This is a genomic window from Streptomyces sp. NPDC058674 (assembly GCF_042716505.1).
In the GTDB taxonomy this organism is placed as follows: Bacteria; Actinomycetota; Actinomycetes; order Streptomycetales; family Streptomycetaceae; genus Streptomyces.
In genome coordinates this window covers 1-113,115 of record NZ_JBHXSC010000005.1, presented here as the reverse complement: position 1 = coordinate 113,115, position 113,115 = coordinate 1, and the positions used below count along the sequence as shown (strand labels likewise).

The following is a 113,115-nucleotide window of genomic DNA, read 5'->3' as shown; positions in this document are numbered from 1 at the left end:
GTGGACCGGCGGCTTCTGGGCCGGACTGCTGTGGCTGCGGGCCCGGCGCACCGGGGAGGATGCACACCGGCGGGCTGCCGCCGCGTGCACGGCCCGGCTCGCGCCCTGGGTCGATGCGGACAGCGCCACCCGTGGGCTGATCTTCTGGTACGGGACCGCTCCGGCCGTCGACACGGCCGAAGCCGCCGCGCTGCGGGACACGGCGGCCCGGGCCTGCCTGGACTCCTACGACTCCGAGGCCGGGGTCGTTCCCTGGGGTGCGGCGCTCGGCGGTCCCCGGCTCCTGGCCCGCGCGGACGCCGTACCGGGGCTGGTGCCCCTCCTGGCCGGTGCCGGGGGCGAGGGGCCGGCCGTGGCGGCGGCCCATCTGCACCGGCACCTCGACCTCTGTCTCGGCGCGGAGGGAGCGGGGAACGGCGGCAGGCCGCGGCCCGCCTGGCAGTTCGACGCGGCAACGGGGTGGCGCCCCCGCGAGGACCCGGCACCGGGCTGGAGCCGCGGCGAGGCGTGGCTGCTCCTGGCCGTGGCCGACGCACTGCTGCGTCCGGAGGTGGCCGGCCACCGGCCGGAGCGGCTCGCCTTCGCCGCCGAGCAACTGCTGGTGCAGGCGGGAGCGCTGACCGGGCGGATCATCCCGCCCAACGAGGCGTCCCGGCCGAACGGGCCCGTGGACACCTCGGCCGCGGCGATCACCGCCGTTGCGCTGCTCAAGCTGTCGCGTGCCTGGGCCCCCCGGGCCGCGGTCTGTTCGTACCGGGCCGTGGCGATCCTGAGCCGTCTGGCCGACGTCCACCTCACCGGACCGGGCTCGGGCCGTCCGGCGGGCATGCTGCTGGACGGCTGCTACGACGCGGCCGGGGGCCTGGCGGTGCGCCACGAACTGATCTGGGGCGACTTCTTCCTGGCTCTCGGACTGGCCGCGCTCGACGACCTCGTCGACATCACCCGCGTGTAGCGGAACCGCTGGCGGAACCGCTGGCGGAACCGCGTCCCCGGCCGTGGTCGCGCAGCACCCGGCGGGCCACCGAGGTGATGTGCAGTTCGTCCGGGCCGTCCAGGATGCGCGCCGCGCGTCCGCCGCGGAACAGCGACGGCAGCGGGGTGTCCGGGCCGAGTCCGGCGGCGCCGTGGACCTGGATGGCGGAGTCGGTGACCTGCTGGAGCATGCGGGCGGCGGCGACCTTGGCCAGCCCCACTTCGGTCCGTGCGTCCTGTCCGGCCGCGATCAGCGCGACCGCCTCGTGGACCAGGGGGCGGGTGGTGCGCAGCGCGAGGAGGGCGTCGAAGACGTGCTGCTGGACCAGTTGGTGGTCGGCCAGCGGGCCGCGCGATCCGCCGCGGGTGGCGGCGCGTTCACACATGAGGTGGAAGGCGCGCTGGGCCTGGCCGAGCCAGCGCAGGCAGCGCAGGGTACGGCCGAGCGCGAGCCGTTCGCCCGCGATGGCCAGGGCGTCGCCGCCCGTCCCGAGGAGGTGGTCGGCGGGCACCCGGACCCGGTCGAGTTCGATCTCGTACTGGCCCGCGGCCCCGAGTACGGGTAGTTCGCGCACGACGCGGAATCCGGGGGAGCGGGTCGGTACGAGCAGCAGGGAGAGCCCGTCCCGGTCGCCGATGGTCCCCTCGGTGCGTGCCATGACGGTGACGAGGTCGGCGCCCGCGGCGCCGGAGGTGAACCACTTGCGGCCGCTGACGCACCAGCTGCCGTCGGGCCGAACCTCGGCGCGGGTTCCGGTGAGGAGCGGATCGGTGCCCGGCACGTCCGGTTCGGTCATGGCGTAGCACGTACGCATCTCTCCTGCGACCAGCCGCTTCAGGTACTCCTCGCGCACCCGGGCGCTGCCGTGACGGTCCAGCATGGTGACGTCGAGCAGCGGGGCGGAGCCCAGTGCGGCGGGCCCGTGGTCGCTGGCGCCCTCGGCCTCGGCGAGCGCCGCGTACGAACGGAAGGCCAGGCCGCCGCCGCCCAGGTCCGCCGGGAGCGGCAGGGCCCACAGCCCGGCGGCACGCGCTTCGGCCCGCAACTCCGCCAGGGCGGCGGTCGCCTCCTTCCCGCCCGCGTCCAGCACCGTCTCCGACGGCATCACCCGCGTACGGACGAACCGGTCGACCCGCTCCCTCAACTCCACGATCCGCGGTCCGGTTCGAGCCGATCCGTCGTACGCGGTGCCTGCATCCGTCACTGCGTTCCTCCTCGTTCCCGGGAACCCTCGGGAACTGCTGTCCGACTCCCTGTCCGAGGAACTGGTCGGGTGCGTACCCGTCCGAGTTCCCGCGTTCCGTTCGACCTGGGCGGCGGCCACCGCCGCGCCGGGAGAGGAGAGGCATGGCGTCCCCCGCAACCACGCAGACGGTCCGGCCGCTCGACACACCGCGCTTCGAGGCGGGTTTCCGGCACCCGCTGCCGACGGCCGACGGCTGGACCGCCCCTGCCGACGACGGCGCCGCGGCCGCGGCCGCGTACGACCTGCGCGAGCTCTCCACGAGCGACGCCCCGGCGCGGCCGAGTGCTCACGGCCACACCGCCACGGCCGTCCCCACCGACCTCTGCGACCTGCACCACGACGTGCGCTCCGCCGGCTCGATCAGCCGTGACGCGCACGGTGCCCCCGCCGTTCCCGACCCCTGGAGCCTCGCGTGACCGTCGCACTGCACGACCTGCTGCCCGCCGAACTCCGCCGCTCCTGGGTGGTCGACGGCACCTGCCCCGACCTCGACCTCTACAGCCTGTTCCGGGCCCGCCAGATCTCCGACCTGCACCGCACGGCCGTCCTGGATGCCAAGGGCGGACTCTGCTACACCGCCCTGGACCGCAAGGTGCGATGTCTGGCGGCCGGCCTGCGAAACCTCGGCATACGCGAGGGCGACGTGGTCGGCGTGCAACTGCCCGACAACCGCAACGCCGTCATCGCCGACCTGGCCCTGGCCGCCCTCGGCGCCGTCGCCCTGCCCTTCCCCGTCGGCCGCGGCACCCTGGAGGCCGAGTGCCTGCTCCGCCGGGCCGAAGCCACCGCCGTCATCGCCGCCGTCGAGCACCGCGACTTCCACCACGCGGCCGACCTGCACACGCTCTCCCGCGCACTGCCCGCTCTCCGCCACGTCGTCGCGGTGGGCCCCGGCACCGCACCCGGGGGAACGGCGTCCTGGTCGGACCTCATGCGCTCCGACCCCGGCGGTTTCGTCCCGGCCCGTCCGGATCCCGACAGCGCGGCGCGGATTCTGGTCTCGTCGGGTTCCGAGGCCGAGCCGAAGATGGTCGCCTACTCGCACAACGCGCTGGCCGGCGGGCGCGGGAACTTCCTTGCCTCACTCATCCCCGACGGCGCCCCGCCGCGCTGCCTCTTCCTCGTACCCCTTGCCTCCGCCTTCGGGTCCAACGGCACCGCCGTCACCCTCGCCCGCCACGGCGGCACCCTGGTCCTGCTCGACCACTTCTCACCCGACGCCGCCCTCGCGGCCGTCCGCGAGCACGAGCCCACCCACATCCTCGGCGTGCCCACCATGGTCCGCATGATGCTCGAACGCCTCGACGCGACGGGCGAGCACCTGCCGGCCCCCACCGCGCTGGTCCTGGGCGGCGCGCCGCTCGACGAGGCCACCGCCGGCGCCGCCGCGAAGGCGTTCGGCTGCCCGGTCGTCAACCTCTACGGCTCCGCCGACGGGGTCAACTGCCACACGGGACTGGCCCACACCGTGCCTCCCACCGACGCGTCCGGCGTGGTGGCGGGCCACCCCGACCCCCGGGTCGCCGAGATCCGGATCGCCGACCCCGAGACCCACGAACCGCTGCCCGACGGCGACATCGGGGAGATCATCTCCCGGGGCCCCATGACACCGCTGTGCTACGTGGGCGCCCCCGACCTCGATGTCCTCTACCGCACCCCGGACGGCTGGGTTCGCACCGGCGACCTCGGCTACCTCGACGCCGACAGGGTCCTGCACGTCGTCGGACGCCTGAAGGACATCGTGATCCGCGGCGGCGCCAACATCAGCCCGGCCGAGGTCGAGCGCGAGCTGCGCTCGCACCCGCAGGTACGGGACGTGGTCTGCGTCGGCGTCCCCGACCCGCTGATGGGGGAGCGACTGGCTGCCTGCGTGGTGACGCGGGGCCCGCAGGCTCCGACGCCGGACGTCCTCGGCGCTCACCTGACGGCGCGGGGGCTGGAGCGGCGCAAGCACCCCGAACGTCTCCTCGTGGTGGCGGAGATACCCCTGACTGCGGCGGGCAAGCCGGACCGGGCGGCCCTGCGGGAACGCCTGACGCAGAGCTCGTCACCGACACGGCACGGCTTGTCCGGGACGGCGCCCCTCGCCCAGGCCGGATGACCGATGAGCCCGGCAGCCGAGGGCTGCCGGGCTCATGAGGGGGGAGGGCGCACAAGGCGCCCTCCCCGGGGCTGCCCGGGTCAGGAGCCGCCCATGGCCTTCTTCAGCTCGGCCGCCGCGTTGCGGTAGACCGGCAGCAGGTCGAGGTCCTCACCCGGATAGTTGACGATCTTGACCTGCTTGGCACCGGAGTCGGGCAGGACCGTGCCGGTGGACATGTGGGCGTTGTCCAGGACGAGTGCCGGCTTCTTCGCGGAGAGTTCGGCGAGCTGCGCCGGGGTGACGGCCTCGGGCCCGAAGGTGCCCACGGGGGTGGCGCCCGCGAGCTTCGCGGCCCAGGCGGTGAAGACCTGGGTGACGACGGAGGGGCTCTTGCCGCCGGGCCGGCCCGCCTGGACGTCCTTGTTCAGCGCCGCGTACTCGGTGTCGAAGCCGCTCTTCCAGCGCGCTGCGGCGTCCGCGGTGCCGAAGAGGGCACCCAGCTTGTCGACCTCGGCCTTGACCTTGTCGGGGTCGTTGTCGAGGTTGACCTCCACCAATTTCGCCTTGGAGCCGGCGGCCTCCTTGATCTTCGCGGCGTACGGCTCGAACGGCGCGTAGAGCACGAAGTCGGCCTTGGCGACGGCGGCGAGGTCCGAGGGCTTCGGGTCGTAGTCGGGGGCGTGGTGCACGGACTGCGGGACGATGACCTTGACGTCTTCGGCACCGGCCGCCTTGGCGAACGCGCCCTCCCAGGTGGTGGTCACGACCACCACGGGCTTGTCCTTCCCGGCAGCCGGGGCGCCGGCCTTCGCGGGGGTGTCGTCGGCGGCCTTGGGATCGGTGCTGCCTGCGCAGCCGGTGACGAGGGCGAGTGCCGCGCTCAGTGCGAGGAGGGAAGCAGTGCGGACGCGGGTGCGCGCCATGAGCTGATTCTCCGTTCGGGGATGAAGTGGACGGCGAGGACGAGGGCCCCCGCGGTCAGGACGAGTACGGGGCCGGGCGGCCAGTCCAGCCACAGGGCCAGCACGAACCCGGTCGCGTTCACGGCCACGCCGATGCCGACCGCCCAGAGAGTGATCGACTTCAGCGAGCTGCCCAGGCGGCGCGCGGCGAGCGCGGGCAGCAGGGTCAGGGCGTCGACGAGCAGGGCGCCGGTGAGCTTGATCGCCCCGGCGACGGCGACCGCGACGAGCACCAGGAGGGCGGCGGTCAGAGCCCGGACCGGGACGCCGGAGCACTGGGCGAGCTCACGGTCGAAGAGGAGCAGGCCGATGTCGCGCCGCCGCCACCAGAACAGGCCCGGTACGACGACGGCCAGCACCCCGAGCACGATGAGATCGGGCGTGCCGACCGAGAGGATCGACCCCCACAGGAGAGCGAAGGCCCCGGACGCGTTGACCCCCGACACGGCGAGCAGCAGCAGCGCGGCGGCGATGGCGAGGCTCATCAGCAGGCCCATGGCGCCGGACAGCCCGTCGGGTGTCCGGGCGAGCGGGGCGACTCCCGCTCCGGCCAGGGCGCAGGCGACGAGCGCGCACAGCATGGGGTCGAGGCCGGTCAGCAGTCCGACCGCGATGCCGAGCAGGGCCACGTGCATCATCGCGAACCGGACCGGCATGATGTCCAGCCCGACGATGACCACGCCTATGACGGGCAGGCCGATCGCCGCGAGCAGGAGCGCGAGCCCGGCCCGCTGGACGGGAAGCAGCTGGAGCAGCGCACCGAGGTCGGCGGTCGCCAGGTGCACCGGGGTCACCGGACCTCCCGCAGCCGGCCCGCGGCCATCTCCAGTACGCGGTCGCAGCGGTCCGCCAGAGCCCGGTCGTGCGTCACCACGATCAGGGTCACCGGAAGGGAGGTGAGGACGTCCGCCGCCTCCGCCTGCCCGTCGAAGTCGAGGGCGGCGGTGGGCTCATCGGCCAGCAGCACCTGGGAGCCGGCTGCGACGCAGCCGATCGCCCGGGCCAGGTACATCCGCTGCAACTGGCCGCCGGAGAGGGTGTGCAGCGGGCGTTCGACCAGGGCCCCCACCCCCAGCCGGGCGGCGGCGTCGCCGGCGTCCCGGGGGGCTGCGCTGCTGGCGAGCAACTCGGCGCCGAGCAGGGGGAAACGGCCCGCGGCCGGCTTTTGGGGAATCCAGGCACAGGCCCGGCGCCGCCAGGCCCACTCGGCGGGGGTGCCGGTGTCCCGGCCGCCGACCGAGATCGAGCCCGTCACCTGACGGTGCAGGCCGAGCACCGCACGCAGCAGGGTGGTCTTGCCGGAACCGTTGGTGCCGGTCAGCGCCACGCGCTCACCGGCGGCGATCTCCAGGTCCACCTCGGAGACCGCCTCCACCCGGCCGTGCCGACAGGCGACCGCCCTCATGCGCACATCCAGCCCGCCCATCCCACACCCTTCCGCCGTTCCGAGCCGCGCGGAGCGACGGGTGTCGCCCCCCACGTCCCAGTAGTCGGACGGCGAGGGGCCGCGGTTCCCGTGGGCCGAGGATTTCCACGGGCTCGACGCCGTCGCCGGCCGGGCACGGTGGGAGCCGGCGGGGGCGTTGCCGGCCCCGGCCGGGGCCCCGGGCCGGGGGAACGGTGCGCCCCGCCGGCTCCCGGTCCCTGCGGTGGGGAGCGTCAGCTCCCGGAGAGCGCCTTCAGGGCGACGTTGAGTTCGAGGACGTTGACGCGGGGCTCGCCCATGAAGCCGAGGGTGCGGCCGGTGGTGTGGTCGGCCACGAGCTTCTCGACCTGCCGGACGTCGAGCTTGTTCTGCTCGGCGACCCGGTGGACCTGGAGCGCGGCGTACTCGGGGGAGATGTCCGGGTCGAGGCCGGAGCCGGAGGAGGTGACGGCGTCGGCGGGGACGTCCTGCGGCATGACCTGGTACCCGGCCGTGGAGTTGTCCGCGATGACGGCTTCCTTGGCGGCGACGACCTGGGCGCAGAGGGTGCCTTCCTCCGCGTCCTCGGTGCAGACCCCGTTGACCGCGCCGTTGTCGGCGGAGCGGTTGGTGGCGCCGGAGAGGATCAGCGAGTACCGGGTGTTGACGCTGTTGCTGCCCAGGCCGTGGGAGGGGCGCGGCTGGAACCACCTGAGGTCCGCCCTGGCCGCTTCCCCGGCGTCGTCGGGGTTCCGCGCGGGCAGGTTGTAGGTCTGCCCGATGAGGGAGGAGCCGACGACCCGGCCGCTCTTGTCCTTGGTCTCGGAGCCGTTCGCCTCGTCGTTGAACAGGGCCTGGGCGAGCCCGGTGACGGCGAGCGGGTAGAGGACCCCGCAGATCACGGTCAGGACGAGCAGGGCGCGCAGGCCCGCCCCGATCAGCCGCGCTGCGTTCGCGACGGAGTTGTTCATGGGATCAGCACGTTCCTAATTCAGGCGAGACCGGGGATGAGGGAGAGGAGCAGGTCGATGAGCTTGATGCCGATGAACGGGGCGACGAGGCCGCCGAGTCCGTAGATGCCGAGGTTGCGGCGGAGCATCCTGTCGGCGCTGGTCGGCCGGTACTGCACGCCCTTGAGGGCGAGCGGGACCAGCGCGATGATGATCAGCGCGTTGAAGATGACGGCCGACAGGATCGCCGACTCCGGAGAGGCCAGGCCCATGATGTTGAGCTTGTCCAGGCCCGGGTAGACCACGGCGAACATGGCCGGGATGATCGCGAAGTACTTCGCGACGTCGTTGGCGATGGAGAAGGTGGTCAGCGCCCCGCGGGTGATCAGCAACTGCTTGCCGATCTCCACGATCTCGATGAGCTTGGTGGGGTCGGAGTCCAGGTCCACCATGTTCCCGGCCTCCTTGGCGGCCGAAGTGCCGGTGTTCATCGCCACGCCGACGTCGGCCTGCGCGAGCGCGGGGGCGTCGTTGGTGCCGTCGCCGGTCATCGCGACGAGCTTGCCGCCCGCCTGCTCCCGCTTGATGAGGGCCATCTTGTCCTCGGGAGCGGCTTCCGCGAGGAAGTCGTCCACGCCGGCCTCCTCGGCGATGGCCTTGGCGGTCAGCGGGTTGTCGCCCGTGATCATGATCGTCTTGATGCCCATGCGGCGCAGTTCGTCGAAGCGTTCGCGCATGCCTTCCTTGACGACGTCCTTGAGGTGGATGACGCCCAGGACGCGGGCACCCTCGTTGTCCTTGACCGCGACGAGCAGGGGCGTGCCGCCGGCTTCCGAGATCCTGTCGGCGAGGAGGCCGGCGTCGTCGCAGACCCGGCCGCCTTGGTCCCGGACCCAGGCGAGGACCGATCCGGCCGCGCCCTTGCGGGTCTGCCTGCCGTCCGCGTCCACGCCCGACATGCGGGTCTGGGCGGTGAAGGCGATCCACTCGGCGTGCGCCAGTTCGCCCTGGTGGCGCTCGCGCAGCCCGTACTTCTCCTTCGCCAGGACCACGATGGAGCGGCCCTCGGGGGTTTCGTCCGCGAGGGACGACAGCTGGGCGGCGTCGGCCAGTTCGGCCTCCGTGGCGCCCTTGACCGGGACGAACTCGCAGGCCTGGCGGTTGCCGAGGGTGATGGTGCCGGTCTTGTCGAGCAGCAGCGTGGAGACGTCGCCGGCGGCCTCCACCGCGCGGCCGGACACGGCCAGGACGTTGCGCTGGACCAGGCGGTCCATGCCGGCGATGCCGATGGCCGACAGGAGCGCGCCGATGGTGGTGGGGATCAGGCAGACCAGCAGCGCCGTGAGCACGATCATGGACTGTTCGGCGCCCGCGTGGACCGCGAAGGGCTGCAGCGTCACCACGGCCAGCAGGAAGACGATCGTCAGCGAGGCGAGCAGGATGTTCAGCGCGATCTCGTTGGGGGTCTTCTGCCGGGCGGCGCCCTCGACGAGGGCGATCATGCGGTCGATGAAGGTCTCGCCGGGCTTCGTCGTGATCTTGATGACGATCCGGTCGGACAGCACCTTCGTCCCGCCGGTGACGGCCGAGCGGTCGCCCCCGGATTCACGGATGACGGGGGCGGACTCGCCGGTGATGGCGGACTCGTCGACGGACGCGACGCCTTCCACGACGTCGCCGTCGCCGGGAACGACGTCCCCGGCCTCGCAGACCACCAGGTCGCCGATGCGCAGCTCCGCCCCCGGGACCTGCTCCTCGCTCAGGCCGTCCTTGCCCAGGCGACGCGCGACGGAGTCGGTCTTCGCCTTGCGCAGGGTGTCCGCCTGCGCCTTGCCGCGGCCTTCGGCCACCGCCTCGGCGAGGTTCGCGAAGATCGTGGTGAGCCACAGCCAGCCGGCGATGGCCCAGCCGAACCAGTCCGTGGGGTCCTTCACCGCGAGAACGGTGGTGACCACCGAGCCGATCAGGACGACGAACATGACCGGGGACTTGATCATGACGCGGGGGTCGAGCTTGCGCACCGCGTCGGGGAAGGACGTGAGCAGCTGCTTCGGGTCGAAGAGACCCCCGCCCACGCGCCCGCCGCCCGGCGTGTGGCCGGTGGGCACGTCCTGGTGCGGAGCCCTCGTGGGTGTGGCGGTGCTCATGATGCGAGCCCTTCGGCGAGCGGTCCCAGCGCGAGGGCGGGGAAGTAGGTCAGACCGGTGATGATGAGGATCGTGCCGACGAGCAGGCCCGCGTAGAGCGGCTTGTCGGTGCGCAGGGTGCCCGACGTCTCCGGGACGGGCTTCTGCTCGGCGAGCGAACCGGCGAGGGCCAGCACGAACACCATGGGCAGGAAGCGGCCGAGCAGCATGGCAAGGCCGATGGTGCTGTTGAACCACTGGGTGTCGGCGTTGAGTCCGGCGAAGGCGGAGCCGTTGTTGTTGGCGCCCGAGGTGTAGGCGTAGAGGATCTCGGAGAATCCGTGCGCCCCCGAGTTCGTCATCGAGTTCGCCGGGGTGTCCAGGGCCATCGCCGCGGCGGTGAAGCCGAGGACCAGGGCCGGCGTGACGAGGATGTAGCAGGCGGCGAACTTGATCTCGCGGGTGCCGATCTTCTTGCCGAGGTATTCGGGGGTGCGGCCGACCATCAGGCCGGCGGTGAACACGGCGATGATCGCCATGATCAGCATCCCGTAGAGGCCGGAGCCGACACCGCCGGGCGCGATCTCGCCGAGCTGCATGCCCAGCATCGTGATGCCGCCGCCGAGGCCGGTGTAGGAGGAGTGGAAGGAGTTGACCGCACCGGTCGACGTGAGGGTGGTCGCGACGGCGAAGATCGACGAACCGCCGACCCCGAAGCGCGTCTCCTTGCCCTCCATCGCCCCGCCGGCGACGTCGAAGGCCGGGCCGTGGTGGGCGAACTCCGTCCACATCATCAGCGCGGTGAAGGCGACCCAGATGATGCCCATGGTCGCGAGGATCGCGTAGCCCTGGCGCAGGTTGCCGACGATGCGGCCGAAGGTGCGGGTCAGGGAGAAGGGGATGAGCAGGATCAGGAAGACCTCGAAGAGGTTCGAGAAGGGAATGGGGTTCTCGAAGGGGTGGGCGGAGTTGGCGTTGAAGTAGCCGCCGCCGTTCGTCCCGAGCTCCTTGATGACCTCCTGCGAGGCCACGGCCCCGCCGTTCCACTGCTGGGTACCGCCCGTGAACTGGCCGACCTCGTGGATGCCGGCGAAGTTCTGGATCACGCCGCAGGCGACCAGCACCATCGCGCCGATCACGGAGATCGGGAGCAGGATGCGGACGGTGCCGCGGACCAGGTCGGCCCAGAAGTTGCCGAGCTCACCGGTGCGGGAGCGCGCGAAGCCCCGTACGAGGGCCACGGCAACGGCCATGCCGACGGCCGCCGAGACGAAGTTCTGCACCGCCAGGCCGCCCGTCTGCACGACGTGGCCCATGGCCTGCTCGCCGTAGTACGACTGCCAGTTGGTGTTCGCCACGAACGACGCGGCGGTGTTGAAGGCCTGGTCCGGGTCGATCGCCACGAAGCCGAGCGAGCCGGGCAGGACGCCCTGGAGACGCTGCATCAGGTAGAGGAACAGGACGCTCACGGCCGAGAAGGCGAGGACGGCGCGCAGGTAGGCGGGCCAGCGCATCCCGGCGGCCGGGTCGGCGCCGATGGCCTTGTAGATCCACTTCTCCGGCTTGTAGTGCTTCTCGGAGGAGTAGACCCGCGCCATGTGGTCGCCCAGCGGGCGGTGGGCCAGCGCGAGTGCGGCGATCAGCACGAGGAGCTGGAGCACACCAGCGATTTCGGGGCTCATGTAGTGCTCAGAACCTCTCCGGATACACAAGGGCGAGGACGAGGTAACCGAGCAGGGAGACGGCGACCAGCAGGCCGACGATGTTCTCGACCGTCACAGCTTGGTCACCCCCCGTGCGATGAAGGCCACCAGCGCGAAGACCGCGACCGTGGTGACGACGAAGGCCAGGTCGGCCATCGTGAGCTCCTGGATGAAGAGGGAAGCAAGGAATCGGCCAGATGGCCGATGACGAGATAACCGTGTCTTCATCCCGGCGTTGAGACGCCTTGACGGGCTCCATACGGACACCGGGGAACTCTTGACGGCGCCCTGACGCGCGAGGCCGTGAACCGCCGCTCAGCCCGGGTGGGGCAGTCCGGCCACGCACCCTCGCGGGCCCCTGACACACCTCATACGGGATTGCGGCCCCGGCGTCAGGAGCGCGTGAAGAGTGGGGCGGAAGGCGTATGCATCGCGCCAAGGACCCTGGTCATCCGACCACCGCATCCGGACGCTGTCCTCACCTTGTCCCACGGAGGAACCAGCGAAGATGGCTGTACACACGGGAAAGCCGGCCACGGCAGGACAGGCCCCGACCGCGGAGGACCCTCCTGATACCGGCGTCACCGCGCCCGCCGCGGGGGAGCGGCACCGGCTGACCGCGACGCGTCTCGTGCGCCGCCGTCAAGAGGGTGCCATACCTCCCGCCCACAGGCGGAATCCCGCGCGAACAGACGAGGCGGTCACCCCGGCCGAGCTCCCGCCCCGCCCGGTGGGACGTCCCGCAGTCCCGCGACGGCGGTGGCCGACATGCGGCGCGCACCCCCGGATGGTGCAATGGCCCTGGCGGCCGGAGGCCCTTCGGGCGTGCGCGGACAGCGGCGGGGACCGCTCCCGGAAGCTGTGCCGAGACAGGGCGCGCCGGCCGTGCCGCGCACCGTCGCGCAGCCCGTGCCCCCGACCGGCAGGAGGCTCCATGCACAGGGACTCCGGGGCGCGCGGTCGCCTCGTACCGCGCTGGTCCGCACGGCTCGCCCTCGTGTCCGCGCTCGCCGCGGTGGTGGTCCTGCTCGTGTTCGCCGGAGTCAAGAGCATCGTGCTGCTCGGCGCCGGGCTGGCGGGGTTGGCCGTATCGGCGGCGAGCCTGTGGTGGGCACTGACCCTGCGCGGGACCGTCAGGCTGCTCGCCTTCGCGCTGGCCGCCGTCGTCCCGCCCGCGGTGCTGGCGCTCTACGCATGGGCGGATCTGCTGTGGGTCGTCCTCGTCTCCCTCGCCCTGTGGGCCCTCGGGGTCTCCGTCGGCGGAGCGGCACTGAGCAGGGACGTCGAGCACGCCGGCCCCCCGGAGGTGCGTACCGCTCCTCCCAGGCGTCCCTTCCTCCTCATGAATCCACGGTCGGGCGGTGGAAAGGTGGGGACGTTCCACCTCAGGGAAAGGGCCGAAGCACTCGGCGCCGACGTCCTCCTGTTGGACCCGGCGCATCAGCAGGACGTGGCCGCGCTCGCCGACAAGGCGGTCCAAGACGGCGCCGACCTCCTCGGAGTCGCGGGCGGCGACGGCACACAGGCCCTGGTCGCCGCGGTCGCCGCCCGGCACGGCATTCCCTTCCTGGTGATCCCGGCGGGGACGCGCAACCACTTCGCGCTCGACCTCGGCCTGGACCGGGGCGACCCGTCGACCTCTCTGGACGCGCTCACGGACGGCGTCGAACTGCGCATCGACATCGGTTACATCGGTGAGCGGGCCTTCGTCAACAACGCGTCCTTCGGCACCTACGCGGCCGTGGTGCAGAGTCCCGCCTACCGCGACGACAAGGTCCGCACCATCCTGCGCACGCTCCCCGACCTGCTGACGCACCGACGCGGTCCCCGGCTGTCCGTCCGCGCCGCCGACACGGTCATCGACGGACCCCAGGCCGTGCTCGTCAGCAACAACCCCTACCGGATGGACGACCTCGCCGGTCTCGGGCGCCGCGAGGTCCTGGACTCGGGTGCCCTCGGCGTCCTGGGCCTCAACGTCGACAGCGCCCGCCAAGCCGCCGAGTTGCTGTCGGGCCGGCGCGCGCCCGGTCTCACCACCCTGACCGCCCAGGAGGTCGTCATCGACGCGGACGGCCCCGAGATCGAAGCCGGCGTCGACGGCGAGGCACTGACCCTGCCGACGCCGGTGCGCTGCACGATCCGCCCCCGGGCCCTGCGCGTACGGGTACCGCGCCACCGCCCCGGTGTGCCGCGGACCAGGGGTCCCGTGGACTGGCGGCGGCTGTGGAAGCTCGCGTCGAGCTGAGCCGCCGTCGCCCTCCCGGACGTGCCAGACGGGCTCCGCCGGGCAGGCGGAAGCCCCGGTGGTCCAAGAACATCCCGGTGGTCCAGGACCATCCGGGTGGTCCGGGACAGTCCCGGTCCTCCAGGACGGTCCCGGTGCTCAGGACGCGCTTCCCGGCACGGCTCAGGTCCTCTTCGCGGCGGGACGCTTCGCACCCTTGCCCATGCCGGTGCCCGTGCTGCTGCGCCCCGGCTTTGCCGGAACGCCCTTTCGCGCTGCGGTCTCCTCCGTGCCCGCGACCGTCCGCGACGACGGCGCTGTCCGCCGCGGGGAGGCGGTCGGCCACGTGAACTCGATCTCCAGCTCGACCTCGCCGTTGCCGATCTCGATCTCGATTTCGCTGTGGATGTCGTCGGGAATCCGCAGGCTCGCCGTTCCGGGGCCGAGTTCCAGTTCGGCATCCCCGCCGCCCCTCAGCGCCTCCGCGAGTGCTGTGAGCTGGTCAGCCGCCTCAAGACGTGACAGCGAGCGCTTCTGCTCGAACTTGAAGTCCTTCATGGGTGTCTCCGCATGGCCATGGCCGGCTCCGTCGTGCCGCAACACGCCGCACGACCGCACGTCGCGTGCGGTTGGTCCGACTACTCCCAATCTCGTCTTCTCCGGTTCACCGCGCACCTCCGGGCGCCCGGCGGACGGTTCGCGACGAGCGGTTTCCACGCCATCCGTGCAGGCCACGGGGGGTGCGACGCGCTCGCGGAAAATCAACCGCCCCCATCGGCCGCCACGGCCCGGCACGCCAGGCGCGCCGCCCGGATGGGTCCTACGGTTGAAGGGAAGCCCGGCACGGTCGAGAAGGGGTCAGCGATGTCCCAGCACACGACCGCGGCGATGCGCGCCGTGGCGCACAGTACGCCCGAGGAGCGCGCGGCTCGCGGCAAGGAGGCGCGGCGCCGCTCGCCGCGATCGGACCACGCCGTGTACAAGCCGTCTCCCGACCGGCCGGACCCGCTGGCGATGCTGGAGGCGCAGTCCGCGGCGCGGGTGCCCGAACTCGTCCCGATCCGCTACGGCCGGATGATGGAATCCCCCTTCCGCTTCTACCGGGGCGCCGCCGCGATCATGGCGGCCGACCTGGCCGACAGTCCGACCTCGGGCCTCACCGCGCAACTGTGCGGCGACGCGCACATGTTGAACTTCCGTCTGCTGGCCTCGCCGGAGCGGCAGTTGATGTTCGACATCAACGACTTCGACGAGACGCTGCCGGGCCCCTGGGAATGGGACGTCAAACGGCTGTCGGTGAGCTTCGCGATCGCGGGCCGGGCGAACGGCTTCGACGACGCCGAGCGCGCCCGCATCGTGAGCTCCACGGTCCGCTCCTACCGCAAGGCGATGCTCCGCTTCGCGGAGACCGGCAACCTCGACATCTGGTACACGAAGATCGACGCGGATCTCCTCCAGTCCCTGACGGCGGGCCGGCTCCACGGAACGAAGCACGGTCGGAAGAACCTGGCCCGCGCCATGGCGAAGGCCCGTACCCGCGACAGCCTGCAGGCCTTCGACAGGCTCACCGAGACGGTCGACGGGCGGCCCAGGATCGCGGCGGACCCCCCGCTGCTCATCCCGGCCGGCGACCTGCTGCCGGACGTCGAGCGCAGCGCGCTGGAGCGCCGGTTCCGCGGCCTGATCGAGCGGTACGGCCGCACTCTCGCCTCCGACCGGCGGACGCTGCTGGCGGACTACCGACTGGCGGACGTCGCACGCAAGGTGGTCGGCGTCGGCAGCGTCGGCACCCGGTGCTGGATCTTCCTCCTGCTCGGCCGGGACGACCAGGACCCGCTCTTCCTCCAGGCCAAGGAGGCCGACACCTCGGTGCTCGCCGCACACGTCGGCGCGAGCCGGTACCGCAACCAGGGCGAGCGGGTGGTCGCGGGCCAGCGGCTGATGCAGGCCACGAGCGACATCTTCCTGGGCTGGGAGCGGGTGGACGGCATCGACGGCAGACAGCGCGACTTCTACGTCCGCCAACTGCGCGACTGGAAGGGCATCGCCATGCCCGAGAGGATGCAGCCCAAGGACATGCGGGTGTTCGGCGAACTGTGCGGGCTCACCCTGGCGCGCGCCCACGCGCGGTCCGGCGACCGCATCGCGATCGCCGGGTACCTGGGCAGCGGCGACTCGTTCGACCGGGCGCTCGCCGCGTTCGCGGAGGCGTACGCCGATCAGAACGAGCGTGACCACCAGGCCCTGGTCGACGCCGTACGCGCAGGCCGGCTCCCCGCGGAGGAGCTGGGGGCGGCCTGACCCCCCTGCCCCCTGAGGCGGGGTCCGCCAACCGGTTGACCCCCGGGGCGGGTCGCGTACCGCCCTCCTCGGCGGCTGGGACGATTCGCGCATGGCATCCAGAGCAGGCACTGCCCGGAGTTCGGCAACGGCGCGACTCGTCCTGCTGGCGCTGGCGTCCGGTCAGTTCCTGATGGCGCTCGACAGCTCCGTCATGAACGTGTCGATCGCGACGGTGGCCGAGGACGTCGGCACGACGGTCGCCGGGATCCAGGGGGCCATCACGGCCTACACGCTGGTGATGGCGATGTTCATGATCCCGGGGGGCAAAGTCGGGGCGCTGATCGGCCGCAAGCGCGCATTCATGATCGGGTGCGTGGTCTACGGATGCGGCTCCCTGACGACCGCTCTCGCACCGAACCTCACCGTGCTGCTGTTGGGCTGGGCGTTCCTGGAGGGGATCGGGGCCGCGCTGATCCTGCCGGCGATCGTGGCCCTGGTGGCGGGCAACTTCCCCGCGGAGCGCCGTCCCGCCGCCTACGGGCTGGTCGCCGCGGCCGGCGCGGTGGCGATCGCGGTCGGCCCGCTCGTCGGCGGTGTCGCGACCACCTACTTCTCGTGGCGGTGGGTGTTCGCCGGCGAGGTCCTCGTGGTAGCGGGCATCCTCCTCCTCGCCCGTCGGATCACCGACGCGGTGAGCGAGGAGCGGCCGCGCATCGACCTCGTCGGCACCGTGCTCTCCGCTGTGGGGCTCGGCAGCTTCGTCTACGGCGTGCTCCGCTCGGACGAGTGGGGCTGGTTCCAGCCCAAGCCCGACGCACCCGCCCTGCTCGGGATCTCCCTGACCGTGTGGCTGATGCTGCTGGGCATCGGGCTCACCTGGCTGTTCCTGCGCTGGGAGGCCCGCCTCGTCCGGCAGCACAGGGAACCCCTCCTCGACCCCGCCATGCTGCAGAACAAGCAGCTGACCGGCGGGCTGACGATGTTCTTCTTCCAGTACCTCGTCCAGATGGGCGTCTTCTTCGTCGTCCCCCTCTACCTCTCCGTCGCCCTGGGCCTGTCCGCGCTCGCCACCGGCGCCCGGCTCCTGCCGCTCTCGGTGACCCTGCTCGCCGCCGCCGTCCTCATCCCGCGCTTCCTCCCGGACGTCTCACCCCGACGAGTGGTACGGATCGGGATCACCGCGCTGCTCGCCGGCGCGGTGATCCTGATGGCCGCGCTCGACGCGGACGCCGGCGCGGAAGTGGTCACGATTCCCATGCTCCTGATCGGGTTCGGTATGGGGGCACTCGCCTCCCAGCTGGGATCCGTCACCGTCTCCGCGGTGCCGCAGGAAAGGAGCGCGGAAGTCGGCGGTGTCCAGAACGCCGTCACCAACCTCGGCGCCTCGATCGGCACCGCACTCGCCGGATCGCTCCTGATCGCCTCGCTCACGTCCTCCTTCCTGGCGAGCGTGGAGCAGAATCCGGCGGTCCCGGCCAGTGTGAAGAGCCAGGCGGCCGTCGAACTCCGAAGCGGAGTGCCGTTCCTCTCCGACGTCCAGCTTCGGAGCGCCCTCGACGAAGCGGGCACCAGTGAGGAACTGGCACAGGAGGCGCTCGACGCGAACGCCGCGGCCCGACTCGACGGCCTGCGCGCCGCGCTGGCCATCCTCGCCTTCGCCGCACTCATCGCCCTCTTCTTCACCCAGCGCATCCCCACGACGCAGCCCCGCTCGACCACGGCGTAGTCGGCGCGAGCGAGCCGCCCACGTCCACCCGCGCCACCGCGCCGGACGGACCGTCAGCCCGTCCGGCCGCGGCGCCGGTGTCGCCGCCACTGCCACACCCCACCCGCCGCGACCGACCCCGCGAACAGCGCGATGCCGAGCACCGGCCACGTTCGTCCGGCGATGCGCAGATCGGTGACGTGCACGAGGAGCAGCAGGCACAACGGCAGCAGCAGGGAGAGCAGCGCCCGCAGGGCCGCCGCCAGCGTGCCGGGGTCGAGGCGGGGTGCGGCCCGCCCGCGAAGCGACTGCGGGACCTCCGTGCGGTAGAACGCCGCGGCCCGGGAGAGCGCTCGGCCGGTGGACCTGCGGTACGACACCGCCATGTAGGGCAGCCAGACCAGCGGTACCACCATCCCCACCAGCAGCACCACCCCGAGGAGCACCCACTGCCCGGTCCGGGCGAGCCGTGCCCACCGGGCGTGCGTCGTCTCCTGGCGGGGGGCCGTCAGCCCTAGGAGCCTGGCCATCCGGACCGTCACCGCCGTCAGGGCGGACCACCACCGCACCGGTCGCGCGGCGACCTGCGGCTCCGCCCCGCGCCGATCGCCCTTCCGGGCGGCGAGCGCCTTCGCCGCCGCGTCCGTATCGGCGTACACGCCTTGGAGGACCAGTAGTTCCGCGGCCCGCTGCGGGGCGGTCGGATCGTGTCCGGCGACCGCGGCCAGCTCCAGAACCGTCCGCGCCTGGCTCAGCAGCGCGGCGCAGAACGCCACGGGCATGAGGACCAGGAACGGGCCGCCGACGAAGGCGCCCTCGGACACCGTCCGGCGCATGCCCCGCGCTGCGACCACCTCGCTCAGCGCGGAGGCCGCGGCGCGGGGCCGCTCGGCCCGCAGCCGGGCCACCTCGCGTGCGGCACGCGGTCCGGCGTGCCGCAGCGCGAAGCCGGCGAGCAGTTCCGGCAGCCGGCCGGGCTCCGCCAGCGCCGCGCGCAGCAGGGTCTCGGGCGCCCCGTCGGGTGTGGCTGCCACGCCGGTCATCCAGGCCCTCCGTCCGGCATCCGGTGTACTGGCCCCGGTCGGCGACCCTCCGTAACCGGGCGCGGGCCCTTCCATGGTCACTGTCCACGGCCGTGACCGCCACGCGGGCGGGTCGCCCCCCGCCCGGGGGCGGAAGGGCCCGGGCAGCGTCGGGCGGCGTCGGGCGGCGTTCACGCCCTGTGTGGCGCGCCCCGGAGAGGGAGCCGAGAATGAGGTGGCCGGACGCGAACGGGTGTGGGCCCGCCGGGCCGCCACGACCAACAGGAGAACGGGCCATGCGGAATTCGCTGCTCAACCTGGCAGAGGGCTACGACTTCCCCCTGCTGAACGTGTTCTGGACCATGATGCTCTGCTTCCTCTGGGTGCTCTGGTTCATGCTGCTCTTCCGCGTCATCGGCGACATCTTCCGGGACGACGATCTGAACGGCTGGGGCAAGGCGGGATGGACCGTCTTCGTCATCCTGCTGCCCTACCTGGGCGTCCTCGTCTATCTGATCGCCCGCGGCCGCGGCATGGGCGAACGCGAGCTCAGCCGGGCGCACCGTCAGGAGCAGGCCTTCCGCTCCTACGTACGGGAGAGCGCCGGCACCACCGACGCAGCCGAGGCACTGTCCCGGCTGGCCGAACTCAAGAACCGCGGCGACCTCACGGCAGCCGAGTACGAGCAGGCCAAGGCGAAGCTCCTCGCTTCCTGAAGTCCCTGCTTCCCGAAGTCCCGCTGCCCCACGGGCTCCAGTGGCCGGGAACGGCCTCCTGCGAGGCCCCTGCGCACCTAGGGTGGTGGTCGGCGGAGGCGCGGGCGGAGAGGGGTTATCCGGTGACGGAGACGGTGTCCATCGATCTGGGGGACGGTACGAGCGTCACCGCGGAGGTGATCGGCGAGCTCACGTTCGAACCCCCGGCACAGCACGGGGCGTCCGGCTACGGCGACGTCGGCTTCGGCTCCGGGCAGCGGGCCGCCCAGCTCGGTTCGGCGGTGGCGCTCACCCTGGACCAGGTGCGGGGCACCGTGCAGGGCATCGGCAGGTGGGCGGCGGAGAGCATCACCCAGGGCGGGGCGGGATCTCCCGACGCGTTCGAGGTCGAGTTCGGCCTCAAGCTGGCGGTCAAATCCGGCCAGCTCCTCGGGATCATCGCGGAGGCGGGCAGCGAGGCCGGACTGACCGTCCGGCTGTCCTGGAACCTGGCCGACCGCCGGGACCGGACGGCTGCGCAGGCGCTCGCGGCGGTCCCGCACCCCGCACCGGCCGGGGAGTGACCGCGGTACGGCTGGGCCGCCGGGACAGCGACGCCCTCCAGCGCTGCGCGGTCGGGATATCCGTGGGCGGGGCGTTCCGCGGCAGCGGGTTCCTCGTCGCACCCGGCGTGGTCCTGACGGCGGCACACGTCGTGAGCACCCCCGGCCCGGCACCTCGGGTGAGCGTCGAACACCCCACCGGGTCCAGGCTGGTGGCCGCCGAAGACATCCGGGCCGAGCCCGACACCGGGGACGGGAGCCGGTTCCACCCCTTCCCCGACCTCGCGGCGCTGACCGTTCCGGGCTGGCGCGACCACCCCGTGGCCCGGCTGGCGCCCGACGAGGCGGAGCCGGGGACCGAGGTGACGGCCCTCGGCTATTCGACCCACACACCGTCGCCCGGAGTACAGCCCGACACGCTCGCCCTGCGCGTCGCCGGCCGGTCGGGGCCCTTCATCCGGGTGCTCGGGGACGGCGTACGGGAGGGGATGAGCGGGAGCATGCTGCTCGACGCCGACGGCCTGGTCCGGGGATTGCTCAAGGGGAGCAGGTCCTACCGGGACGCGCAGGGCGGTTGGTACGTCCCCGTCGCCGCCCTGGCCGGTTTCCTCGGCGGACCGTCCGCCCTCCCCGGGGCGCCGGCGCGCCCGGGGGCGGTCGCGGCGGCGGCCGGCCCCGGCGACGCGGAGTTCGTCGAAGCGCTGATGGCGTTCCCGGCCATGATGCGCCCCGACGGCCGCTACGACCTGTTCGAAAAGATCGGCGACCACCTGGGGCTGCCGCACTCCTTCGAGGTGGAGGACCGTCCGGACCGCCGGGACCACCTCTACCGGCTGGTGCGCCGCTGCCGGGTGCACCGGGACGAGCGGGCCGCTCTGCGGGCGCTGTACACCGCGATGGAGGAACTCGTCCCGTACGACAACGCCTTGGACCGCCTTCGGGTGCTCGTCGGGCAGGCCGTCGGGGAAGGGGAAGGCGGGTAGGTGCACGAGCGGGGCGGGGCCGGGGGCGCGCCCGGGCGATGCCGCGGCGTGTCGTGGTCCCCGGCCGCGGACGCCGTGCTGTGCGACGTGCTCCTGCGCTTCCATGGCATGTCACGCCTGGCGTTCCGGCAGAGCGTGCTGGAGGAGATGGCCCAGGACCACAGGTCGCCCGGCATCCAGCTGGACGTCCCGGAGGACCCGGTACCCCGTGCCCACCTGCGGGCGATCCTGGGCGCGATTGGATCGCACCGCGATCCCGGCGGAGTCCTGGAGTCCCTGTGCGACGCCCTGCGCTCGCAGGCCCGCTGGGACGGCTCGCTCCCGTGGCTGGAGCTGACCGTCGTCGCGCTGACGCGGCCGGAGCCGCACTCCACCGAAACCCTGCTGCAGGTCGTCGAGGCCCTGCGGCACCTGACCGCACCACCCCCGTCGGCGCGACTGCCGCGGTACCTCGTCCCGGGCAGGCGGCCCGCCCTGCTCACCGGGGAGGAGACCCTGCCGGAGGTCCTGCTGCGGCTCGCCGACCGCCGGGGAGCCCCGGAAGACGACCAGCTGCTCGGCTTCCTCAGGGCGTTGGCTTCCGATGTCGACTCCCCGCTGTACGGCGAACTAGCCGCACTGCGCGCCGTGTTGGACCGGCTCCCGGTCGACGGGACTTCGCCGGCGACGACCGGGGGGCCGGCGGCCCGGCCGGCGTGCGCCCCGCCCCCGCTTCCGCCCGCGCCCCCACCCCCGCCCGAGAGCCTGCTGATCGTCCAGGTCCGGCTCGAGGCCGAGGATGCCGAGCACGTCGACGACGGACGCTACAGGCTGCAAGCCGCCTACTACCGGCACGTGTTGCCCGACGGGCCGCTGCGGCTCATCGGCACCCTCGGGCGCACCGAGTCCTTCCACCGGAGCGAGCTGACCGGAGCCGGAAGCGCCCGGTTGGCCGCCTGGTCGGAGCTGGCGCACGAAGTGCGCGGAGCAGCCCGCAACACGGTCAGAGTGGAATTCCTGCTCCCGCGGGCCCTGCTGGGACACGCGGCGGAACTGTGGTCCGCCGGCGCTTCCGGGAGCCCCCTGGGCCACCACCACCCGGTGGTCGTGCGCTCGCTGGAGCGGTACACCGACGCCTGGCTGGACGTGGAACCCTGGCGCGAGCGGTGGAAGCACCTCCAGACCGGGGGCGCGGAGGCGGACGCCGTCGGCCGAATCGGCTGGCCCCGGCTGGACGACGGGGCGGCGCACCTGGCTCCCTGGCTGGCCGAACAGCCGGACCTGGCGTGTATGGGACTCGACACCCCCTACGACGCCCTCCACCCCGACGCGCGGGCCGCGGTCGACGAGGCCGTGTTCACCGACGGCGTTCCCGTCTTGCTGTGGCGGCGCGGACCGGGCGGGACCGGTGAGCTCATCGAGGCCCTGCGCGAGCACAACCCGCCCCGCCTGGCGGAGCTGCCCGCCACCGTCCTCAAGTGCCGCAGGAACGGCCGGGCCGGAGGCGCGGGAGACGTACGGAATCACATCACCCTCCTGTGGGACGACCCGGACTGCGTGGATCCCGACCAGGACAGCCCCTACCGGGGGATGGCATGACGGACGGCCCGATGACGACGAGCGGCGAGGCGGCGCACATGAGCGAGGACTGGTGGGTCTACCGGGGCACAGGAGTGCCCCATCCCGGCATCTCGGAGCTTCCGCCGGCCCCGGCCTGGCGCACGTTCGGCGCCCCGTCCGGCCCGGCCGGCCACCCGGCCCCGCCCCCGGCGGAAGGCTCGGCGGCCGGGACGGCCCGGCGTCTGGGGCGCCTGCAACAGGCCGCGTCCTACCGGGCGGACGAGAAGGAGGTACAACTGGTCAACCTGGCCCTCCACCTCCGGCGCCCCCTGCTGATCACCGGCAAGCCCGGGGTCGGGAAGTCCACCCTCGCCTACGCGGTGGCCCACGAGCTGGGGCTCGGCCCCGTACTGCGCTGGCCGATCAGCAGCAGGTCCGTCCTGCGGGACGGCCTGTACGCCTACGACGCCATCGGCCGGCTCCACGACGCGGGAATCCGCGGGAGCGGAGCCCCCTGCGAGGACGCCGCGGCCGGCTCCGGCGACGCCGGGGCGCCCGCCATCGGGCGGTACCTGCGGCTGGGGCCGCTGGGCACCGCACTGCTCCCCTGGAGCCGTCCCCGGGTGCTGCTCATCGACGAGATCGACAAGAGTGACATCGACCTGCCCAACGACCTGCTGAACGTCTTCGAGGAGGGAGAGTTCGACATTCCCGAACTCTCCCGCCTCGGCCCCGGCGGGCACGAGGTGATGACGGCGGACACCGGCCGCACCGCGGTGGTGCCCGACGGGGTGGTGGCATGCGCGGAGTTCCCCCTCGTCGTCCTGACGAGCAACGCGGAACGGGAATTCCCCACCGCGTTCCTGCGCCGCTGCGTACGCCTCGACATCGAGCCGCCCGACGAACAGCGCCTCGCCGCCATGGTCGCCGCCCACCTCGGGGACGGCATCGGCACCGAGGTCCAACGGGCCGCACTGATCGCTGAGTTCCTCCGGCGGCAGCGCGAGAACGGCGCCGAGCTGGCCAACGACCAGCTGCTCAACGCCCTGCTCATGGCCGAGCGGGGCCTGGCGGACAGCGAGCTCGGACGCAGCGCCATCCACGACGTACTGCTCCGTCCGCTGAACGAGGGGTGAGGGCCCGTGGCCGAACGGCGCCCCCCACCGGACCCACTGCGCGACGCCCTGGCTCGCCTGCTGGCGCGGGACCACGGTGACCTGCGCCCTGAGGACGTGGCGGACGTGCTGTGGATCTCCCGGCTGGCCGGCCTCGCCCCGCTGCCGCGGGAGCGCGACCCAGACGGCTCGCGGCCGCGACTCCCCGACGGCGCGGACGGCTGCGACCCCACCGCCGACCGCGACCCCGGAGTGCCGGGCGGCGGCCCCGCCGATCCGCCGACGGCCGGCGGACCCCCTGAGCCGAGGGTGCGCCTGTACGGACTTCCGGCGCCCGGTCCCGGAGACCCGGGTCGTGCCCACGTCGTGCAGGTGCCGCGGCCCCCCGCCCTGACCGGGGTGCTGGACCTGTCGCGGGCACTCCGCCCGCTGCGCCGGTGGGCGGTGTCCACCGGCCCGCCGGAGCTCGATGAGGAGGCTACCGCCCAGGCGACCGGCGGGGCCGGACGCCTGATCCCCGTCTGGACACCCGCGCGCGAACCCCACTTCTCCGTTGACCTCCTGGTGGACACCGGAGCCACCATGGCCGTCTGGCACGACCTGGCGAGCGAGCTGTACACCGCGCTGCAGGTCCACGGCGCCTTCGCGGACGTACGGTGCTGGGCGCTCGACACCGACCGGGCGGTGCCCCGGCTCGCCCCCTTCCGGAGGCGGTACCGCACCGGCGTGAGCGGCCACGGCCCGTCGGCGGCCTGGCAACGCCCCCTGGCGGACCGTTTCGGCCGCCGGATCCTGCTGGTCCTCACCGACGGGGTGGGACCCGCCTGGTACGGCGACCCTCTGCCGGACCTGCTCGCCCGCACGTCCCGCACCCGGCCGACCGCGGCCCTCCAGGTCCTGCCCCGGCGGCTGTGGCACCGCACCGCGCTGCACACCGCGCCCGTCGAGGCGCGGGCGTCCCACCCGGACCGGCCGGGCACGGCCTTCCGCACGGAAGCGGCCCTGCCCGGCATCCCCCGGGGGCCGCGGGGCTCCGCCGAGCGGGCCGCCGTGAGCTGGCTGCCCGTCATGGAAGTGGACGGCACCTGGCTCGCGCCCTGGGCCGGATCGGTCGCCGGCCGCACCTCCGGCTGGGCGCCCATGCTCGCCGCGCCCCTCCGGGGCGTGCGGCGGCCCCTCCTTCCGCCGCGTGACCCGGGTGCGCCGCCTTCGGCAGCAGACCGGGTCGCGCGCTTCCTCAGCGGCGCCTCGCCGCGCGCCTTCCGGCTGGCCTGCCACCTCGCGGCCGCGCCCCTGAGCCTGCCCGTGATGCGCTGGGTCCAGCAGGCCACGGTGCCGGGCTCCGGACAGCAGGACCTCGCGGAGATCTTCCTGTCGGGACTGATCGAGCGACGTGACGACCCGGCACGGCCCGCGGACCCCGACGAGGTGGTGTACGACTTCGCGCGCGGCGTCCGGGAAGAGCTCCTGGCCGAGCTGACACGGGGTGAATCCCTGCGCGTGCTGGACCGGGTGGTCGCTCGGGTGTCCGGCCGCATCGCTGCCACGTTCGGGGGAACGCTGGACTTCCGGGCACTGGGGGCGATGTTGGACGAGGGCGGGAGCACGGCCACGGGCCGCCCCCTCCCCGAACGGAGCCTGCCCTTCGCCGAGGTCGCCGTGGCCGTCCTGCGGGGCGCGGGCGGCGAGCACCGCACGGTGCTGCGCCGGCTGGAGGCGGCGGTCGGCGCGGGGCGACGGGCGGCTGCGGGTCCGCCGGCGACGCCGGTGCGTCCGAGCCCCGTACGCAGGGAACGGCTCACCCCGGTACGCCCGGTGGAGAGCCCGCCCGACCTGCCCGTCATGATCGGACGCAAGGAGGAACTGGCCGCCCTCACCCGGGCGGTGGCGGCCTCGCTCGGGACATCCGCGGCGAGCGGCGTATCCTCCGCCGACGGCCCCGGGCCCGGCCCTGCCTTCGTCGTCGTCGAGGGCATGGCGGGGATGGGCCGCAACCGGCTGGTCCAGGAGTACCTGCGCCGCGACGGTGAACGGCACTCCTTCGTCCACTGGATCAATGCCCGCAGGACGGACTCGCTCCAGGACGGCCTGCTGCGGCTGTGGCAGGCGCTCGCCCCGGTCGGTGCGCCCGTCGGGGAACTGCCCCCGCTGGAACGCTTGTGGGAGACGCTCGCCGAGCACCGGGACTGGCTGATCGTCCTGGACGGCGTGTCCCACTGGCCGCCCGGATACCGGCCGGATCTCCCGGCCCCGCCGAGCGGCCCGCCCTACGGCTTTCCGACGGGCGGCAGGGGGTGCGTGCTGGCCACCACCGACGTACTGCGGTGGACTCATCCGCGGCTGACCGGCATCAGGCTCGGCCGACTCACGGTGCAGGAGAACCTGGACTTCCTCCACACCGTCCTGGGAGCGGGGCTCGACCCGCTGGACGCCCGCCAGCGGGACGGTTTGGAACGCCTGGCGGAGCGCATGCCGCTCGTCCCGGACCGGTTGACGTGGTCCGAGGTCGAGGCCGGGCTGGCGCATGTCGCCCGGTGGTCCGGCCGGACGGAGGAGGCCGCCGAGCGGCGCCCCGCGCCGGAGGCGCCGGCTCCGCGCACCGGTGGACCCCCGCTGATCAAGGTCGCGCGGCCGTACTTCTTTCTCAGCTACGCGCACTCCCCGCGCTTCGGGCACGGGGGCCCCGACCCGGACCTGTGGGTCAGCCGCTTCTTCCGTGACCTGTCCGACCACGTGACGGCCCTGACCGACCTGCCGAACGGCTCGCCGCCGGGATTCATGGACCAGGAGGTCCGGACGGGGGAGGTGTGGTCGGACCGGGTGGCGGAGGCACTCGCGACCTGCCGGGTGTTCGTTCCGCTCTACTCGCCCCGCTACTTCACCAGTGAGTTCTGCGGCAGGGAGTGGTTCGCCTTCGCCCAGCGGGCCGCCTACCACCGGGCGCGGACCTCCATGGAGGGGGAGGGGATCGTACCTGCCCAGTGGGTACCCGTACCGCCCGCTCAACTGCCCGACGTGGCCGTGCGCTTGCAGAGTGACTTCGGCAGCCTGGGGGAGAGGTACGCCACCGACGGGCTCTACGGGCTGATCAAACTGCGGAGCTACGCCGAGCAGTACGAGCAGGCGGTGTACGAACTGGCGAAGCGTGTCGTCCGAGTTGGGAACACCTCCGACATCGCGGCAGGCCGTCCTGCCGACTACCGTTCGTCCCCCAGCGCGTTCGGTACGGCCGGCCGGCCCCGAGGGGTCCTGCGCATCGCCGTCGCGGCGCCCGCCGCCTCCACTCTCCCCGCCGGCCGGGACGCACGCCACCACGGGGACGGCCCCGACGACTGGAATCCGTTCCATCCGGAGTCGGCCACACCGCTGGCACTCGTGGCAGCGGAACTGGCGAACCGGTTGAACAACTGGGTGGTGCACTCCACGCTCGACGCGGAGGTCGCCAGAGTGCGCGACGGGAGCGCCTCGGCGGGCCCGCTGCTGCTCCTCGTCGACCGCTGGGCCTTCGAGGTGCCCGCGCTGCGCGAAGGCCTCCTGGCCCTGGACGCAGCCGCCCGGCCGGGGACCGGCGCGGTCGTCGTGTGGAACCAGGGTGACCGCGAGGAGCGGGGCGGGGGTGGGACGCTGTCGCTCAGCATCCCGCGGATGATCCCCCACCTGATGCGGGGCAACCCGCCCGCCGACCGGGGAGGGACGCGCGGATTGGAGAACTTCGGCCGGGCGATGTCGTCCGTCACGGAAGCGATCTTCCAGGAGTACCTCAGGACCGTCCCCGTCCACGCGCCGGCGGAGGGCACCTCGGCCAGTCGCCCCCGCCTCGGCCCGCCGCTTCCGGACAGGCCGCCACCCAGCTCCGGGCCCGCCGCTCCGGACGGGTAGGCGGGGGCCGGCCGCCGCGTGCCGGGGCGGTCGGCGCCGGCCGCCACACCGGCGTGGGCCGTGCGGGCCGGTGCCGGCCGGGCTACCCGGCTGCCATGTCCGGGCCGGGGCGGAGCGTCTCGTTGAGGGGGTAGCCCAGTTCCTGCAGGCCGCGTGCGATGGCGACCGCCCGGCGGTGGCGCTCGGTGTGTTCCGGGGACGGCCGTCCCGCGTCGGCCGGGCCCGTGTCCGTCGCCGGATCGGGCGCCGGCGGGGTGGCGTCCTGCACCGCGTCCCAGGCCTCGCGGGCGACCTGCTCCGCCGTCCGGTCGTCGATCTGCCCGGTGGGCGTGCGCCGACGCTCCGGCCCGCCCTCGGACCGTGGCGGCGTGCGCGCGAGAAAGGGGTCGACGGCCAGCCGGGCCTCGCGGACATCACTCGAATCGGCCGGGCCGGGAGCTGGTTCCGTCGTCAGGGTCGTAACGTGGCGCGACCGCTGCATCCCGGAGCGTACGGTGCGGGGGCGGGGTGGCCGCACGCCTCTTCCCGAGCGCTGCCGGGGGCCCGCAGCACGGCTCCGCCCGGCGGCTCGGTCCCTCAGGGCGCGGGGTGTGCTCCGACTGCCTGCCGATAGGCCACGTGGCCGCCCAGTGCGCCGGTCAGGGCGACCGCCGCCAGCCCGCCCCACGACCACAGCCTCGCCTTCGCCGGACGGCCGCCGAGCCTCGCGGCCAGGGACGCGCCGTAACAGGCCACCGCGGCCACGTTGGCGATGGCGTGGGCCGCTCCGACCCGGGCCTGCTCCGGCGGCAGGTCCGCCCAGTCCGCCCAGCCCGCGACCGCCGCCGGTGCGACTCCGGCCAGGCCCACGGCGGTGAGGACCGCGGCCGATCGCTGCGATCCCGGTACGGCGTCCAGGACGGCGGCGGACAGCCAGCAGCCGATCGGCAGTTGCACCAGCACGGGATGCACGGGGTGGCCCAGGGGCCTGCCGCGCAACAGGTCGCGCACCCGGCCCAGGGGGATCGAGCGGATTCCGCGCTGCAGGACCCCGATCGCCGGATCGGCGACCGTCGTTCGTTCGAGCCGGTCCAGAGTCGTCAACCACCAGGTGGATGCGGTGTCGAGCGCCGCGGTCGGTCCGGCCGTCGTCGGGCTGTCGAGCCCTCGTGAGTTCATACTCGACGCCTACCCGGTGCGGTGCCGACGTCCCGCTCTGGCCCCGACTGCACCCGAACGGCCTGCCGGCCGGAGGGAGAAGCCAGGCCGGGGGGCCCGACCGGAGGGGCCCGGCCCGCCCCGGGGCCCCCCCCCCCGGCCGCACGGCGGGCCGCCCGCCGGTCCGTCCGCCCGCCCGCCCGGACGGCGCCGGTGCAGGAACCTTCCGGCCCGCGGAGGACCGGCGCGGTCCCGGAACCGCCCCCGGCAGCGGGCCCGGAGCGGGGCCGTGAGGGGCGCCGCCGCACGGGGCGTCCGCGCGACCGCCTGGCTGCTCACCGCCGTCGCCCTCGGCCACACCCTGTGGAACGGGGTCCGGGACCCGGGGACCGCCCTGGCCTTCGGTGCCCTGATCGCGGTCGGCGAGCTCGCCCGCCGCGACCGCCGCACGGGCCCGGGAGCCGAGGGCGCCGGGCCCGCTCCGGCCGAGGACCGCCGGCCCGCACCGCTGGGCTCCGCCGCGGCGCTGGCCTACGCCCTGCTCGGCCAGAACGCCGGCCAGCCCAGCCACCACGGGGTGTTCCAGATCGTCGCCGTCGTGGTCGCCGCCGCCCTCGCCGGAGCCGTGCCGCACGTCGCCCGGGGCCGGGGCCCCCGCCTCGACCACGTGGCCCGCCGGGTCCTCACCGTCGCCTTCGCCGCCGTCTGTTTCCAGCCGCTCTACAACTCCGGCCGGCTGGAGCACTGGCTCGGCCAGGGCCCGTACCTGGTCCTCTTCCTGGTGCTCCTGCTCGGCCTCACGGCCCTGTGCGACGCCGTGCTCGCCGCCGCGCCGGCCGGAGCCCGCACCGGCCGGCCGTACGGACCCCTCCTGCGCGACGAGCTGCGCGCCCAGCTCGGCATCGGCTCGGCGATCTGCGCCACCGGGGCGGTGATGGCCCTGGGCGCGGCCGTCGCCGGGCTGTGGGCGCTGCCCGTCCTCAGCGTCCCCCTGCTGCTGACCCAGCTGTCCTTCCACCGGATCGCGGCGATCCGCACCACCTACCGCCAGACCATCACCTCCCTGGCCCGGGCCACCGAGATCGCCGGATACACCCGGCCGGGCCACTCCCGCCGGGTGGCCGCCCTGAGCTGCGCCGTCGGCCGGGACCTCGGCCTCTCGGAGCGGGAGCTCAGGGTGCTGGAGTACGCCGCCCTGATGCACGACATCGGCCAGCTCTCGCTCGTCGACCCGGTCCCGGCGGGGGCCACCGCCGAGCTGCCCGCCGCCGAGGCCCGCCGGATCGCCGGGCTGGGCGGGGAGGTGGCCCGGCAGACCGGGGTCCCCGCCGAGGTGGCGCTGGTGGTCGAGCGGCAGGCCGAGCCGTACCGGGACCAGCCGGTGGCGGCCCGGATCGTGCGCGCGGTCAACGCCTACGACGACCTGGTCGCCGGGAGCCGTCACCCGGGCGGCTCACTGGCCGTCCTGGAGCAGCTGCGCCTGGGGACCGGGCGGGACTACCAGCCGGAGGTGGTGGAGTCCCTGGCGAGGGTTCTGGCCAGGGACTGACGTGGCAGAGTTGTTCCCGTCCCATCTGGGTAACCGATGGGTAATGAGCGGCCGTCCGAGTGGGCATGGTTGGATGCCAGTAAGAGTGACGTGGGAGTGTCCGCAAGGCTGCACCGTTGTCCCCGGCTACCCCGGGGAGGTGCCCCCAGGCAGGCGGGAATCGTGAGGATCTTCGGGAAGGTACGGCATCGGCCCTCCGCCTCGTGGCGGCAGGCCACCGACCGCGCGTTCACGCTGATCGGCGACGGTCGGTACGAGGACGCGGGAGCGCTGCTGACCAGAGCGGCGGACCTGGAACCGTGGCTGTCCGAGTCCTGGTTCAACCTGGCGCTGCTGCACAAGTTCCGGCACGACTGGGAGCAGGCGCGGGCCGCGGGGCTGCGCGCCGTGGCCCTGTTGGACCGGGAGACGGGCGCCCCGGACTGGTGGAACGTCGGGATCGCCGCCACGGCGCTCCAGGACTGGCCGCTGGCCCGTAGGGCCTGGCAGGCGTACGGGCTGAAGGTGCCCGGCGATCCGCACGGATCGGGCGCGGGCGGGAAGTCCGCCGGCGAGCCGGTCGGCATGGAGCTCGGCAGCGCCGCCGTGCGGCTGTCGCCGGAGGGCGAGGCCGAGGTGGTCTGGGGCCGCCGGCTGGACCCGGCCCGGCTGGAGGTCCTGTCGATCCCGCTGCCGTCCTCGGGGCGCCGCTGGGGCGAGGTCGTGCTGCACGACGGGGTTCCGCACGGGGAGCGGGTGACCGCGGCCGGCCCCTCCTACCCGGTCTTCGACGAGATCGAGCTGTGGGCGCCGTCGCCGGTGCCGACCTGGGTGGTGCTCCTGGAGGCGGCCACCGAGGCGGACCGCGACGCGCTGGAGCAGCTGGCCTCCGACGCGGGCTTCGCGGCCGAGGACTGGTCCTCGTCGGTGCGGCTGCTGTGCCGCACCTGCTCGGAGAGCGAGATGCCGAGCGACGAGGGCGACGGGGAGCACCTGGACCCGCACGACCACAGCGAGCCGGGGCACCCCGGGCCGCTGGGGCACCGCACGAACGGGTCCGGTTCGCTCTGGGTGCCCGAGCGGGAGTGCGGCATCGCCGCCCCGGCCGGCCTGGTGCGCGGGCTGCTCGACGGCTGGGTCGCGGACAGCCCGGACAGCCGAGAGTGGCGCGATCTCGAAGAAGTCTGCTGAGCCGGGGCCTTAGGCTGTACGGGCACATCGGTGGCCATCGGCGACCCGGTGACGTGGTGACTTGGTGACTTGAGGGAAGGCGTACGGCGGACATGGCGCAGCAGGAGAACGAGGTTGTCGAGGTCGGGGCCGAGAGCGGGACCGAGGTGGCCGACGGCGGGTACGTCGTGGACACCGAGGACTGTGCGGCGCGCGAGCTCGCCCACCGCGAGCGCGGCACCGCCCGCCCGATCACCGTGGTCGGCAACCCGGTCCTGCACCGCGAGTGCAAGGACGTCACCGAGTTCGGGGACGAGCTGGCGCAGCTGATCGACGACATGTTCGCCAGCCAGAAGGCCGCCGAGGGCGTGGGCCTGGCCGCGAACCAGATCGGTGTCGACGCGAAGGTCTTCGTCTACGACTGCCCGGACGACGACGGCAACCGGCACACCGGCGTCGTGGTCAACCCGAAGCTCGTGGAGCTGCCGGCCTCCGCGCGCATCCTCGACGACTCGAACGAGGGGTGCCTGTCGGTCCCGACGGCGTACGCCTCGCTGGCCCGCCCGGACTATGCCGAGGTGACCGGCCAGGACGCGCAGGGCAACCCGATCAAGGTCCGCGGCACCGGCTACTTCGCGCGCTGCCTGCAGCACGAGACCGACCACCTGTACGGGTACCTGTACATCGACCGGCTCTCCAAGCGGGACCGCAAGGACGCCCTGCGGCAGATGGAAGAGGGCACCCCGCGCTACGAGACCGTGCCCAACGCGTAGCCGCGGCGCACGAGCGCGGCAGCGGCGGGGCCCCGCACCGAGATCCCGGTGCGGGGCCCCGCCGCACGTCGTGTCCGGACTACTTCCGGACGGAGCCCCATCCGCTGTCGGCCGGAGCGGAGCCCCAGCCGCTGTCTGCCGGGGCCGAGCCCCAGCCGCTGTCGGCGGCGGGAGCGAAGCCCCATCCGCTGTCCGCGGAGGCGGTGGCGGCCGCACCACCGACGAGCAGCGCGGCGAACGCGGCGGCGGTGAGGATGCGAACGGTACGGGACATGCAGGCCCCCCTGGGCTTGGTGAGAGGTGCGAGGGTCCGGCGCTGTGCGGGCGCGACGGGCCAGGCGTGCTCACCGTACGTCATCGCACGGATACCCGTGGGGTAGGTTTGGGTCAAGTGTGCCAGGGGTTTCGGCCATCGCATATCGGTCACCCCGGAGCGGCGGACGGCGGCGCCGACGGCTCAGGCCGCCGCCCGGGGCCCCCTGAACGTGCGCCGGAAGGCGTTCGGGGTGGTTCCCAGGGCCCGCAGGAAGTGGTGGCGCAGCGCGGCCGCGTTGCCGAAGCCGCAGCGCCCGGCGATCGCGTCGACGGTCTCGTCGGTGGACTCCAGCAGCTCCTGTGCCAGCAGCACCCGCTGGCGCAGCACCCACTGGTACGGGGTGGTGCCGGTCTCCTGGAGGAAGCGGCGGGCGAAGGTGCGCGGGGACATGTGCGCGCGCTCCGCGAGCTGCTCGACGGTGATCTCCTCCGCCAGGTGCCGGGCCATCCACCCGATCACCTCGCCCACCGTGTCGCACGCGGTGCGGGGCAGCGGCCGCCGGATGTACTGGGCCTGTCCGCCGTCCCGGTGCGGGGGCACGACCATCCGGCGCGCGATGGTGTTGGCGACCTCCGCGCCCTGCTCCTGCCGTACGACGTGCAGGCACGCGTCGATCCCGGAGGCGGTGCCGGCCGAGGTGATCACCGGGCCGTCCTCCACGTAGAGCACGTCCGGGTCGACCGTCGCCCGCGGGAACCGGCGGGCCAGGGCCGGGGCGTGCATCCAGTGGGTGGTGCAGCGCCGGCCGTCGAGCAGTCCGGCCGACCCCAGCATGAAGGCGCCGCTGCACACGCTCAGCAGCCGCGCCCCGCGGTCCACGGCCCGGTGCAGGGCGGCCAGCAGCGGTTCGGGATAGTCGCGGCTGGGGGCGTCGCGGTCGGCGGGCAGGCAGATCAGGTCCGCCTCCTCCAGCCGGTCGGGCCCGTGGGGGAGGGTCAGGCCGTAGTGGCCGTCGCCGGCGGTGAGGGGGTTGTCCTCCATCGCGCAGACGGCGAAGTCGTAGACGGGCAGCCCCGAGGCGCTCCGGTCGATGCCGAAGACCTCGCAGAAGATGCCCATCTCGAAAGGGGCGACGCCGTTGACCACGGCCACGGCCACGTTGTTCAGCATGGACCCAGTGTGGCAGTAATTCGCACTTCCATGACAGTCCTGCCACTGTCCGGTCCGGCTGCCACTCGCGAGAGTGGAGCCATGAACACGTTCCTCGACTACCTGACCGTCCTGGCGGTCGCCGCCCTGCTCGCCGGCCCCGCCCTCCACGGAGCCCTGCGCGACCGGCGCACCGACCGGGAGCTCGCGGCGGCGGCCGCCCGGCGGGAGCCCGCGGCGCACCCGCAGGCACCCGCGGGCGCCCGTGCGGTCCGCCGCCGAAAGCCCGTACCGCACCCGGCCGGACCGGCCTGACGACCGGACTAGAAGTCCTCGTCCAGGTCGACCGTGCCCTCGACCGCGACCTGGTAGGCCGACGGGCGCCGCTCGAAGAAGTTCGTCAGCTCCTGGACGCCCTGGAGCTCCATGAAGGAGAACGGGTTCTGCGAGCCGTACACCGGCGGGAAGCCCAGCCGGACCAGGCGCTGGTCCGCGACGCACTCCAGGTACTCGCGCATCGACTCGGTGTTCATGCCCGGCAGGCCGTCGCCGCACAGGTCCCGGCCGAACTGCAGCTCCGCCTCCACGGCCTCCTTCAGCATGTCGGTGACCTGCTGCCGGAGGGCGTCGTCGAAGAGCTCCGGCTCCTCCTTGCGGACCGTGTCCACGACCTCGAAGGCGAAGTTCATGTGCATGGTCTCGTCACGGAACACCCAGTTGGTGCCGGTGGCCAGGCCGTGCAGCAGGCCGCGCGAGCGGAACCAGTAGACGTAGGCGAAGGCGCCGTAGAAGAACAGGCCCTCGATGCACGCGGCGAAGCAGATCAGGTTCAGCAGGAAGCGGCGCCGGTCCGCGGCCGTCTCCAGCCGGTCGATCTTCTCGACCGAGTCCATCCACTTGAAGCAGAACTGCGCCTTCTCGCGGATCGAGGGGATCTCCTCGACTGCGTCGAACGCGGCGGCCCGGTCGTCCGGGTTCGGCAGGTAGGTGTCGAGCAGCGTCAGGTAGAACTGGACGTGCACGGCCTCCTCGAACAGCTGGCGCGACAGGTACAGGCGCGCCTCCGGGGAGTTGATGTGCTTGTAGAGCGTCAGCACCAGGTTGTTCGAGACGATCGAGTCGCCCGTCGCGAAGAACGCGACCAGCCGGCCGATCATGTGCTGCTCGGAGGGCGTCAGCTTGGCGAGGTCGGCGACGTCCGAGTGGAGGTCGACCTCCTCCACCGTCCACGTGTTCTTGATCGCGTCCCGGTAGCGCTCGTAGAAGTCCGGGTAGCGCATGGGGCGGAGCGTCAGCTCGAAGCCCGGGTCCAGGAGGTTCTTGGTGTCGTCGGTGCTCATCACTGGCAGGCCTCGCAGGACTCGGGGTTCTCAAGGGAGCAGGCCAGCGCGTCGGCGTCGACGGCCTGCGGGAGCGGGGTGGCGGCCGCCGGGACGGCGGAGCCGGACGCCGCACGGGCGATCTTCGTCGCCGGGCGCGAGCGCAGGTAGTACGTGGTCTTCAGGCCCCGCTTCCAGGCGTACGCGTACATCGAGCTGAGCTTGCCGATGGTGGGCGTCTCCAGGAACAGGTTCAGCGACTGCGACTGGTCGAGGTACGGCGTCCGGGCCGCCGCCATGTCGATCAGGCCGCGCTGCGGGATCTCCCACGCCGTGCGGTACAGCTCGCGCACCTCGGCCGGGATCCACCCGAAGCCCTGGACGGAGCCGCTGGCCTCGCGCAGCGCCTCACGGGTCTGAGCGTCCCACACGCCGAGCCGCTTCAGCTCGGCCACCAGGTAGGCGTTGACCTGGAGGAACTCACCGCTCAGCGTCTCGCGCTTGAAGAGGTTGGAGACCTGGGGCTCGATGCACTCGTACACGCCGGCGATGGAGGCGATCGTCGCCGTCGGCGCGATGGCCAGGAGCAACGAGTTGCGCATGCCGGTCTTCGCGATCCGGGCGCGCAGCGCGTCCCAGCGCTCCGGCCAGTTCCGCTCCACCTCGTAGTGGTCCGGGTGCAGCACACCGCGGGCGGTGCGGGTCTGCTCCCAGGCGGGGAGCGGGCCGTTCTTCTCGGCGAGGTCGCAGGAGGCCTCGTACGCGGCGAGCATGATCCGCTCGGACAGCCTCGTGGAGAGCGCCTGCGCCTCGGGGGAGTCGAAGGGCAGCTTCAGCTGGAAGAAGACGTCCTGGAGGCCCATGGCTCCCAGACCCACCGGGCGCCAGCGGGCGTTGGAGCGGCCGGCCTGCTCGGTCGGGTAGAAGTTGATGTCCACCACGCGGTCGAGGAAGGTCACGGCGGTGCGGACGGTCTCGTCCAGGCGCTCCCAGTCGATCCCCCCGTCCACCACGAAGGCGCCCAGGTTGACCGAACCGAGGTTGCAGACGGCCGTCTCGCCGTCGTCGGTGACCTCGATGATCTCGGTGCAGAGGTTGGAGGAGTGGACGACCGTGCCCGGCTCGGCGGTCTGGTTCGCCGTGCGGTTGGAGGCGTCCTTGAAGGTCATCCAGCCCTGGCCGGTCTGCGCGAGGGTGCGCATCATCCGGCCGTACAGCTCGCGGGCGGGCATGGACTTGCGGGCCAGGCCCGCCGCCTCCGCCCTGCGGTACGCGGCGTCGAAGTCGTCGCCCCACAGGTCCACCAGCTCGGGCACGTCGGCCGGGGAGAACAGCGACCAGTCGGCGTCGGCGTTGACGCGGCGCATGAACTCGTCCGGCACCCAGTGGGCCAGGTTCAGGTTGTGCGTGCGGCGCTGGTCCTCGCCGGTGTTGTCGCGGAGCTCCAGGAACTCCTCGATGTCCGCGTGCCAGGTCTCCAGGTAGACGGCGGCGGCGCCCTTGCGGCGGCCGCCCTGGTTCACCGCGGCGACGGAGGCGTCGAGGGTCTTCAGGAACGGCACGATGCCGTTGGAGTGGCCGTTGGTGCCGCGGATCAGCGAACCGCGGGCGCGGATGCGCGAGTACGACAGGCCGATGCCGCCGGCGTGCTTGGACAGGCGCGCGACCTGGTGGTAGCGGTCGTAGATCGAGTCGAGCTCGTCCAGCGGGGAGTCCAGCAGGTAGCAGGAGGACATCTGCGGGTGCCGGGTGCCGGAGTTGAAGAGCGTGGGGGAGGACGGCAGGTAGTCGAGGCGGCTCATCAGCCGGTACAGCGAGGCCACTTCCTCGACGGCCTGGACGCTGTCGTTCTCGGCGAGGCCGCAGGCCACGCGCAGCATGAAGAACTGCGGGGTCTCGACGACCCGGCGGGTGATCGGGTGCCGCAGCAGGTAGCGGCTGTGCAGGGTGCGCAGGCCGAAGAAGCCGAAGCGGTCGTCGGCGCCCTCCGCCAGGGTGTGCTCGACCAGCGCGTCCAGTCGGACCGCGTGGGCGGCCACGAACGCGGCGGTGCGGTCGGCGATCAGCCCCTCGCGGTGGCCGACCGCGACGGAGGCGGAGAACGAGGTGGCCCCCTGGCCGGCGGCCTCCTCGGCCACGGCCAGCGTCAGCAGCCGGGCGGCGAGCCGGGAGTACGCCGGGTCCTCGGAGATCAGCCCGGCCGCGGCCTCGGTGGCCAGCCCGCGCAGCTCGGCCTCGTCGGCGGCGGAGCTGCGGCCCCGCAGCGCGGAGGCGGCGACCCGGCCGGGGTCGGTGTCGGGCAGATCGGCCGTCAGTTCGGTGAGGGTGCGCAGCAGTGCGGCCCCGGGACCTTCGCCGGATCCATTCGGAGCCGTGGACGGAACGGACTCGGCGCGCGGTGCGGAAGGCGCGATGGTCACGGGGGGAGCTCTCCCTCTCTCGGCCCGGTCATCGGCAGGGCGGGAGGAGGGGAGCGCATGCGGGACTGGGCACGCGCAGGCCCGGACAGGGGGCAGCACGTGCACCGCATGGCGTCCACCGACCCAACCGCGAGGCCCGGACGTTCGGCACCCGGTTCGGTCGAGCCGGGCGCGCTGTCGGCAGGTCCTCGGACTTGCGGATGCACCGATCGGTGCACTTCATACCGTTGCGGGACAGTTCCGGATTCGCACCGGATTCCCCTGCGGCGACAGCAGGCATGAGCATACATGTGGGGGCGGTGCGTTGCCGCAACCCCCACATGTTGTGTCGCTCCCCGAGGGCGCAGGCCCGTACCAGGGCCTCGCCGGCGCCGTCTCCGCGCGCCGCCGCGGAGACCGCCGGCATCCGGAACTCCGCCTCGCCCGGGCCGGCGATGTCGCACAGCGGGCTGCCGGGAGGGGCGAAGGTCACGCCGCCGAGCACGGCGCCGTCGTACTCCGAGTGTGCGACGGGGCGGTGAGAAGGGCCGCCACGTCTCACGCCGGAAGGCGGGGGAGTGACGGCCCTCGTGGGCCGACCGGCCCAGGCCCACCGGCCCAGGCCCACCGGCCCAGGCCCACCGGCCCAGGTGCACCGGTTCAGCAGCAGCGGAACCCGTTGCGCGGGTCGGCCTCGCGGGCGTCCGTCCGGGCGCGCTCGAAGGCCCGGCGCGTCGGGACCGGGGCGTCCGGGTCGTGCGTACGGGCGTGGGCGACGTAGCGGTCGTACGCCGCCTCGCCCGAGAACTCCCGTACGAAGTACCGGGCCCGGCCCAGCGCGTGCCTCAGGCCGGTCACGCGGGCTCTCGCACGGGGTCCTTCGCGCGGCCCCCGCCCGAGTCGAGACCGGCGGCGGCGAGCTCCGCGCGCTCCTCGGCGGTGGCGATCAGCCCGGCCGGCGCGACGATCTTCGACTCGGTCCACGGGACCTCGGAGAGCTTCACCGAGGCCGGGTCGGAGACCGCCTTGAGGCAGGTCCGGGCCGCGTCCACCAGCACGATCACGATCAGCACGGCGAACAGCACCGACAGGACGCCGTCCACCGTGGCGTTGGTGACCACGGTGTGCATCTCGCCCATGGTCTTCGCGGGCGGCAGGACCTTGTCGGCGTCGATGCCGGCCTGGTACTTCTCGCGCTGGGCGAAGAAGCCGACCTTCACGTCGTCGGAGAAGATCTTCTGGTAGCTCGCGGTGAGGGTGACCGCCACGTCCCACGCCAGCGGTACGCCCGTCACCCAGGCCCACTTGAGCCGTCCCGACTTGATCAGCAGGGTGGTGCAGACGGCCAGGGCGACCGCGGCGAGCAGCTGGTTCGCGATGCCGAACAGCGGGAAGAGCTGGTTAATGCCGCCCAGCGGGTCCTTGACGCCGACCCACAGGAAGTAGCCCCAGCCGGCCACGACGACGGCGCTGGCCAGCCAGACGCCCGGCTTCCAGCTGACGTCCTTGAAGGACTTGTGCACGTTGCCGAGCGTGTCCTGGAGCATGAAGCGTCCGACCCGGGTGCCGGCGTCGACCGTGGTCAGGATGAACAGTGCCTCGAACATGATGGCGAAGTGGTACCAGAAGGCCTTCATGCCGGCGCCGCCGACGACGGCCGAGAAGATCTCCGACATCCCGAGCGCGAAGGTCGGCGCGCCGCCCGTACGGGACAGCAGGCTCGTCTCCTCGACGTCCTTCGCGGCCTGCGCGAGGGCCTCGGGGCTGATGGCGAAGCCGAAGTTCGTCACCGCCTGCGAGGCCGTCTCCACGGTGGTGCCGACGACGCCGGCGGGGGAGTTCACGGCGAAGAACAGGCCGGGCTCGATGATGCAGGCCGCGATCATCGCCATGATGGCGACGAAGGACTCGGTGAGCATGGCGCCGTAGCCGATGACCCGGACCTGGGTCTCCTTCTGGATCATCTTCGGGGTGGTCCCCGAGGCGACCAGCGAGTGGAACCCGGACAGTGCCCCGCACGCGATGGTGATGAAGACGAACGGGAACATCGAGCCGGCGAAGACCGGGCCGTCGCCACGGGCGGCGAAGTCGGTGACCGCGGGCATCTTCAGGGTGGGCATCGCCACGACCACGCCCAGGGCCAGCAGCGCGATCGTGCCGACCTTCATGAAGGTGGACAGGTAGTCGCGGGGCGCGAGCAGCATCCAGACGGGCAGTACCGAGGCGACGAAGCCGTACGCCACCATCCAGACGACGAGCGTCTCCTTCTCCAGGGTGAAGGTCCCGGCCAGCGAGGACTCGGCGACCCAGCCGCCCGCGACGATGGCGAGCAGCAGCAGCGCGACGCCTATGACGGAGACCTCGGTGACCCGTCCCGGCCGCAGCACGCGGAGGTAGAAGCCCATGAAGAGGGCGATGGGGATGGTCATGCCGATGGAGAAGACGCCCCAGGGGGAGTGCGCCAGGGCGTTGACGATGACGAGGGCCAACACGGCCAGCAGGATGATCATGATGACGAACACGGCGACCAGGGCGGCGGCTCCGCCCACGGGGCCGATCTCGTCCCGGGCCATCTGGCCGAGCGAGCGGCCGTCGCGCCGGGTGGAGAAGAAGAGGGTGACCATGTCCTGGACGGCGCCCGCGAAGATGACGCCCGCGACGATCCAGATGGTGCCCGGCAGATAGCCCATCTGCGCGGCGAGCACGGGTCCCACCAGCGGGCCGGCGCCGGCCACGGCGGCGAAGTGGTGTCCGAAGAGCACGCGCCGGTCGGTCGGGTGGAAGTCGACACCGTTGTCGAGGCGTTCGGCGGGGGTGGCCCGGGTCTTGTCCACCTTCAGGACGCGGCGGGCGATGAACCGCGCGTAGAAGCGGTACCCGATGGCGTACGAGCCCAGCGCGGCGGCCAGCAGCCAGGCGGCCGAGATCTCCTCGCCGCGCGAGAGGGCCAGCACGCCCCAGCCGAGGGCGCCGACGAGTCCGACGAGCACCCATACCGCGATGGACGCGGGGGAGGGCGAGCCCGGCCGGGTGCCCGGACCCGCCACGTCCCGTTCTGTACCTGTTGCTTCCGGTTCCGGCATGATTCTCGTCCCGTCGTCGATCATCTGCGTAAGCGCAGGGAATCTACGGGGGATTGCCCGGTGAACGTAAGACCCCGTCCGTATACCGGTACGTTCGGCGCCCCTCGGGCGGCGCCCTCAGACGGCGGGTCGCTTGAGGCGGGCGACGAACTTGTAGCGGTCGCCGCGGTACACCGACCGCACCCACTCCACCGGCTCGCCGTCGGCGTCCAGGGAGTGCCGGGAGAGCATCAGCATCGGAAGTCCGACGTCGGTGCCGAGCAGGCCGGCCTCGCGCGGGGTGGCGAGGGAGGTCTCGATGGTCTCCTCGGCCTCCGCGAGCCGCACGTCGTACACCTCGGCGAGGGCCGTGTAGAGGGAGGTGTACTTGACCAGCGAGCGGCGCAGTGCGGGGAAGCGCTTGGCCGAGAGGTGCGTGGTCTCGATGGCCATCGGCTCGCCGCTGGCCAGGCGCAGCCGCTCGATGCGCAGCACCCGCCCGCCCGTCGTGATCTTGAGGAGTCCGGCGAGGGTGTCGTCGGCCGTCACGTACCCGATGTCCAGCAGCTGGGAGGTAGGTTCCAGCCCCTGCGCCCGCATGTCCTCGGTGTACGAGGAGAGTTGGAGCGGCTGGGAGACCTTGGGCTTGGCGACGAAGGTCCCCTTGCCCTGGATCCGCTCCAGGCGGCCCTCGACGACGAGCTCCTGGAGGGCCTGCCGGACGGTGGTCCGGGAGGTGTCGAATTCGGCCGCGAGCGTGCGCTCGGGCGGTACCGGCGTGCCGGGCGGCAGGGTCTCGGTCATGTCGAGCAAGTGCCGCTTGAGTCGGTAGTACTTGGGTACACGTGCCGTGCGGGTGGCCGCCCCGCCTTCCGGCTCCGTGATCGCCCCTTCGGTGGCCATCGCCGCCCGCCTTCCCGACTCCAGTTTCGCTGCCGTCACCGGCTCCTCCGATATGTGCGGTCACATCGTGACACGTGCGGGGGGACAGGCCTTCTCTCCGCCCAGGTGTCGGTCCGATAACGGACCGAGCACCCGCTCATTAGACCCTTGACACCCCTAAAGGTCTAGGCCAAGCTCCAGCTGCTGGTCTAAACCAATATGGATCAGATCCCGGCCCCACGGGAGTACTTGGTGGTACGTCACCGCGGCGGGCGAGGGAAGTTGCAGGCAGCATCCCTGAGGAGGGTGGCGTGAAGCGCAAGCTCATCGCGGCGGTCAGTGTCGCGGGCATGATGGTCGGAGTCGCGGCGTGCGGCAACGGCGGCGGCGACGACAAGGGCAAGACCGACGCGGGCGGCGCGAAGGAGATCACCGTCTGGGTGATGGACGGTTCCGCCCCGAAGGCCTGGATCGACGAGGTCAACAAGGAGTTCTCGGCCAAGCACCCCGGTGTCACCGTCAAGGTCGAAGAGCAGAAGTGGAAGGGCATCCAGGAGAAGGTCACCACGGCCCTCTCCGAGGACACCCCGCCGGACGTCCTCGAGCTCGGCAACACCCAGACCGCCGGCTACGCGGTGACGGGCGGCCTCGCCGACCTGACCAAGGACAAGGCCAAGCTCGGCGCCGACGCCTGGCAGAAGAGCATGCTCGCCTCGGCCGAGGTCGACGGCAAGCTCTACTCCGCCCCCTGGTACGCCGCCAACCGCGTCGTGGTCTACGACAAGAAGGCCTACGCGAAGGCCGGCATCACCGCGCCGACCACCCGCGACGAGTGGGTCGCCGGCCTGGAGAAGCTGAAGGCCTCCGACCCCGCCTCGCAGCCGATCTACCTCCCCGGCCAGAGCTGGTACGTCCTCGCCGGCTTCATCTGGGACGAGGGCGGCGACCTCGCCGCCAAGGACGGCGACAAGTGGAAGGGCCAGCTGGGCACCCCGCAGGCCGCCTCCGCGATGGAGTTCTACAAGAAGCTCCAGTCGTTCTCCACCGCGCCCAAGGACAAGGACGAGGCCACCCCGCAGCAGTCCACCGACATCGTCCCCAAGGGCGGCGTCGCCTCCTGGATCGGTCTCGGCTGGGAGGCCGGCGGCGCCGAGAAGGCCCTGAAGGACGCGGGCAAGGAGGCCGACTTCGGCTACTTCCCGATCCCGGGCAAGACCGCCGACAAGTCCGGCACCGTCTTCCTCGGCGGCTCGAACCTCGCGGTCGCCGAGCGCTCCAAGAACAAGGACCTCGCCAAGGAGTGGCTCGCCCTCGCCGCCGGCAAGGACCAGATGACCAAGTACGCCGCCGAGACCAAGGGCGCGCTGCTCCCGAACCAGGCCGGCGCGAACTTCGCCGCCCCGGCGGGCTCCTTCGCCGAGGCCATGGCCAAGGCCGGCCTCAACGGCAAGATCACCCCGGTCACGGCCGGCTGGGCGAACGTCGAGACCGAGCCGAACCCCGTCAAGGAGTTCATGACCAAGGTCCTGAAGGGTGAGGACGCCGCCAAGGCGGGCGCGGACGCGGACAAGGAAATCGCGAGCCGCATCAACAAGTAGTCCCGCCCGGCAGTACCCGCAGGACCCAGCAGTGTGAACGCACCGGGGGGTGCGGCAGGCGCCCAGACGCCTGCCGCGCCCCCGGTCGCGCATTTGACTCCACAGTCAACCGCGAGGAAGCCAAGCCATGACCGTGCACTCCCAGGGAGCGACGACCAGCGCTCCACAGGACGCACCACCGAAGTCCGCCGGACGGCCGAAGGTGCCCACCGCCCCGACCGGCCCCAGCCATACGGCTCCTCGCGGCAGCAGGAGGCTTCCCTCGGGGTGGCTGCCCTACCTGCTGGTCGGGCCCGCGGTGCTCAGCCTCGCGTCCCTGCTGCTGTACCCGCTGATCAAGAACGTGATCCTGTCCTTCCAGGACATCAACAAGATCGAGTTCATCCAGCGGAAGTACCCGTTCGCGGGCCTGAGCAACTACACCGAGCTGCTCGGCGACTCGACCTTCTGGACCGTCGTCGTCCGCAGCTTCGCCTTCACCCTGGCGAACGTCGCGCTGATCATGCTGCTGGGCAGCCTGATCGGCATCCTGCTGAACAGGCTCGGCACCTGGATGCGCCTGGTCCTGTCGATGGCGCTGGTGATGGCCTGGGCCATGCCGATCGTCGCCTCCGTGCAGGTCTTCCAGTGGCTGTTCGACGAGCAGTTCGGCGTCATGAACTGGGTCATGCGCAGCGCCGGCTTCGCCGGCTACGACCAGCACAACTGGTTCGAGTCCGGGCTCTCCACCCTGACGATCATCACGATCCTGGTGGTCTGGGGCTCCATCCCCTTCGTGGCCCTCAACATGTACGCCGGACTGACCACGGTCAGCGGCGAGCTGTACGAGGCCGCCCGGATGGACGGGGCCAACGGCTGGCAGACCTTCTGGAAGATCGTCTTCCCGAACCTCAAGCCGTTCTTCCTCGTCACCACCTTCCTCGAGGTGATCTGGGTCTTCAAGGCCTTCACCCAGGTCTACGCGATGAACAAGGGAGGCCCCGACCGCGCCTCCGAGATCCTCCCGGTGTTCGCCTACGTCGAGGGCCAGAGCCAGGCCCACTACGGCCTCGCCGCCGCGATCTCCGTCCTGACGATCCTGATCCTCGTGATCGTCATGTCCTTCTACTTCCGCCTGATCCTGAAGCAGGAGGAGGAGCAGTGAGCACGAGCACCGCCCCGAAGCCCGCGCCGGCGACGCCCTCGGCGAAACCCGCGCAGCAGCTCCGCACCCGCCGCCCGGTCCGCCCCGCAGCCGTCGCCAAGAACGCCGGCGCACTGCTCCTGGCCCTGGTCTTCGTCTTCCCGGTCTACTGGATGTTCTCCTCGGCCCTCAAGCCGTCCAGCGAGATCCTCACCAAGGACCCCGTCTTCGTCTTCACCCCGACGCTGGACAACTTCACCAAGGCCACCGGCGTCGACCTCTTCTGGACGTACGTCACGAACAGCGTCCTGGTCACCGTCGGCGCCGTCCTGCTGGCCCTGCTCGTCGCGCTCGCCGCGAGCTTCGCCATCGCCCGGATGAGGTTCAAGGGCCGCAAGGGCCTCGTGCTGGCCGTGATGATGGCCCAGATGGCCCCCTGGGAGGTCATGGTCATCGCGATGTACATGATCGCCCGCGACAGCGAGATGCTGAACAGCCTCGCGCTGCTCACCGCGATCTACTTCGTGATGGTCCTCCCCTTCACCATCTGGACCCTGCGCGGCTTCATCGCGGCCGTCCCGGTGACCCTGGAGGAGGCCGCCCAGATCGACGGCTGCACCCGCGGCCAGGCCTTCCGCAAGGTGATCTTCCCGCTGCTGGCCCCCGGCCTGATGTCCACCTCGCTCTTCGGCTTCATCACCGCCTGGAACGAGTTCGCGATGGTCCTGATCCTGAACAAGGACAAGTCCGCGCAGACCCTGCCGCTGTGGCTGACCCAGTTCCAGACCGCCTTCGGCAACGACTGGGGCGCCACCATGGCCGCGTCCTCGGTCTTCGCGGTCCCGGTCCTGCTGATCTTCATCTTCCTCCAGCGCAAGGCCGTCGGCGGCATGACCGCCGGGGCCGTGAAGGGATAACGGCTGCCATGACTGTCCTTGCGCACCACACCGATACGGTGACCCGCGACGCGCTCGCCGTCCTCCAGCCCGGCTTCGAGGGCACCACCGCCCCGGCCTGGCTGCTCCGCCGGGTCTCCGAAGGCCTCACCGCCGTCGGCCTCTTCGGCCGCAACATCGCCTCGCCCGAGCAGCTCGCCGCGCTCACCGCGCGGCTGCGCGCCGAGCGCGACGAGGTCCTGGTCGCCATCGACGAGGAGGGCGGCGACGTCACCCGGCTGGAGGTCCGCGGCGGCTCTTCCTTCCCGGGGAACCTGGCCCTGGGCGCCGTCGACGACACCGACCTGACCCGCGCCGTCGCCCACGAGCTGGGACGCCGCCTCGCCGAGTGCGGGGTCAACCTCAACTGGGCTCCCTCCGCGGACGTCAACTCCAACCCGGACAACCCGGTGATCGGCGTACGGTCCTTCGGCGCCGACACCCACCTCGCCGCCCGGCACACCGCCGCCTACGTCGAGGGCCTCCAGGCCGCCGGCGTCGCCGCGTGCACCAAGCACTTCCCGGGCCACGGCGACACCAACGTGGACTCGCACCACGCCCTGCCGCGCATCGACGTGGACCTGGACACCCTCCAGGCCCGCGAGCTCGTGCCCTTCAAGGCGGCCATCGAGGCCGGCACCAGGGCCGTGATGAGCGCGCACATCCTGGTGCCCGCCCTGGACCCGACCCGCCCGGCCACGCTCAGCCCGCAGATCCTGACCGGGCTGCTGCGCAAGGAGCTCGGCTACGACGGGCTCATCGTCACCGACGGCATGGAGATGCACGCCATCGCCGGGACGTACGGCATCGAGCGGGGCTCGGTCCTGGCCATCGCGGCCGGCGCCGACGCCATCTGCGTGGGCGGGGGGCTGGCCGACGAGGCGACCGTGCTCCGGCTGCGCGACGCGCTGGTGGCCGCCGTACGCGAGGGAACCCTCCCGGAGGAGCGGCTCGCCGACGCCGCCGCCCGGGTCCGCGCGCTCGCGGAGTGGACCCGCGGCGCCCGTCCGGACGCGCGGCCGGAGGGGAGCCGCGCGTCCGGCATCGGCTTGACGGCGGCCCGCCGCGCGCTGCTTCTCACCGGCTCCGCGGCGCCGCTGACGGCCCCGTACGTGGCCACGCTGGCGCCCGTCGCGAACATCGCGGTGGGCGACGAGACCCCGTGGGGCGTGGCCGCCGAACTGGCCGCGCTGCTTCCGGGCACCGCCTCGGGCGTCTACCCGCAGGGCGCCGGCGCCGGGGACGTCCTGGCGGCCGCGGGGGACCGTACGGTCGTCGCGGTGGTCCGCGACGCCCACCGGCACCCGTGGATGACCGAGGCGCTCGACGCGCTGGTCGCGGCCCGCCCCGACACGGTGGTCGTCGAGATGGGCCTGCCGCGGGCCGAGCCGCGGGGGGCCCTGCACATCGCCACGCACGGCGCCTCGCGCGTCTGCGGCCGCGCCGCCGCGGAGGTCATCGCCGGCGTCTAGTCGCCGCGACCCGGTGGCCCTTGCCGGCCACAGCACCTGCCGCCGCAGACCCGGAGCCGGGCACCCGTACGGGGGTTGCCCGGCTCCGTCGTGCCCGGGGGCCGCGGAGCCCGCACGGGCTCCCGGGGCGTAGCGGGGCGGCTCCCGGGGTACGGGCGTACGCGAAAGGCCGGGCCCTCCTGACGGGAGCCCGGCCTTTCGCGTGCGTGCGGGGGATGCGCCCTACAGGCCCTGCCACTCGGGCTTGTTGGCGTAGGTGTGGCGGAAGTAGTCCGCCAGCTTCAGCTTCGAGGCGGCGGCCTCGTCCACGACGACGGTCGCGTGCCGGTGCAGCTGCAGCGCGGAGGCCGGGACCAGCGCGGACAGCGGGCCCTCGACGGTCTGCGCGACGGCCTCGGCCTTGCCCTCGCCGGTGGCCAGCAGGACCAGGTGGCGGGCGTCGAGGATGGTGCCGATGCCCTGGGTGATGACGTGGTGCGGCACCTGCTCCAGGTCGTTGTCGAAGAAGCGCGCGTTGTCCACGCGGGTCTGCTCCGTCAGCGTCTTGATACGGGTGCGGGAGGCCAGCGAGGAGCAGGGCTCGTTGAAGCCGATGTGGCCGTCGGTGCCGATGCCCAGCAGCTGGAGGTCGACGCCGCCGGCGGCGGCCAGGGCCAGGTCGTAGGCCTCGCAGGCGCCGACGACGTCCTCGGCGGAGCCGTCGGGGCCGATGAAGGAGGCCTCGGACAGGCCGAGCGGTTCGACGACCTCGCGGAGCACGACCGCCCGGTAGGACTCGGGGTGGCCGGCCGGCAGGCCGACGTACTCGTCGAGCTGGCAGATCCGCGCCCGGGAGGCGTCGACCAGGCCCGCCCTCACCTTGGCGGCGAGGGCCTCGTAGACGGGCAGCGGGGTAGAGCCGGTCGCCACGCCGAGCAGGGCGTCGGGCTTGCGGCGGACCAGGGCGGCCATGGCCTCCGCGATGAGCTCGCCGCCTGCCTTGGCGTCCGGGACGATGACAACTTCCACGCGGGGCCTGCCGATCTGAGAGGGGTCTGAGCGTCTTGTGGTATAGACCAATCTAGCAGAAACGGGCCCCCTGCGCCCGGGTCCGCGCCCCTTTCCATGGTGGTCCGTTTCCCCCGTCCCGGCCTGCTGGGGGCCGGGCGCACCACCGCCGCGCAAGGGGGCCCGTACGCCCCGGGAGGAGCCCGTGCGGGCGCGGCGGGGCGGGCCCGGAGCGGGCGGCGGGGCGTGGACGCGCGGCGGTGCGGGGGAGTCCGTGCGGGGGAGGCCGGCAGCCGCGCGGCGGGCGACAGGGCGCCCCGACGGGCTACAGGACGACTCGGGATGAAGGCGGGGCGCGGGCCCGCGGGGTCCGGCCCCGAGGGCCGCGACGCTGTTCCTCTGGGCCACGGTGCAGGACGGGACCCTCAGCCCATCCGGCACCGTAGCCCGGAGTACTTACGGCCGACGGGTGTGCGGTTCCCGACGGCCGGTGGGAGGTGCCTGCGCGGTCAGGGCAGAGCGCGCGGCTTACCTCGTCCGTCCTCCTGTGCGGGGAGGGCGGAGGCTCGGCCAATTGTGGACTAGACCATTCTCTTCTGTCCATCCAATGACGGCACCTCGAATACCGTCACTTCCTCCAACAGTACGCCGCCGTGGTGCCCCGTGGGTACTCCCGCGCATTCCCGTGGGGAAAGTCATGGGCCGTACCCGGGGTACGCTCGCCACGTGCCCTCCATGAACGACCTCGTACGCCAGCACACCGCTCTCGGTGAAACCGACCTGGAGTGGCTCCACCTGCTGGTCTCGGAGTGGCAGCTGCTCTCCGACCTGTCCTTCGCCGACCTCGTGCTGTGGGTGCCCACCCTCGACGGCAGCCGGTACGTCTCCGTGGCCCAGATGCGCCCGAACACCGGCCCCACCTCCTACCAGGACGACATGGTCGGGCACCTGATCCCGCGCGGCCGCCGCCCGCTGCTCGACGCCGCCCTCGACGAGGGCCGGATCGTGCGCGAGGGCGACCCGGAGTGGCGCGAGGAGGTGCCGGTCCGCGTCGAGTCCATCCCCGTCCGGCGCGAGGGCCGGGTGCTCGGAGTGATCGCACGCAACACCAACCTGCTCACTGTGCGTACACCGAGCCGGCTGGAGCTGACCTACCTCCAGTCCGCCTCCGACCTGGCCCAGATGATCGCGGCGGGCTCCTTCCCGTTCCCCGGTCAGCAGGTCGACATGGATGCCTCCCCGCGCGTCGGGGACGGCCTGATCCGGCTCGACGCCGACGGCGTGGTGACCTACGCCTCCCCGAACGCGCTCTCCGCCTACCACCGGCTCGGCCTCGCCTCCGACCTCGTGGGCCAGCACCTGGGCGACACCACCACCGAACTCGCCCCCTCGCGCGGCCCGGTGGACGAGGCCCTGGTCAAACTCGCCAGCGGCTGGGCCCCCCGGGAGACCGAGGTCGAGGGCAACGGCGGGGTCATCCAGCTGCGCGCGATCCCGCTCAAGCCGAAGGGGACCCGCATCGGCTCCCTGGTGCTGTGCCGCGACGTGACGGAACTGCGCCGTCGCGAACGTGAATTGATCACCAAGGACGCGACCATCCGGGAGATCCACCACCGGGTGAAGAACAACCTCCAGACGGTGGCGGCCCTCTTGCGGCTCCAGTCCCGCCGGATGGATTCGCCGCAGGGCCGCGAGGCGCTCAACGAAGCCGTGCGCCGCGTCGGTTCGATCGCGATCGTGCACGAGACGCTGTCTCAGAACCTGGACGAGCGGGTCGAGTTCGACGAGATCGCCGACCGGGTGATCGCGATGGTCGCGGAGATCTCCCCCGGCCGGGTCGAGTGCCGGCGGACCGGGCGCTTCGGAATCCTGGACGCGGAGGTCGCCACCCCGCTGGCGATGGTGCTCACCGAGATCCTGCAGAACGCCCTGGAGCACGCCTTCACTCACGGGGAGGGCGGCACCGTGGAGGTGTACGCGACCCGCACCGGGGTCGGCCGGACGGACGGGCGGCTGCTGATCACGGTGCTCGACGACGGCTGCGGCCTGCCCGAGGGTTTCGACCCCCAGCGGGCCGGCAATCTCGGACTCCAGATCGTACGGACCCTCGTGGAGGGCGAACTCGGAGGCGTGTTCGACATGCTCCGGGCCGAGCCGCGCGGCACCAAGGTCGTGCTCGACATACCGTCCAGCCCGCAGAAGTAGCCGTGCGGGCGTCACTCAGCGTGACGCCCCGGGTCGCGTACGTACCTCCGCGCGGAGCCGACCCCGGACAGCACTGAGCCCCGAACCGTGGGGCACCCCCTGTGAAAACTGGGGGCGGATCCCGGTCCGGGGCCCAAGAGCACGTTGCCAAGCGCTTATACGGGTACTACGCGCTGCGCGTCGAGGCTCGAAAGTCGTTGTCAGGCGCTGGCGTTGCGCGCCCGGTTGCGAGCGGCGCGGCGCTTCATCGCGCGGCGCTCGTCCTCGCTGAGACCGCCCCAGACGCCGGAGTCCTGACCGGACTCGAGCGCCCACTGCAGGCACTGCTCCATGACGGGGCAACGGCGGCAGACGGCCTTGGCTTCCTCGATCTGCAGCAGCGCAGGACCGGTGTTGCCGATGGGGAAGAAGAGTTCCGGGTCTTCCTCACGACAAACGGCGTTGTGACGCCAGTCCATGGCTGCTCCATCTCCTTGTATTACCGGCAGGTTGCTTGTGAATGTGAACGCTTTCACGAATCCCCCCGTGAGGGAAGGGCGACCGCCCGGTTGCCCGGGTGGGCTCTGGAGATTCGTGGAGGGGTTCTGGCGGTCTGTGCGGGTGCCGGTTCTGCGGGCTGTCCCGACCGCCATGTAGAGATTCGCAAACCTCGGACGGGGATACAACCCCTTCCGGAAAGTTTTTTTTGATTCGTCGGTGTCTACTAGGTCACAGCCCTAGTTCCTAGGGGTGGACCAGCGTGTAAACGTTCGAGTGAAAGGACTTTTGGCCCTTCCACTCACACAATCACACGCAGTGCACGGCGTACGCCTGTGAACCGAACGCTGGTGCGCAGACCGAGGTGGTCTCCGTCCATCTGGAACGGGAGGGGAACCTTGGAATGCAAGGTGAAGTCGGTCAGATCGTGCAGAGACACCGCGTGCTTGCCGTGCGGACCCCGCTCAGGTGTCGAGGTCAGGAGCTGTGTCGCGTACCGGGCGACCGCCGGAGTTGACAAACGGTTGAGCGCCAATACGTCAAGCGCGGTATCGAACGACGCCTCCGGCGAGGCGTACAGCGGACGATTGCCCAGATACGTCCAGGGCGAGGTGTTGCACACTATCGACAGCACCAAGTCCGTCACCGGATCCGCGCCGGGGCGCTCAAGGGTGACCGTGCCCTGCCGCCGGTGCGGTTCCTCCAGGAACTGGCGCAGCAGCTGTCGTACGTACAGGGCGTGGGTCGAACGTTTGCCGCGCTCGCGCTGCTGTTCGACCCGCCCCACCACGCCCGCGTCGAAGCCGAAGCCCGCGCAGAAGGTGAACCAGCGGGCCGGAACGGACTCGTCCTCGGTGCCGGGGGTGCCGGCCGCCAGACCGAGGCCCACCGTCCGCTCCCGCTGCTCGCGCAGGGCGTCCAGCAGGGCGCCGGTCGCCTCCACCGCGTCGTTGGGCAGCCCCAGGGCCCGCGCGAACACGTTGGTCGAACCGCCGGGGACCACCGCCAGCCGGGGCAGCCGGTCCGGATCGGGTCCGTTGTGCAGCAGTCCGTTGACCACCTCGTTGACCGTGCCGTCGCCGCCCAGGGCGACGACGAGGTCCATGCCGCTCTCGGCGGCCCTGCGGCCCAGGTCCCGCGCGTGCCCCCGGTACTCGGTGGTCACCGCCTCCAGCTTCATCTCGCTGGCCAGGGCGTGGGTCAGGACGTCACGCGTGCGCGCACTGGTCGTCGTCGCTGCTGGGTTGGCCACGAGAAGTGCACGCATGAGCGCCAGACTACCCACCCCGTCACATGCCGACCCTACTGGCCGTCCCCTCCGGGCCCCCGGTGCGCGCGGCTACCCTGCTGGGGTGAGCAAGAAGCAGCCCTCGAAGGCCCCCGCACCCGCCCCCGCACGCTCCGCGGCCGAGCCGCAGGCGGCCCGGTCCGCCGCCGGGGCCCGCGTACTGCCCCGCCGGCTGACCGCCGCCGCCGTGCTCACCGCCCTGGAGGGCCTGGCACTGGCCGGGCTCGGTGTCTACATGCTGTGCGTGGGGATCGCCGGGGACCCCGACTCGCCGCAACAGGCCGAAACGGGCGGGATCACCCTGCTCGCGCTCGCCGCGCTCCCGCTGCTGGCGGCCCGCGGGCTGCGGCTGGGCCGCCGCTGGAGCCGCGGGCCGGCGCTGATCACCCAGCTGATGGCCCTGCCGGTGGCCTGGACCCTCTACACCGCGGGCGGCGCGATGACCGCCGCGGCCGTGGCCCTCGCGGCGGCCGCCGTGGCCGTCGCCGTACTGCTGGTGAACCCGACGGCCACCGAGGCCCTCGGGATCGGGCCCCGCGAAGAGGCCCGATGACCCGTTCGGACCCCTGAGCCGGGGTCACTCCTCGACGAGGAGCTTCTCGCGGAGCTGGGCCAGGGTGCGGGCCAGCAGGCGGGAGACGTGCATCTGGGAGATGCCGACCTCCTGGGCGATCTGCGACTGCGTCATGTTGCCGAAGAAGCGGAGCAGCAGGATGCGCTTCTCCCTCGGCGGCAGCCCCTCCAGCAGCGGCTTGAGGGACTCGCGGTACTCGACGCCCTCCAGGGCCTCGTCCTCCGCGCCCAGGGTGTCCGCGACCGCCGGCGACTCGTCGTCGGTGTCCGGGACGTCCAGCGAGAGCGTGCTGTAGGCATTGGCCGATTCCAGCCCCTCCAGCACCTCCTCCTCGGAGATCCCCAGCCGCTCGGCCAGTTCGTGCACCGTCGGGGAGCGGCCGTGCTGCTGCGACAGCTCGGCGGTGGCCGTGGTCAGGGAGAGCCGCAGCTCCTGCAGGCGCCGGGGCACCCGCACCGCCCAGCCCTTGTCGCGGAAGTGCCGCTTGATCTCGCCGACCACCGTGGGCGTGGCGTACGTGGAGAACTCGACCCCGCGGTCCGGGTCGAACCGGTCCACGGACTTGATGAGCCCGATCGTCGCGACCTGCGTCAGGTCGTCGAGCGGTTCGCCGCGGTTGCGGAACCGCCGTGCCAGGTGCTCCACGAGCGGCAGGTGCATCCGCACGAGGCGGTTGCGCAGCTCCGCCTTCTGCGGCGAACCCTCCGGCAGCGCCCGCAGCTCGATGAACAGGGCCCGCGCGCCGCTGCGGTCGCGCGGGTCCGGCAGGGCCGGCGCCACCGCGAACACCGGTGCCGGCACGGCCGGGGCCTCCGGGGCCGCGGCAGCGCCCTCCGGTGGCCGGGATGGCTGTGGTTCTTCGTGCTGGTTGTCGCTCACAGGGCCCGCCCGTCGCTCCGCCGAGTCCAAAAAGCCGTCTTCCGCATCGGTGTCGGCCGGGTGCGGCCGGGCGTGCTGCTGCTCCGGGATGCCGCCGTCGACCTCGTGCCGTACCCGGGGCCGATCCCCGCCCCGCACCGGGACCTCCCCGCCGCTCACGCCGGGCCTGGTCCTGCGCCGCGCTGTTTGTAGAGGCTGATGCTCACTGTCCGGTCCTCCTCGACCGTGGCCTCGACCTTGCCGGCGAGTGCCGACAGGACCGTCCACGCGAACGTATCGCGCTCGGGGGCGCGTCCGTCCGTCGTGGGCGCCGACACGGTCACTTCCAGCGAATCGTCGATCAGCCGGAAGACGCAGCTGAGGACGGAGCCGGGCACGGCCTGCTGGAGCAGGATCGCGCAGGCTTCGTCCACCGCGATGCGGAGGTCCTCGATCTCGTCGAGGGTGAAGTCCAAACGTGCCGCGAGGCCGGCCGTGGCCGTTCGCAGCACCGACAGGTAGGCACCCGCAGCGGGCAGCCGGACTTCCACGAAGTCCTGGGTCCCGGGCTCGCCTGCGATCTGGGACACCCTCACCTCCAAGGTGGTACGAGCTCTGTTCGCCGGTGACGCTATCGCGATCCGGGCGATCGTGTCGCGGCACCCCTCGTGGCACCCGCTGGGAGCACCCCCGTCCACGGCCGGTGACTGATGGTAAGTCCACGGGTACGCACAGTGGCTAGGGGTCTGCGGGGTCAAATCGGGGGAACCGGCGGAGGGTTGACCTACCCCGGCTCAGACGATCGAACCGTCGACAAAACACCATCGCCAGGTCTCGCCGGGCTCGAAGCTGCGCATCACCGGATGGCCGGTCTCCTTGTGGTGCGCCGTGGCGTGCCGGTGGGGGGAGGAATCGCAGCAGCCCACGTGGCCGCAGCCCAGGCAGATCCGCAGATGCACGGGATGGCTGCCGAGCTCCAGACATTCGGGGCAGGTCGGGGCGGACGGGGCGGGCTCGGGGCGCGGCAGTTCGGCAACGTGGGTGCACTCGCTCATGATGGCCAGCGTACGACGAGGGCGTGCCCGCGCGACGGATGAGGATGGATCTTCGATGGAGGTATTGCCGCTGGTGGCGCTGGTCGCCGGCAGTGCGGTCGTCGCGGGGCTCGCCCGCCGGACCACGGTGCCCGCCCCGCTGCTGCTGGTCGCCGCGGGCCTGGTGGCCGCGTACGTCCCGGGCGTGCCGCCGTACGCCCTCGACCCGCACATCGTCCTGCCGCTGCTGCTCCCGCCGCTGCTGCACACGGCCGCGGTGGACAGCTCGTACCTCGACCTGAGGGCCAACGTCCGGCCCATCGCCCTGCTGTCCGTGGGGTACGTCCTCTTCGCGACGCTCGCCGTGGGGTACGTGACGTACCTGCTGGTGCCGGGGCTGTCGCTGCCGGTGGCCCTGGTGCTGGGGGCGGTGATCGCCCCGCCGGACGCCGTCGCCGCCACCGCGATCGCCCGCAAGCTCGGGCTGCCCAACCGGATCACGACCATCCTCCAGGGCGAGTCCCTGGTGAACGACGCCACCGCCATCACCGCCTACAAGGTGGCCCTCGCGGCCGCGGTCGGGGTGAGCGCCGGCTGGGCGGGCGGGATCGCGGAGTTCCTGCTGGCCTCGGTGGGCGGGGTCGGCGTCGGCCTGCTGCTGATGGTGCCGATCCACCAGCTGCGCACGCGGCTGAAAGAGCCGCTGCTCCAGAACACGCTGTCCCTGCTGATCCCCTTCGTGGCGTACGCGGCGGCCGAGCGGGTGCACGCCTCGGGCGTGCTCGCCGTGGTCGTGGTGGCCCTGTACCTCGGACACCGCAACTGGCAGGTCGACTTCGCCACCCGGCTCCAGGAGGAGGCGGTGTGGAAGGTGGTCGCCTTCGTCCTGGAGTCGGTGGTCTTCGCACTGATCGGACTCCAGCTGCCGGTGGTCCTCAGGGGCCTGTCGGAGTACGAGGGCCTGCAGGCGGCCTGGTACGCGGTCGCGGTCTTCCTGGCGGTGGTGGCGGCCCGCTTCCTGTGGGTCTTCCCGGCGACCTTCGTGCCGAGGTGGGTCTCGGAGCGGGTCCGGACCCGGGAGCCGGACACCACCTGGAAGGCGCCGCTGGTGGTGGGCTGGGCCGGGATGCGCGGGGTGGTCTCGCTGGCGATCGCCTTCTCCGTGCCGATGGGCGTACCGCACCGGAACCTGATCCTCTTCCTGACCTTCACGACCGTCATCGGCACGCTGGTGGTGCAGGGGCTGACGCTGCCGCCGCTGATCCGGCTGCTGCGGCTGCCGCCGAAGGACCTGCACGCCGAGACGCTGGCCGAGGCCCAGGCGCAGAGCGAGGCATCGCGGGCGGCGGAGGAGCGGTTGGCGGAGCTGCTGGAGGACGACGCGAACAGCAGCCTGCCGCCGCCGCTCGCCGACCGGCTGCGCACGGTCCTGGAGCGGCGCCGCAACGCGGTGTGGGAGCGGCTCGGCGAGGTCAACGCGGTCACCGGCGAATCAGCGGACGACGTCTACCGGCGGCTCGCCCGCGAGATGATCGAGGCCGAGCGGGAGGTGTTCGTGGACCTGCGCGACCAGCGGCGGATCGACGACGAGATGCTGCGGGCCCTGCTGCGCCGCCTGGACCTGGAAGAGGCCGCGGCCTACCGCGAGGAGTCGGGCTGATCCCCCGGACGGGGGCGGGCGGAGCCGCGCGGCGGGCCCGGCCCTACGGCCTGCCCGTGACGACTGCGGCGAGGGCGGTGCCCGGGGGGAAGGCGCCGGCGGCGGTGAGCTCGGTCAGGGCCCACAGCAGCTTGGCCACGTAGATCCGCTCCACCGGGAGGCCGTGGCGGTCCTCGAAATCGGCCGCGAAGGCGTCCAGGGCGGCCGGTACGCGGGCGTAGCCGCCGTGGTGGAAGTCCTCGGCCAGCGTCCAGTCGCCGACCGGGGCGCCGAAGGCCCGCGCCTGGAGGGAACGTATCTCCGCGTCCAGGAAGCCACCCGCCAGGACCGGCACGCCCAGCGCCCGCTGTCCCGTGGCGAGTCCGGCGGCCAGTCCCGCCAGGGTGCCGCCGGTGCCGCAGGCGACCGCGACCACGTCCGCTGCGCCGCGGAGCTCGCGGCCCAGCTCGGCGCAGCCGTGCAGCGCGAGGGCGTTGCTGCCGCCCTCCGGGACCACGTAGGCGTCCTCGGCCCCGGCCGCCTCCAGCAGCCGGGCGAGCGTACGGGGCTCGGCCTTGCGCCGGTAGTCGGCGCGGGAGGCGAAGTGGAACCGCATGCCGTCGGCCGCGCAGCGTTCGAGGGAGTCGTTGAGCGGCCGGCCGGCGAGCTCGTCGCCGCGCACGACGCCGACGGTCTCCAGCCCCAGCAGCCGTCCGGCGGCCGCGGTGGCGCGCAGGTGGTTCGAGTAGGCCCCGCCGAAGGTGGCGAGGGCCCCCCGCCCGTCCTCCAGGGCCGCCCGGAGGTTCGGCGCGAGCTTGCGCCACTTGTTCCCGGGCAGCTCCGGATGCACGAGGTCGTCCCGCTTGAGCATCAGCCGGACGCCGTGCGCGGCGAACCGCTCGTCCGCCGCCTCCACCAGCGGGGAGGGCGGGCGGGGGCGCAGCTCGGGATGGTCGACACGGCTCACCCGCCCATTGTGCGGGCCGCGGCCCGCGGGGGCCGCGGGAGCGGGGTCGCCGTGTGCCCCTCCCCTCCGGTGGGCCCGGGGCGGTCATTTCAGGCGGGTCGTGACGCGGTCGCGGAGGGACGCCATCGTGAAGCCTCTGGGGTCGACCTTGCCCGGTTGCCATTCGAGGTGGCCGATCACCGAGCGGGCCGTCCAGCCGTGGGCGCGGCAGACGGCCGCCGCGGTGCGGGCGATGGCGTCGAGCTGCGCCGCCGGCCAGGGATCCTCGCCGTCGCCGAGGTTCTCGCACTCGAAGCCGTAGAAGTGGCGGTTGCCGTCTGTGTTCGCCTCGTGGTCCGGGGGGAGGCGCTTCTCCGCGATGACCGCTGCCAGGACGTCGGAGTCGCCGGAGCCCGCGTGGTTGGCGCGGCCGTAGCCGACCAGGTGGACCCGGCCGTCCTTGGCGATCACGCCGTGGCAGAGCGGGCCGGGGAGGTCGGGGCGGCCGTCGCGGCAGAGCGCCACGGTCCGTGCGGTGCCGCGGGTGACGGTGTGGTGGATCATCACCCCGTGCACCGGGCCCCAGGGGCCCTTGTGGTTGCGGTTGTGGGTGCGCCAGGCGCCGACTTGGACGACGGTCAGGCCCTCGGCGCGCAGGGAGGTGAGGAATCGGTCCGCGGACATGGGTGCGGCCATGGCCGCCTCCTTCGTGCGGTGCGCGGTCGGGCACCCTGTGTGGCCGATCCGTCACCCTCCGGTTTAGTGGAGGCGCATCCTCCGCGGCTAGTGCGTTCGTACGGCGTGCGATCCGATCCGGACACGGCCGGATCGGACCAGGCGCACCGGGCGTCACGCGGGGGCGAGGCGGAGGGCCCGGTGGCCGGCCCGCAGGGCGCGGCCGGCCGGGCTCCGGTCGCTGTGCAGGGCGGCAGTGCGCGCAGGCGGCCCCGCGATCAGGTGATGGCCGGAACCGGGGGGTTGCCGGGTCGCAGGATGCGGGAGTCGGCCCAAGAGGATGCCCGGCACTCGTACGGAGTAGTCCCACCCTTTTGTGTAATGGTCCCACCACGGTCCGTACTGAAAGGCTGCGTCCCGCAGATCCATGGAGTGATCGAAAGGGATATACATGTCGGTCCAGGCAGGTTCCGAATCCGAGACCCAGGCACCCCAGCGCAGTCTTGGGACATCGGCCGCGCGGAACTTGGCAACCACGACCAAATCCGCGCCGCAGATGCAGGAGATCACCTCGCGGTGGCTCCTGAAGATGCTCCCGTGGGTCTCGGTGCAGGGCGGCACGTACCGCGTCAACCGCCGGCTGAGCTACTCGGTCGGTGACGGGCGCGTCGAGTTCATCAAGACCGGGACCCAGGTCCAGGTCATCCCCGCGGAGCTCGGCGAGCTCCCGCTGCTGCGCGAGTACGAGGACCTCGACGCCCTCGGCGAGCTCGCCCAGCGGTGCCAGCAGATCGACTTCGAGGCCGGCCAGGAGCTCACCTCCTTCGGCAGCCCCTCCGACAAGGTGTTCCTGCTCGCCCACGGCCGCATCGACCAGGTCGGCCCGGGCCCCTACGGCGAGGACGCCGTCCTGCGGACCGTCGCCGACGGCGCCTACTTCGGCGAGGACTCCCTGGTCGACCAGGAGGCCATCTGGGAGTACACGGCCCGCGCCGCGACCTCCGGCACCGCGCTCGTCCTGTCCCGGCAGGACTTCCAGCTGCTCGCCGACCGCGTCGACTCGCTGCGCGCGCACATCGAGGAGGTGCGGACGCAGCCCGCCCAGCGGACCAACAAGTACGGTGAGGCCGCGATCGACCTCTCGGCCGGCCATCAGGGCGAGGCCGTCCTCCCCGGCACCTTCGTGGACTACGACGCCCACCCGCGCGAGTACGAACTCTCCATCGCGCAAACGGTTCTGCGCGTCCACACCCGCGTCGCCGACCTGTACAACCAGCCGATGAACCAGACCGAGCAGCAGTTGCGGCTCACGGTCGAGGCGCTGCGCGAGCGCCAGGAGCACGAGATGCTCAACAACCGCGACTTCGGCCTGCTCCACAACGCCGACTACGACCAGCGCATCCAGCCCCACGACGGCGCGCCCAGCCCCGACGACATGGACCAGCTGCTCAGCATGCGGCGCGGCTCCAAGTTCTTCCTCGCGCACCCCAAGGCCATCGCCGCCTTCGGCCGCGAGTGCAACCGGCGCGGCCTGTACCCGGAGTCGGTGGACATCGGCGGCAACCGCGTCCCGGCCTGGCGCGGGGTGCCGATCTTCCCCAGCAACAAGATCCCGATCAGCGACGCCCGCACCACGTCCATCCTGTGCATGCGCACGGGCGAGGACGAGCAGGGCGTGATCGGCCTGCACCAGCCGGGCATCCCCGACGAGATCGAGCCGAGCACGTCGGTCCGCTTCATGGGGATCAGCGAGCAGGCGATCATCTCCTACCTGGTCACCGCGTACTTCTCCGCCGCGGTGCTGGTGCCGGACGCACTCGGCGTACTGGAGAACGTCGAGATCGGCCGCTGGCGCTGAGCGCGGTGAAGGCCGTCGCGACCGGCGAGGGCCAAGAGGCGGCGGCCCTCCTGGAACGGACGAGAGAGGCGGTCGACCCGGAGCTGCGCCGGACGATCGAGACCCTCCCCGGTCCGATGCGGCGCGTGGCCATGTACCACTTCGGCTGGGAGCACGCGGACGGAAGCCCTGCCGCGGGCACCGCGGGCAAGGCCATCCGTCCGGCCCTGGTGCTGGCGTCCGCCCGGGCCCTGCAGGGCCCGGACGGACGGGTGGACCATGCCGTGCGGGCGGCGGCGGCCGTGGAGCTGGCGCACAACTTCACGCTGCTGCACGACGACGTCATCGACAAGGACGCCCGCAGGCGCGGCCGGGCCACCGCCTGGACCGTCTTCGGGACCCCGGACGCGATCATCGCGGGCGACGCCATGATGGCGCTCGCCCTGCGACTGCTCGCCGAGGACCCGCACCCGGCCTCGGCGGCGGCCTCGGCCCGGCTCGCGGCCTGTGTCATCGAGCTGTGCGCGGGCCAGCAGGCGGACTGCGCCTTCGAGCAGCGGCCGCACGTCCCGCTCGACGAATGCCTGACCATGGCCACAGCCAAGACCGGAGCCCTGCTGGGCTGCGCGTGCGCACTGGGCGCGCTGTACGCCGGAGCCGGGCCGGACGAGGTCGACGCCATGGACGCCTTCGGCCGGGAGGCCGGGCTGGCCTTCCAGCTGATCGACGACCTGATCGGCATCTGGGGGGATCCGGGGCACACCGGCAAGCCGGCCGGGGCGGACCTGCTCGCCCGCAAGAAGTCCCTCCCGGTGGTGGCCGCCCTGACCTCGGGCACCACCGCGGGGGAGGAGCTGGCCGCGCTGTACGCGGGCCCCATGACCGGGGACGACGTGCTCAGGGCGGCCGAAGCGGTGGACCGCGCCGGCGGGCGGGACTGGGCGCAGGCCCATGCCGCCGACCGGATGGGCCGGGCGGTGCAGCAGCTGTCCCGGGCCGTTCCGGACCTGGGGGCGGCCGGCGGACTGCTGGCGCTGGCGGAGTTCGTGACGCGCCGTACGAAGTGACCTGGACGAAGTGACCTGCGCGCAGCGACCTCGTACGGGGCCGGGGCCGCTCCGCACGGCGCGACGACGGGGGGAGGCCTGTTCCGGCACCGGATGGTGCCGGAACAGGCCTTTCCGCATGTGGGGGCCAACTCTAGGATCGCTCACGGCCGTTGACGCGTGAGTGAAGGGTGGGACCAGTGGCGCTGGAGATACGTCAGGCTGATCAGTCGGACCGTGACGCGGTGGCGCAGCTGCTCGACGAGGCGTTCCGGAACGACCCCGTGAGCAGCTGGGTCTTCCCGGATCCGGAGCACCGGGCCGCGGTGCACGGGAAGTTCCTGGGCGTGTTCGTGGACGTGGCGCTCGCCGAGGGGCGGATCGACTACGCGGTGGACGGCTCGGCGGCCGCCCTGTGGCTGCGGGTGCCGGCGGGCGAGCCGGAGGGCGGGGACGAGATCCCGGCGAAGATGCGGGCCGTCGCGGACCCCGACAACGAGCGCTGCGAACTGGTGGGCCGCCTCACGGGCGAGGTGCACCCCACGTCGGAGGAGCACGAGTACCTCCTGATGATCGCGGTCGCCCCGGGCCGGCAGGGGGAGGGGCTGGGGGCCGAGTTGATGCGGCCGGTGCTGGAACGGTGCGACCGGGAGGGCGTGCCGGCGTACCTGGAGGCGAGCAGCGAGCGCAGCAAGGGCCTGTACGAGCGGCTCGGCTGGGAGTTCACGGGCGAGGCGGTGCGGCTGCCGGACGGACCGCTGATGTGGCCGATGTGGCGCAAGCCGCGGGGGTGACCGCGGGGTGACCGAAGGGGTGCGGAGCGGCTTCCGCAGAGGGGTGCCGGAGGAGGGCGCCGGAGAAGGGTGTCGGAGAAGGGTGTCGGGAACAGGGCTTCCGCATAAGGGCTTGGCTGACTACTTCACTTGAAGTACTTTGGTCGACGTGCCCCGGTGCGGTGGCGCTGTCCGACGGAAGAGAATCGCTTGCGCAAGCTCACGTACTTCATCGCCACCACGGTCGACGGCTTCATCGGAGCCCCCGACGGCGACGCCGACTTCCTCCACGGCCTCCTCGACGCGGAGTTCATCGGCCACCTGACGGCCGAGTACCCGGAGACGGTCTCCTCCCAGGGCCGTGTCCAGCTGGGGATCGAGGACCTCCCGCCCCGGCGCTTCGACGCGGTCGTCATGGGCCGCAACACCTATGAGCCGGGGCTGAAGGCGGGCATGACCAGCCCCTACGGCCACCTGCGCGAGCAGTACGTCGTCTCGCGCTCCCTCACGGCCGCGCCCGACCCGGCGGTCAGGCTGATCAGCGGGGACGTCGTCGCGGCGGTCCGCGGGCTGAAGGCCCGGGACGGGCTCGGCATCTGGCTGTGCGGCGGCGCCGACCTCGCGGGACAGCTCGCCGAGGAGATCGACGAGTACATCGTCAAGACCTACCCGGTCGTCGTGGGCAGCGGCATGCCGATGTCCCGGGCGGGCTTCGGGGTGCGCCCCCTGGAGTTGACCGGCTGCACCGTCCTGGGCGGCGGTCAGGTCATCACCTCGTACGACGTCACACGCTGACCGGCCGCACGCACGGAACCGGCCTACCGTGCAGGCACGGCCGGCGGACAGCACGAGCGGCAGCGCTGCGAAACGGTCGCCCCGCGGGGTCTTCGTGCCGCACCGGGGTCCGGGGTCCTGCAGGAACCCGGACTGCACGGCGCACGCGGGGCCGTAGGACCGGCCCGGCGGGCCCGCCGCAGTGGCGGACCGGCCGGACCGGGCCGGGACGGGCTAGCCCTTCGCGCCCTGCGCACCCTTCGTGTCGAGGCCCGACGCCACGAGGCCGTTCGCCCACAGCTGGTTCACGCGGGAGCGCTCGGCCGCGTTGGGGGTGGCGTTCTGGCACGAGGTGCCGGGCCCGCCGCCCGACATCAGCTCGCTGCACGGACCCGAGTAGTGGTCCGGCAGACCCAGCACGTGGCCGGTCTCGTGGGCCGTCACCCGGGTGGAGTTGTACTGCTGGTTCTGCCGGTAGTCCAGGAAGATGTAGCCCCGGCCGTGCCCGTCCGTGCTCGCGTACGAGCCGCGGGAGTCATTGCCCTCGCGGTACGAGAAGTTCCCGCCGGACGCCACCTCCTGCAGCTTCACGTTCGTCACCGAGCTGTTCCAGATCCGGGTGGACGTGGCTATCTGGCTGCGGAAGCTGGGCGCGCTGCGGGTGTTGTAGGTGACGGTCACGGCGAGGGCGCCCGGGTTGGCGGCGCGCTGCTCGGTGACCGAGCGCTGCACCGCCTCGAAGAACGCCTTGGTGGCGGCCTGGTTCTCCTGGGAGCGCTCGTACGCGGCGAAACTGGCGGAATCGCCGACGGGGGCGGGCGCGGCGGCGGCGGGGACAACGCCGCCGAAGGCGGCGGCGAGGCCGAGGCCGATGCCGGCGGTCAGCATGGCCTTGCGAGAGTGGCGCATGTGGGGGAGCTCCTACTCGTCCGGTGCGGTGGGGGGTGGGTCGTTCGGTACCGGAGTCTGGGGGAGCGGACGGTGCGGGCGGATGATGTCACTCCCCGATAGCGCCGGGTTATCGGGAAGTTTTCGGTTGCCCAACAGGCGTGAGAATGGCGGGATTCGGGGGGCTATCGGATGCTGGTGCGCTCGGCCCGGCCCGGCCTACTCTCGGGGCATGGAGCTTGAGGTCAGGCACCTGCGCGCGCTCTGCGCCATCGCCGACGCCGGCAGCCTGCACAAGGCCGCCCGGCAGCTCGGCGTGAGCCAGCCCTCCCTGACGACCCAGTTGCGGCGCATCGAACGCGCCCTGGACGGCGAGCTGTTCCTGCGCGAGCGGACCGGCTGCCGGCCCACGCCGTTCGGGCGCACCGTGCTCGGACGGGCACGGCCGCTGCTGGCCGAGATGGCCGCACTGGTGGCCGAGGCACGCGGGTTGGCCCGCGGGCCGCGGCTGCGCATCGGCTCCACGGCCAGCCGGGCGCTGCCGGGGTGGCTGCGCAGGCTGCACCGGCGGCTGCCGGACACTGAGACCTCGCTGGTGGTGGACGTCTCCGCCAACGCGCTGCTGCGGATGGTGGCCGCCGGGCAGTTGGACGTGGCCTTCGTGCACGAGGTGGAGGGCAGTCCGCTGCGGGTGCCGCCGGGGCTGCAGCTGCACGTGCTGATGGAGCGGGAGCCGCAGTTCGTGTCGATGTCCCGGGACCACCCCGCCGCCTCGCAGTCGGTGGTGTCCTTACGGGACCTGGCCGCCGACCGCTGGACGGTGGACCCCTCGGTCGACGGGGAGTGGGACGGGCTGCGCCGGGTCTTCGCCGGGGCGGGGCTCGATCCGCCGGTGCTGCACGCCGACTACCACACGGCGACCTCGCTGATCGTGTCCGGGGAGGCGGTGGCCCCGTGCCAGCCGACCTCCGGGCCGCGGGAGGACATGGCGATCCGGCCGCTGTCGGGGGACCCCCTCGCGGTACGGCTGCTGCTGGCGACCCCGCCCGGGGCGCACGCGGAGGTCTACGAGGACCTCCGGGCGGCCTACCGGGAGGCGGCGATGCGGACGCCGCCGTACCGGGCGTGGCTGCGGCACCACGCGAGCCCGCTGCTGGAGGCGGCGTAGGCCCCTCCCGCACGGGCCCGGCGGTACCGCTCGGCGCGGGTTCGGGGGCCGCTCGGGCCGGGTGTGGCGGGTCCGGGCGCGGGCGTAGGCCGAGGAGCGGTCGCCGGGCGGGCCCCGGGCCGCCTCCCGTAGCCGCGCCGGTCCGGGGGCCCGGGGTCCGCGGTCCGCTGGGGGAGGGTCCCGGGCAGGGCCGGTCGGCGGGGGGAGCGGGGCGTCAGGCCGAAGGGACGGGCGGGGGCATCGAGGGCCGGGTCGGCCGCTCCCCCTCCGCCGGCCCAGGACGATGCCCGGGCCGAGCCGCCCCCCGGCGCCGGCACCCCCCGGCGCCCGCACGGCCCCCGGGGCTGCCGGCTGACGGGGCAAGGCCGAGGTACGCCCCCCGGCGCCCGATCCTCCGGCGCCCGCACGGCCTCGGCGTCCCGCACGGCCCCCGGGGCTGCCCACCGACGGGGCGAGGCCGAGGCGCGCCCCCCGCGCCGGCCCGTACGGCGCCTGCGCCCGCCCGGCCCCCGGCGCCCGCACGGCGTCCGCGCCCGCACGGCGCCCCGCGCCAGCCCGGCGCCCGGGCCGTCGGGTCGGCCGGCGGCCGGGTGCCGGTCGTACGCCGTGGGCCGGCCGAAGCGGCGGGCTCGACGGGGCGAGTCCGGTGCGGGCTCAGCGCCGGCCGGTCGGCGCCGGGCGCGGCCACCGCCCCCGGCCCCGGAGCACCTCGCGCCCCCTGGGCCTCTCCCCGTCGTCCCGCGCCTGAGCAGGGGCCGGCCGGCGCTGGTCGGGGGGCTCGGCGTGTCCACGCGCCGCCACACCTGACCGCACCTCGGGGATTCCGGCCGCACGCTTGACTTCCCCCAACCGCGATATATCGTGTTGTCCAGAAGACGCGATATGTTGCGTGCGTCGAGACCCGTGTCCGTGAACGCACGAGGAGGATCAGCACATGGCAGAGCAGGCGTCGCAGTCGGCGTGGCGCATCGCCGAACCGCAGAAGCTCACCTTCGAGCAGCCGGTCACCGAGCTCCGGGTCCGCCTCGTGAGCGGCACGGTCAACGTCGTCGCCGCCGAGGAGGGCCCGGCCCGCCTGGAGGCGTCGGCGGTCGACGGCCCGCCCCTGTACGTGGTCCAGGAGGGCGGCGTCCTCACCGTCTCCTACGAGGACCTGCCCTGGAACGGTGCGCAGGGGTTGAAGGAGTGGTTCGAGACCAAGCCGTGGAAGGCGTGGTCCGGCTCCTCCGACGGCCGCAAGGCCTGGGAGCGCAGCGCCGCCGTCACCCTCACCGTCCCCGCGGGCACGCGCGTCCGGCTCGCCGCGGTCGACGCCACCGCCTTCGTCTCCGGCATCTCCGGCGGCACCGACGTCAACGGGGTGTCGGGCGACGCCACGCTGGTCGGGCTGTCCGGCCGGGTCAAGGCGCACACGGTCTCCGGCAGCGTCGAGGCCCAGTCCGTCACCGGCGACCTCGGCTTCCACTCGGTGTCCGGCGGCCTGACGGTGGTCGACGGGGCGGGTGTGAGCGTACGGGCCGACTCGGTCAGCGGGGACATGCTCATCGACCTGGACCTCGACCCGGCCGCGCCGCGCCCCGTGGACATAGCCCTGAGCTCCGTGTCGGGCCAGGTCGCCATCCGCCTCCCGCACCCCGCCGACGCCCGCGTGGAGGCCAACACCGCCACCGGGGGCGTCTCCAACGCCTTCGAGGACCTGCGGGTCTCCGGCAACCTGGGCGCCAAGCGGATCACCGGCACGCTCGGCGCGGGCACCGGCACCCTGCGGGCCACCACCGTCTCCGGTGCGATCGCGCTGCTGCGCCGACCGCAGTCGGAGGCCGACGCTCCCCTCACGCTCGACAAGAAGGTGCTCTGACATGCCGCCCGTCTTCGCCCACGGCCGCCTCCGCCTGTACCTGCTCAAGCTGCTGGACGAGGCCCCGCGCCACGGGTACGAGGTGATCCGGCTGCTGGAGGAGCGCTTCCAGGGGCTGTACGCGCCCTCCGCGGGCACCGTGTACCCGCGGCTGGCCAAGCTGGAGGCCGAGGGCCTGGTCACGCACGCCACCGAGGGCGGGCGCAAGGTGTACTCCATCACCGAGGCGGGCCGCGCCGAACTGGCCGACCGGGGCGGCGAGCTGGCCGACCTGGAGCTGGAGATCCGCGACTCGGTCACCGAGCTGGCCGCCGAGATCCGCGACGACGTCCGGGGCGCCGCGGGCGACCTGCGGCGCGAGATGCGGGCGGCGGCCTCCGCGGCGGCGACGCCGGTCCAGGACGAGTCCTGGCAGGCGGCCAAGGAGGAGCTGCGCAAGGCGCGTCAGGAGTGGAAGGAGCAGGCGCGGCGGGCCAAGGACGAGAGCCGCCGGGCCCGCGAGGAGGCCCAGCAGGCCCGCCGGCAGGCGAAGGAGGCCCAGGAGCGGGCCCGCGAGGAGGTCCAGCGGATCGCGGGCCAGTTGCAGGAGCAGTTCGCCAAGTCGGGCGGGGTGCTGGGCAGTCTGGCCGGAGCCTGGCTCGGCGGCTCGCCGGCCGGTCCGGGCGGCCGGGCCCCGGAGGGGTCGGCCGGTGCCACGGCGCCCGCGGCGGCGGACGCCGACTGGGCGGAGGACCTGGCGAACACCGGTGACCCGGCACGGGACCTCGACCGGCTGCTGGACCGCTTCCGCGACGACGTCCGCGACGCGGCCCGCGACCACGGGGTCAGCCCGGCCCAGCTGGCCGAGGCGCGCACCCACCTGGCCGCGGCGGCCTCCCGCCTCACGGGAGCCCTGCGCACGCCCTGACGGGGCACGACCGCCCGCCGGGGCCTCGTGGGAGCCCCGCCGGGGCCTTGTGCGAGCCTGCGGGACTTTGCGCGGCCCCTGGCGGAACATCCGAGCACGCCACAGCGAGGCCCCGCGCGCGCCGTGGCGTGACCCGCGCGGCCTCCCTCCCCCCCCCCCCCCCCACGGGGGCCCTGCCCACGCCCGGACAGGGCAGTCGGGCCCCGCCGGGGCCCTGCGCAGGCCCCGCCGGGGCCCGACTGCCGGGGGCGGGTTGGCGGGGGGTGGTCAGGCCGCCAGGGTCGCTTCCGCCGAGCCGTAGCTGACTCCGTGGTCCGCCAGGACCTCCGAGACGGTGCCCGGCCGGGAGAGCAGCGCCAGCAGGAGGTGCAGCGTGCCGATGTGCCGGTCGTGGCGGCCCACGGCGACCCTCAGGGACTGCTCCAGGACCTTCTTGGCGCCCTCGGTGAAGGGGACGTGGCCGCTGTGGGCCGGGTCTCCGGGCACCGTGCGGCCCAAGGCCGAGCGCAGCGTGCCGCCGAAGGTGCGCCGCCGCGCGGCCGGAGCCGCGAGGGCGCCTTCGCCGTGGGCCTCCTCGACGCGGGAGACGATCTCGGTGAGGTCGATGCCGAGCCCGGCCAGTGCCTCCTCGTCCGCCCTGGACATGCCGCCCCGGCGGCGGGCCGCCGCCAGGTCCGCCGCGACGGCGGCGCGGTCCACGCCCAGCGGGTCCAGGGCCCCCAGTTCCAGCAGGGCCAGGAGCAGGTGCTCCTCGGCGACGGCGGCCGCCCCGGCCCGACGGGCCTCGGTCACCGCGCCCGTCACGGTGGAGCGGGCGTCCCGGGTGAAGCGTTCGAACATCAGACCCTCCCGTGTTTCTTGTGCACGGCCTGCCGGCTGACGCCGAGCTCGGCCGCGATCTCCTGCCAGGACCACCCCTGCGCGCGGGCGCTGCGCACCTGTACGGCCTCCAGCTGCTCCAGCAGCCTGCGGAGGGCGGCCACGGCACGCAGGCCCACGCGCGGGTCCCGGTCACCGGCCCGTTCGGCGAGATCGGTAGCTTCCGTCATGCATGTCAATGTAGGTTGACAAGGGAGGGGGTGTCAACCCTGATTGACGTCGGGGCCGGTCTCAGGGGGTGAGTACGACCTTGCCGAACAGGTCGCCCGACTGGAGCTTCTCGAAGCCCTCCCGGGCCCGGTCCAGCGGCAGGACCTCGTCGATGACCGGTCGCAGGCCCGTCGTGGCGCAGAACGCCAGCAGGTCCTCCAGCTCGTCCTTGGAGCCCATGGTCGAGCCCACCACCTTGAGCTCCAGGAAGAAGATCCGGGTCAGTTCGGCGTGGGCGGGCCGGTCGCCGCTCGTGGCGCCCGAGATCACCAGGGTGCCGCCCGGGCGCAGGGACTTCACCGAGTGGGACCAGGTGGCCGCGCCCACCGTCTCGATCACCGCGTCCACCCGCTGCGGCAGCCGCGCGCCCGGCTCGTACGCCTCCAGGGCGCCCAGCTCCACCGCCCGCTTGCGCTTGCCCTCGTCCCGGCTGGTCGCGAAGACCCGCAGGCCGGCCGCCTTGCCGAGGGCGATCGCGGCGGTGGCCACCCCGCCGCCGGCGCCCTGCACCAGCACGGAGTCGCCGGGGCGGACCCCGGCGTTGGTGAACAGCATCCGGTACGCCGTCAGCCACGCGGTCGGCAGGCACGCGGCCTCCTCGAACGACAGCTCGGGGGGCTTGCGCAGCACGTTCCAGGCGGGGACGGTCACCTGCTCGGCGAAGGTCCCCTGGTAGCGCTCGGTCAGGATCGAGCGCGGCTCGTCGGGGCCGACCCCGTGGCCGCTCTGGCCGATGACGGAGTGCAGGACGACCTCGTTGCCGTCCTGGTCGGTTCCCGCGGCGTCACAGCCCAGGATCATCGGCAGCCGGTCCTCGGCGAGGCCGACCCCGCGCAGCGACCACAGGTCGTGGTGGTTGAGGGAGGCGGCCCTGACATTCACGGTGACCCATCCGGGACGGGTCTCGGGGGCCGGGCGGTCGCCCAGCACGAGGCCGTTCAGCGGCTGGTCTCGGTCGATTCTGGCGGCGTAGGCAGCGAACATGCCGCGACGCTACCGCTCGGTAGCCCCGTGTTCCAGCCCCTGCGGCACCTGGTGCGTGAGGTCTTCGCCGCACGGCGGGACGCGAAGAGGCCCGGCCGGATCGCTCCGGCCGGGCCTCTTCGCGTACTGCTCCGCGCGGCGGTCAGGCCAGGCGGGCCACACCGTCCGCCTTCGCCGCGGCGGCGACCGCGGCCGAGACGGCCTCGGCGACGCGCGCGTCGAACGGGGAGGGGATGACGTAGTCGGCCGCGAGCTCGTCGCCCACGACGCCGGCGATGGCGTCGGCGGCGGCGATCTTCATGCCCTCGGTGATCCGTGTGGCACGGACCTTGAGGGCGCCCGCGAAGATGCCCGGGAACGCCAGCACGTTGTTGATCTGGTTCGGGAAGTCCGAACGTCCGGTCGCCACGACGGCCGCGTACTTGTGCGCGACGTCGGGGTGCACCTCCGGGTTCGGGTTGGCCATGGCGAAGACGAAGCAGTCCTTCGCCATCGCCGCCACCGCGGACTCGGCGACCGTGCCGCCGGAGACGCCGATGAAGACGTCCGCGCCCGCGAGGGCGTCCTCCAGGGAGCCGGTCTGCCCCGTCTTGTTGGTCAGGCCCGCGATCTCCGCCTTGACGTCCGTCAGGTCGGAGCGGTCCGCGGACACGACGCCCTTGCGGTCGGTGACGCAGACGTCGCCGATCCCCGCGTCCACGAGGATCTTGGCGATGGCGATGCCGGCCGCGCCCGCGCCCGAGATCACCGCACGCAGGTCGCCGAGGGTGCGACCGGTGAGCTTCGCGGCGTTGCGCAGCGCGGCCAGCGAGACGATGGCCGTGCCGTGCTGGTCGTCGTGGAAGATCGGGATGTCCAGGGCTTCCTGGAGCCGCCGCTCGATCTCGAAGCAGCGGGGGGCGGAGATGTCCTCCAGGTTCACCCCGCCGAAGGACGGGGCGAGACGGATGACCGTCTCGATGATCTCGTCCGTGTCCTTGGTGGCGAGCGCGATCGGAACCGCGTCCACTCCACCGAACTGCTTGAACAGAATGGCCTTGCCCTCCATCACGGGGAGGGAGGCCTCGGGGCCGATGTCGCCGAGCCCGAGCACGGCCGTGCCGTCGGTGACGACGGCGACGACGTTGGACTTCCAGGTGTACTCGTTGACCAGGTCCGGCTGCTCGGCGATGGCGCTGCACACCTTCGCCACGCCGGGGGTGTACGCCAGGGACAGGTCGTCCTTGTCGTTGACCGGCACCGTGGCCTGGATGGCCATCTTGCCGCCCCGGTGCAGTGCGAACACCGCGTCGGGGTTGTTGTCCGTGACGCTGTCACTGCGAGGGTTGACGATCTCCGCTGCCACTGTGTGTGACCCCTTAAGTCCTTTGAATCGTTGAGGGTGGCCACTCCTGGTTAAGGGGTGGGCGGGCACCGCGTCCGTACTCCGCATCGACGGTTGGCCCGTCTCCGCGGAGGGGAGGTTCGTACGCGCGGGCGCGCCGCACGCGCGCCCTGAGCCCCGGATGAGGGGTGTAAGGATCTGTTCTACCGGAAGAACGCTCGCCCAGACGAGTCGATTCCTGCTCGACCATAAGCCCCTTGTCACGGTTTTGGCGAAAAGTCCAAGAGCCTGCGTCCGGTGGACGGGAGTGACCGCAAATATGCCGCCGTTCGGGGGATCCGGCGGTGCATCGTGCGGCGTCGGAGGGTCCTGCCCGCACTCCTGTCCGGTCCCGGGGGTCGCCCGTTATGCGATTTTGACCTGATGGGCAGCCTGAATGCGCCAGTCCGAATGGCAAGATGCCGTAATCACACAAGGTCGCGACACTCGATGGTGCGTGCCCGACCGTTTTCGATGCTTTTCCACCTGCCGGAGGAACCAGCTCATGACCGCTAGCACCACTCGTCGTACGACCGCCGCCCGGTCCCGGATCGCGGCGGTCGGCGCCATCGCGGTCGCCGGCGCCCTGATCCTCACCGGCTGTGGTGACCAGACCGACGGCGGCTCCGAGACCAAGGGCAAGACCAGCGACGCGCCCCTGTTCTCCAAGCTGCCCAAGAAGATCCAGGACGCCGGGGTCATCAAGGTCGGCACGGACGCCGCGTACGCCCCGATGGAGTTCACCGAGGGCGGCAAGATCGTCGGTGTCGACCCCGACATCGCGGACGCCATGGCCAAGCAGCTCGGCGTGAAGTTCCAGTTCACCTCCGGCACCTTCGACGGTCTGATCACCTCGCTGGAGACCGGCCGCCAGGACGCCGCGATGTCGTCGATCACCGACAACAAGAAGCGTCAGGAAGGCCTCGACGACAAGGGCGAGAAGATCGGCAAGGGCGTCGACTTCGTCGACTACTTCTCCTCCGGCGTCTCGCTCATCGTCAAGAAGGGCAACCCGGACAACATCAAGTCCCTCGACGACCTGTGCGGCAAGACCGTCGCCGTGCAGCGCGGCACGATCTACGAGGACACCTTCAAGGCGCAGGCCGAGAAGTGCGGTGACAAGAAGCTCACCATCGAGGCGTTCGACACCGACGCCGAGGCCCAGACCCGCGTCAAGGCCGGCGGCGCCGTGGCCGACCTGAACGACTTCCCGGTCGCCGCGTACATCGCGAAGACCTCGGGCGGCGGCAACGACTTCGAGGTCGGCGGCCAGCAGAGCGACGTCGGCCTCTTCGGCATCGCGGTCTCCAAGGAGAACACCCAGCTCCGCGACGCCCTCAAGGAAGCCCTCGACGCCATCATCAAGGACGGCTCCTACGCCAAGGTCCTGGAGAAGTGGAACGTGAAGGACAGCGCCGTGCAGTCCGCCACGGTCAACGCAGGCAAGTGATCCGAGCGCTCCACTGAAGGGCAGTCATTGTGACTGACAAGATCGACAAGGGTCCGGCCGCGACTCCGCCGGCCGGACCCGGTGCCTCGGGCATCCCCTACGAGGCCATCAAGGCAATCCCCGTACGGCACTACGGCCGCTGGATCAGCGCCGTGGTCGTGGCCGTGCTGCTCGCGTGGCTGATCTACGCCTTCTCGCAGGGCAAGGTCATCTGGGGGACGGTCGGCGACAAGCTGTTCGACCCCTCGGTGATCGCCGGCCTCGGCAACACCATCATCATCAGCGTCACGTCGATGGCGCTGGGCCTCGTGCTCGGCATCCTCTTCGCCGTGATGCGGCTCTCGAACAACCCGGTCACGAGCTTCGTGTCCTGGCTGTACATCTGGTTCTTCCGCGGCACCCCGGTCTACGTGCAGCTGCTGGTGTGGTTCAGCCTCCCGCTGATCTTCCAGTACATCAACCTGGGTCCGATCTACAAGAACGAGACCGTCGACGTCATGACGCCGTTCATGGTCGCCCTCCTGGGCCTCGGCCTGAACGAGGGCGCCTACATGGCGGAGATCGTCCGGGCCGGCATCCAGTCCGTCGACGAGGGCCAGAGCGAGGCCTCGCACGCCCTCGGCATGACCCGCACGCAGACCATGCGCCGCGTGGTGCTGCCGCAGGCGATGCGGGTGATCATCCCGCCGACCGGCAACGAGTTCATCAACATGCTGAAGACCTCGTCCCTGGTCTCGGCGGTGCAGTACACCGAGCTCCTGCGGGCCAGCTCCAACATCGGCTCCACGGCCGGCGCGGTGATCGAGATGTACTTCGTCGCGTCCATCTGGTACCTGGCCCTGACCAGCGTGTTCAGCGTCGGGCAGTACTACCTGGAGCGCCGCTACGCACGCGGCTCGCTCCGCAGCCTGCCGCCCACGCCGTTCCAGCGGCTGAAGGCCAACCTGAACATGTTCCGCCGTACGGAGGTGGCGAAGTGACCGCCCAGCCTATGGTCAAGGCAGAAGGCGTCCACAAGTCGTACGGCGCCGCCCACATCCTGCGGGGCATCGACCTCGAAGTCGCCCCCCGCGAGGTCTTCTGCCTGGTCGGCCCGTCCGGCTCCGGCAAGTCGACCTTCCTGCGCTGCATCAACCACCTGGAACGCATCAACGCCGGCCGGCTCTCGGTCGACGGCCACCTGGTGGGCTACAAGCAGAAGGGCGACAAGCTCTACGAGCTGAAGGACAGCGAGGTCGCGGCCCAGCGCCGGGACATCGGCATGGTCTTCCAGCGCTTCAACCTCTTCCCGCACATGACGGCCATCGAGAACGTCATGGAAGCGCCCGTCATGGTCAAGGGCGAGTCCAAGGCGGTGGCGCGCGAGCGCGCCGTGCGCCTCCTGGACCGCGTGGGCCTCGGCGACAAGGGCGGGAACTACCCCACCCAGCTCTCCGGCGGCCAGCAGCAGCGCGTGGCGATCGCCCGCGCGCTCGCCATGGAGCCGAAGCTGATGCTCTTCGACGAGCCCACCTCGGCGCTCGACCCCGAGCTGGTGGGCGACGTCCTGGACGTCATGCGGGGCCTGGCCGAGGACGGCATGACCATGATCGTGGTCACGCACGAGATGGGCTTCGCCCGCGAGGTCGGCGACAACCTCGTCTTCATGGACGGCGGCGTGGTCGTCGAGTCCGGCAACCCGCGCGACGTGCTGGGCAACCCCCAGCACGACCGCACCAAGGCGTTCCTGTCCAAGGTGCTCTAGCAGGCCGTCCCGGCCTCGGCGGCGCCCGCGCACGGGTGAGGGGTGGTACGGAGAATCCGTACCACCCCTCACCCGTGTCCGGCCGGGGCCGCTCACCTCAGGGCCAGGACCAGCCCGTCCGACGGCGAGCGCCAGACCGTACGGGCCTCCGCGAAGCCGGCCTCCAGCAGGGTGCGGACGTGCCAGGCCTCGCTGGGGGTGTCGCCGTCGGCGTGCTCCCCGTAGATCGCGAAGCGCTCCTTCACCGGCCCGGCCAGCGCCGGGTCCGCTGCCGCGAGCGCCCACCACTCGCGCCAGTCGGGCACCCCGGACGCCTTCGCCCGGTCCATCCCGGCGTGCCGGTGGGCGTGCTCGGCCGCGTCGATGCGCGGGGTCGCCGGATCGGGCATGTGGTCGGCGTTCATGAACACCCCGCCGGGGCGCACCAGGGGTGCCAGCTGCCCGTACAGGACGCCGAGGTCCCCGCTCGGCAGCCAGTGCAGGGCCGTGGCCGTCAGGATCGCGTCGTACCCGTCGTACGGCAGGGCCGCGCGCCACCGCGGGTCCTTGAGGTCGGCGGTGACGAAGGCGACCCGGGCGTCGCCCGCGAAGTGGCCCCGGGCGATCGTGAGCAGGGCCGGATCGAGATCGACGCCCGTACTGGTGGCATCCGGGAACCGCTTGAGGAGCCGGTCCGTGATACTTCCCGTACCGCACGCCAGGTCCAGCACCCGGGGAGCCGGCCCCACGAGTGCCTCGACCATGTCCAGCATCACCCGGAACCGCTCCTCGCGGTCCGGCATGTACCACTCCTGCTGCCGGTCCCAGCTGTCCTGCCAGGCCTGCCAGTCGGACCCGGTGGTCCCCGTCGTCCCCGCCATCACGAACCCCTCCGTACGTAATACCCTCGTATCAGTCTCAGTCGTTACCGAGACCATAATCCGCAGCCGTAAGGACTACAAGTGGAAATGGCCCATTACTCGGACTACGCCGTGCGCCTGGTCAACACCGAGGAGCCGGCCCGCAACAAGGACTCGCTCACCTCGGTGGACGCGGTCCGCGCCCTGTTCGGCGCCAGCGTGCAGATGGCACGCCGCGTCACGGACACGGACGTCACCCGCTTCCGCAACGTCCGCGGCCGGCTGCGCTCCGTCTTCGAGGCCGCGGACGGCGGCGACCACGTGCTCGCGGTCGACCTGCTGAACTCCCTCCTCATGGAGTTCCCCGTCAGCCCCCAGGTCTCCGGCCACGAGACCCTCGGCGAGGACGGCGCACCCGACTGGCACCTCCATCTCGCCGAACACCCGTCGAACGCCTCAGCGGGCTACGCCGCCATGGCCGCCATGGGCCTTGCCTTCCACGTCACCGAGCACGGCCCCGACCGCCTCGGCCTCTGCCAGGCGCCGCCCTGCCGCAACGCCTACCTGGACACCTCCACCAACCGCTCCCGGCGCTACTGCTCCGACCGGTGCGCCACCCGGGCCAACGTGGCCGCCTACCGGGCCCGCAAGCGGCTCGAGGCCGAGGCGTCCGCCCACAGCGGCCGCACCGCCGACACCGCCCAGGACAGCCGCGCCCTCAGCGAGCACTGACCCCCCTCGCGGGGGCGCAGCCGCAGGAACGCCGTCGCCAGCACGAGCTCGCCCGGCACCGGACCGTAGTCGGTGCTGTCGCCGGTCTCGTTGTACGGGTTGTCGCCCAGGACCCACCAGGCGCCCCCCGGCCGGCGCTCCACCGCCCGCTTCACGACGAGCAGGTCCTGCTGGAACGGGTGGCGCAGCACCACCACGTGACCGGGGCGGACGGGCGCCCCGTAGCGGACCACGATCCCGTCGCCGTCGGACAGGGTCGGCGACATCGACGGACCCGTCACCTCCAGCACCCCGAACCGCTTCAGCGGGCTCCGGAACTCCACCATGAACGGCCTCCTCGTCACCCCCGCATGCTGCCGTACGTCCCCGTACATTCGCTCACCGGTCCCGCCGCCGCCCTGGACTTTTGTCCCAAGCCCACGGGGGTGACCGAGAAACGGGCGCCCCCAGCGAGTAACCTCCCCCTTGAGAAGACGATCACGAGGAGGACACACTCCATGCTTTCCCGCCTCTTCGCCCCCAAGGCGAAGGTCTCCGCCCACTGCGATCTGCCGTGCGGCGTGTACGACCCTGCCCAGGCCCGCATCGAGGCCGAGTCCGTCAAGGCCGTGCAGGAGAAGTACCAGGCCAACGACGACGCCGACTTCCGCGCGCGCGCCATCACCATCAAGGAGCAGCGCGCCGAGCTCGCCAAGCACCACGTCTCGGTGCTGTGGAGCGACTACTTCAAGCCGCCGCACTTCGAGAAGTACCCGCAGCTGCACACCCTGGTCAACGACACCCTGAAGGCCCTCTCGGCCGCCAAGGCGTCGAACGACCCGGCGACCGGCCAGAAGGCCCTCGACCTCATCGCCGAGATCGACCGCATCTTCTGGGAGACCAAGGCCGCCTGATCCGGCGACCCGGCCTCCCGCCCGCCCGGCCCGCCGGGCGGCGCGACCACGAGAACGGCCCGACTGCTCCGTGCAGCCGGGCCGTTCCCGTGCGTCCGCTCACTCGTCCCCGTCGTCCTCGTCGTCCAGGCGGGCCAGCCAGGTGGCCAGGCGTTCCACCGGGACCTCGAAGTCCGGGTTCAGGTCGACGAAGGTGCGCAGCTGCTCGGCGAGCCACTCGAAGGTGACCTCCTCCTCGCCGCGCCGCTTCTCCAGCTCCTCGATGCCGCGATCGGTGAAGTACAAGTCGGGCTCCGTGCCGTGATGGGGGTGTTTCCCGCCAGGATAATCCGCGACGCGGCGACACCTCCCGCCCGCGGTGCCCCCGGGGCTAGCCTGGAAGCCTCGGGAGCGGGGGGCGCGGATGACGGACGGGCGCACGGCCGGCTCCGCGCGCGCCTTCGAGCTCCTCGAACCCCTCGTCCGGGCGGCGACCGTACGCGTCCACGCGCCGCCCGGCGGGTATGAGACCCCCGGCAGCCACCTACCCGCACCCACCTGGGGGAGCGGGTTCTTCATCGCCCCCGGCTGGGTCCTGACGTGCGCGCACGTGGTCGGCGAAGGGGGTGCTGCGGTGCGTCTGACGGGGCGCGAGGTCGGCATCACCTTCTCCTCCGGCGCCCGGGGCGCCACCGGGACCGTCGCGGGGCGCGTGGAATGCGTCCTGCCCGAGCGGCTGGACGAGCGGCGGCCCGGCCTGCGCGCCCTGTGGGACCTGCCCGACCTGGCGCTGATCCGCATCCTGGCCCCCGTCTCGCACGCCTGCGTCTGGCTGACCGGCCGCTCCAGGCCCCGCTTCGACGAGGTCGCGTACTTCGGCTGCACCGAGGACCTGGGCGCTCCCGAGATCACCGGCCGCACCACCCGGCTGCGCGGAACCGCCGGCAACGGCGCCGCCATCCGGCTCGGAAACGACGACGAGATCGAGCCCGGCATGTCCGGCGGCCCCGTCGTCGACCTCGGCCGCGGCGAGGTGGTCGGCGTCGTCAAGGCCCGGCGGCACACGGGAGGCGGCGGGCTGGCCGTCTCCGTGGTGCAGCTGCGCACCCTGCCGATGCCCCCGCGGGGCCAGATCGGGCTCTACCGCCGGGTCATGCAGGCCCACGACCTCTACCACTACGACCGGCACCACAGCGACCTCGACACCCGCCGGACCTGGACGGACGTGCACGGCGAGCTGCCGTCGCCCGAGGACGGATGCGCGCAGGGGCGCGCCCGCCTCACCCCCGGCGAGCTCACCACCCTGTGCGGGCTGCTCGCCGAACTGCCCCCGCCGGGCTCCTCCGAGGTCGTACGGGCGCTGGCCGAGGCGGCGCGCGGCGAGGAACCGGACCCGCAGCCCCCGGCGCCGCTCAGTTGGCGCGACGGACTGGGCCTGCTGCACGACCCGCCGGGCGGCACCGGCGAAGCCGCCGCGATGCTCCGGTACGCGACGGACGTGAGCGTGGCCGACTACCGCGAGCCGCCCGCGCCGGGCGCCGACGAGGAGCTGTGGGACTGGGTCCGGGCCACCGCCGAGCGGCTGTGGCGGCCGCTGCGCCGGGAGCTCGGCGAGCGCCACGAACACGGACTGGCCGAGCGGGAGCGGCGCCGGCGGACCGTCGCCGGACGGGGGGCGTACGGCAGGGCCCGGCGGGACGGCGGCGTGCCGGCCGGCGCCTCGGTCCTGCTGGAGGCGTGGGCGCACGGCTGGGAGGACGTCTACGACTGGCGGGTGTCCGTCCTCGCCGGTCCGGCGCACCCGGGGCGGGTGACCCCGGTCGACTCGGGCGTACGGTCCACGCTGTCGGGGCTGCCGGAGGCGCTGCGCGCCCCGCTCGCCGAGGCCTTCCGGCGGTGCGACACCCACGAGGCGGCCGCCCTGCTCGAAGTGGCCGTCGCACCGGCGCTGTTCGGGCTGCCGGTGGACGAGTGGACGCTGGTGGGCGGGACGCCGCTGGGCGTCCAGCGGCCGGTCGTGCTGCGCCACCCCGGCGGGCCCGCGCCCCCGCGCGCCGCCGACCGCTGGGCGCGGGTCCAGCCCGGCCCGCTGCTGGACGAACGCATCGACTGCGCGAACGGGCGCCCCCGCAGCCCCGGGCCGGAGCGGCTCGCGGCGCAACCGGACAACACCGTGGCCGTGCACTGCCGGGCCGCCGCGCAGGAGCCCACGCTCGGCTCGCTGCACGCGGCGCGGGAGGCCGGGTACGGGGTGGTGGTGGGCCGCCGGCCCCCGGCCGAAGCGGGGCCGTCCTGCGCGCCGTTCCACCGCGGCCTGCGGGAGGAACTGGCCGACGCCGGCCGGGCGGAGGTCCTGCCGCTGCGGCTCCAGGCGCTGCGGGGGCGGGCGTACGGGGCGGACCCGGACGCCTACTGGGCGGCGGGAGCCGCCCTCGTATGGGACGACCCGGCACGCGCCCTGCCCGAGGACGAGCCGCTCCAGGGGGACCTGTGACCGGCAGGAGGGAGCACCTTCCATGAACGACGAGTGGCTCATCTACCGCGGTGTCGGGGAGCCCCACGACGGGATCGACGCCCTGCCCGACCCGCCGCCCTGGCGGGACTTCGACGGCGGCCCGCCCGCCGGGTCCGGCGGCCCGGCGCCGGCGGCCGACGGGAACGTGGCGCGGCGGCTCGGTGCGCACCGGCAGGCCGCCGAGCTGCACCGGCCGGAGCCGGAGGAGCTGGAGGCGATCAATGCCGCCCTGTACCTGAGGCGGCCGCTTCTCGTCACCGGCTTCCCCGGGACGGGGAAGTCCACGCTGGCACACGCGGTGGCCCACGAGTTGAAGCTGGGGCGGGTGCTGCGCTGGCCGGTGGTGTCGCGGACGGTGCTCCAGGACGGGCTGTACCGCTACGACGCCATCGCCCGGCTCCAGGACGTGCAGCTCGCGGCGGGCGGCCGGGTGCGGGCGGGCGGCGGTGCCGGGGACGGTGCCGTCCCGGGGGCCGGCGGCGGGGTGACGGCCGCCGCCGGCGGGACGGCGGCCGGAGGAGGGAGCGCGGCCGGAGGGGGGATGACGGCCGGCGGGGTGCCCGGCATCGGGAGGTACATCCGGCTCGGACCCCTCGGGACGGCCCTGCTGCCCACCGAGCGCCCGCGGGTGCTGCTGATCGACGAGCTCGACAAGAGCGACATCGACCTGCCGAACGACCTGCTGAACGTACTGGAGGAGGGGGAGTTCACCCTGCCCGAGCTGGAGCGGGTGGCCGACACCGAGCCCGAGGTGCGGGTGCTCACGGACGACGGGGCCAAGGTCGTCGTCCGCGACGGGAGGGTGCGCTGCCGGGCCTTCCCGTTCATCATCCTGACCAGCAACGGCGAACGGGACTTCCCGGCCGCCCTGCTGCGCCGCTGCATCCAGCTCAAGCTCGGACAACCGGGGGAGAAGCGGCTCGCCACGCTGGTCCGCGCACACCTCGGCGAGGAGGCGGCCCGGCTCGGGGCCGACCTGATCAGGGAGTTCCTGACCCGGTCCCAGTCCGAGCTGGTCGCCGCCGACCAGCTGCTCAACGCGATCTACCTGACCCACTACGCCGCCCCGCCCACCCGCGAGGACCTGGCCGACCTGCTGATCCAGCGGCTCGACCGTCCGAGGTGACGGCCCGTGAACCCCGTCGATCCACCGGCCGGCCCACCCGGCGGGCCGCCCGCCGGGCCTCCCGCCGCGTCCGCTGCCGCGTCCGCCGCCGAGCCCGACATCCGGGCGCTGGCCGCCCTGCTGCGCTCCGCCGGGCTCGACCCGAGCACCGAGGAGCTCGCCGACGCGCTGTGGCTCGCCGGGCGGACCACCGGGGTCGCGGGACCGGGCCGACCGGGCGATCCCGGCGGCGCGCGACCCGCCGGGACACGGCCGGCCCGCCAGGCCCCCGGGCGTCCGCCGACGGGGCGGGAGGGGGAGCCGCCGGGCGCGGAGGAGTCCGTGGCGGCAGAGGCGGCCGAGGCGGAGGCCGAAGATCCGATCAGCCTGTACGCCGCCGGGGTGCGGCCCGCTGCCGGACCGGGGGCGGACGGTGAAACTCCGGTCGAGGCAGGAGTGCCCGTGCGGGTGCCCGGAGCGGCCGCGCTGCCGCGGATTCTCGACGTCCAGCGGGCCCTGCGCGCCCTCCAGCGGCACCGGCCGGCCGCCCCGCCCGTCCGGATGGTGCTCGACGAAGCGGCCACCGCGGAGGCCAGCGCCCGGGCTCTCGGGCTGGTCGTACCGGTCCTGCGGCCGGAGAGCCGGCGCGAGGCGACCCTACGGCTGGTCATGGACGCGTCGCCGTCGATGGCGGTGTGGCAGGACATGTTCGAGGAGCTGCGGGCCGTGTGCGAGCGGCTCGGCGCCTTCCGTGACGTGCAGGTGCACCACCTGCACCGCCTCCCGGACGGGGCGCCGGGACTGGGGCGCGGTCCGCAGTCCGGTGCGGGACTGCGCACCGGGGAGCAGCTGCGCGACCCCACCGGACGGGCGCTGACGATGGTGGTCTCCGACTGCGCCGGGCCCCTGTGGCGGGAGGGCGCGGCGCAGCGGCTGCTGCACCGGTGGGCCGAGTGCACCCCGTGCGTGGTCGTACAGCCGCTGCCGCAGCGGCTGTGGGGGCGCAGCTGGCTGCCGACCGAGCGGGGCACCCTCGCCCGGGTCGGGGGCAGCGCCCGGAAGCTGGAATTCCGGTCGGACCGGCCGCCGTTGCCCGGCCGGCCCGCGGGCGGTCTCCCCGTGCCGGTGCTGCCGCCGAACGCCACCGCGCTCGGCGCCTGGGCCCGGCTCGTCGCCGGCCTGGGGACCGGACCGGTCCCGGCCGAGGTCGGGAGGGTACGGGCGAACCACCCCGCGGCCGCGGTACCGCCTCCGAGCGCCGTGCGGCCGCCCCGGGAACTCGTCGGGCGGTTCCGCTCGTCGGCCGCGCCCCGGGCCGTGCAGCTGGCGGTGTACCTGTCGGCGGCTCCGCTGACCCTGCCCGTGATGCGCCTGGTCCAGCGCACGATGCTGCCCGACTCGGAGCCGTCGGACCTGGCGGAGGTGCTGCTGAGCGGCCTGCTGCGGCGCAGCGGGCCGCCGCCCGGGCAGTGGTACGAGTTCGCACCGGGGGTGCAGGACGTCCTGCTGGGGCCGCTGGGGCGGGACGAGGCGGCGCTGGTGCTCAAGCACTGCTCGGAGTACGTGCTCGCCCACTTCGGGCGGGGCGTACGGAACTTCCCCGCGCTCGCGGTCTCCCAGTTGACGGGGGCACCGGTGGCGGTGCCGGGCCCGGGGCCGCAGGACGCGGAGCGGGCGCCCGCGGGGCGGCTGCCGCAGGCCTTCGCGCAGGTCTCGGCCAAGGTCGTACGGCGCTACCTGCCGGGGCCGCCGGACGCCGCCGGACCGGAGGCGGCCGAGGAACCCGCGGCCCCGGCCCCGGGGTCCGGGAGGGCCGCGGCGGTGCGGGCGGCGCGGGACCGGCTGGCGGCCGGGGCCGGGGAGGCGCGGGCGCTGTACGAGGCGGTGGCGGTCCTGCGGCGGGCGGTCACGGTCCCGGCCGGGCCGCAGGACCCGCCGGACGAGGCGGAGACGGAGCTGGCGGGGGCGCTGCTGCGGCTGTGGGCGGAGCAGCGGGACCCGGACCTGCTCGCCGAGGCCGAGCGGGCCGTGGCCGGCCTGCGGACGGCTCCGGCGCGGGCGGTGCTGGGGAGGGTGCTCCACGAACGGGCGCTCGCGGGCGCGCGGCCCGACGCGGAGCTGCTGGCCGCGGCGGACCGGGAGTTCGCGGCGGCCGCCGCCTCGCCGGGCGCGGGCCCGGAGCTCCGGCGCGACTGCGCGGTGCGGCGCGCGGAGACCCTCATCCGGCTGAGCGGCCTGCGGGACGACCCGGGAGCCCTCCAGGAGGCGCGGGCCGCCCTGGAACCCCTGACAGGACCGCCCCCGCCCCTCGGCCCGAACCTGTACCCCACAACGCCCGAAGACCGCACGGGGCAGCCCGCCGCCGAGACGGCGGAGGGCTCTGGCCGGGCTGTCGGGGGCCCCGACCCGGCCGCCGAGGGTCCCGGGCCGGCGGCGGGGGGCGCGGCCCCGGCCGTGGGGGGCTCTGGACCGGCTGTCAGGGGGCCCGCTCCGGCTGGTGAGGTCCCCGGCCCGGCTGCCGGAGGCCTCACCTCGGCCGGCGGGGACTCGGGTCCGACTGCTGCGGGCACCCACCCGGCCACCGAGGGCCCCGGTCCGGCGGCCGGGGGTCCGGCCCCGGCGGTGCAGGGCTTCGGCCCGGCCATGGGGGGCCCAGCCCCGGCTGGCGAGGGTCCCGGCCCCGTTGACGGGAGTCCCGCTTCGGCCCGCGGGGGGTCCGGCCCGGTCGCTGGGGGGCCCGGCGTGGTCGACGGTCCCGTACGCGCCGGTGGGAGGGGTGCGGCTGTGGCCGACGACCTCGCTTCCGGCCGGGAGCCGGGGGCCGGTCCCGGGGCGGGGTCCGGTGGCGGCTCCGATGGGCCCGGGGCCGGGGAGACCGGCACCGCGTCGGGGTCCCCGCAGGGGCCGGCCGCCGTAACGGCCCCGACCGGCGGGCGCCCCGACGCGGGCCGGACCCCCGGGGCGGCCTCCGGCGCCGGCCGGGGTTCCGTGGCCGATCCCCGGGCGGGAGCCCGTTCCCGATCCGGCAGCGGCTCGGAGGGGGACCGGGGCGGCGGGGGCACGGTCTTCCCGCGGGAGGGCGGGGCGCCGCCGGTGCGGGACGCCGAGCTGGAGCGGGCGCTGGGGCGGGTGCTGCTGGCGCTGGCCGCTCGCACCCCGGACCCGGGGGAGCGGGAGCGGCTGGCCGGGCAGGCCGCCGCCCGGCTGGCCTGGGCGCTCGGGGCCCTGGAGGACGCGGCGATCCGGCGGCGCCGCCGGATCGCCGGCGTACGGGTGGAGCTGGCCGGAGCGCTGCGGTACCTTCCCGGCCGGCTGGAGGAGGCCGCCGCGCAGGCGGAGGCCGCCTTGGCGGAGACCGGCGGGGACGCGGAGCCGCGGGTGGCCGCCCTGGTCTGCCTGGCCCGGGTGCACCGGGCCCGGTTCGCCCGGGACGCCGACCCGGCGGCGCTGGAGGACGCGGCCGAGGCGTACGGCCGCGCCCGCAGGCTGATCCCCCGGGACGCGGAGGCCTTCGCGGAACTGCTGCCCGAGTGGGGCGACGTACTCCTGGACCGGGCCCGGGCCGCCGACGGGCGGCGGTTCACCGGGACCGCCGTACGGGTGCTGCGCGAGAGCAGGTCGGCGGTCGCGCAGTCCGACCCCGGCTCCGCGCACCGGCTGATGCGGCTGGCCGCCGGGCTGCGGCTGCGGCACGCGTACGAGGGGGACCCGGTGGACCTGCGGGAGGCGGAGTACCTGCTGGAACTCGCCGTCCGGCAGAGCCGCAACCCCCTGGAACGGGCCCGCGCCTGGCGGGACCACGGCGACGTACAGCGGGAGATCCACGGCCACACCCGGGCGGCCGAACGCCTCGACCGGGCGGCGGACTCCTACCGGCGGGCCTGGCGGTCCGCACTGGAGGCCGTCCGAGAGGAGCGCCGGGACACCGCGGTCCGGCTGGCGGCCCGCGTACAGGAACTGCGCGGCGAAGTACTGGAGCACCTCGCCCGGCCCCGTGCGGCCCTGGACGCCTACCGGGCCGCGCTGGAGCTCTGGCAGCGGCTCGGCGACGCCGATGCCGACGACGCGGGCCGGCCGGAAGCGCTGCGGGCCCGGGTGCGGGCCCTGGAGACCCCCCTCTGAAGGCCCCGCCCCGGCCCACGGCCCCCCCCGCCCCGGCCCGCGCCCTCCCGGGGGCTCGTGCGCCCCCCGGGGCCCCGTTTCCCGGGGGTGGGCGGGGGGAAAGGGGAGTGGACCGCCGAACGTCCGAGGCAACAGGGGGAAACCCGGCCCATGGTGACGCAACGTCAGGAAGCAGCTCCGTCCCGCGCGTGCCCGGGACGGCTCCCGGACCTCTCCGGACTCGATCTGGCCGCTCTGCGGAGTCTCGACCACCCCGTCCTCGCCGAGGTGATCGAGGCCATGGTGGAGCGGGTCACCCACCCCGCCGAGACGCTGAACGCCTTCGACTCCGGGATCGCGTGACCCCCCGCGTCCCGCACCCCGCGTCCCGGGCCCCGCGTCCGTCGCGCGCCGCCCGGGGGCTCCCCCGGCCCGGGGCACCGCCCGCCCGGTCCGGCGCGGTTGACCACTTTCCGCCGTTAGCCGGGCCCGTCCGGAGGGCAGGGATGCACCGTCCGCAGGGGGCACGTTCCGGCGGCGGCTGGGGGCGGGAGGCACAGGCGATGAGGCGAGCGACCACGAGCGGCGCCGCGCTGCCCGAGCACCACGGCCGGGCCGTCCGCGCGGACCACGCCCGCCACGCGCCCTGGCCCTACGCCCGCCTCGACGTCCCCGCGCTCCGGGCCGCCGGGCACCGGCCGTACCCGATACGGCAGTTCGTACTCAAGACGCGCAGCCGCTGCAACCTCGCCTGCACCTACTGCTACGTCTACGAGATGGCCGACCAGGGCTGGCGGGGCCAGCCCGCCGTCATGACCCCGCAGACCGCAGCCCGCGCCGGCGAGCGGATAGCCGAGCACGCGGCCGCCCACCGCCTGGCCCGGATCGACCTGGTCCTGCACGGCGGGGAACCGCTGCTCACCGCACCCGCCCGGCTGGCCGAACCGGTCGAGGCCGTACGGGCCGCCCTGGCCCGCAGCTCGCCGGGCACCCGGGTCACCGCCACCGTCCAGACCAACGGCACCCTGCTGACCCGCGGCCGGCTGACCGCCCTGGCCGCCGCCGGCATCCGGGTCGGGGTCAGCCTCGACGGGGGCCTGCCCGCGCACAACGCCCGGCGCGTGGACCACACGGGCCGCCCCGGCTTCGCCGCCGCGGCCCGCGGACTGCGGCTCCTGGCCCGCCACCCCGACAGCTACGCCGGGGTGCTCTGCGTCGTCGACCTCGACCAGGACCCGGTGGAGACGTACGAGTCCCTGCTGTCCTACGCCCCGCCCGCCCTCGCCCTGCTGCTCCCGCTCGCGAACCGCAGCTCACCACCGCCGGGCCGGCGCCCCGGCAGCACCCCGTACGCCGACTGGCTGCTCGCGGTCTTCGAACGCTGGTGGCACGACGGCGTGCGCCGCACCCGCATCCGGACCTTCGAGGAGATCATCGCGCTGCTGCTCGGACTGCCCGCCGCCACCGAGACCCTCGGGCTCGCGCCCGCCACGACCGCCGTGATCGAGACCGACGGCTCCATCGAGCAGGCCGACTCGCTGAAATCCGCCTACGAGGGCGCCGCCGCCACCGGGATGACCCTCGCCGCACACAGCTTCGACGAGCTGCTCGACCACCCCGGGCTCGCCGCCCGCCAGCTCGGCCGGGACGCGCTCGCCGCCGACTGCCGGGCCTGCGAGCTGGTGGAGGTGTGCGGGGGAGGGCACTACCCGCACCGCTACCAGTCCGGCGAGGGCTTCCGGCAGCCGTCCGTCTACTGCGCGGACCTCCAGGTCCTCATCCGCCACATAGCCGCCGCCCTCCACGCCGCCGCCACCCGCCCGGCCCCACCCCTCCACCCCGCCCCCACCGCCCCCACCGCCCCCACCGCCCCCACCGCCCCCACCGCCCCCGCCGCCCCCACCGCCCCCACCGCCCCCGCCATCCCCGCCGCCCCTGCCGCCCCCGCCATCCCCGCCGCCCCGACCGTCCCCGGCGTCCCCCACGTCCGCGCCGTCCCCGCCCCCGCCGCCCCCGTCCCCGGCCGCCGGGCGGCCGCCTCGTGACCGACTCCCTCACCCCCTTCACCGTCCCCACCCGCACCCTGCGCGCCCTCGCCTCCACCGAGCCCTCCGCCGAAGGCACCCGGCTGGTCCGCGACATCCGCCGCTCCAAACGCCTCGTCCTGCTGCGCGCCGTCCTCGACGCCGCCCCCGGCGGCCGGGCCGGGGAGGCCGCCGACCACTGGGCCCTGCTGGAAGAAGCCGAGCGCAAGGACCCCGGCGCGGTCCGCGACGTCCTGCACTACCCGGCCACCGGGGCGTGGGCCGAGGAGACCCTGCGCCGCCTGCACGACCCCGCCGGTCCCGCCCCCGACCTCGGCCACCTCGGGGCCCTCGCCGCCGCGGCGGCCACCCGCGCCGGAGTCGCCTTCGCCACCACCCTGCGCCCCACGCACGGCCGGCTCGTCCTGCCCACCCTCGGACTCCTGCGCCCGCCCCGCCCCGGCCCGCTGATCCTCACCGAGGACTCCTGGGACCCCGACGACCCGGCCGCCCTGCCCCTGCACACCCTGCCCGGCGGCGCGACCGCCCTCGACGACCTCGATCCCTACCGCGCGGCCGGCCCCGCCCACCCGGCCGCCGTCCGCCCCGCCCGCCGCCTCACCCCCAAGGGGCACAAGCGCTGGGACACCCAGTGGTCCGGCGCCCTCACCCTGCTCCAGCGCTACGACACCCTCCGCGCGGGCGAGACCGTACAACTGCTGCGCTCCGTCGTCCCCCTGGGCGGCGGCGCCCGCTCCAACGGCGCCACCCTCCCCGCGGCCGCGGGCTCCCTCCTGGCGCGGGCCCAGGCCCCGCCCGCGCTGGCCGCCACCCTCGTCCACGAGGTCCAGCACGGCAAGCTGACCGCCCTCGCCGACGTCCTGACCCTGCACACCGCCGACCGCACGCCCTGCCACTGGGCCCCCTGGCGGACCGACCCCCGCCCGCTGGACGGCCTCCTGCACGGGGCCTACGCGCACCTGGCCCTCGCCGGGTACTGGCAGCGCGCCGCGCTCTACGGAGCCCGTGGCGCCTGGGCCCAGCACGCCCGTCTCCGGGCCCAGGTGGCCGCCGTCCTGCCCGTCCTGCGGGAGCACCCCCGACTCACGTCCGCGGGACGGGAGTTCACCGATGCCATGGACGCCGCGGAACGCGCCATGGACGACCTTGTACCGCCCGGGGACCAGCACGCCACCGCCCGCCGGACCGTCGAGCGCCAACGCCGTGCCTGGTGCGCGGCCCACCCCGAACTCGCCCCCTTCGCACAGGGCTGACGAACCGTCCGCTGCGGTACCTTTCCAACCCCGTCCACCGCCCGGAACCCAGGGAGACGGCCGCATGACCACCGGTAGCCGGCAGGACCGCGACACGGCAGCGCAGCAGCACCAGCAACCGCAGCGCTTCGTCATCAGCTTCGCCGGGTTCAACCGCCCCTGGGCCGTGTGGATCGCCCACCGCCTGGAGGAGCACGGCCACCGCGTCGCCCTCCAGCGCTGGGACCCCCAGAACGGCCCCGGGCTCGCCCCCGCACTCGACGACCTCGCCCGCTCCGGCAGCCGCGTCGTCCTCGTCCTCAGCGAACGCTACTTCTCCGCCGGCACCCACACCGAGGACGAGTGGAACACCGCCCTGCGCACCGTCACCGACCGCCACCCCGACCGGTTCGCCGCCGTCTGCCTCACCGACGCCCCGCTGCCCAGCGCCGTCGCCGCACTGGAGAAGACCGACCTGTGGGGCCTGGACGCGTACGAGGCCGAATACCGCGTGCTGCGCCGCCTGGAGCTGCCCACCGACCGGATCGGCACCGAGACCGGCCGCCGCGGCCCCCGCTTCCCCAACGACCCGCCCGAGATCTGGGGCCGCGTCCCGCGCCGCAACCCGCGCTTCACCGGCCGCAACGACGTCATCGGCACCCTGCGCACGGCCCTCACCGAAGCCCCGCCCGGCGCCTCCACCGTCACCCTCCTGGGACTGTCCGGCGTCGGCAAGACCCAGGTCGCCACCGAGTACGCCTACCGCTTCGCCTCCGAGTACGACGTGGTCTGGTGGGTGCCCGCGGAGGACCGCCCCACCCTGCGCGAACGCCTCGCCGACCTGGCGCCCGCCCTCGGACTGCCCCGCGGCGCCGGAAGTTACGGGGAGCAGATCCGGGCCGTCCTCGAAGCGCTGCGCCGCGGCAACCCCTACCACCGCTGGCTGCTGGTCTTCGACGGCTGCGACAACCCCGACGACCTGACCGACCTGCTGCCCTCCGGCGCGGGCGACGTCATCATCACCTCCCGCAACCGGGAGTGGGCGGCCCGCCACACCAGCCTCGTCGAAGTCCCCCTCTACGCCCGGCCGGAGTCCGTCACCTTCATCCGGCGCCGGGCCCTGCGGCTCACCGCCCAGGAGGCGGACCAGCTCGCCGAGGCCCTGGAGGACTACCCGCTCGCCCTCGACCAGACCGCCGGCTGGCTCGCCGACTCCCCGCTGACCGTGGGCGACTACCTGGACCTGCTCCGCCGCCGACTGGACTCCCGCGAAGCCGTCATCGTCTCCGACGACTACCCGCTGCCCTTCCCCACCGCCCTGGCCATACTCCTCAACAACGTCCGGGAGGACTTCCCCGACGCCCTCTCCCTGCTGCGGCTGTTCGTCTTCTTCGCACCCGGCCCCGTGCCGCTGCGGCTGCTGCGCGAGTTCCCCGTCGAGGACGTGCCCGAGGAGCTCGCCGGGCTCATCAACGACCAGATCCGGTGGAACGCCGCCCTCAACAAGCTCGTCCAGTTCTCCGTGGTCCGCCTGGAGTACTCCGACCTCCCCGTCGAGGAGGGCGGCGGCGGCCTGGAGACCGTGCAACTGCACCGCATGGTCCACGGCATCGTCCGCGCCAACCTCTCCGAGGACGAGGCCGAACCCCTCGCCCGCGCCGTCCGCCAGGTCCTCGCCGCCGCCGACCCCGGCCGTCCCTCGGACTCCCGGCTGTGGCCCCGCTACGCCGAACTCGTCCCGCACCTGACCACCTCGGGGGTGCTGACCAGCAGCAACCCGCGCATCCAGAACTTCCTGCTGCACTGCCTGCGCTACCTGCTCCTGGCCGGGGAGTACCGCACCTGCCTGCGGCTCTCCGAGGAGACCGACCGGGTCTGGCGCACCCTCCTCGGCGAGGACCACCCCAAGGTCCGCGAGCTCAGCTACCAGTACGGCGGAGCCCTGCGCAACCTCGGACTGTTCCGCCGCGCCGAAGCCCTCACCCGGACCGTCGCCGACCGCCTCACCGAGGAGCGCGGCGAGCGCGACCTGGAGACCCTGCGGGCGCGCAGCGCGTACGGCGGAGTGCTGCTGTGCATCGCCAAGTTCGACCCGGCCCGGGAGATCTTCGAGCACTGCCTGGCCACCTACCGCGAACTGCTCGGCGAGGACGACGCCACCACCCTGGGCGCCCAGAACAACCTGGCCGCCACCCACCGGCTGCTGGGCCGCTACCAGGACGCGTACGACCTGGACCTGGACACCCTGCGCCGCCGCGAGCGAGTCCTGCGGCCGCAGCACATCTCCACCCTGTCCTCCGGCATCGCCTGCGCCATGGGGCTGCGGCTGATGGGCCGCTACCGGGAGGCACAGACCCGGCAGGAGCAGGGCGTCAAGCTCAACACCCAGGTGCTGGGGCTGGGCCACCCCCAGACCCTGCGCGCGGAGCACAACCTCGGCATGTGCCTGCGCCGCTCCGGCGACATCCCGGGCGCGGGCCTGCGGCTGCGCACCGTGTGGGAGCGGGCCACCCGCGTCTTCGGGGTCGACTACCCGTGGACCCTCATGGTCGCCTCCGACTACGCCACCTACCTCAGGGAGTACGGCGACATCGGCGAGGCCCGCCGGATCTCCGAGGACGTGGTCCGCGGCTACCAGACACAGCTCGGCCTGGCCCACCCGTACAGCATCGGCACCGTCGGCAACCTCGGCCTCGTACTGCGGGCCCAGGGGGAGCGCGCGGAGGCCCTGAACCTCGCCGAGCAGGCCCTGGCCGGGATGCGGGGAGCCCTCGGGGACCGCCACCCCTGGACCCTGGGCTGCGCCCTGAACGCCACCGGGCACCGCAACATCACCGGCCGCCTGGAGGACGCGCTCGCCCTGAGCCGGGAAACGCTGCGGATGACCGAGCGGGTGCTGGGCCCGGACCACCCGATGACGCTGAGCGCACAGATCGCCCTGGCCGCGGACCTCCGGTCGGTACGGGAGGACGTGGAGGCGGGCAAGCACGAGGACGCGGGCATCAAGTCCCTGACGCGGGTGCTGGGCCCGCAGCACGTCCACACGGTCTCCGCGAAGCAGCAGACCCGCCCCTACTGGGACTTCGAACCCCAGCCGTAGCCCCGCGCCCCGAGGGAGCACAGCTTCCGGCCCCGCCGGCGAGGCCGAAAGGGAAGGCCCGGCCCCCCTCAGGGTCCCTGAGGGGGGCCGGGCCTTGCGTACCGCTGAGCCGCGCAGCGACTAGGCCTCGAAGACCTCGTTCAGCAGGAGCTGCTGCTCCGCCTGGTGACGCTTGGCCGAGCCCACCGCCGGAGACGAGCCGTGCGGGCGCGAGATGCGCCGCAGGCGCTCGCCCGCCGGGACCTCCGCGCCGACCGCCAGGTCGAGGTGGTCGATCAGGTTCAGCGCGATGAACGGCCACGCACCCTGGTTCGCCGGCTCCTCCTGCGCCCAGATGTACTTCGCCGCGTTCGGGAACTTGGCGATCTCCGCCTGGAGCTCGGCACCCGCCAGCGGGTACAGCCGCTCGATGCGGATGATCGCGGTGTCCGTGATGCCGCGCTTCTCCCGCTCGGCCTCCAGGTCGTAGTAGACCTTGCCCGCGCAGAAGACGACCTTGCGGACCGCGTTCGGGTCCACCGTCGAGTCGCCGATGACCGGGCGGAACGAGCCGTTCGTGAACTCCTCCGCCTTCGACGCCGCGGCCTTCAGGCGCAGCATCGACTTCGGGGTGAAGACGATGAGCGGCTTGTGGTGCGGGTTGTGGACCTGCCAGCGCAGCAGGTGGAAGTAGTTCGACGGCAGGGTCGGCATCGCGACCGTCATGTTGTCCTGCGCGCACATCTGGAGGAAGCGCTCGGGACGCGCGGACGAGTGGTCCGGCCCCTGGCCCTCGTAGCCGTGCGGCAGCAGCAGCGTGACGCCGGAGGTCTGGCCCCACTTCTGCTCGGCCGAGGAGATGAACTCGTCGACGACGGTCTGCGCGCCGTTGACGAAGTCACCGAACTGGGCCTCCCAGAGGACCAGCGCGTCCGGACGGGCCAGCGAGTAGCCGTACTCGAAGCCCATCGCCGCGTACTCGGAGAGCAGCGAGTCGTAGACGTTGTAGCGGGCCTGGTCGTCCGACAGGTACTGCAGCGGCGTGTGGTCCTCGCCGGTCTCCCGGTCGATGAGGACCGCGTGGCGCTGCCCGAAGGTGCCGCGGCGCGAGTCCTGGCCCGACAGCCGGACCGGGGTGCCCTCCATCAGCAGCGAGCCGAAGGCCAGGGTCTCGCCCATGCCCCAGTCGATGGTGCCCTCGTCGATCATCGCCGCGCGGCGCTGCAGCTGCGGCAGCAGACGCGGGTGGACGGTGACGTTCTCGGGGATGTTGACCTGGGACTCGGCGATCCGCTTGACGACCTCCTGGGAGATCGCCGTGTCCACGGCCACCGGGAACTGCTGCGCGGCCTGGGCCGGCGGCACCGGGGCGCCGGCGGCGGGCTGCGTGGCGGCCTCGCGGACCTCCGCGAAGACCTTCTCCAGCTGGCCCTGGAAGTCCTGGAGCGCCTGCTCGGCCTCTTCCAGCGTGATGTCGCCGCGACCGATGAGGGACTCGGTGTACAGCTTGCGCACCGAGCGCTTCTTGTCGATCAGGTCGTACATCAGCGGCTGGGTGAAGGCCGGGTTGTCGGACTCGTTGTGCCCGCGGCGGCGGTAGCAGATGAGGTCGATGACCACGTCCTTGTTGAACGCCTGACGGAACTCGAAGGCCAGCCGCGCGATGCGGACCACGGCCTCCGGGTCGTCGCCGTTCACGTGGAAGATCGGCGCCTCGATCATGCGGGCCACGTCGGTCGCGTACATCGAGGAACGCGAGGACTCCGGGGCGGCGGTGAAGCCGACCTGGTTGTTGATGACCACGTGCACGGTGCCGCCGGTGCGGTAGCCGCGCAGCTGCGACATGTTCAGCGTCTCGGCGACCACGCCCTGGCCCGCGAAGGCCGCGTCGCCGTGCAGGGCGACGGGCAGGACCGTGAAGTCGGTGCCGCCCTTGTTGATGATGTCCTGCTTGGCGCGGACCACGCCCTCCAGGACCGGGTCCACCGCCTCCAGGTGCGAGGGGTTCGCGACGAGCGAGACCTTGATCTGCTCGCCGTCCAGGCCGGTGAAGGTGCCCTCGGCGCCCAGGTGGTACTTGACGTCGCCGGAGCCGTGCATGGACTTCGGGTCGAGGTTGCCCTCGAACTCGCGGAAGATCTGCGCGTACGACTTGCCGACGATGTTCGCGAGGACGTTCAGGCGGCCGCGGTGGGCCATGCCGATCGCGACCTCTTCGAGGCGGGCCTCGGCGGCCGAGTCGATGACGGCGTCGAGCAGCGGGATGACGGACTCGCCGCCCTCCAGGGAGAACCGCTTCTGGCCGACGTACTTCGTCTGCAGGAAGGTCTCGAAGGCCTCGGCCGCGTTCAGCCGGCGCAGGATGCGCAGCTGCTCCTCGCGCTCCGGCTTGGAGTGCGGGCGCTCGATGCGGTCCTGGATCCAGCGGCGCTGCTTCGGGTCCTGGATGTGCATGAACTCGACGCCGGTGGTGCGGCAGTACGAGTCGCGCAGCACGCCGAGGATGTCGCGGAGCTTCATCATCGACTTGCCGGAGAAGCCGCCGACCGCGAACTCGCGCTCCAGGTCCCACAGGGTGAGGCCGTGCTCGGTGATGTCCAGGTCGGGGTGCTTGCGCTGCTTGTACTCCAGCGGGTCGGTGTCGGCCATGACGTGGCCGCGGACCCGGTAGGAGTGGATCAGCTCGAAGACGCGGGCGGCCTTCGTGACGTCGTCGTCGTGCGAGGCGTCGATGTCCCGGAGCCAGCGGACCGGCTCGTAGGGGATGCGCAGCGCCTCGAAGACGTCGTCGTAGAAGCCGTTCTCGCCGAGCAGCAGGTTCGCGACGATGCGCAGGAACTCGCCGGAGGCGGCGCCCTGGATGACCCGGTGGTCGTAGGTCGAGGTCAGGGTCATGACCTTGGAGATGCCCAGCTTGTTCAGGGTGTCCTGCGAGGTGCCCTGGAACTCGGCGGGGTAGTCCATGGAGCCGACGCCCATGATGACCGACTGTCCGGGCATCAGGCGGGGCACGGAGTGCACGGTGCCCAGGCCGCCGGGGTTGGTCAGCGAGACGGTGACGCCGGTGAAGTCGTCCATCGTCAGCTTGCCGACGCGGGCGCGGCGGACGATGTCCTCGTACGCCTGCCAGAACTCGAAGAAGTTGAGGGTCTCGGCCTTCTTGATGCCGGCGACGACGAGCTGGCGGTCGCCGTTCGGCTTCACCAGGTCGATCGCGAGGCCGAAGTTGACGTGCTCCGGCTTGACCAGGGTCGGCTTGCCGTCCTTCTCCGTGAAGGAGTGGTTCATCGACGGCATGGCCTTGATGGCCTGGACCATCGCGTAGCCGATGAGGTGGGTGAAGGAGATCTTCCCGCCCCGGGCGCGCTTCAGGTGGTTGTTGATGACGATGCGGTTGTCGAAGAGCAGCTTCACCGGCACGGCGCGGACGGACGTGGCCGTCGGCACCTCCAGGGAGGCGTTCATGTTCTTGACGACGGCAGCGGACGGGCCGCGGAGCGTCACCAGCTCGGGGCCCGCGGGGGCCCCGGTGGCGGGCGCGGCGCCGGCCGCTCCGGAGGAGCCGGTGCTCGCGCCGGGGGCGGCCGCCCGGGGAGCTGCGGGGGAGGGAGCGGCGGCCGGGGCCGAGGGCGCAGGGGTCGCGGCCGGTGCGGCGGCCGGAGCCTGGGGGGTGACAGTCACAGCAGGGGCACCAGAGGGGGTGGCAGGAGCAGGGGCAGGAGCTGGCACGGGCGCGGAGGCTGAGGTCGGCGCGGCAGCGGCTGGCGCCGCCCCCGTGGCGGCGTCGGCGGTCTGCGGGGCCGCGGCGGCGGGGGCGGCCTGTGCGGAGGCGCCGTCCGTCGTCGGGGACTTCTTCGGCTCTTCGGACTTCACGGGAGCGACGGCGCCCCCGGGCTTGTAGTCGGCGAAGAAGTCCCACCAGGCCCGGTCGACCGAGTTCGGGTCCTGGAGGTACTGCTGATAGATCTCGTCGACGAGCCACTCGTTGGCTCCGAAGTTCGAGGCAGGGGTCTTCCCGCGCTCTGCTGCTTCGGTCGTGGTGCTCGAGTTACTGGGGGACTGTGGCGACACGGCGGCAACCGCCCTCTTCCGCTTCACAAGGTATGGACAGCGGGAATAAAGGCTACGCCTGTTGGGGGGCCTCATGCAGACCGGGCGGGACATCCGTCGCGCAGGTCACATCGAACGGCGGGTTTCGCCGCCCTGAATGGCGGGAAACACGCCTGGTTCGGGTAGGGGGCACCCAGGTTGCGGCCCCCTTGGCTTCGCACCCCTGACGGACCCCGGGTACGTGTGGCCGAGATCATGTCCTTCCCACTCGAACCCTACGTCAACGCGGCGCCTACGAACTGCCCGGAAGCGTGACGAGGATGCAGCAGCCCCGTGACGATTCGGCCACCCCGATCCGCCCGCCGTGCAGTTCCACCGCCCAGCGGGCGATCGCCAGCCCCAGCCCCGTACCCCCGTCGCCGCCGCGTGCGCTGCCCCGGTTGAACCGCTCGAAGACCCGGTGCCGCTCGCTCTCCGGGATTCCGGGACCCTCGTCCCGGACCTCCAGGGCCAGACTCCCCGGCTCGTCGCCGGCCCGGGCGCGGACCGTGACCCGGCCGTGGGCGGGGCTGTGCTTGACCGCGTTGTCGATCAGGTTCGCCACCACCTGGTGCAGCCGCTCGGCGTCCGCGTACGCCGTCAGCTCGGGCGGGAAGACGTCCAGGTGCAGGTGCACGTCGTTGCGGGTGTGCCCGCCGGAGCCGGAGGTGAGACCCGGCCGGCCCGCCGCCGCCAGCCCCGACTCCTTCAGCACCCCCGACAGGTACGGCCACACCTCGAACCGGCGGGCGCGCAGCGGGACCACGCCGTTGTCCACCCGGGACAGGTCCAGCAGGGTCTCCACCAGCCGGCCCAGGCGCTCGGTCTGCTTCAGCGCCGTCCGCATGGTCTCCGGATCGGCGGCCGAGACCCCGTCCACCACGTTCTCCAGCACCGCCCGCAGCGCGGCGATGGGCGTGCGGAGCTCGTGCGAGACGTTCGCCACGAGCTCCTTGCGGTGCCGGTCCACCGCCTCCAGGTCGTCCGCCATCAAGTTGATCGTGGAGGCCAGGTCGCCCAGCTCGTCGCGGCGGCCCGCCTCGCGCACCCGCCGCGTGTAGTCCCCGCGGGAGATCGCCCGGGCGACCGTCGTCATGTCGTCCAGCGGCGCCGTCAGGCTGTGCGCCACGAACTGGGTGATCAGCATCGAGGCGATCACCGAGAAGACCGTGATGAAGCGCAGTTCGGTGTCCGTGCGCAGGGCCACCATCAGCAGGCCGGTCGTGATGAAGACCGACACCACCACCAGCGTGCCCAGCTTGGTCTTGATCGAGAAGGGCGAGAAGGGCCGCAGCCCCACCGCCGGGCGCTGCCGCTGCCGCGGCCGGGCCCTGGGGTGCGGCGCGCTCACGCCTGCGCCGGGGTCTCCAGGGCGTACCCGACGCCGTGGACCGTACGGATCCGCTCCGCGCCGATCTTGCGCCGCAGGGCCTTGATGTGGCTGTCGACCGTACGGGTCCCGGACGCGTCGGCCCAGTCCCACACCTCGGCCAGCAGCTGCTCCCGCGAGAGCACCGCCCGCGGGGTCCCCGCCAGGCACACCAGCAGGTCGAACTCGGTCGGTGTCAGGTGCACGTCCTCGGCCTGCACCCGGACCCGGCGCTGCGCGTGGTCGATCTCCAGGTCGCCCAGGCGCAGCGTGGCCCCGCGCGGCGCGGTCGCGGCCAGCGTGGCCCGCTCCACCCGGCGCAGCAGCACGTGGACCCGCGCCGCCAGCTCGCGCATGGAGAACGGCTTGGTCATGTAGTCGTCCGCGCCCACCCCGAGGCCGACCAGCAGGTCGGTCTCGTCGTCCCGGGCGGTGAGCATCAGCACCGGGACCGGCCGCTGGGCCTGGACCCGGCGACAGACCTCCAGGCCGTCGAAGCCGGGCAGCATGATGTCCAGGACCAGCAGCTCCGGCAGCCAGCTCTCGGTGGCGGCGACGGCGGCCGGTCCGTCCGCGGCCGTCTGCACCTGGAAGCCCTCGGCGCGCAGCCGGGCCGCGATGGCCTCCGCGATGGTCCGGTCGTCCTCGACGACGAGCACGCGCCGCTGGGCGCCGGGCGTCGCCGATGCGCCGTTGTGGGTGGTGTGCGTCTGTTCCATGTCCCGGTTCCGCCCCGTGAAGATCTGCGTGGTGGGGTGCAGCGTAGAGGAGGCACCGGCCTGCGGCTATGCGGGGTTCGGACAGGGTATATGTGCGGAACGCCCTGGTCGCGGGCGGAATGTGACGGGTGTCGGCGGCCCCGCGGGCCGGGCCTGCGACCTCCGGGACGATGCCGCCGCGCGCCTGGGCCGGACCCGTCGGGGACCGGCCGCGGCCGGGGCCGGTCAGCCCGCCGTGAACGGGGGCAGCGCCTCCAGCACCTCGGCCAGCGACGGCGTCAGCGACGTCTGGTCGGCGGCCACCTCGAAGCCGCCGTACACGAAGGCGTACGTGAACCCGTCGAAGACGGTCTCCCCGCCCGTCAGGACCCGGGGCAGCCGGGGGAAGCCCGCCTCCCGCAGCGCCGCGGACAGCGCGGCGAGCGGTCCGGGCGCCAGCCGCCCGGTGCCCGCCTCCTGCGCCCGGCCGTCCAGCCGGGTCCACGCCCCGTCGCCCCTGACCACGAGGGTGTGCGTCCGCCCGGCGTAGCCGCCGCTGCGGGTGATCCGCACGAGGGTCTCACCGGGGGCGACCGTCGTGCCGGGGTCCGGGCCGGGACCCGGGCCGGTGGCCGGCGCCGAGGAGGAGGGCCCGGGCCCGGGCGCGGGCGGCGTGCCGGGCGCGGGAGACGCGGCGGGTGGCGCGGATGTGGCGGGCGATGAGGGCGGGGCGGGCGGTGCGGGCGTGGCGGGTGCGCTGGAGGACGCGCCGCCCCGGGGCCCTCCCGGGCGGTCCGGCGCGGGCGAGCCGCACCCGGCCAGGACGGCCGCGCCCAGCGACGCGGCCACGGCCGCGGCCACTGCTCGTAACGCTCGCACGCCCCACCTCCGCGGGTATCCGGGCCTCGAACCCCGAGTATGGAGTCCCCGCACCCGATCCGACAGCACCCGGAGGCCGCCATCCGCCGCATCGCCCCCAGGCGCACCGCCCCTTGGCGCATCGCCCCCTGGCGCGTGGTGCCCGCGCTGCTCGCCGGGCTCCTCGGCCTCTGGGGCCTGACGCGGGGCGGCAGCATGTGGCGCGACGAGTCCGTCACCTGGCAGGTGGCCCACCGGCCGCTCGGCGGGCTGGGGGAGCTGCTGGCCCAGGTCGATGCCGTCCACGGCCTGTACTACCTCCTCCTGCACGGGGTCTTCGCCGTCTGGGACGGCGGTCCGTTGGCGCTGCGGCTGCCCTCCGTCGCGGCCACCGCCCTCGCCGCCGCCGGGGTGGCCGCGACCGCCCGGCGGCTCGTGGGGGAACGGGCCGCCCTGCTCGCCGGAACGGTCTACGCCGTGCTCCCGCCGGTGCAGATGTACGCCCAGGAGGGCCGCTCCTACGCCCTGGTCGCGGCCGCCGTGGTCTGGGCGACGTACCTGATGCTGCGCGAGCGCTGGGCCGCCTACGCCGTGGTCCTGCTGATCGGCTGCTGGCTGCACGAGTTCGCCGTACTGGCGCTCGCCGCCCACGCCGTCTTCGCCCGGCGCTCGCGCGGCTGGCGCTTCGCCGCCGGGACCGTCGTGGTCCTGCTGCTGCCGCTGGCCCTGGTGAGCGCCCGGCAGGCCCAGGAGCAGCTCGGCTGGCTCGGGCGGCCGAGCTGGCAGGACTGGACGGCGTACGGGGTGCTCGCCGGCGCGGTGCTGCTGCTCGCCCGGGGCGCCGCGGAACGCGACGAGCGGGACCTCGTACGGGTGGCCGTACCGCTCGCGCTGCTGCCGCCCGGGCTGCTCCTGGCGGTCTCCCTGGTCCACCCCTGGTACGTCGACCGGTACGTGCTCTACGCCCTGGCCGGCTTCGCCCTGGCCGCCGGGGCCCGGCTGGCGGCGGCGCGCGGCCGGTGGCCGTGGCTGCTCGTCGCGGCGCTGCTGGTGCCGTGCGCGCTCTGGTCGGCGTGGCTGCGCACGCCCGACAGCCGCAAGGACGACGTGCTCGCGGTGGCCGCCGCCGTCCGGGAGCGGGCCCGGCCGGGCGACGCGGTGGTGTTCCTGCCGTCGCGCCGGCGCGAATGGTTGCTCTCCTCACCGGAGGTCTACGCGGGACTGCGCGACGTGGCCCTGGACCGCTCCCCGGCGGCCTCGCGCAGCCTCCAGGGCACCGAGCTGCCCTCCGCGGAGATCCGCGAGGCCCTCATCGACTCGCCGCGGGTGATCGCCCTGCTGGACCCTGCCGACCAGCCGCTGGACCCGTACCCGCGGGAGGCGGTCAAACGGCAGACGCTCGACGCGTGGTTCGACCGGTGCTCGGTCACCGCGGTGCGGGGCGCCCGTGTCGTGGTCTACGCCCGGCCCGGCGGCTGCCCGTAGAGGTGTCCCGCGGGCCGGACCGGCAGGACGGTCCCGGCCCCCGGCTCCGTGTGCGTGAGGATGGGGCGACCCGTGCCGGGCCGGCCGGCCCGCAGACCCGGAGGTGCCGCATGACCACGTACCCGAACTCCGCAGCACGGCGCAGCCCCGCCGGCGGACTCCCCGGGGCGCTGCCGGAGCCGCCGCCGGGGCCGACGCCCGGGCCGCTGCCGGGGCCGCTGCCCGGGCCGCTGGTCGACGCCGGCTGGCTGGCGGACCGGCTCGGCGCCCCCGGGCTGGTCCTCTTCGACGCCTCCGTCGGCGCGCACCGCGGGGCGGCCCGCAGGATTCCCGGGGCGCGCCCCTTCGACCTGGACGGCGCCCTGTCCGACCACGACGCCCCGGCCCCGCACGCCATGCCCGGGGCGGAGGCGTTCACCGAGGCGCTGCGGGCCCTCGGCGTCGACGACACCAGCACCGTCGTCGTCTACGACGGCGCCGGGATCTACTCCAGCGCCCGCGCCTGGTGGATGCTGCGGGCCATGGGCTTCGACCGGGCCGCCGTCCTCGACGGGGGCCTGCCGGCCTGGACCGCGTCCGGCGGGGCCGTCGAGCCCGCCGCCGCGGCGTACGGCGGCCCGCCCGGCACCTTCACCGCCCGGCCCCGCCCCGGCCTGGTGGTCGACGCCGCCGCCGTGGCCGCCGCCCTGGCGGACCCGGCGGCCGCCGTCCTGGACGCCCGCACCCGCGGCCGCTTCACGGGCGCCGACCCCGAGCCCCGCCCGGGTCTGCGCGGCGGCCACATGCCGGGCGCCCTCAACCTGCCGTTCGCCGAACTCCAGCGCCCCGACGGGCGGATGCGCCCCGCCGAGGAGCTCCGCGCCGCCCTCCACGCCCTGGCCGGCGACCGCGAGCACCTCTACTTCAGCTGCGGCTCGGGCGTGACGGCCTGCGTCCTGGCCCTGGCCGCGACCCTGGCCGGCCGCGACGGCCTGGCGGTGTACGACGGCTCCTGGAGCGAATGGGGGCTCCCGTCGGAGCTCCGCCCCGTGGTCACGGACCGCCAGGAGCCGCAGTCCGGGGGATGACCCCACCACGGGTGCGGGCACCGGCACCAGCGGGGCCGGGCCGGGCGGGACCGGGCAGTGCCGGGCGGGGCCGGGCCGGACCGGACCGGGCAGTGCCGAGGACGGCGGCTCGGCGGACCGCCCTCAGGGTGCGTCCTGCGGCCGGGCAGGCACCGTACGCCCCCCGGCCCCCGGCGGCCCCTCCGCTCCGGGGGTGACGACGGGCGCCAGGAGCGGGCGCTTCGCCGTACGGCCGTCCCCGCTGGACCGACCGCGCAGGCGGCGGCCGATCCAGGGCCCCAGGAAGCCGGCCGCCCAGCGCAGTTCGGCCGCCAGCGCCTGCGCGGCGCCGGGGACCGCCCGGGGCGGCAGCGGGTGCGTCCAGGCGTCGTCGGTGCCGGGCAGGAGCAGGGTGTGGGCCGCGGCCGCGGCGATCCGCTCGTGCCCCACGGGGCCGGCGTGCAGCCGGTCCGCCGTCCACAGCCGCGGGTCGGTCGTGACCGCGTACCCGCCGGTCTCGACGACCGTGACCCCGTGCCGCGAGGCGGCCGCGCGGACCCGGGCGTTCAGATCGGTCAGGCGCGGCGCGAGCGGACGGGCCAGGGGCGCGATCTTCGACAGGTCCGGGAAGGCGAGGGTGAACACGTGGGCCCCGGAGGCCGTGAGCGCGGCGAACACCGCCTCCAGCTCCCCGGCCACCCCCGCCGCGTCGTACCGCGGCCGGAGCAGGTCGTTGACCCCGGCCACCACGGAGACCAGGTCGGGCTCCAGGGCCAGGGCGGGCTCCAGCTGCTCGGCGCGGACCTGGCGGGCGGTGCGTCCGCGTACGGCGAGGTTCGCGTACATGAGCGCGGGGTCGGCGGTCGCGAGCAGCTCCGCGAGCCGGTCGGCCCAGCCGCGCAGCCCGGTGGCGTCGTCGCCGTCGCCCACCCCCTCGGTCTGGCTGTCGCCGAGGGCCACGTAGCGCGCGTACCCGCGGTATCCGGCGGCGCGGTGCCCCGTTCCGGGGCGTGCGTCCTCTCCGGGGCGCGCGTCCTTCCGCTGCCCGGTTCCGGGCAGGTCAGCGTCCCGCACGGGGCACCTCCCGCTCCCGCAGGACCGCGGCGGTGCCCCGGCACCAGTCCCGGTGCTCCTGCTCGAAGGCCAGGCCGCGCCGGCACGTCAGGTACGGGCCGACGGGTGCGCCGTGGCGCAGGAACTCCTCCTCGTCCACGTCGCCGCGCATCCGGGCCAGCAGCTTGGCGAGCAGCTCGATCTTGGCCTCGGCGGCGGCCGCGCGCGCCTCCAGCTGCGCGATCACCGGCCCGGCGTCGACGCGGTCGATGCCCTGGACCTTCACGAGGAGGTCGTCCCGGATGAACGAGGGCTTCGACGGGGCCGCCGCGAAGCGCTCCAGCTCGGCGAGCCCGGCGTCGGTGACCCGGAAGAGCCGCTTGTTGGGGCGGGTCTCCTGCACCACCTGGCGGCCCGTGACCAGCCCGTCCGCCTCCAGCTTGGCCAACTCGGCGTAGAGCTGCTGGGGCAGGGCGTGCCAGAAGTTCGCCACCCCCAGGTCGAAGGCCTTGGCCAGCTCGTAACCGCTGAACTCCCCGTCCAGCAGCGCCGCCAGTACGGCATGTCTCAACGCCATCGAGGCACTCCCTCCACCCGCTCCCTTGTCCGCACCCGCATCCTACTCAAGAATATGACTAATCACATTCTTGAGTACCAGGAGGGTTCATGGACACCGCTGACACCACCACCGCACGCTTCCGCGCGGCCGTCGAGGCGCGCGACCTCGCCGCCATGGCGGGGCTGTTCACCGAGGACGTCCGCCTCTACAGCCCCGTCACGTTCACCCCCTTCGAGGGCCGGCCCGCGGTGCTCGGGCTCCTCGGGGTCCTGCTGCGCACCTTCGAGGACTTCCGCTACGTCGGACAGCTGGAGGGCACGGCCGAGACCGGCGGGGACGGCGGGGAGCGGGCCCCGTCGGAGATCCTGATCTTCCGGGCCGTGGTGAACGGCCGGCAGATCCACGGGCTGGACCTCTTCCAGTTCGACGGGGACGGCCTGATCAAGGAGCTGACGGTGATGGTCCGCCCCTTGTCCGCGGTCCAGGCCCTCGGCGAGGCGGTCCGCAAGGGCCTGGCCGCCGACGGCCTCCTCCCCTAGCCCGGGGCTCCAGTCCGAGGCCCTGGCACGAGGCCCTGGAGCGGTACCCCTCCGGCCCGTTCGCCCCGGGCGAACGGGCCGTGGGGAACATCGGGCGGCGCAGCTGCATTGAGTCGGCATAGCTCAACTTCACTGCCGGAGGGAAAATCATGGCTTCGACGTCCGTCACGCTCACCCTGCCCGTACTGCCGCTCGACGACGAGGTCGTGCTGCCGGGGATGGTCGTACCGCTGGACCTCTCCGACGCGGAGGTGCGCGGCGCCGTGGAAGCGGCCCAGGCCGCCGCCGGCACCGGAAAGCCCCAGGTGCTGCTCGTGCCGCGGGTCGACGGGACGTACGCGGCCACCGGCGTCCTCGGAACCGTCGAGCAGGTCGGGCGGCTGTCCGACGGCGACCCCGGGGCGCTCATCCGCGGCCGGAGCCGGGTCCGCATCGGCGCCGGCACCACCGGACCCGGAGCCGCGCTCTGGGTCGAGGGGGAGACCGTCGACGAGGAGGTGCCCGACCCGCTGCCCGGCGCCGTCGCCGAACTCGTCACCGAGTACAAGGCGCTCGCCACCAGCTGGCTCAAGAAGCGCGGGGCCTGGCAGGTCGTGGACCGCGTCCAGCAGATCGAGGGCGTCTCCGCCCTCGCCGACAACTCCGGCTACTCGCCCTTCCTGACGCTGGCCCAGAAGGTGGAACTGCTGGAGACGGCCGACCCCGTCGCCCGGCTGAGGCTCGCCGTCAAGGCGCTCAGCGACCACCTCGCCGAGCAGGACGTCGCCGAGTCCATCGCCAAGGACGTCCAGGACGGGGTCGACAAGCAGCAGCGCGAATTCCTGCTCCGCCGCCAGCTGGAGGCCGTACGCAAGGAACTGCGCGAGCTGAACGGCGAGAAGGACGGCGAGGAGTCCGACGACTACCGCACCCGCGTCGAGGCCGCCGACCTCCCCGAGAAGGTGCGCGAGGCCGCGCTCAAGGAGGTCGAGAAGCTGGAGCGGGCCAGCGATCAGAGCCCCGAGGGCTCCTGGATCCGCACCTGGCTCGACACCGTCCTCGAACTGCCCTGGAACGAGCGGACCGAGGACGCGTACGACATCCGGGGCGCCCGCGCCGTGCTCGACGCCGAGCACGCCGGGCTGAGCGACGTGAAGGACCGCATCACCGAGTACCTCGCCGTGCGCAAGCGGCGCGGCGAGCGCGGCATGGGCGTGATCGGCGGCCGCCGCGGCGGCGCCGTGCTCGCGCTCGTCGGACCTCCTGGGGTCGGAAAAACCTCCTTGGGTGAATCCGTGGCCCACGCAATGGGCCGCACGTTCGTCCGGGTCGCGCTGGGCGGCGTGCGGGACGAGGCCGAGGTGCGCGGCCACCGCCGCACCTACGTCGGCGCCCTGCCGGGCCGGATCGTACGGGCCATCAGGGAAGCCGGGTCCATGAACCCGGTGGTGCTCCTCGACGAGATCGACAAGGTGGGCTCCGACTTCCGCGGCGACCCCGCGGCCGCCCTGCTGGAAGTGCTCGACCCGGCGCAGAACCACACCTTCCGCGACCACTACCTGGAGGTCGAGCTCGACCTCAGCGACGTGGTCTTCCTGGCCACCGCCAACGTCCTGGAGGCCATCCCGGAGGCGCTCGCCGACCGGATGGAGATCGTCCGGCTCGACGGCTACACCGAGGACGAGAAGGTGGTCATCGCCCGCGACCACCTGCTGCCGCGGCAGCTGGAACGGGCCGGCCTGTCAGCCGACGAGGTGGTCCTGGAGGACGCCGCGCTCCGCAGGCTCGCCGGCGAGTACACCCGCGAGGCGGGCGTGCGCACCCTGGAGCGGTCCCTGGCCCGGCTGCTGCGCAAGGTCGCCTCCCAGCACGAACTGGGCGAACGGGAACTGCCCCTGCGGATCGGCGCCGACGACCTGCGCGCGCTGATCGGTCGCCCGCACCACGTCCCGGAGTCCGCGCAGGACCCCGCCGAGCGGCGCACGGCCGTACCCGGCGTCGCCACCGGCCTGGCGGTCACCGGCGCGGGCGGCGACGTGCTGTTCGTGGAGGCCTCGCTGGCCGACCCCGAGACGGGCGCCGCCGGGCTCACGCTCACCGGCCAGCTGGGCGACGTCATGAAGGAGTCGGCGCAGATCGCGCTGAGCTTCCTGCGCTCGCACGGCGCCGAGCTGGAACTCCCGGTGGCCGACCTGAAGGACCGGGGCGTGCACATCCACTTCCCGGCGGGCGCGGTGCCCAAGGACGGGCCGAGCGCGGGCGTCACCATGACGACGGCGCTCGCCTCGCTGCTCTCCGGACGGCAGGTCCGCACCGACGTCGCGATGACCGGCGAGGTCTCGCTCACCGGACGGGTGCTCCCGATCGGCGGGGTCAAGCAGAAGCTGCTGGCCGCGCACCGGGCCGGACTGACCACCGTCATCATCCCGAAGCGGAACGAGGCGGATCTGGACGACGTGCCGGCCGAGGTGCTGGAGGGGCTGGAGGTGCACCCGGTGACGGACGTACGCCAGGTCCTGGAGCTCGCCCTGGACCGGGCGACGGCGGGGGTGCCCGTGACCGCGGCCGCCTGACCCGCCGGAGGCGCCCGGAGGGCGGCCGTCCGGACGGCCCGGGGCTCCGCCGCGGCGGGGCCCCGGGCCGCCGGCGTGCCCGCTGGGAAATACTGGGCCCCACACACCACCGAAGGAGCGGGACGTGCACGGGAGTGAAGACCAGGAGTTCCTTGCCCTGGAGCGGGAGCTGTCCGTCTTCCTCCGGCGGGCCCGGGCCTCGTCCGGGGAGATGGCGCGCGAGCTGCACCCGGAGCTGGAGCCCGCCGCGTACGGACTCCTCACCCGGCTGGAGGCCGCCGACCGCCAGCGGGCCACGGAGCTCGCCGCGTACTTCGGCGTCGGCAAGGCCACGATGAGCCGTCAGCTGCGGGCCCTGGAGGTCCTGGGCCTGGTGGCCCGCGAGCCCGATCCCGCCGACGGCCGGGCCTTCCTGGTCGGCCTCACGGACGAGGGCCGGAAGCGCTTCCTGCGGGTACGGGACGCCCGGCGCGAGCAGTACATGCGCAAGCTCGCCGACTGGGACCGCGGGGAAGTGGCGGAACTGGCCCGACTGCTGAACCAGTTGAACCAGGGCGCGGAGTAGCCCTCCGTCCCTGTCGGGCGCGCCCCCTGTCCGGCGCGCCCCCTGTCCGGCGGGCCCCCCGCCCGGCGCGCCGTCCGGCTGCACGAGCCCCGGTTGTGCGACCCCGGGGTGGAGCGCTCCCGGGTGTACGGCCCTTCCGTCCGGCGGCCCCGGCCCTACAGCTCCGCGTACGCCGCCGAGGCGTCGTCGTGGCGCTTGTGGCGGGCCGGCGGGCGGGCCGGGTCGCACTCCAGGGCGCGGACCCGGTCGATCAGGCCCTGCGCGCCCTCCTTTCGCAGCACCGCCAGGCACTGGGCCCAGTCGCCCTCCCCGAACGTGTCCGTCCACCGGCTCGCCCCGTCCGTCAGCGCGGCCACCGCCCGGACCAGCCCGCGCGGCGTGCGCCCCGTCACGGCGCGGGCCGCCACCGCCGGATCCGCCGCCGCCGTGAAGAAGCCGCCCTCCGCGTTGCGCAGCGCGTCCGTCGCCGCCACCGACCGCAGCACCTCGCGCGGGACGCGGTCCAGCCGGTCGTCGAGGACCGCGGCCACCTCGCCGTCGGGCGCCTGGAGGAGCAGGACGGAGTCGGACAGCACCAGGTGCTCCACGTACGCCCCGTCCCAGCGGACCACGACGACCGTCGCCTGCGGAGTCCGCACGTGAGAAAGGTCACAGGTGGCATGGTGTGCGTCGGCCGTGTCGCGGACGGCTTCGGCCAGGATGCGGTCCAGCGGCATGTCCCGCCGCGATCCGGACAGTTCGGTCAATCGGCCGCCGAGCCGCGCCGTGAACCACGGCACTCCGTGCACGCACCCGTCGCCCCCGCGCGGCGGCGTGACCCCGTCCAGGGCGACCAGGACACCGCCGCCCGAGGCCGGGATCGCCGCCGACAGCCAGTCCTCATTGGGGCGTTCCGCGCTGCCGGGGGCCGATGCGAGGTCGATGCGCATACGGACATACTGCCCCGCGGGGCGGGCGGCGCACGGCCAGGGCCGTACCCGCGCGGGAGGGGTCGGACGGGCCGTTCCCGGGCCGCCCGCGGACCCCCGGAGCCGGGTGCGCCGCGCCCCCGGCGGTGTGGGCGGGCATCCTGCCAAAGCCCCCGCCGATCTTTCAACCGGCCGTCCACGGGCGCGCTCTGACACGGGGTGTCCGAGTTGGTGGCCAACTCATCCGTGATGTTCACTCGTTCGAGTGGCCGGGTGGGCGTTGTGAGGCTCTCTCCCCATCACACTGCAAAGGTCTGTGGCGGTACGAGGGGGCAGGGGGCGTTTACTTGTTGACCGGCCGTTACCTCGGCCACACGAGTAGACGAGCTAGAGCCCACGTACAGGATTGCGAGCACCGGTGCAGAAGAAGCGGTCTCGGAAGAACGGCACCGCCCTCGACGGCCCGGCCCCCGCAGGACGCCGCGTCCGCGTGCGCCGCAGGCTGGTCGTCGGCGTAGCCGTCGCCGGCCTCACCGTCCTCGCCGCCGGCGCACCCGCCGTGGTGTCCGCGACGAGGGAACTCAACGACTCCCAGGGCCTGGTCACCCTCGCCGAGGAGACCGGCCAGACCCTCACCCTCGCGCACCTCCTCGGCGACGAGCGCGACGCCGTCGTCGAGTACGCCGCCAAGGGGCGCCCCGCCGCCGCCAAGGAGGCCGTCGCGGAGCGCACCGCCCGCACCGACCGGCAGCTCGCCGAAGTACGGGCCGAGGCCGGCGAGGAGACCGCCCGCGCCCTCGGCCGGATCCAGGCCGTCCGTACCGAGGCCGTCGACGGCAAGGGCAGCCCCCTCGCCGCCCACCAGGCCTACGCCGGGCTCATCGCCGAACTCCTCGCCCCGGGCGACCGGCTCGCCGAGCTGACCCCGCCGCGCGCCGGAGCCGCCCTCGCCACCACCCGCCCCCTCGCCCCGCTGGGCCAGGCCGTGGAACAGGCCTCGGCCACCCGTGGACTGCTGCTCGCCGCGCTGGCCGTCCCCCGCGGCGAGCAGCTCCCCAACTCCGCCGTCGTGGACGAGCTCACCACCGCCGCGCAGCGGGCCCGCGTACGGGAACAGGCCGCCCTGGAGGACTTCGCCCGGGCCGCCCGCCCCGACGTACGCCAGACCCTCGCCGCCACCGTCACCGGCCCCGAGGTCAAGGCGGCCGACGACCACCTCAAGCGCCTCACCGACCGCCCCACGCTGACGCCGGCCGACCGCAAGGCCGACGCGGCCGCCGTCGGGTCCGCGCTCACCGCGCGCATCGACCGCATGCGGTCCGTGGAGTCCACCCTCGCGGGCCAGCGGGCCACCGCCCTCGCCACCCTGCGCGACGACGACGTGACCCGGCTGGAGACCGTCGTCGCCGCACTCGGACTGCTGTTCCTCTTCTCCGTCGGCTTCGCCACCGCCGTCGCCCGCTCGCTGACCCGCCCGCTGTCGGTGCTGCGCCGCGGCGCGGAGCGGCTGGCGACCCCGGAGGGCTCGGTCGAGCCCGTGCGCTTCACCGGCCGCAACGACGAGTTCGCCGAGGTCGTACGCCACCTGAACGCCGTGCGCGACCAGACGGTGTCCCTGCACACCCGGATCGCCGGGCTCGACGCCGACCGCCGCCGGATCATCGGCCGCAACGAGGCGCTGGCCTCCAGCCGCGAAGTGCTGGACGAGGAGCTCTCGAAGCTGCGGGCGGGCCTGGAGGAGCACCGGCGCGTCATGTCGACGACCTCCGTCTCGCTCTCGCTGCGCACCCTGGGCCTGGTGGAGCGCCAGCTCGCGGTCATCGAGGAGCTGGAGTCCAAGGAGCAGGACCCGGACCGGCTGGCGACCCTCTTCAAGCTGGACCACCTGGCCACCGTGATGCGCCGCCACAACGAGAACCTGCTGGTTCTGGCCGGTCAGGAACACGGTCACGGCCAGGCGCTGCCGGTGCCGCTGGTCGACGTCATGCGGGCCGCCGTCAGCGAGATCGAGCGCTACGAGCGGGTCGACCTCGCGGCGCTGCCCTCCGCCGTCCAGGTCGCGGGGCACGCGGCCGACGACATCTCGCACGTGCTGGCCGAGCTGCTGGAGAACGCGACGACGTTCTCGCCGCCGGAGGTCAAGGTGCGGGTGTCCGGCTGGGTGCTGGACTCCGGCGACGTGGTCCTGTCCGTCGTGGACGAGGGCATCGGCGTCACCGAGGACCGGCTGGAATCGCTGAACTCCCGCCTGTCCACGCCGGAGGCGTACGACGAGGAGCCGGAGGCCGAGCACGGGTTGGGCCTCGGCCTCTACGTGGCCGGCCGGCTCGCGGCACGGCACGGGGTCACCGCCGAGCTGCGCGCCCCGCGGCACGGCGGAACGGAGGCCCTGGTGGTCGTCCCGGCGGCGCTGCTGCCCACGGGCCCGCCGACCTCGGCGGTCCACGCGCTGACCGCGCCGGGCGCGTCCTCCCTCCAGCTGCCGGGTTTCATCGCCGAGGCGAACGAGAACACCCTCCCGACACGCCGCCGCGGCCCGGCCTCGGCGACTTCGGCCCCGGTGTCGGCGTCGGCCTCGTCCGAGGAACCCTCCGCGGACGCGCCCGACCCGGACGCGCCCGTCCCCACCCCCGGCGCGGACCCGGCCGGGTCCGTTCCGGCCGGGCTCCCGGAGCCCGGGACCTCCCCGGCCGACGCCCCGCCCGGGTGGACCGCCGAACCGCAGGTGGAGCCGGTCCCGTACGCCGAGCCCACCCCCGGCGCGGACCCGGCCGGGTCCGTTCCGGCCGGGCTCCCGGAGCCCGGGACCTCCCCGGCCGACGCCCCGCCCGGGTGGACCGCTGAACCGCAGGTGGAGCCGGTCCCGTACGCCGAGCCCGCCGACGGCGCGCAGCCCGCCGGGCCCGACGCCGCCCCCCGTATCCCGGCGCCCGCCTCCGAGCCCGCCGACCCCGCCGCGGCCACCGGGTCCGTCCCGGCAACCGCTGACGACGCCGGTCCCGGCATCCCGACGCCCGCCGCCCGGACCCCGGAGCCCGCCGACCCCGCCGCCACCGGGTCCGACCCCGCCGACGCCGCCGAATCCGCCTACGACGCCGACGCGCAGGCGAACCGGCCCGAGGCCACGGCCGCCGTGCTGCCCTTGTCGGCCATGCCCGGCGCCGCGGACCTCCCGGAGCACACCGACGCAACGTCCGCCGCTCAGGCCCCGGCCCCAACCCAGGCCCCGGCCCCGACAGCCGAGCCCGCCGCAGGCGACACGGCCGCCGACCCCGACGCCCCCCGTGAGCCCGCCGCAGGCGACCAGGCCCCGGCCGCGCCCGCCCCCGAGGAGCAGCTCCTCGCCCGGGTCGTCCCCGACGCCCCGGACCCGCACACCCACACCCACACCCACACCCCGGCCGAGGGGAACTGGCTGCCCCGACAGGGCAGCCACCCGGCCGACACCGGGCACACCGCGGACACGACAGACACCGCCGAGCCCGCCGAGGCCGTCACCGACAAGGGCCTGCCGAAGCGGACCCCGCGCACCGTCGCCGCCGGCCGCGCGGACGACGTACGCCCCGACCCGCCGCGTCGGGTCGACGCAGACGAACTGCGCCGCCGGCTCGGTGGCTTCTACCAGGGCGCCCAGGACGGGCGCCGGGTCGTGGCCGCCGAACTGGCCGGCGACCACGACCACACGCAGGACCGGGGGCAGGACCAGACCGACCAGGGGGACACCGCACAGGAGGCACGCACATGACCGCGCCCAGTACGTACGGACTGAGCACCCAGGCCCGCAACCTGCAGTGGCTGCTGACCGACCTCGTCGAGGAGGTGCCCGGCGTCAACTCCGTCGCCGTCGTCTCCTCCGACGGGCTCCTGCTGCTCTCCTCCGATCCAGGGGCGGAAGCCGCGCAGGACCGCCCCAAGGGCCCCCGCGGGGCCTCGGCCGACCTCGCCACCATCGTCTCCGGCCTGGGCAGCCTCACCACCGGCGCCGCCGCCCTCATGGACGGCGGCTCCGTCAAACAGACCATGGTGGCGATGGAGCACGGCTCCGTCTTCGTCATGGCCATCAGCGACGGCTCCCTGCTCGGCGTGCACGCCACGCCCGACTGCGACATGAGCGTCGTCGCCTACCACATGGCCCTGTTCGTCGGCCGCGCCGGCCACGTCCTGACCCCCGAAGTCCGCAGCGAGCTGCGCCAGTCGATGGAGAACACCCCGTGAGGAGTCCGGCCTCCGAACGGCTGCCGATACGCGGCGCCGATCGCCGTCCCGCCCGCGTCCGCCCGTACTCCCTCACGGGCGGCCGCACCCGCTTCGCGCACGTCCTGCTCGTCGAGACCTTCGTCGCGACCCTGGACGCCAGGGTGTCGGAGCCGCAGAAGCCCGACCGGATGCCCGAGATGCCGGCCATAGTCGAGCTCTGCCGCCGCATGCGCACGATCGCCGAGGTCGCGGCCCTGCTGAAGCTGCCCCTCGGTGTCGTCCGCGTCCTGGTCAGCGACCTCGCCGACCAGGGAAGGATTCGCGTCTACGGCAGTGGCCACGGCACCGGCCGGCCCGAACGCGCGCTGCTCGAAAGGGTGCTCAGTGGGCTTCGCCGTCTCTGACCTCCAGGCGCCGGCCGACGAGCCCGCACAGCCCTGGCAGTACGACCGCTCCCGCGCGCCCGTCGCCGTGAAGGTGCTGGTCGCGGGCGGCTTCGGCGTCGGCAAGACCACCTTCGTCTCCTCCGTCTCCGAGATCGCCCCGCTGCGCACCGAGGCGGTGATGACCCAGGCCAGCCTCCCGACCGACGACCTGTCCGCGACCCCGGACAAGAACACCACCACCGTCGCCATGGACTTCGGCCGCGTCACCCTCGACGACGACCTCGTGCTGTACGTGTACGGCACGCCGGGCCAGAAGCGGTTCTGGTTCATGTGGGACGACCTGGTGCGCGGGGCCGTCGGCGGGATCGTCCTGGCCGACACCCGCCGACTGCGCGACTCCTTCCCGGCGCTCGACTACTTCGAGAGCTGCGGGCTCCCGTACGCCGTCGCCGTCAACCACTTCGAGGGCACACCGTCCTACGAGCCCGAGGACGTGCGCGAGGCCCTCACCGTCCCGCCCCACGTCCCCGTGGTGGTCATGGACGCGCGACGCCGCTCCACGGTCGTCGAATCCCTCCTGACGCTGGTGGCGCACGCCCTCGACAGCACTCCCGAATAGCACCGACCAGACCGAATCGAGAACGTGAGACATGCGCAAGATACTCGTGGTCGGAGCCGGTCAGTCCGGCCTCCAGCTCGCCCTCGGACTCCAGTCGAAGGGCTACGACGTTACCCTGATGTCCAACCGGACGGCGGACGAGATCCGCACCGGGCGGGTCATGTCCACGCAATGCATGTTCGACACGGCGCTCCAGCACGAGCGCGACCTCCAGCTCAACTTCTGGGAGCACCAGGCCCCCAAGATCCAGGGCGTGGGCGTCTCCGTCGGCGCCCCCGACGCCGGCCGTCCGGTCGACTGGCTCGGCCGCCTCAAGGGCTACGCGCAATCGGTCGACCAGCGCCTGAAGATGGCGGGCTGGCTCGACGCCTTCGTCCAGCGCGGCGGCCAGCTGGTCGTCCACGGGGCCTCCGTCGCCGACCTCGACTACTTCTCCCGGACGTACGACCTGGTGCTGGTCGCGGCGGGCAAGGGCGAGCTGGTCTCGATGTTCGGCCGCGACGCCGCGCGCTCCCCGTACGAGGCCCCGCAGCGGGCGCTCGCCGTCAGCTACGTGCACGGACTCGGCCCGCGCCCCGAACACCCGGACACCGAGGCGGTCCGCTGCAATCTGGTGCCGGGCGTCGGCGAGCTCTTCGTGATGCCCACCCTCACCACCTCCGGGCGCGCGGACATCCTGTTCTGGGAGGGCGTCCCGGGCGGCCCCGTCGACGCCTTCAACGGGGTCAAGGACCCGGCGGCGCACCTGGCGCTCACGCTGGAGCTGATGGAGCGGTTCACGCCGTGGGAGCACGCCAGGGCGACGGAGGTCGAGCTCACGGACGCGGGCGCCACCCTCGCCGGCCGCTACGCGCCGGTGGTCCGCAACCCGGTCGGCCGCCTCCCCGGCGGGGGGCTGGTGCTGGGCGTCGCCGACGTCGTGGTGGCCAACGACCCGATCACCGGACAGGGTTCGAACTCCGCCGCCAAGTGCGCCGCCTCGTACCTCTCGTCGATCCTGATGCACGGCGACAAGCCGTTCGACGAGGCGTGGATGAAGGCCACCTTCGACAAGTTCTGGTTCACCACCGGCAAGCCGGTGACCCAGTGGACGAACGCGATGCTGGGCGTCCCGCCGGAGCACGTGCTGAACCTGATCGGTGCGGCCGGGCAGCTCCAGCCGGTGGCGGATCGATTCGCCAACGGCTTCGACAACCCGGCCGACTTCGACGGGTACTTCTACGACCCCGAGGACACGGCGGACTACCTGGCCGAGGTCTCCGCGTCGGTGGCCGCGGCCCCGGCGGGCACCCCGGGCGAGTCCTCCCCGGCCGCGGCCCCGGCGGGCACCCCGGGCGCCTCCTCGGAGGAGTAGCCGGCGTCGTCCCCCGCCCCGGCCGGGTCGGCCTCCCCGCCCAGCGGCGGGGGGACGAACCGGTCGAGCGGGGCCCCGTCCGGGTCCGGCCGGACCGCCCCCAACAGCGGGTTCGCGGCGATCGGCGACACCTTCACCCTCGCCCCCGGGCGCGGGGCCTGGATGACCTTGCCGTCCCCGATGTAGAGCCCCACGTGGGTCGCCTTCGGGAAGTACACGACGAGGTCCCCGGGCCGCAGCCGGTCCAGCGGCACCTTCGGCAGCCGCGCCCACTGCTCCTGGCTGGTCCGCGGGATCGAGCGGCCGGCGTGCGCCCAGGCCTGCGAGGTCAGCCCGGAGCAGTCGAAGGACGCCGGCCCCTCGGCGCCCCACACGTACGGCTTCCCGATCTGCGCCGCCGCGTACGTGAGGGCCGCGCCGCCGGCGGCGGTGGGCGTACCGGTACGGTCCGGCAGCCGGCCGGAGTCCACCAGCTCGCGCTGCGCCCCGGCGGTGTTCGCGGCCTCGCGCGCGCCGAGCTGCGCGAGCTGCTCGGGGGTCAGCGAGGCCAGCAGCCGCTCCACCTCCTTGAGCTGCGCCCCGACCTCCTCCTTCTGACGTCTCTGCTGCGCGGCCAGCGCCCGCTGGGCGTCCAGGGCCTTGCGGGCGCGGGCGGCGAGCGCGTCGGCCCGCTGCTCGCCCCGGGCCAGCCGCGCCAGTACGCCGGCCCGGCGCTCGCCCTCACGGGCGGCGAGCCGGCGCTGGTCGAGGGCAGCCTGGGGGTCGGCGGAGAGCAGCATCCGGGTGTACGGGGACAGGCCGCGGCCGCCCTGGTACTGCTCCCGGGCCAGCCGCCCGGCAAGGGCCTTCTCGGCGCCGAGTGCGCCACGGGCCTTCCCGAGTTCCGCGTTCAGCCGGTGCTCCTCGTCGAGCCGGGCGCCGAGCGCCACCTCGGTGGCGTTGTAGGCCTCCGTGGCCTCCTCTGCCTTCTGGTACAGCCCTTGGAGCCGGGTCAGGAGCACGCCGACGGACTCGGCTTCGGGGAGGGGCTCGGCGCTTGCGCCGGGGGTGGGGCAGGCTGCGAGGAGCAGCGCGACGATGCAGGCGGCGCGGAGCGGCCGATGAGACATGGGATCACCTCCGAGGCGGCCGATGCTGCCACGCCCGGTATGACAAATCCCCCACCGGTGTCGGCGAGCTGGGCGGGGTCACCCGGGTGGGGGTAGGGGGTGGGGCTTGGGGGGCTTTGGGGGGGCTTTGGGGGGCGACGGTGGGGCGGGGGCTTCGGGAGGTGGGGCGGGGGTGGTGGGGGCGGGGGCTTCGGCGGGGCGGGAGCGGGCGGGTTTGGGGGGTTCCCGTCAGTCTCATCGTCTCTCCGGGTCGGGCCGGTCCCTCAAGGGCGCTCCTCCTTCGTCGTAGCGTCGCTTCGCGATGGCCTTCGGCCACCCTTGACCGACCGTCCCGCCCCGGACATACGAAGACTGTCGGGAACCCCCCAAAGGAACGGGCCGGG

97 protein-coding genes, 1 pseudogene and 1 riboswitch (1 of these 99 only partly in view) are annotated in these 113,115 nt (G+C 73.6%); of the genes and pseudogenes, 52 read left to right on the top strand and 46 right to left on the bottom strand.

What is annotated here, in order from left to right:
* Positions 1–955: the 3' portion of a sugar ABC transporter permease gene (locus ACFWU6_RS04575; RefSeq protein ID WP_383978400.1), read on the top strand. The gene continues 140 nt to the left of window position 1, outside the view; the window shows 955 of its 1,095 coding nt (coding positions 141–1,095); its start codon lies beyond the left edge, outside the window; it ends in the stop codon at positions 953–955.
* On the opposite strand, the gene ACFWU6_RS04570 is transcribed toward ACFWU6_RS04575, so the two are convergent.
* Entirely contained in the window at positions 942–2,180 is a 1,239-nt protein-coding gene (locus ACFWU6_RS04570; protein ID WP_383978397.1) for an acyl-CoA dehydrogenase family protein, read from the bottom strand. The genes ACFWU6_RS04575 and ACFWU6_RS04570 overlap by 14 nt on opposite strands.
* A gap of 143 nt (positions 2,181–2,323) precedes the next feature.
* On the opposite strand from ACFWU6_RS04570, the gene ACFWU6_RS04565 reads away from it, so the two are divergent.
* Both ACFWU6_RS04565 and ACFWU6_RS04560 read left to right on the top strand, forming a co-directional pair.
* Positions 2,324–2,638 carry a hypothetical protein gene (locus ACFWU6_RS04565; RefSeq protein ID WP_383807717.1) on the top strand — a complete coding sequence of 105 codons (315 nt, stop codon included), beginning with the start codon at positions 2,324–2,326 and terminating at the stop codon, positions 2,636–2,638.
* Complete coding sequence (locus ACFWU6_RS04560; RefSeq protein ID WP_383978394.1) at positions 2,635–4,323, top strand: class I adenylate-forming enzyme family protein; 1,689 nt, start codon at positions 2,635–2,637, stop codon at positions 4,321–4,323. Before ACFWU6_RS04565 ends, ACFWU6_RS04560 begins: the two co-directional genes overlap by 4 nt.
* Before the next feature lie 80 nt (positions 4,324–4,403).
* Here ACFWU6_RS04560 and ACFWU6_RS04555 read toward each other — a convergent pair whose 3' ends face one another.
* The 8 genes from ACFWU6_RS04555 to ACFWU6_RS04520 all read right to left on the bottom strand — a co-directional run bounded on the left by ACFWU6_RS04555 (position 4,404) and on the right by ACFWU6_RS04520 (position 11,679).
* The gene (locus ACFWU6_RS04555; RefSeq protein ID WP_383807721.1) at positions 4,404–5,228 is read right to left on the bottom strand and encodes a metal ABC transporter solute-binding protein, Zn/Mn family; all 825 of its coding nucleotides are present in this window, start codon (positions 5,226–5,228) and stop codon (positions 4,404–4,406) included.
* Positions 5,186–6,061, bottom strand: coding sequence for a metal ABC transporter permease (locus tag ACFWU6_RS04550; protein ID WP_383978391.1), 876 nt, complete (start codon positions 6,059–6,061; stop codon positions 5,186–5,188). Before ACFWU6_RS04550 ends, ACFWU6_RS04555 begins: the two co-directional genes overlap by 43 nt.
* Positions 6,058–6,693 (bottom strand): metal ABC transporter ATP-binding protein, encoded by a 636-nt coding sequence (locus tag ACFWU6_RS04545; protein ID WP_383807726.1) that lies wholly within the window; start codon positions 6,691–6,693, stop codon positions 6,058–6,060. The genes ACFWU6_RS04550 and ACFWU6_RS04545 overlap by 4 nt, the downstream gene beginning before the upstream one ends.
* 233 nt (positions 6,694–6,926) lie before the next feature.
* Positions 6,927–7,643, bottom strand: coding sequence for a potassium-transporting ATPase subunit C (locus ACFWU6_RS04540; protein ID WP_383978388.1), 717 nt, complete (start codon positions 7,641–7,643; stop codon positions 6,927–6,929).
* 20 nt (positions 7,644–7,663) lie between these two features.
* Positions 7,664–9,769 carry a potassium-transporting ATPase subunit KdpB gene (gene kdpB, locus ACFWU6_RS04535; protein WP_383978386.1) on the bottom strand — a complete coding sequence of 702 codons (2,106 nt, stop codon included), beginning with the start codon at positions 9,767–9,769 and terminating at the stop codon, positions 7,664–7,666.
* Positions 9,766–11,430, bottom strand: coding sequence for a potassium-transporting ATPase subunit KdpA (gene kdpA, locus ACFWU6_RS04530; protein WP_383978383.1), 1,665 nt, complete (start codon positions 11,428–11,430; stop codon positions 9,766–9,768). The genes kdpB and kdpA overlap by 4 nt, the downstream gene beginning before the upstream one ends.
* Before the next feature lie 7 nt (positions 11,431–11,437).
* Positions 11,438–11,527 carry a K(+)-transporting ATPase subunit F gene (kdpF, locus tag ACFWU6_RS04525; protein WP_037633766.1) on the bottom strand — a complete coding sequence of 30 codons (90 nt, stop codon included), beginning with the start codon at positions 11,525–11,527 and terminating at the stop codon, positions 11,438–11,440.
* The gene (locus ACFWU6_RS04520; protein ID WP_383807737.1) at positions 11,524–11,679 is read right to left on the bottom strand and encodes a hypothetical protein; all 156 of its coding nucleotides are present in this window, start codon (positions 11,677–11,679) and stop codon (positions 11,524–11,526) included. The genes kdpF and ACFWU6_RS04520 overlap by 4 nt, the downstream gene beginning before the upstream one ends.
* A 706-nt stretch (positions 11,680–12,385) precedes the next feature.
* Here ACFWU6_RS04520 and ACFWU6_RS04515 point away from each other — a divergent pair.
* Positions 12,386–13,696 carry a diacylglycerol/lipid kinase family protein gene (locus ACFWU6_RS04515; protein WP_383978380.1) on the top strand — a complete coding sequence of 437 codons (1,311 nt, stop codon included), beginning with the start codon at positions 12,386–12,388 and terminating at the stop codon, positions 13,694–13,696.
* 162 nt (positions 13,697–13,858) lie between these two features.
* On the opposite strand, the gene ACFWU6_RS04510 is transcribed toward ACFWU6_RS04515, so the two are convergent.
* A complete protein-coding gene (locus ACFWU6_RS04510) occupies positions 13,859–14,233 on the bottom strand; it encodes an amphi-Trp domain-containing protein (protein WP_383807743.1) in 375 nt (124 codons plus the stop codon).
* A 306-nt stretch (positions 14,234–14,539) separates the two neighbouring features.
* Between ACFWU6_RS04510 and ACFWU6_RS04505 the strand changes: the two genes are divergently transcribed.
* Both ACFWU6_RS04505 and ACFWU6_RS04500 read left to right on the top strand, forming a co-directional pair.
* Positions 14,540–15,976, top strand: coding sequence for a DUF2252 domain-containing protein (locus ACFWU6_RS04505; protein WP_383978377.1), 1,437 nt, complete (start codon positions 14,540–14,542; stop codon positions 15,974–15,976).
* Positions 15,977–16,067: 91 nt separating this feature from the next.
* On the top strand, positions 16,068–17,684 hold the full coding sequence (locus ACFWU6_RS04500; protein ID WP_383807748.1) for an MFS transporter: 1,617 nt from the start codon (positions 16,068–16,070) through the stop codon (positions 17,682–17,684).
* Between the two features lie 53 nt (positions 17,685–17,737).
* Here the strand turns inward: ACFWU6_RS04500 and ACFWU6_RS04495 are convergent, their stop codons facing one another.
* Positions 17,738–18,706: a hypothetical protein gene (locus ACFWU6_RS04495; RefSeq protein ID WP_383807752.1), complete on the bottom strand. Its 969-nt coding sequence runs from the start codon at positions 18,704–18,706 to the stop codon at positions 17,738–17,740.
* Between the two features lie 275 nt (positions 18,707–18,981).
* Here ACFWU6_RS04495 and ACFWU6_RS04490 point away from each other — a divergent pair, with 275 nt between their 5' ends.
* From ACFWU6_RS04490 to ACFWU6_RS04465, 6 genes are all read left to right on the top strand, one after another.
* The gene (locus ACFWU6_RS04490) at positions 18,982–19,401 is read left to right on the top strand and encodes an SHOCT domain-containing protein (RefSeq protein ID WP_383807755.1); all 420 of its coding nucleotides are present in this window, start codon (positions 18,982–18,984) and stop codon (positions 19,399–19,401) included.
* A 122-nt stretch (positions 19,402–19,523) separates the two neighbouring features.
* Entirely contained in the window at positions 19,524–19,964 is a 441-nt protein-coding gene (locus ACFWU6_RS04485) for a CU044_2847 family protein (RefSeq protein WP_383807758.1), read from the top strand.
* A complete protein-coding gene (locus ACFWU6_RS04480) occupies positions 19,961–20,926 on the top strand; it encodes a trypsin-like peptidase domain-containing protein (RefSeq protein ID WP_383978375.1) in 966 nt (321 codons plus the stop codon). The genes ACFWU6_RS04485 and ACFWU6_RS04480 overlap by 4 nt, the downstream gene beginning before the upstream one ends.
* Before the next feature lie 48 nt (positions 20,927–20,974).
* Positions 20,975–22,504 carry a hypothetical protein gene (locus ACFWU6_RS04475; RefSeq protein ID WP_383978372.1) on the top strand — a complete coding sequence of 510 codons (1,530 nt, stop codon included), beginning with the start codon at positions 20,975–20,977 and terminating at the stop codon, positions 22,502–22,504.
* An 11-nt stretch (positions 22,505–22,515) separates the two neighbouring features.
* On the top strand, positions 22,516–23,601 hold the full coding sequence (locus ACFWU6_RS04470) for an AAA family ATPase (RefSeq protein ID WP_383978369.1): 1,086 nt from the start codon (positions 22,516–22,518) through the stop codon (positions 23,599–23,601).
* A 6-nt stretch (positions 23,602–23,607) separates the two neighbouring features.
* On the top strand, positions 23,608–27,459 hold the full coding sequence (locus tag ACFWU6_RS04465) for a TIR-like protein FxsC (RefSeq protein ID WP_383978366.1): 3,852 nt from the start codon (positions 23,608–23,610) through the stop codon (positions 27,457–27,459).
* Positions 27,460–27,541: 82 nt separating this feature from the next.
* Here ACFWU6_RS04465 and ACFWU6_RS04460 read toward each other — a convergent pair whose 3' ends face one another.
* On the bottom strand, positions 27,542–27,940 hold the full coding sequence (locus tag ACFWU6_RS04460) for a hypothetical protein (protein ID WP_383978363.1): 399 nt from the start codon (positions 27,938–27,940) through the stop codon (positions 27,542–27,544).
* A 95-nt stretch (positions 27,941–28,035) separates the two neighbouring features.
* Positions 28,036–28,617: a DUF2231 domain-containing protein gene (locus ACFWU6_RS04455; RefSeq protein ID WP_383807775.1), complete on the bottom strand. Its 582-nt coding sequence runs from the start codon at positions 28,615–28,617 to the stop codon at positions 28,036–28,038.
* 268 nt (positions 28,618–28,885) lie between these two features.
* On the opposite strand from ACFWU6_RS04455, the gene ACFWU6_RS04450 reads away from it, so the two are divergent.
* The 3 genes from ACFWU6_RS04450 (at position 28,886) to def (ending at position 32,067) form a co-directional block, all read left to right on the top strand.
* Positions 28,886–30,145, top strand: a complete 1,260-nt coding sequence (locus tag ACFWU6_RS04450; RefSeq protein ID WP_383978360.1) for an HD-GYP domain-containing protein — start codon at positions 28,886–28,888, stop codon at positions 30,143–30,145.
* Between the two features lie 162 nt (positions 30,146–30,307).
* Positions 30,308–31,315 (top strand): tetratricopeptide repeat protein, encoded by a 1,008-nt coding sequence (locus ACFWU6_RS04445; RefSeq protein WP_383813210.1) that lies wholly within the window; start codon positions 30,308–30,310, stop codon positions 31,313–31,315.
* Between the two features lie 92 nt (positions 31,316–31,407).
* Positions 31,408–32,067 carry a peptide deformylase gene (def, locus tag ACFWU6_RS04440; RefSeq protein WP_383813211.1) on the top strand — a complete coding sequence of 220 codons (660 nt, stop codon included), beginning with the start codon at positions 31,408–31,410 and terminating at the stop codon, positions 32,065–32,067.
* Between the two features lie 79 nt (positions 32,068–32,146).
* Here def and ACFWU6_RS04435 read toward each other — a convergent pair whose 3' ends face one another.
* Entirely contained in the window at positions 32,147–32,341 is a 195-nt protein-coding gene (locus tag ACFWU6_RS04435) for a hypothetical protein (protein ID WP_383808854.1), read from the bottom strand.
* Positions 32,342–32,524: 183 nt separating this feature from the next.
* Entirely contained in the window at positions 32,525–33,493 is a 969-nt protein-coding gene (locus tag ACFWU6_RS04430) for a helix-turn-helix domain-containing protein (protein WP_383808851.1), read from the bottom strand.
* Between the two features lie 81 nt (positions 33,494–33,574).
* On the opposite strand from ACFWU6_RS04430, the gene ACFWU6_RS04425 reads away from it, so the two are divergent.
* A complete protein-coding gene (locus ACFWU6_RS04425) occupies positions 33,575–33,787 on the top strand; it encodes a hypothetical protein (protein ID WP_383808848.1) in 213 nt (70 codons plus the stop codon).
* A gap of 8 nt (positions 33,788–33,795) precedes the next feature.
* Here the strand turns inward: ACFWU6_RS04425 and ACFWU6_RS04420 are convergent, their stop codons facing one another.
* From ACFWU6_RS04420 to ACFWU6_RS04395, 6 genes and pseudogenes are all read right to left on the bottom strand, one after another.
* Positions 33,796–34,812, bottom strand: coding sequence for a ribonucleotide-diphosphate reductase subunit beta (locus ACFWU6_RS04420; protein WP_383808845.1), 1,017 nt, complete (start codon positions 34,810–34,812; stop codon positions 33,796–33,798).
* Positions 34,812–37,211 (bottom strand): ribonucleoside-diphosphate reductase subunit alpha, encoded by a 2,400-nt coding sequence (locus ACFWU6_RS04415; protein WP_383978357.1) that lies wholly within the window; start codon positions 37,209–37,211, stop codon positions 34,812–34,814. The genes ACFWU6_RS04420 and ACFWU6_RS04415 overlap by 1 nt, the downstream gene beginning before the upstream one ends.
* A 161-nt stretch (positions 37,212–37,372) precedes the next feature.
* Positions 37,373–37,504: riboswitch (cobalamin riboswitch) on the bottom strand.
* 47 nt (positions 37,505–37,551) lie between these two features.
* Positions 37,552–37,704 (bottom strand): annotated as a pseudogene (locus tag ACFWU6_RS04410) (GNAT family N-acetyltransferase); the annotation flags it as partial.
* Positions 37,705–37,850: 146 nt separating this feature from the next.
* On the bottom strand, positions 37,851–38,048 hold the full coding sequence (locus ACFWU6_RS04405; protein ID WP_383808838.1) for a YbdD/YjiX family protein: 198 nt from the start codon (positions 38,046–38,048) through the stop codon (positions 37,851–37,853).
* Complete coding sequence (locus ACFWU6_RS04400) at positions 38,045–40,297, bottom strand: carbon starvation CstA family protein (protein WP_383808835.1); 2,253 nt, start codon at positions 40,295–40,297, stop codon at positions 38,045–38,047. The genes ACFWU6_RS04405 and ACFWU6_RS04400 overlap by 4 nt, the downstream gene beginning before the upstream one ends.
* 93 nt (positions 40,298–40,390) lie before the next feature.
* Positions 40,391–41,155, bottom strand: coding sequence for a GntR family transcriptional regulator (locus ACFWU6_RS04395; RefSeq protein WP_150521865.1), 765 nt, complete (start codon positions 41,153–41,155; stop codon positions 40,391–40,393).
* Between the two features lie 290 nt (positions 41,156–41,445).
* Here ACFWU6_RS04395 and ACFWU6_RS04390 point away from each other — a divergent pair, with 290 nt between their 5' ends.
* The 4 genes from ACFWU6_RS04390 (at position 41,446) to ACFWU6_RS04375 (ending at position 46,262) form a co-directional block, all read left to right on the top strand.
* The gene (locus ACFWU6_RS04390) at positions 41,446–42,732 is read left to right on the top strand and encodes an extracellular solute-binding protein (RefSeq protein WP_383808833.1); all 1,287 of its coding nucleotides are present in this window, start codon (positions 41,446–41,448) and stop codon (positions 42,730–42,732) included.
* 127 nt (positions 42,733–42,859) lie between these two features.
* Positions 42,860–43,876 (top strand): carbohydrate ABC transporter permease, encoded by a 1,017-nt coding sequence (locus tag ACFWU6_RS04385; protein WP_383978354.1) that lies wholly within the window; start codon positions 42,860–42,862, stop codon positions 43,874–43,876.
* Positions 43,877–43,989: 113 nt separating this feature from the next.
* Positions 43,990–44,772: a carbohydrate ABC transporter permease gene (locus tag ACFWU6_RS04380; RefSeq protein WP_383978515.1), complete on the top strand. Its 783-nt coding sequence runs from the start codon at positions 43,990–43,992 to the stop codon at positions 44,770–44,772.
* A gap of 8 nt (positions 44,773–44,780) precedes the next feature.
* Positions 44,781–46,262: a glycoside hydrolase family 3 protein gene (locus ACFWU6_RS04375; RefSeq protein ID WP_383808827.1), complete on the top strand. Its 1,482-nt coding sequence runs from the start codon at positions 44,781–44,783 to the stop codon at positions 46,260–46,262.
* A 222-nt stretch (positions 46,263–46,484) separates the two neighbouring features.
* On the opposite strand, the gene nagB is transcribed toward ACFWU6_RS04375, so the two are convergent.
* A complete protein-coding gene (gene nagB / locus ACFWU6_RS04370) occupies positions 46,485–47,270 on the bottom strand; it encodes a glucosamine-6-phosphate deaminase (RefSeq protein ID WP_383808824.1) in 786 nt (261 codons plus the stop codon).
* A gap of 714 nt (positions 47,271–47,984) precedes the next feature.
* Between nagB and ACFWU6_RS04365 the strand changes: the two genes are divergently transcribed.
* A complete protein-coding gene (locus ACFWU6_RS04365; RefSeq protein WP_383808859.1) occupies positions 47,985–49,454 on the top strand; it encodes a sensor histidine kinase in 1,470 nt (489 codons plus the stop codon).
* Between the two features lie 200 nt (positions 49,455–49,654).
* Here ACFWU6_RS04365 and ACFWU6_RS04360 read toward each other — a convergent pair whose 3' ends face one another.
* Together ACFWU6_RS04360 and ACFWU6_RS04355 are read right to left on the bottom strand one after the other, a co-directional pair.
* Positions 49,655–49,912 (bottom strand): WhiB family transcriptional regulator, encoded by a 258-nt coding sequence (locus ACFWU6_RS04360; RefSeq protein WP_003953983.1) that lies wholly within the window; start codon positions 49,910–49,912, stop codon positions 49,655–49,657.
* Between the two features lie 320 nt (positions 49,913–50,232).
* The gene (locus tag ACFWU6_RS04355; protein ID WP_383808821.1) at positions 50,233–51,198 is read right to left on the bottom strand and encodes a diacylglycerol/lipid kinase family protein; all 966 of its coding nucleotides are present in this window, start codon (positions 51,196–51,198) and stop codon (positions 50,233–50,235) included.
* An 85-nt stretch (positions 51,199–51,283) separates the two neighbouring features.
* Between ACFWU6_RS04355 and ACFWU6_RS04350 the strand changes: the two genes are divergently transcribed.
* Complete coding sequence (locus ACFWU6_RS04350) at positions 51,284–51,772, top strand: hypothetical protein (protein WP_383978351.1); 489 nt, start codon at positions 51,284–51,286, stop codon at positions 51,770–51,772.
* Between the two features lie 24 nt (positions 51,773–51,796).
* On the opposite strand, the gene ACFWU6_RS04345 is transcribed toward ACFWU6_RS04350, so the two are convergent.
* The 3 genes from ACFWU6_RS04345 to ACFWU6_RS04335 all read right to left on the bottom strand — a co-directional run bounded on the left by ACFWU6_RS04345 (position 51,797) and on the right by ACFWU6_RS04335 (position 53,706).
* Positions 51,797–52,831, bottom strand: coding sequence for an RNA polymerase sigma factor SigF (locus tag ACFWU6_RS04345; protein WP_383808815.1), 1,035 nt, complete (start codon positions 52,829–52,831; stop codon positions 51,797–51,799).
* On the bottom strand, positions 52,828–53,241 hold the full coding sequence (locus tag ACFWU6_RS04340; protein WP_383808812.1) for an anti-sigma regulatory factor: 414 nt from the start codon (positions 53,239–53,241) through the stop codon (positions 52,828–52,830). Before ACFWU6_RS04340 ends, ACFWU6_RS04345 begins: the two co-directional genes overlap by 4 nt.
* A gap of 204 nt (positions 53,242–53,445) precedes the next feature.
* The gene (locus tag ACFWU6_RS04335) at positions 53,446–53,706 is read right to left on the bottom strand and encodes a UBP-type zinc finger domain-containing protein (protein WP_383978348.1); all 261 of its coding nucleotides are present in this window, start codon (positions 53,704–53,706) and stop codon (positions 53,446–53,448) included.
* Between the two features lie 55 nt (positions 53,707–53,761).
* Here ACFWU6_RS04335 and ACFWU6_RS04330 point away from each other — a divergent pair, with 55 nt between their 5' ends.
* Positions 53,762–55,345: a Na+/H+ antiporter gene (locus tag ACFWU6_RS04330; protein ID WP_383808806.1), complete on the top strand. Its 1,584-nt coding sequence runs from the start codon at positions 53,762–53,764 to the stop codon at positions 55,343–55,345.
* Positions 55,346–55,388: 43 nt separating this feature from the next.
* Here the strand turns inward: ACFWU6_RS04330 and ACFWU6_RS04325 are convergent, their stop codons facing one another.
* Together ACFWU6_RS04325 and ACFWU6_RS04320 are read right to left on the bottom strand one after the other, a co-directional pair.
* Positions 55,389–56,291: a 1-aminocyclopropane-1-carboxylate deaminase/D-cysteine desulfhydrase gene (locus tag ACFWU6_RS04325; RefSeq protein WP_383808804.1), complete on the bottom strand. Its 903-nt coding sequence runs from the start codon at positions 56,289–56,291 to the stop codon at positions 55,389–55,391.
* An 84-nt stretch (positions 56,292–56,375) separates the two neighbouring features.
* The gene (locus ACFWU6_RS04320; protein WP_383808801.1) at positions 56,376–56,966 is read right to left on the bottom strand and encodes an N-acetylmuramoyl-L-alanine amidase; all 591 of its coding nucleotides are present in this window, start codon (positions 56,964–56,966) and stop codon (positions 56,376–56,378) included.
* A gap of 430 nt (positions 56,967–57,396) precedes the next feature.
* Here ACFWU6_RS04320 and ACFWU6_RS04315 point away from each other — a divergent pair, with 430 nt between their 5' ends.
* The 4 genes from ACFWU6_RS04315 (at position 57,397) to ACFWU6_RS04300 (ending at position 61,396) form a co-directional block, all read left to right on the top strand.
* Entirely contained in the window at positions 57,397–58,803 is a 1,407-nt protein-coding gene (locus ACFWU6_RS04315) for a family 2B encapsulin nanocompartment shell protein (protein WP_383808798.1), read from the top strand.
* Positions 58,794–59,849: a family 2 encapsulin nanocompartment cargo protein polyprenyl transferase gene (locus tag ACFWU6_RS04310; RefSeq protein WP_383808856.1), complete on the top strand. Its 1,056-nt coding sequence runs from the start codon at positions 58,794–58,796 to the stop codon at positions 59,847–59,849. Before ACFWU6_RS04315 ends, ACFWU6_RS04310 begins: the two co-directional genes overlap by 10 nt.
* A 179-nt stretch (positions 59,850–60,028) precedes the next feature.
* A complete protein-coding gene (locus ACFWU6_RS04305) occupies positions 60,029–60,622 on the top strand; it encodes a GNAT family N-acetyltransferase (RefSeq protein WP_383808795.1) in 594 nt (197 codons plus the stop codon).
* 189 nt (positions 60,623–60,811) lie between these two features.
* Complete coding sequence (locus tag ACFWU6_RS04300; protein ID WP_383808792.1) at positions 60,812–61,396, top strand: dihydrofolate reductase family protein; 585 nt, start codon at positions 60,812–60,814, stop codon at positions 61,394–61,396.
* A 213-nt stretch (positions 61,397–61,609) separates the two neighbouring features.
* Here the strand turns inward: ACFWU6_RS04300 and snpA are convergent, their stop codons facing one another.
* On the bottom strand, positions 61,610–62,284 hold the full coding sequence (gene snpA, locus ACFWU6_RS04295; protein WP_383978345.1) for a snapalysin: 675 nt from the start codon (positions 62,282–62,284) through the stop codon (positions 61,610–61,612).
* A 211-nt stretch (positions 62,285–62,495) separates the two neighbouring features.
* Between snpA and ACFWU6_RS04290 the strand changes: the two genes are divergently transcribed.
* The 3 genes from ACFWU6_RS04290 (at position 62,496) to ACFWU6_RS04280 (ending at position 66,196) form a co-directional block, all read left to right on the top strand.
* Positions 62,496–63,431, top strand: a complete 936-nt coding sequence (locus tag ACFWU6_RS04290; protein WP_383808786.1) for a LysR family transcriptional regulator — start codon at positions 62,496–62,498, stop codon at positions 63,429–63,431.
* Positions 63,432–64,365: 934 nt separating this feature from the next.
* A complete protein-coding gene (locus tag ACFWU6_RS04285; protein ID WP_383806755.1) occupies positions 64,366–65,289 on the top strand; it encodes a DUF4097 domain-containing protein in 924 nt (307 codons plus the stop codon).
* A 1-nt stretch (position 65,290) separates the two neighbouring features.
* Positions 65,291–66,196, top strand: a complete 906-nt coding sequence (locus ACFWU6_RS04280) for a helix-turn-helix transcriptional regulator (protein WP_383806757.1) — start codon at positions 65,291–65,293, stop codon at positions 66,194–66,196.
* A gap of 267 nt (positions 66,197–66,463) precedes the next feature.
* On the opposite strand, the gene ACFWU6_RS04275 is transcribed toward ACFWU6_RS04280, so the two are convergent.
* From ACFWU6_RS04275 to ACFWU6_RS04260, 4 genes are all read right to left on the bottom strand, one after another.
* Positions 66,464–67,036 carry a Clp protease N-terminal domain-containing protein gene (locus ACFWU6_RS04275; protein WP_383806761.1) on the bottom strand — a complete coding sequence of 191 codons (573 nt, stop codon included), beginning with the start codon at positions 67,034–67,036 and terminating at the stop codon, positions 66,464–66,466.
* Positions 67,036–67,245, bottom strand: coding sequence for a helix-turn-helix domain-containing protein (locus ACFWU6_RS04270; RefSeq protein ID WP_008741547.1), 210 nt, complete (start codon positions 67,243–67,245; stop codon positions 67,036–67,038). The genes ACFWU6_RS04275 and ACFWU6_RS04270 overlap by 1 nt, the downstream gene beginning before the upstream one ends.
* A gap of 61 nt (positions 67,246–67,306) precedes the next feature.
* A complete protein-coding gene (locus tag ACFWU6_RS04265; RefSeq protein ID WP_383806764.1) occupies positions 67,307–68,269 on the bottom strand; it encodes a zinc-binding dehydrogenase in 963 nt (320 codons plus the stop codon).
* 142 nt (positions 68,270–68,411) lie between these two features.
* The gene (locus tag ACFWU6_RS04260) at positions 68,412–69,614 is read right to left on the bottom strand and encodes an NADP-dependent malic enzyme (RefSeq protein ID WP_383806766.1); all 1,203 of its coding nucleotides are present in this window, start codon (positions 69,612–69,614) and stop codon (positions 68,412–68,414) included.
* A 523-nt stretch (positions 69,615–70,137) separates the two neighbouring features.
* On the opposite strand from ACFWU6_RS04260, the gene ACFWU6_RS04255 reads away from it, so the two are divergent.
* Genes ACFWU6_RS04255 through ACFWU6_RS04245 form a run of 3 tightly spaced genes read left to right on the top strand, consistent with a single transcriptional unit; the run spans position 70,138 to position 72,826 of the window.
* Positions 70,138–71,082: an ABC transporter substrate-binding protein gene (locus ACFWU6_RS04255; protein ID WP_383806769.1), complete on the top strand. Its 945-nt coding sequence runs from the start codon at positions 70,138–70,140 to the stop codon at positions 71,080–71,082.
* Between the two features lie 29 nt (positions 71,083–71,111).
* Positions 71,112–72,062 carry an amino acid ABC transporter permease gene (locus ACFWU6_RS04250; protein WP_383806772.1) on the top strand — a complete coding sequence of 317 codons (951 nt, stop codon included), beginning with the start codon at positions 71,112–71,114 and terminating at the stop codon, positions 72,060–72,062.
* A gap of 11 nt (positions 72,063–72,073) precedes the next feature.
* Positions 72,074–72,826 (top strand): amino acid ABC transporter ATP-binding protein, encoded by a 753-nt coding sequence (locus tag ACFWU6_RS04245; protein WP_362734364.1) that lies wholly within the window; start codon positions 72,074–72,076, stop codon positions 72,824–72,826.
* Positions 72,827–72,918: 92 nt separating this feature from the next.
* On the opposite strand, the gene ACFWU6_RS04240 is transcribed toward ACFWU6_RS04245, so the two are convergent.
* Positions 72,919–73,686 (bottom strand): class I SAM-dependent methyltransferase, encoded by a 768-nt coding sequence (locus tag ACFWU6_RS04240; RefSeq protein WP_383978342.1) that lies wholly within the window; start codon positions 73,684–73,686, stop codon positions 72,919–72,921.
* 81 nt (positions 73,687–73,767) lie between these two features.
* Between ACFWU6_RS04240 and ACFWU6_RS04235 the strand changes: the two genes are divergently transcribed.
* The gene (locus ACFWU6_RS04235; RefSeq protein ID WP_383978339.1) at positions 73,768–74,397 is read left to right on the top strand and encodes a CGNR zinc finger domain-containing protein; all 630 of its coding nucleotides are present in this window, start codon (positions 73,768–73,770) and stop codon (positions 74,395–74,397) included.
* Here the strand turns inward: ACFWU6_RS04235 and sodX are convergent.
* The gene (gene sodX, locus ACFWU6_RS04230) at positions 74,301–74,723 is read right to left on the bottom strand and encodes a nickel-type superoxide dismutase maturation protease (protein WP_383806780.1); all 423 of its coding nucleotides are present in this window, start codon (positions 74,721–74,723) and stop codon (positions 74,301–74,303) included. The two genes, ACFWU6_RS04235 and sodX, sit on opposite strands and share 97 nt — an antisense overlap.
* A 171-nt stretch (positions 74,724–74,894) precedes the next feature.
* Here sodX and sodN point away from each other — a divergent pair, with 171 nt between their 5' ends.
* Positions 74,895–75,290, top strand: a complete 396-nt coding sequence (sodN, locus tag ACFWU6_RS04225) for a superoxide dismutase, Ni (RefSeq protein ID WP_030036761.1) — start codon at positions 74,895–74,897, stop codon at positions 75,288–75,290.
* 99 nt (positions 75,291–75,389) lie between these two features.
* On the opposite strand, the gene ACFWU6_RS04220 is transcribed toward sodN, so the two are convergent.
* Positions 75,390–75,575, bottom strand: coding sequence for a DUF6104 family protein (locus ACFWU6_RS04220; protein WP_383806782.1), 186 nt, complete (start codon positions 75,573–75,575; stop codon positions 75,390–75,392).
* Positions 75,576–75,693: 118 nt separating this feature from the next.
* Here ACFWU6_RS04220 and ACFWU6_RS04215 point away from each other — a divergent pair, with 118 nt between their 5' ends.
* The 7 genes from ACFWU6_RS04215 (at position 75,694) to fxsT (ending at position 89,367) form a co-directional block, all read left to right on the top strand.
* Entirely contained in the window at positions 75,694–77,763 is a 2,070-nt protein-coding gene (locus ACFWU6_RS04215; RefSeq protein WP_383806785.1) for a trypsin-like peptidase domain-containing protein, read from the top strand.
* A gap of 22 nt (positions 77,764–77,785) precedes the next feature.
* The gene (locus ACFWU6_RS04210) at positions 77,786–78,910 is read left to right on the top strand and encodes an AAA family ATPase (protein ID WP_383806788.1); all 1,125 of its coding nucleotides are present in this window, start codon (positions 77,786–77,788) and stop codon (positions 78,908–78,910) included.
* A gap of 6 nt (positions 78,911–78,916) precedes the next feature.
* Positions 78,917–83,011: an SAV_2336 N-terminal domain-related protein gene (locus tag ACFWU6_RS04205; protein ID WP_383978336.1), complete on the top strand. Its 4,095-nt coding sequence runs from the start codon at positions 78,917–78,919 to the stop codon at positions 83,009–83,011.
* Positions 83,012–83,161: 150 nt separating this feature from the next.
* Entirely contained in the window at positions 83,162–83,353 is a 192-nt protein-coding gene (gene fxsA / locus ACFWU6_RS04200) for an FxSxx-COOH cyclophane-containing RiPP peptide (RefSeq protein ID WP_383806794.1), read from the top strand.
* Between the two features lie 200 nt (positions 83,354–83,553).
* On the top strand, positions 83,554–85,035 hold the full coding sequence (locus tag ACFWU6_RS04195) for an FxsB family cyclophane-forming radical SAM/SPASM peptide maturase (protein ID WP_383978333.1): 1,482 nt from the start codon (positions 83,554–83,556) through the stop codon (positions 85,033–85,035).
* On the top strand, positions 85,032–86,288 hold the full coding sequence (locus ACFWU6_RS04190; RefSeq protein ID WP_383978330.1) for an HEXXH motif domain-containing protein: 1,257 nt from the start codon (positions 85,032–85,034) through the stop codon (positions 86,286–86,288). Before ACFWU6_RS04195 ends, ACFWU6_RS04190 begins: the two co-directional genes overlap by 4 nt.
* A 64-nt stretch (positions 86,289–86,352) precedes the next feature.
* Positions 86,353–89,367: an FxSxx-COOH system tetratricopeptide repeat protein gene (fxsT, locus tag ACFWU6_RS04185; protein ID WP_383806801.1), complete on the top strand. Its 3,015-nt coding sequence runs from the start codon at positions 86,353–86,355 to the stop codon at positions 89,365–89,367.
* A gap of 120 nt (positions 89,368–89,487) precedes the next feature.
* Here the strand turns inward: fxsT and ACFWU6_RS04180 are convergent, their stop codons facing one another.
* From ACFWU6_RS04180 to ACFWU6_RS04160, 5 genes are all read right to left on the bottom strand, one after another.
* Positions 89,488–93,417, bottom strand: a complete 3,930-nt coding sequence (locus ACFWU6_RS04180; RefSeq protein WP_383978327.1) for a multifunctional oxoglutarate decarboxylase/oxoglutarate dehydrogenase thiamine pyrophosphate-binding subunit/dihydrolipoyllysine-residue succinyltransferase subunit — start codon at positions 93,415–93,417, stop codon at positions 89,488–89,490.
* Positions 93,418–93,688: 271 nt separating this feature from the next.
* Complete coding sequence (locus tag ACFWU6_RS04175; protein ID WP_383806807.1) at positions 93,689–94,786, bottom strand: ATP-binding protein; 1,098 nt, start codon at positions 94,784–94,786, stop codon at positions 93,689–93,691.
* Entirely contained in the window at positions 94,783–95,523 is a 741-nt protein-coding gene (locus tag ACFWU6_RS04170) for a response regulator transcription factor (RefSeq protein ID WP_383806809.1), read from the bottom strand. The genes ACFWU6_RS04175 and ACFWU6_RS04170 overlap by 4 nt, the downstream gene beginning before the upstream one ends.
* A gap of 225 nt (positions 95,524–95,748) precedes the next feature.
* Positions 95,749–96,075 (bottom strand): hypothetical protein, encoded by a 327-nt coding sequence (locus tag ACFWU6_RS04165; RefSeq protein WP_383978324.1) that lies wholly within the window; start codon positions 96,073–96,075, stop codon positions 95,749–95,751.
* Between the two features lie 7 nt (positions 96,076–96,082).
* Positions 96,083–96,316 (bottom strand): hypothetical protein, encoded by a 234-nt coding sequence (locus tag ACFWU6_RS04160; protein ID WP_383978322.1) that lies wholly within the window; start codon positions 96,314–96,316, stop codon positions 96,083–96,085.
* Between the two features lie 104 nt (positions 96,317–96,420).
* Here ACFWU6_RS04160 and ACFWU6_RS04155 point away from each other — a divergent pair, with 104 nt between their 5' ends.
* Entirely contained in the window at positions 96,421–97,845 is a 1,425-nt protein-coding gene (locus ACFWU6_RS04155) for a hypothetical protein (RefSeq protein ID WP_383978319.1), read from the top strand.
* A 110-nt stretch (positions 97,846–97,955) separates the two neighbouring features.
* Complete coding sequence (locus ACFWU6_RS04150; protein ID WP_383978317.1) at positions 97,956–98,912, top strand: sulfurtransferase; 957 nt, start codon at positions 97,956–97,958, stop codon at positions 98,910–98,912.
* Positions 98,913–99,035: 123 nt separating this feature from the next.
* Here the strand turns inward: ACFWU6_RS04150 and ACFWU6_RS04145 are convergent, their stop codons facing one another.
* Both ACFWU6_RS04145 and ACFWU6_RS04140 read right to left on the bottom strand, forming a co-directional pair.
* Positions 99,036–99,851: an SGNH/GDSL hydrolase family protein gene (locus tag ACFWU6_RS04145; protein WP_383978512.1), complete on the bottom strand. Its 816-nt coding sequence runs from the start codon at positions 99,849–99,851 to the stop codon at positions 99,036–99,038.
* A gap of 100 nt (positions 99,852–99,951) precedes the next feature.
* Positions 99,952–100,521 (bottom strand): PadR family transcriptional regulator, encoded by a 570-nt coding sequence (locus tag ACFWU6_RS04140; protein WP_383806821.1) that lies wholly within the window; start codon positions 100,519–100,521, stop codon positions 99,952–99,954.
* Between the two features lie 89 nt (positions 100,522–100,610).
* Between ACFWU6_RS04140 and ACFWU6_RS04135 the strand changes: the two genes are divergently transcribed.
* The 3 genes from ACFWU6_RS04135 (at position 100,611) to ACFWU6_RS04125 (ending at position 104,159) form a co-directional block, all read left to right on the top strand.
* Positions 100,611–101,042, top strand: a complete 432-nt coding sequence (locus ACFWU6_RS04135) for a nuclear transport factor 2 family protein (RefSeq protein WP_383806824.1) — start codon at positions 100,611–100,613, stop codon at positions 101,040–101,042.
* A 149-nt stretch (positions 101,043–101,191) separates the two neighbouring features.
* Entirely contained in the window at positions 101,192–103,594 is a 2,403-nt protein-coding gene (gene lon / locus ACFWU6_RS04130; protein WP_383978314.1) for an endopeptidase La, read from the top strand.
* Positions 103,595–103,718: 124 nt separating this feature from the next.
* Entirely contained in the window at positions 103,719–104,159 is a 441-nt protein-coding gene (locus ACFWU6_RS04125) for a MarR family winged helix-turn-helix transcriptional regulator (protein ID WP_383806830.1), read from the top strand.
* 155 nt (positions 104,160–104,314) lie between these two features.
* Here the strand turns inward: ACFWU6_RS04125 and ACFWU6_RS04120 are convergent, their stop codons facing one another.
* On the bottom strand, positions 104,315–105,088 hold the full coding sequence (locus tag ACFWU6_RS04120; protein ID WP_383978311.1) for a protein phosphatase 2C domain-containing protein: 774 nt from the start codon (positions 105,086–105,088) through the stop codon (positions 104,315–104,317).
* A 397-nt stretch (positions 105,089–105,485) separates the two neighbouring features.
* Here ACFWU6_RS04120 and ACFWU6_RS04115 point away from each other — a divergent pair, with 397 nt between their 5' ends.
* The 5 genes from ACFWU6_RS04115 to ACFWU6_RS04095 are packed head-to-tail and all read left to right on the top strand — an operon-like array spanning position 105,486 to position 111,623.
* Positions 105,486–108,812 (top strand): nitrate- and nitrite sensing domain-containing protein, encoded by a 3,327-nt coding sequence (locus ACFWU6_RS04115; RefSeq protein WP_383978308.1) that lies wholly within the window; start codon positions 105,486–105,488, stop codon positions 108,810–108,812.
* Positions 108,809–109,282, top strand: coding sequence for a roadblock/LC7 domain-containing protein (locus ACFWU6_RS04110; protein WP_383803650.1), 474 nt, complete (start codon positions 108,809–108,811; stop codon positions 109,280–109,282). Before ACFWU6_RS04115 ends, ACFWU6_RS04110 begins: the two co-directional genes overlap by 4 nt.
* The gene (locus tag ACFWU6_RS04105) at positions 109,279–109,668 is read left to right on the top strand and encodes a DUF742 domain-containing protein (RefSeq protein ID WP_383803648.1); all 390 of its coding nucleotides are present in this window, start codon (positions 109,279–109,281) and stop codon (positions 109,666–109,668) included. Before ACFWU6_RS04110 ends, ACFWU6_RS04105 begins: the two co-directional genes overlap by 4 nt.
* Positions 109,649–110,269, top strand: coding sequence for an ATP/GTP-binding protein (locus tag ACFWU6_RS04100; RefSeq protein WP_383803646.1), 621 nt, complete (start codon positions 109,649–109,651; stop codon positions 110,267–110,269). The genes ACFWU6_RS04105 and ACFWU6_RS04100 overlap by 20 nt, the downstream gene beginning before the upstream one ends.
* A gap of 31 nt (positions 110,270–110,300) precedes the next feature.
* Positions 110,301–111,623, top strand: coding sequence for a styrene monooxygenase/indole monooxygenase family protein (locus tag ACFWU6_RS04095; protein WP_383978305.1), 1,323 nt, complete (start codon positions 110,301–110,303; stop codon positions 111,621–111,623).
* On the opposite strand, the gene ACFWU6_RS04090 is transcribed toward ACFWU6_RS04095, so the two are convergent.
* On the bottom strand, positions 111,512–112,732 hold the full coding sequence (locus ACFWU6_RS04090) for an NlpC/P60 family protein (protein WP_383978302.1): 1,221 nt from the start codon (positions 112,730–112,732) through the stop codon (positions 111,512–111,514). The genes ACFWU6_RS04095 and ACFWU6_RS04090 overlap by 112 nt on opposite strands.
* Positions 112,733–113,115: the final 383 nt, after the last annotated feature.

Coding starts and splice junctions, on each gene's coding strand:
- ACFWU6_RS04565 (WP_383807717.1), top strand. CDS start 2,324: ATGGCGTCCCCCGCAACCACGCAGACGGTCCGGCCGCTCGACACACCG.
- ACFWU6_RS04555 (WP_383807721.1), bottom strand. CDS start 5,228: ATGGCGCGCACCCGCGTCCGCACTGCTTCCCTCCTCGCACTGAGCGCG.
- ACFWU6_RS04545 (WP_383807726.1), bottom strand. CDS start 6,693: ATGGGCGGGCTGGATGTGCGCATGAGGGCGGTCGCCTGTCGGCACGGC.
- ACFWU6_RS04540 (WP_383978388.1), bottom strand. CDS start 7,643: ATGAACAACTCCGTCGCGAACGCAGCGCGGCTGATCGGGGCGGGCCTG.
- kdpB (WP_383978386.1), bottom strand. CDS start 9,769: ATGAGCACCGCCACACCCACGAGGGCTCCGCACCAGGACGTGCCCACC.
- kdpA (WP_383978383.1), bottom strand. CDS start 11,430: ATGAGCCCCGAAATCGCTGGTGTGCTCCAGCTCCTCGTGCTGATCGCC.
- ACFWU6_RS04520 (WP_383807737.1), bottom strand. CDS start 11,679: ATGAAGACACGGTTATCTCGTCATCGGCCATCTGGCCGATTCCTTGCT.
- ACFWU6_RS04515 (WP_383978380.1), top strand. CDS start 12,386: ATGCACAGGGACTCCGGGGCGCGCGGTCGCCTCGTACCGCGCTGGTCC.
- ACFWU6_RS04510 (WP_383807743.1), bottom strand. CDS start 14,233: ATGAAGGACTTCAAGTTCGAGCAGAAGCGCTCGCTGTCACGTCTTGAG.
- ACFWU6_RS04505 (WP_383978377.1), top strand. CDS start 14,540: ATGTCCCAGCACACGACCGCGGCGATGCGCGCCGTGGCGCACAGTACG.
- ACFWU6_RS04500 (WP_383807748.1), top strand. CDS start 16,068: ATGGCATCCAGAGCAGGCACTGCCCGGAGTTCGGCAACGGCGCGACTC.
- ACFWU6_RS04495 (WP_383807752.1), bottom strand. CDS start 18,706: ATGACCGGCGTGGCAGCCACACCCGACGGGGCGCCCGAGACCCTGCTG.
- ACFWU6_RS04490 (WP_383807755.1), top strand. CDS start 18,982: ATGCGGAATTCGCTGCTCAACCTGGCAGAGGGCTACGACTTCCCCCTG.
- ACFWU6_RS04470 (WP_383978369.1), top strand. CDS start 22,516: ATGACGACGAGCGGCGAGGCGGCGCACATGAGCGAGGACTGGTGGGTC.
- ACFWU6_RS04460 (WP_383978363.1), bottom strand. CDS start 27,940: ATGCAGCGGTCGCGCCACGTTACGACCCTGACGACGGAACCAGCTCCC.
- ACFWU6_RS04455 (WP_383807775.1), bottom strand. CDS start 28,617: ATGAACTCACGAGGGCTCGACAGCCCGACGACGGCCGGACCGACCGCG.
- def (WP_383813211.1), top strand. CDS start 31,408: ATGGCGCAGCAGGAGAACGAGGTTGTCGAGGTCGGGGCCGAGAGCGGG.
- ACFWU6_RS04435 (WP_383808854.1), bottom strand. CDS start 32,341: ATGTCCCGTACCGTTCGCATCCTCACCGCCGCCGCGTTCGCCGCGCTG.
- ACFWU6_RS04430 (WP_383808851.1), bottom strand. CDS start 33,493: ATGCTGAACAACGTGGCCGTGGCCGTGGTCAACGGCGTCGCCCCTTTC.
- ACFWU6_RS04425 (WP_383808848.1), top strand. CDS start 33,575: ATGAACACGTTCCTCGACTACCTGACCGTCCTGGCGGTCGCCGCCCTG.
- ACFWU6_RS04420 (WP_383808845.1), bottom strand. CDS start 34,812: ATGAGCACCGACGACACCAAGAACCTCCTGGACCCGGGCTTCGAGCTG.
- ACFWU6_RS04400 (WP_383808835.1), bottom strand. CDS start 40,297: ATGATCGACGACGGGACGAGAATCATGCCGGAACCGGAAGCAACAGGT.
- ACFWU6_RS04395 (WP_150521865.1), bottom strand. CDS start 41,155: ATGGCCACCGAAGGGGCGATCACGGAGCCGGAAGGCGGGGCGGCCACC.
- ACFWU6_RS04385 (WP_383978354.1), top strand. CDS start 42,860: ATGACCGTGCACTCCCAGGGAGCGACGACCAGCGCTCCACAGGACGCA.
- ACFWU6_RS04375 (WP_383808827.1), top strand. CDS start 44,781: ATGACTGTCCTTGCGCACCACACCGATACGGTGACCCGCGACGCGCTC.
- ACFWU6_RS04365 (WP_383808859.1), top strand. CDS start 47,985: ATGAACGACCTCGTACGCCAGCACACCGCTCTCGGTGAAACCGACCTG.
- ACFWU6_RS04360 (WP_003953983.1), bottom strand. CDS start 49,912: ATGGACTGGCGTCACAACGCCGTTTGTCGTGAGGAAGACCCGGAACTC.
- ACFWU6_RS04355 (WP_383808821.1), bottom strand. CDS start 51,198: ATGCGTGCACTTCTCGTGGCCAACCCAGCAGCGACGACGACCAGTGCG.
- ACFWU6_RS04335 (WP_383978348.1), bottom strand. CDS start 53,706: ATGAGCGAGTGCACCCACGTTGCCGAACTGCCGCGCCCCGAGCCCGCC.
- ACFWU6_RS04330 (WP_383808806.1), top strand. CDS start 53,762: ATGGAGGTATTGCCGCTGGTGGCGCTGGTCGCCGGCAGTGCGGTCGTC.
- ACFWU6_RS04320 (WP_383808801.1), bottom strand. CDS start 56,966: ATGGCCGCACCCATGTCCGCGGACCGATTCCTCACCTCCCTGCGCGCC.
- ACFWU6_RS04315 (WP_383808798.1), top strand. CDS start 57,397: ATGTCGGTCCAGGCAGGTTCCGAATCCGAGACCCAGGCACCCCAGCGC.
- snpA (WP_383978345.1), bottom strand. CDS start 62,284: ATGCGCCACTCTCGCAAGGCCATGCTGACCGCCGGCATCGGCCTCGGC.
- ACFWU6_RS04290 (WP_383808786.1), top strand. CDS start 62,496: ATGGAGCTTGAGGTCAGGCACCTGCGCGCGCTCTGCGCCATCGCCGAC.
- ACFWU6_RS04285 (WP_383806755.1), top strand. CDS start 64,366: ATGGCAGAGCAGGCGTCGCAGTCGGCGTGGCGCATCGCCGAACCGCAG.
- ACFWU6_RS04280 (WP_383806757.1), top strand. CDS start 65,291: ATGCCGCCCGTCTTCGCCCACGGCCGCCTCCGCCTGTACCTGCTCAAG.
- ACFWU6_RS04275 (WP_383806761.1), bottom strand. CDS start 67,036: ATGTTCGAACGCTTCACCCGGGACGCCCGCTCCACCGTGACGGGCGCG.
- ACFWU6_RS04270 (WP_008741547.1), bottom strand. CDS start 67,245: ATGACGGAAGCTACCGATCTCGCCGAACGGGCCGGTGACCGGGACCCG.
- ACFWU6_RS04265 (WP_383806764.1), bottom strand. CDS start 68,269: ATGTTCGCTGCCTACGCCGCCAGAATCGACCGAGACCAGCCGCTGAAC.
- ACFWU6_RS04255 (WP_383806769.1), top strand. CDS start 70,138: ATGACCGCTAGCACCACTCGTCGTACGACCGCCGCCCGGTCCCGGATC.
- ACFWU6_RS04245 (WP_362734364.1), top strand. CDS start 72,074: ATGGTCAAGGCAGAAGGCGTCCACAAGTCGTACGGCGCCGCCCACATC.
- ACFWU6_RS04240 (WP_383978342.1), bottom strand. CDS start 73,686: ATGGCGGGGACGACGGGGACCACCGGGTCCGACTGGCAGGCCTGGCAG.
- sodX (WP_383806780.1), bottom strand. CDS start 74,723: ATGGTGGAGTTCCGGAGCCCGCTGAAGCGGTTCGGGGTGCTGGAGGTG.
- sodN (WP_030036761.1), top strand. CDS start 74,895: ATGCTTTCCCGCCTCTTCGCCCCCAAGGCGAAGGTCTCCGCCCACTGC.
- ACFWU6_RS04215 (WP_383806785.1), top strand. CDS start 75,694: ATGACGGACGGGCGCACGGCCGGCTCCGCGCGCGCCTTCGAGCTCCTC.
- ACFWU6_RS04210 (WP_383806788.1), top strand. CDS start 77,786: ATGAACGACGAGTGGCTCATCTACCGCGGTGTCGGGGAGCCCCACGAC.
- fxsA (WP_383806794.1), top strand. CDS start 83,162: ATGGTGACGCAACGTCAGGAAGCAGCTCCGTCCCGCGCGTGCCCGGGA.
- ACFWU6_RS04195 (WP_383978333.1), top strand. CDS start 83,554: ATGAGGCGAGCGACCACGAGCGGCGCCGCGCTGCCCGAGCACCACGGC.
- fxsT (WP_383806801.1), top strand. CDS start 86,353: ATGACCACCGGTAGCCGGCAGGACCGCGACACGGCAGCGCAGCAGCAC.
- ACFWU6_RS04170 (WP_383806809.1), bottom strand. CDS start 95,523: ATGGAACAGACGCACACCACCCACAACGGCGCATCGGCGACGCCCGGC.
- ACFWU6_RS04155 (WP_383978319.1), top strand. CDS start 96,421: ATGGAGTCCCCGCACCCGATCCGACAGCACCCGGAGGCCGCCATCCGC.
- ACFWU6_RS04150 (WP_383978317.1), top strand. CDS start 97,956: ATGACCACGTACCCGAACTCCGCAGCACGGCGCAGCCCCGCCGGCGGA.
- ACFWU6_RS04140 (WP_383806821.1), bottom strand. CDS start 100,521: ATGGCGTTGAGACATGCCGTACTGGCGGCGCTGCTGGACGGGGAGTTC.
- ACFWU6_RS04135 (WP_383806824.1), top strand. CDS start 100,611: ATGGACACCGCTGACACCACCACCGCACGCTTCCGCGCGGCCGTCGAG.
- lon (WP_383978314.1), top strand. CDS start 101,192: ATGGCTTCGACGTCCGTCACGCTCACCCTGCCCGTACTGCCGCTCGAC.
- ACFWU6_RS04120 (WP_383978311.1), bottom strand. CDS start 105,088: ATGCGCATCGACCTCGCATCGGCCCCCGGCAGCGCGGAACGCCCCAAT.
- ACFWU6_RS04110 (WP_383803650.1), top strand. CDS start 108,809: ATGACCGCGCCCAGTACGTACGGACTGAGCACCCAGGCCCGCAACCTG.
- ACFWU6_RS04095 (WP_383978305.1), top strand. CDS start 110,301: ATGCGCAAGATACTCGTGGTCGGAGCCGGTCAGTCCGGCCTCCAGCTC.
- ACFWU6_RS04090 (WP_383978302.1), bottom strand. CDS start 112,732: ATGTCTCATCGGCCGCTCCGCGCCGCCTGCATCGTCGCGCTGCTCCTC.